114 protein-coding genes and 1 riboswitch (1 of these 115 only partly in view) are annotated in these 112412 nt (G+C 73.9%); of the genes, 80 read left to right on the top strand and 34 right to left on the bottom strand.

All coding sequences use genetic code 11. From position 1 onward, the window contains the following. Window positions 1–86: 86 nt before the first annotated feature. Window positions 87–569: a DUF4383 domain-containing protein gene (locus RMN56_RS18310; RefSeq protein ID WP_313718666.1), complete on the bottom strand. Its 483-nt coding sequence runs from the start codon at window positions 567–569 to the stop codon at window positions 87–89. 201 nt (window positions 570–770) lie between these two features. Here RMN56_RS18310 and RMN56_RS18315 point away from each other — a divergent pair, with 201 nt between their 5' ends. Genes RMN56_RS18315 through RMN56_RS18325 form a run of 3 tightly spaced genes read left to right on the top strand, consistent with a single transcriptional unit; the run spans window position 771 to window position 2696 of the window. Continuing rightward, the gene (locus tag RMN56_RS18315; protein WP_313718668.1) at window positions 771–1553 is read left to right on the top strand and encodes a hypothetical protein; all 783 of its coding nucleotides are present in this window, start codon (window positions 771–773) and stop codon (window positions 1551–1553) included. A 31-nt stretch (window positions 1554–1584) separates the two neighbouring features. Further along, on the top strand, window positions 1585–2049 hold the full coding sequence (locus tag RMN56_RS18320; RefSeq protein ID WP_151462565.1) for a phage holin family protein: 465 nt from the start codon (window positions 1585–1587) through the stop codon (window positions 2047–2049). Further along, the gene (locus RMN56_RS18325; RefSeq protein ID WP_313718669.1) at window positions 2046–2696 is read left to right on the top strand and encodes a DUF3618 domain-containing protein; all 651 of its coding nucleotides are present in this window, start codon (window positions 2046–2048) and stop codon (window positions 2694–2696) included. Before RMN56_RS18320 ends, RMN56_RS18325 begins: the two co-directional genes overlap by 4 nt. A gap of 88 nt (window positions 2697–2784) precedes the next feature. Here RMN56_RS18325 and RMN56_RS18330 read toward each other — a convergent pair whose 3' ends face one another. Beyond that, window positions 2785–3888 (bottom strand): glycosyltransferase family 2 protein, encoded by a 1104-nt coding sequence (locus RMN56_RS18330; protein WP_313718671.1) that lies wholly within the window; start codon window positions 3886–3888, stop codon window positions 2785–2787. A gap of 140 nt (window positions 3889–4028) precedes the next feature. On the opposite strand from RMN56_RS18330, the gene RMN56_RS18335 reads away from it, so the two are divergent. The 6 genes from RMN56_RS18335 to RMN56_RS18360 all read left to right on the top strand — a co-directional run bounded on the left by RMN56_RS18335 (window position 4029) and on the right by RMN56_RS18360 (window position 9723). Beyond that, window positions 4029–4667, top strand: coding sequence for an SRPBCC family protein (locus tag RMN56_RS18335; RefSeq protein WP_313718673.1), 639 nt, complete (start codon window positions 4029–4031; stop codon window positions 4665–4667). Then, the gene (locus RMN56_RS18340) at window positions 4664–5842 is read left to right on the top strand and encodes a zinc-dependent alcohol dehydrogenase (protein ID WP_313718674.1); all 1179 of its coding nucleotides are present in this window, start codon (window positions 4664–4666) and stop codon (window positions 5840–5842) included. Before RMN56_RS18335 ends, RMN56_RS18340 begins: the two co-directional genes overlap by 4 nt. Window positions 5843–5907: 65 nt before the next feature. Then, window positions 5908–6204, top strand: coding sequence for an HPP family protein (locus RMN56_RS18345; protein WP_313718675.1), 297 nt, complete (start codon window positions 5908–5910; stop codon window positions 6202–6204). Window positions 6205–6207: 3 nt separating this feature from the next. Further along, complete coding sequence (locus tag RMN56_RS18350; RefSeq protein WP_313718676.1) at window positions 6208–8655, top strand: molybdopterin oxidoreductase family protein; 2448 nt, start codon at window positions 6208–6210, stop codon at window positions 8653–8655. Window position 8656: 1 nt separating this feature from the next. Next, window positions 8657–9115 carry a hypothetical protein gene (locus RMN56_RS18355; protein WP_313718677.1) on the top strand — a complete coding sequence of 153 codons (459 nt, stop codon included), beginning with the start codon at window positions 8657–8659 and terminating at the stop codon, window positions 9113–9115. A 71-nt stretch (window positions 9116–9186) separates the two neighbouring features. After that, window positions 9187–9723, top strand: a complete 537-nt coding sequence (locus RMN56_RS18360) for a dihydrofolate reductase family protein (protein ID WP_313718678.1) — start codon at window positions 9187–9189, stop codon at window positions 9721–9723. Here RMN56_RS18360 and RMN56_RS18365 read toward each other — a convergent pair whose 3' ends face one another. Further along, window positions 9724–10971, bottom strand: a complete 1248-nt coding sequence (locus RMN56_RS18365) for a cytochrome P450 (RefSeq protein WP_313718679.1) — start codon at window positions 10969–10971, stop codon at window positions 9724–9726. 470 nt (window positions 10972–11441) lie between these two features. Here RMN56_RS18365 and RMN56_RS18370 point away from each other — a divergent pair, with 470 nt between their 5' ends. Beyond that, window positions 11442–11831, top strand: a complete 390-nt coding sequence (locus RMN56_RS18370; RefSeq protein ID WP_313718680.1) for a hypothetical protein — start codon at window positions 11442–11444, stop codon at window positions 11829–11831. A 10-nt stretch (window positions 11832–11841) separates the two neighbouring features. Here the strand turns inward: RMN56_RS18370 and RMN56_RS18375 are convergent, their stop codons facing one another. Then, window positions 11842–12060 carry a DUF397 domain-containing protein gene (locus RMN56_RS18375; protein WP_262282035.1) on the bottom strand — a complete coding sequence of 73 codons (219 nt, stop codon included), beginning with the start codon at window positions 12058–12060 and terminating at the stop codon, window positions 11842–11844. 66 nt (window positions 12061–12126) lie between these two features. On the opposite strand from RMN56_RS18375, the gene pepN reads away from it, so the two are divergent. The 10 genes from pepN (at window position 12127) to RMN56_RS18425 (ending at window position 23991) form a co-directional block, all read left to right on the top strand. After that, a complete protein-coding gene (gene pepN, locus RMN56_RS18380; RefSeq protein ID WP_313718681.1) occupies window positions 12127–14643 on the top strand; it encodes an aminopeptidase N in 2517 nt (838 codons plus the stop codon). A 108-nt stretch (window positions 14644–14751) separates the two neighbouring features. Continuing rightward, the gene (nadD, locus tag RMN56_RS18385; RefSeq protein ID WP_262282037.1) at window positions 14752–15348 is read left to right on the top strand and encodes a nicotinate-nucleotide adenylyltransferase; all 597 of its coding nucleotides are present in this window, start codon (window positions 14752–14754) and stop codon (window positions 15346–15348) included. A gap of 110 nt (window positions 15349–15458) precedes the next feature. Continuing rightward, window positions 15459–15863: a ribosome silencing factor gene (rsfS, locus tag RMN56_RS18390; RefSeq protein WP_262282038.1), complete on the top strand. Its 405-nt coding sequence runs from the start codon at window positions 15459–15461 to the stop codon at window positions 15861–15863. Continuing rightward, on the top strand, window positions 15860–16489 hold the full coding sequence (locus RMN56_RS18395) for a histidine phosphatase family protein (protein ID WP_313718682.1): 630 nt from the start codon (window positions 15860–15862) through the stop codon (window positions 16487–16489). Before rsfS ends, RMN56_RS18395 begins: the two co-directional genes overlap by 4 nt. Before the next feature lie 48 nt (window positions 16490–16537). Beyond that, the gene (locus RMN56_RS18400) at window positions 16538–17389 is read left to right on the top strand and encodes a DegV family protein (RefSeq protein WP_313718683.1); all 852 of its coding nucleotides are present in this window, start codon (window positions 16538–16540) and stop codon (window positions 17387–17389) included. A gap of 304 nt (window positions 17390–17693) precedes the next feature. Further along, entirely contained in the window at window positions 17694–18470 is a 777-nt protein-coding gene (locus tag RMN56_RS18405; protein WP_313718684.1) for an SDR family NAD(P)-dependent oxidoreductase, read from the top strand. A 621-nt stretch (window positions 18471–19091) separates the two neighbouring features. Beyond that, on the top strand, window positions 19092–19973 hold the full coding sequence (locus tag RMN56_RS18410) for a ComEA family DNA-binding protein (protein ID WP_313718685.1): 882 nt from the start codon (window positions 19092–19094) through the stop codon (window positions 19971–19973). Then, the gene (locus RMN56_RS18415) at window positions 19970–22375 is read left to right on the top strand and encodes a ComEC/Rec2 family competence protein (protein ID WP_376787198.1); all 2406 of its coding nucleotides are present in this window, start codon (window positions 19970–19972) and stop codon (window positions 22373–22375) included. The genes RMN56_RS18410 and RMN56_RS18415 overlap by 4 nt, the downstream gene beginning before the upstream one ends. Before the next feature lie 147 nt (window positions 22376–22522). Continuing rightward, window positions 22523–23503, top strand: a complete 981-nt coding sequence (gene holA, locus RMN56_RS18420) for a DNA polymerase III subunit delta (protein WP_313718686.1) — start codon at window positions 22523–22525, stop codon at window positions 23501–23503. Continuing rightward, window positions 23500–23991, top strand: coding sequence for a hypothetical protein (locus tag RMN56_RS18425; RefSeq protein ID WP_313718687.1), 492 nt, complete (start codon window positions 23500–23502; stop codon window positions 23989–23991). Before holA ends, RMN56_RS18425 begins: the two co-directional genes overlap by 4 nt. A 199-nt stretch (window positions 23992–24190) precedes the next feature. Here the strand turns inward: RMN56_RS18425 and rpsT are convergent, their stop codons facing one another. Further along, on the bottom strand, window positions 24191–24457 hold the full coding sequence (rpsT, locus tag RMN56_RS18430; protein WP_151464914.1) for a 30S ribosomal protein S20: 267 nt from the start codon (window positions 24455–24457) through the stop codon (window positions 24191–24193). A gap of 252 nt (window positions 24458–24709) precedes the next feature. Further along, a complete protein-coding gene (locus RMN56_RS18435) occupies window positions 24710–25690 on the bottom strand; it encodes a phosphotransferase family protein (RefSeq protein WP_313718688.1) in 981 nt (326 codons plus the stop codon). 74 nt (window positions 25691–25764) lie between these two features. Here RMN56_RS18435 and RMN56_RS18440 point away from each other — a divergent pair, with 74 nt between their 5' ends. The 8 genes from RMN56_RS18440 (at window position 25765) to RMN56_RS18475 (ending at window position 33456) form a co-directional block, all read left to right on the top strand. Then, entirely contained in the window at window positions 25765–26301 is a 537-nt protein-coding gene (locus tag RMN56_RS18440) for a DUF4240 domain-containing protein (RefSeq protein ID WP_313718689.1), read from the top strand. Window positions 26302–26410: 109 nt separating this feature from the next. After that, entirely contained in the window at window positions 26411–28288 is a 1878-nt protein-coding gene (gene lepA, locus RMN56_RS18445; protein ID WP_313718690.1) for a translation elongation factor 4, read from the top strand. A 255-nt stretch (window positions 28289–28543) separates the two neighbouring features. Then, window positions 28544–28831, top strand: coding sequence for a GlsB/YeaQ/YmgE family stress response membrane protein (locus tag RMN56_RS18450; RefSeq protein ID WP_151464918.1), 288 nt, complete (start codon window positions 28544–28546; stop codon window positions 28829–28831). Window positions 28832–29107: 276 nt separating this feature from the next. Next, a complete protein-coding gene (locus RMN56_RS18455) occupies window positions 29108–29392 on the top strand; it encodes a GlsB/YeaQ/YmgE family stress response membrane protein (RefSeq protein ID WP_189198069.1) in 285 nt (94 codons plus the stop codon). Between the two features lie 223 nt (window positions 29393–29615). Next, the gene (locus RMN56_RS18460) at window positions 29616–30908 is read left to right on the top strand and encodes a sugar ABC transporter substrate-binding protein (RefSeq protein ID WP_313718691.1); all 1293 of its coding nucleotides are present in this window, start codon (window positions 29616–29618) and stop codon (window positions 30906–30908) included. Further along, window positions 30905–31891, top strand: coding sequence for a carbohydrate ABC transporter permease (locus tag RMN56_RS18465; protein ID WP_262282049.1), 987 nt, complete (start codon window positions 30905–30907; stop codon window positions 31889–31891). The genes RMN56_RS18460 and RMN56_RS18465 overlap by 4 nt, the downstream gene beginning before the upstream one ends. Beyond that, window positions 31888–32718: a carbohydrate ABC transporter permease gene (locus RMN56_RS18470; protein WP_313718692.1), complete on the top strand. Its 831-nt coding sequence runs from the start codon at window positions 31888–31890 to the stop codon at window positions 32716–32718. Before RMN56_RS18465 ends, RMN56_RS18470 begins: the two co-directional genes overlap by 4 nt. Window positions 32719–32811: 93 nt before the next feature. Beyond that, window positions 32812–33456 (top strand): MOSC domain-containing protein, encoded by a 645-nt coding sequence (locus RMN56_RS18475; protein ID WP_313718693.1) that lies wholly within the window; start codon window positions 32812–32814, stop codon window positions 33454–33456. Window positions 33457–33498: 42 nt separating this feature from the next. Here the strand turns inward: RMN56_RS18475 and RMN56_RS18480 are convergent, their stop codons facing one another. Together RMN56_RS18480 and RMN56_RS18485 are read right to left on the bottom strand one after the other, a co-directional pair. Beyond that, complete coding sequence (locus tag RMN56_RS18480) at window positions 33499–34359, bottom strand: hypothetical protein (RefSeq protein WP_313718694.1); 861 nt, start codon at window positions 34357–34359, stop codon at window positions 33499–33501. A 120-nt stretch (window positions 34360–34479) separates the two neighbouring features. Beyond that, entirely contained in the window at window positions 34480–35265 is a 786-nt protein-coding gene (locus tag RMN56_RS18485) for an enoyl-CoA hydratase-related protein (protein WP_313718695.1), read from the bottom strand. A 19-nt stretch (window positions 35266–35284) separates the two neighbouring features. On the opposite strand from RMN56_RS18485, the gene hemW reads away from it, so the two are divergent. Then, entirely contained in the window at window positions 35285–36508 is a 1224-nt protein-coding gene (gene hemW, locus RMN56_RS18490) for a radical SAM family heme chaperone HemW (protein WP_313718697.1), read from the top strand. Window positions 36509–36553: 45 nt separating this feature from the next. On the opposite strand, the gene RMN56_RS18495 is transcribed toward hemW, so the two are convergent. Next, window positions 36554–37177, bottom strand: coding sequence for a DUF4870 domain-containing protein (locus RMN56_RS18495; protein WP_313718698.1), 624 nt, complete (start codon window positions 37175–37177; stop codon window positions 36554–36556). Window positions 37178–37408: 231 nt separating this feature from the next. Here RMN56_RS18495 and hrcA point away from each other — a divergent pair, with 231 nt between their 5' ends. From hrcA to RMN56_RS18510, 3 genes are all read left to right on the top strand, one after another. Further along, complete coding sequence (hrcA, locus tag RMN56_RS18500; protein ID WP_313718699.1) at window positions 37409–38431, top strand: heat-inducible transcriptional repressor HrcA; 1023 nt, start codon at window positions 37409–37411, stop codon at window positions 38429–38431. A gap of 72 nt (window positions 38432–38503) precedes the next feature. Further along, complete coding sequence (gene dnaJ / locus RMN56_RS18505; protein WP_313724783.1) at window positions 38504–39646, top strand: molecular chaperone DnaJ; 1143 nt, start codon at window positions 38504–38506, stop codon at window positions 39644–39646. Window position 39647: 1 nt separating this feature from the next. Next, complete coding sequence (locus RMN56_RS18510) at window positions 39648–40382, top strand: 16S rRNA (uracil(1498)-N(3))-methyltransferase (protein WP_313718700.1); 735 nt, start codon at window positions 39648–39650, stop codon at window positions 40380–40382. A gap of 172 nt (window positions 40383–40554) precedes the next feature. On the opposite strand, the gene RMN56_RS18515 is transcribed toward RMN56_RS18510, so the two are convergent. Then, window positions 40555–41316, bottom strand: a complete 762-nt coding sequence (locus RMN56_RS18515) for an SDR family NAD(P)-dependent oxidoreductase (RefSeq protein WP_313718701.1) — start codon at window positions 41314–41316, stop codon at window positions 40555–40557. Between the two features lie 93 nt (window positions 41317–41409). Between RMN56_RS18515 and RMN56_RS18520 the strand changes: the two genes are divergently transcribed. The 8 genes from RMN56_RS18520 (at window position 41410) to RMN56_RS18555 (ending at window position 48862) form a co-directional block, all read left to right on the top strand. Beyond that, complete coding sequence (locus tag RMN56_RS18520; RefSeq protein ID WP_313718702.1) at window positions 41410–41760, top strand: histidine triad nucleotide-binding protein; 351 nt, start codon at window positions 41410–41412, stop codon at window positions 41758–41760. A gap of 21 nt (window positions 41761–41781) precedes the next feature. Further along, window positions 41782–43158 (top strand): serine hydrolase domain-containing protein, encoded by a 1377-nt coding sequence (locus RMN56_RS18525; protein ID WP_313718703.1) that lies wholly within the window; start codon window positions 41782–41784, stop codon window positions 43156–43158. Between the two features lie 164 nt (window positions 43159–43322). Then, entirely contained in the window at window positions 43323–44381 is a 1059-nt protein-coding gene (locus RMN56_RS18530; RefSeq protein WP_313718705.1) for a PhoH family protein, read from the top strand. Window positions 44382–44399: 18 nt separating this feature from the next. Beyond that, entirely contained in the window at window positions 44400–44873 is a 474-nt protein-coding gene (gene ybeY / locus RMN56_RS18535; protein ID WP_262282060.1) for an rRNA maturation RNase YbeY, read from the top strand. Beyond that, window positions 44849–46258: a hemolysin family protein gene (locus RMN56_RS18540; RefSeq protein ID WP_313724784.1), complete on the top strand. Its 1410-nt coding sequence runs from the start codon at window positions 44849–44851 to the stop codon at window positions 46256–46258. The genes ybeY and RMN56_RS18540 overlap by 25 nt, the downstream gene beginning before the upstream one ends. Then, window positions 46251–46637 (top strand): cytidine deaminase-like protein, encoded by a 387-nt coding sequence (locus RMN56_RS18545; RefSeq protein WP_313718706.1) that lies wholly within the window; start codon window positions 46251–46253, stop codon window positions 46635–46637. Before RMN56_RS18540 ends, RMN56_RS18545 begins: the two co-directional genes overlap by 8 nt. Then, window positions 46634–47530: a GTPase Era gene (gene era, locus RMN56_RS18550; RefSeq protein ID WP_313718707.1), complete on the top strand. Its 897-nt coding sequence runs from the start codon at window positions 46634–46636 to the stop codon at window positions 47528–47530. The genes RMN56_RS18545 and era overlap by 4 nt, the downstream gene beginning before the upstream one ends. 192 nt (window positions 47531–47722) lie before the next feature. Continuing rightward, window positions 47723–48862, top strand: coding sequence for an acyltransferase family protein (locus RMN56_RS18555; protein ID WP_313718708.1), 1140 nt, complete (start codon window positions 47723–47725; stop codon window positions 48860–48862). Between the two features lie 13 nt (window positions 48863–48875). Here the strand turns inward: RMN56_RS18555 and RMN56_RS18560 are convergent, their stop codons facing one another. Beyond that, window positions 48876–49655 carry a DUF4097 family beta strand repeat-containing protein gene (locus RMN56_RS18560; RefSeq protein ID WP_313718709.1) on the bottom strand — a complete coding sequence of 260 codons (780 nt, stop codon included), beginning with the start codon at window positions 49653–49655 and terminating at the stop codon, window positions 48876–48878. 102 nt (window positions 49656–49757) lie between these two features. On the opposite strand from RMN56_RS18560, the gene recO reads away from it, so the two are divergent. The 5 genes from recO to RMN56_RS18585 all read left to right on the top strand — a co-directional run bounded on the left by recO (window position 49758) and on the right by RMN56_RS18585 (window position 52823). Continuing rightward, window positions 49758–50633 carry a DNA repair protein RecO gene (gene recO / locus RMN56_RS18565; protein ID WP_313718710.1) on the top strand — a complete coding sequence of 292 codons (876 nt, stop codon included), beginning with the start codon at window positions 49758–49760 and terminating at the stop codon, window positions 50631–50633. 32 nt (window positions 50634–50665) lie between these two features. Further along, window positions 50666–51442: an isoprenyl transferase gene (locus tag RMN56_RS18570; RefSeq protein ID WP_313724785.1), complete on the top strand. Its 777-nt coding sequence runs from the start codon at window positions 50666–50668 to the stop codon at window positions 51440–51442. Between the two features lie 70 nt (window positions 51443–51512). Next, window positions 51513–51698: a hypothetical protein gene (locus RMN56_RS18575; RefSeq protein ID WP_091269936.1), complete on the top strand. Its 186-nt coding sequence runs from the start codon at window positions 51513–51515 to the stop codon at window positions 51696–51698. Window positions 51699–51837: 139 nt separating this feature from the next. Next, window positions 51838–52059 carry a thioredoxin reductase gene (locus tag RMN56_RS18580; RefSeq protein WP_313718712.1) on the top strand — a complete coding sequence of 74 codons (222 nt, stop codon included), beginning with the start codon at window positions 51838–51840 and terminating at the stop codon, window positions 52057–52059. Beyond that, the gene (locus tag RMN56_RS18585; RefSeq protein ID WP_313718713.1) at window positions 52056–52823 is read left to right on the top strand and encodes a pirin family protein; all 768 of its coding nucleotides are present in this window, start codon (window positions 52056–52058) and stop codon (window positions 52821–52823) included. Before RMN56_RS18580 ends, RMN56_RS18585 begins: the two co-directional genes overlap by 4 nt. A gap of 6 nt (window positions 52824–52829) precedes the next feature. On the opposite strand, the gene gnd is transcribed toward RMN56_RS18585, so the two are convergent. Continuing rightward, a complete protein-coding gene (gnd, locus tag RMN56_RS18590) occupies window positions 52830–54272 on the bottom strand; it encodes an NADP-dependent phosphogluconate dehydrogenase (protein ID WP_313718714.1) in 1443 nt (480 codons plus the stop codon). Window positions 54273–54621: 349 nt separating this feature from the next. Between gnd and RMN56_RS18595 the strand changes: the two genes are divergently transcribed. Beyond that, window positions 54622–54858, top strand: coding sequence for a hypothetical protein (locus tag RMN56_RS18595; RefSeq protein WP_313718715.1), 237 nt, complete (start codon window positions 54622–54624; stop codon window positions 54856–54858). An 86-nt stretch (window positions 54859–54944) separates the two neighbouring features. On the opposite strand, the gene RMN56_RS18600 is transcribed toward RMN56_RS18595, so the two are convergent. Next, window positions 54945–55640: a hypothetical protein gene (locus RMN56_RS18600; RefSeq protein WP_313718716.1), complete on the bottom strand. Its 696-nt coding sequence runs from the start codon at window positions 55638–55640 to the stop codon at window positions 54945–54947. A gap of 154 nt (window positions 55641–55794) precedes the next feature. Here RMN56_RS18600 and RMN56_RS18605 point away from each other — a divergent pair, with 154 nt between their 5' ends. Then, entirely contained in the window at window positions 55795–56994 is a 1200-nt protein-coding gene (locus tag RMN56_RS18605) for a sensor histidine kinase (protein WP_313718717.1), read from the top strand. Further along, entirely contained in the window at window positions 56991–57641 is a 651-nt protein-coding gene (locus tag RMN56_RS18610; protein ID WP_313718719.1) for a response regulator, read from the top strand. Before RMN56_RS18605 ends, RMN56_RS18610 begins: the two co-directional genes overlap by 4 nt. 14 nt (window positions 57642–57655) lie before the next feature. Here RMN56_RS18610 and RMN56_RS18615 read toward each other — a convergent pair whose 3' ends face one another. The 3 genes from RMN56_RS18615 to RMN56_RS18625 all read right to left on the bottom strand — a co-directional run bounded on the left by RMN56_RS18615 (window position 57656) and on the right by RMN56_RS18625 (window position 60658). Next, a complete protein-coding gene (locus RMN56_RS18615) occupies window positions 57656–58456 on the bottom strand; it encodes an energy-coupling factor transporter transmembrane component T family protein (protein WP_313718721.1) in 801 nt (266 codons plus the stop codon). An 85-nt stretch (window positions 58457–58541) separates the two neighbouring features. Further along, the gene (locus RMN56_RS18620) at window positions 58542–59957 is read right to left on the bottom strand and encodes an ABC transporter ATP-binding protein (protein WP_313718722.1); all 1416 of its coding nucleotides are present in this window, start codon (window positions 59955–59957) and stop codon (window positions 58542–58544) included. A 110-nt stretch (window positions 59958–60067) separates the two neighbouring features. Next, entirely contained in the window at window positions 60068–60658 is a 591-nt protein-coding gene (locus RMN56_RS18625) for an ECF transporter S component (RefSeq protein WP_313718724.1), read from the bottom strand. A gap of 74 nt (window positions 60659–60732) precedes the next feature. Then, window positions 60733–60839, bottom strand: a riboswitch (TPP riboswitch). A gap of 77 nt (window positions 60840–60916) precedes the next feature. Here RMN56_RS18625 and RMN56_RS18630 point away from each other — a divergent pair. The 5 genes from RMN56_RS18630 to RMN56_RS18650 all read left to right on the top strand — a co-directional run bounded on the left by RMN56_RS18630 (window position 60917) and on the right by RMN56_RS18650 (window position 66120). Then, window positions 60917–61741 (top strand): alpha/beta fold hydrolase, encoded by an 825-nt coding sequence (locus RMN56_RS18630; RefSeq protein WP_313718726.1) that lies wholly within the window; start codon window positions 60917–60919, stop codon window positions 61739–61741. Then, window positions 61738–62544, top strand: coding sequence for an AAC(3) family N-acetyltransferase (locus RMN56_RS18635; RefSeq protein WP_313718728.1), 807 nt, complete (start codon window positions 61738–61740; stop codon window positions 62542–62544). Before RMN56_RS18630 ends, RMN56_RS18635 begins: the two co-directional genes overlap by 4 nt. Window positions 62545–62626: 82 nt before the next feature. Next, window positions 62627–63370, top strand: a complete 744-nt coding sequence (locus RMN56_RS18640) for a sugar isomerase domain-containing protein (protein ID WP_313718730.1) — start codon at window positions 62627–62629, stop codon at window positions 63368–63370. A gap of 89 nt (window positions 63371–63459) precedes the next feature. Next, window positions 63460–63963, top strand: coding sequence for a DUF6328 family protein (locus RMN56_RS18645; RefSeq protein WP_313718731.1), 504 nt, complete (start codon window positions 63460–63462; stop codon window positions 63961–63963). A gap of 117 nt (window positions 63964–64080) precedes the next feature. Then, window positions 64081–66120 (top strand): acyl-CoA dehydrogenase family protein, encoded by a 2040-nt coding sequence (locus RMN56_RS18650; protein ID WP_376787199.1) that lies wholly within the window; start codon window positions 64081–64083, stop codon window positions 66118–66120. A 58-nt stretch (window positions 66121–66178) separates the two neighbouring features. Here the strand turns inward: RMN56_RS18650 and RMN56_RS18655 are convergent, their stop codons facing one another. The 8 genes from RMN56_RS18655 to RMN56_RS18690 all read right to left on the bottom strand — a co-directional run bounded on the left by RMN56_RS18655 (window position 66179) and on the right by RMN56_RS18690 (window position 70641). Beyond that, on the bottom strand, window positions 66179–66346 hold the full coding sequence (locus RMN56_RS18655) for a hypothetical protein (RefSeq protein ID WP_167537054.1): 168 nt from the start codon (window positions 66344–66346) through the stop codon (window positions 66179–66181). A gap of 9 nt (window positions 66347–66355) precedes the next feature. Then, on the bottom strand, window positions 66356–66961 hold the full coding sequence (locus tag RMN56_RS18660; protein ID WP_313718732.1) for a hypothetical protein: 606 nt from the start codon (window positions 66959–66961) through the stop codon (window positions 66356–66358). Window positions 66962–67009: 48 nt separating this feature from the next. Further along, window positions 67010–67402, bottom strand: a complete 393-nt coding sequence (locus RMN56_RS18665) for a Fur family transcriptional regulator (RefSeq protein WP_151465202.1) — start codon at window positions 67400–67402, stop codon at window positions 67010–67012. Further along, window positions 67399–67701, bottom strand: coding sequence for an ArsR/SmtB family transcription factor (locus RMN56_RS18670; protein WP_262282078.1), 303 nt, complete (start codon window positions 67699–67701; stop codon window positions 67399–67401). Before RMN56_RS18670 ends, RMN56_RS18665 begins: the two co-directional genes overlap by 4 nt. 43 nt (window positions 67702–67744) lie before the next feature. Beyond that, complete coding sequence (locus RMN56_RS18675; RefSeq protein WP_313718734.1) at window positions 67745–68617, bottom strand: metal ABC transporter permease; 873 nt, start codon at window positions 68615–68617, stop codon at window positions 67745–67747. After that, complete coding sequence (locus tag RMN56_RS18680) at window positions 68617–69378, bottom strand: metal ABC transporter ATP-binding protein (RefSeq protein WP_313718736.1); 762 nt, start codon at window positions 69376–69378, stop codon at window positions 68617–68619. The genes RMN56_RS18675 and RMN56_RS18680 overlap by 1 nt, the downstream gene beginning before the upstream one ends. Continuing rightward, on the bottom strand, window positions 69375–70313 hold the full coding sequence (locus tag RMN56_RS18685) for a metal ABC transporter substrate-binding protein (protein ID WP_313718738.1): 939 nt from the start codon (window positions 70311–70313) through the stop codon (window positions 69375–69377). The genes RMN56_RS18680 and RMN56_RS18685 overlap by 4 nt, the downstream gene beginning before the upstream one ends. A gap of 70 nt (window positions 70314–70383) precedes the next feature. Then, window positions 70384–70641 (bottom strand): DUF6703 family protein, encoded by a 258-nt coding sequence (locus RMN56_RS18690; RefSeq protein ID WP_262282082.1) that lies wholly within the window; start codon window positions 70639–70641, stop codon window positions 70384–70386. A gap of 27 nt (window positions 70642–70668) precedes the next feature. Here RMN56_RS18690 and RMN56_RS18695 point away from each other — a divergent pair, with 27 nt between their 5' ends. From RMN56_RS18695 to RMN56_RS18705, 3 genes are all read left to right on the top strand, one after another. After that, entirely contained in the window at window positions 70669–71010 is a 342-nt protein-coding gene (locus RMN56_RS18695) for an antibiotic biosynthesis monooxygenase family protein (RefSeq protein ID WP_262282083.1), read from the top strand. A 142-nt stretch (window positions 71011–71152) separates the two neighbouring features. Beyond that, window positions 71153–71647 carry an Rv0361 family membrane protein gene (locus RMN56_RS18700; RefSeq protein ID WP_313724787.1) on the top strand — a complete coding sequence of 165 codons (495 nt, stop codon included), beginning with the start codon at window positions 71153–71155 and terminating at the stop codon, window positions 71645–71647. Window positions 71648–71760: 113 nt separating this feature from the next. Further along, window positions 71761–73140 carry a glycine--tRNA ligase gene (locus RMN56_RS18705; protein WP_313718740.1) on the top strand — a complete coding sequence of 460 codons (1380 nt, stop codon included), beginning with the start codon at window positions 71761–71763 and terminating at the stop codon, window positions 73138–73140. Window positions 73141–73194: 54 nt separating this feature from the next. On the opposite strand, the gene RMN56_RS18710 is transcribed toward RMN56_RS18705, so the two are convergent. Further along, window positions 73195–74169 carry a hypothetical protein gene (locus RMN56_RS18710; protein WP_313718741.1) on the bottom strand — a complete coding sequence of 325 codons (975 nt, stop codon included), beginning with the start codon at window positions 74167–74169 and terminating at the stop codon, window positions 73195–73197. Window positions 74170–74347: 178 nt separating this feature from the next. On the opposite strand from RMN56_RS18710, the gene dusB reads away from it, so the two are divergent. Further along, window positions 74348–75520, top strand: a complete 1173-nt coding sequence (dusB, locus tag RMN56_RS18715; protein ID WP_313718742.1) for a tRNA dihydrouridine synthase DusB — start codon at window positions 74348–74350, stop codon at window positions 75518–75520. 59 nt (window positions 75521–75579) lie between these two features. Here dusB and RMN56_RS18720 read toward each other — a convergent pair whose 3' ends face one another. Both RMN56_RS18720 and RMN56_RS18725 read right to left on the bottom strand, forming a co-directional pair. Then, window positions 75580–76233: a C39 family peptidase gene (locus tag RMN56_RS18720; RefSeq protein WP_313718744.1), complete on the bottom strand. Its 654-nt coding sequence runs from the start codon at window positions 76231–76233 to the stop codon at window positions 75580–75582. Between the two features lie 853 nt (window positions 76234–77086). Then, window positions 77087–78970 (bottom strand): beta-N-acetylhexosaminidase, encoded by a 1884-nt coding sequence (locus RMN56_RS18725; RefSeq protein ID WP_376787200.1) that lies wholly within the window; start codon window positions 78968–78970, stop codon window positions 77087–77089. A 309-nt stretch (window positions 78971–79279) separates the two neighbouring features. Here RMN56_RS18725 and ppdK point away from each other — a divergent pair, with 309 nt between their 5' ends. The 4 genes from ppdK (at window position 79280) to RMN56_RS18745 (ending at window position 84624) form a co-directional block, all read left to right on the top strand. Next, entirely contained in the window at window positions 79280–81988 is a 2709-nt protein-coding gene (gene ppdK, locus RMN56_RS18730; RefSeq protein ID WP_313718745.1) for a pyruvate, phosphate dikinase, read from the top strand. A 126-nt stretch (window positions 81989–82114) separates the two neighbouring features. Continuing rightward, the gene (locus RMN56_RS18735; protein WP_262282089.1) at window positions 82115–82465 is read left to right on the top strand and encodes a VOC family protein; all 351 of its coding nucleotides are present in this window, start codon (window positions 82115–82117) and stop codon (window positions 82463–82465) included. A 3-nt stretch (window positions 82466–82468) separates the two neighbouring features. After that, window positions 82469–83713 (top strand): deoxyguanosinetriphosphate triphosphohydrolase, encoded by a 1245-nt coding sequence (locus RMN56_RS18740; RefSeq protein WP_313718746.1) that lies wholly within the window; start codon window positions 82469–82471, stop codon window positions 83711–83713. A gap of 71 nt (window positions 83714–83784) precedes the next feature. Beyond that, window positions 83785–84624 carry a siderophore-interacting protein gene (locus RMN56_RS18745; protein WP_313718747.1) on the top strand — a complete coding sequence of 280 codons (840 nt, stop codon included), beginning with the start codon at window positions 83785–83787 and terminating at the stop codon, window positions 84622–84624. Window positions 84625–84627: 3 nt separating this feature from the next. On the opposite strand, the gene RMN56_RS18750 is transcribed toward RMN56_RS18745, so the two are convergent. Then, window positions 84628–86598: a DUF459 domain-containing protein gene (locus tag RMN56_RS18750; RefSeq protein WP_313718748.1), complete on the bottom strand. Its 1971-nt coding sequence runs from the start codon at window positions 86596–86598 to the stop codon at window positions 84628–84630. A gap of 85 nt (window positions 86599–86683) precedes the next feature. Between RMN56_RS18750 and RMN56_RS18755 the strand changes: the two genes are divergently transcribed. The 5 genes from RMN56_RS18755 (at window position 86684) to RMN56_RS18775 (ending at window position 91265) form a co-directional block, all read left to right on the top strand. Then, on the top strand, window positions 86684–87658 hold the full coding sequence (locus tag RMN56_RS18755; protein WP_376787201.1) for an ABC transporter ATP-binding protein: 975 nt from the start codon (window positions 86684–86686) through the stop codon (window positions 87656–87658). Beyond that, entirely contained in the window at window positions 87655–88506 is an 852-nt protein-coding gene (locus RMN56_RS18760) for an ABC transporter permease (protein ID WP_313718750.1), read from the top strand. Before RMN56_RS18755 ends, RMN56_RS18760 begins: the two co-directional genes overlap by 4 nt. Window positions 88507–88516: 10 nt before the next feature. After that, window positions 88517–88768 carry a helix-turn-helix transcriptional regulator gene (locus RMN56_RS18765; RefSeq protein WP_262282095.1) on the top strand — a complete coding sequence of 84 codons (252 nt, stop codon included), beginning with the start codon at window positions 88517–88519 and terminating at the stop codon, window positions 88766–88768. Between the two features lie 68 nt (window positions 88769–88836). After that, window positions 88837–90729 (top strand): DNA primase, encoded by a 1893-nt coding sequence (dnaG, locus tag RMN56_RS18770; protein ID WP_313718753.1) that lies wholly within the window; start codon window positions 88837–88839, stop codon window positions 90727–90729. Continuing rightward, window positions 90729–91265, top strand: a complete 537-nt coding sequence (locus RMN56_RS18775) for a hypothetical protein (RefSeq protein ID WP_313718754.1) — start codon at window positions 90729–90731, stop codon at window positions 91263–91265. Before dnaG ends, RMN56_RS18775 begins: the two co-directional genes overlap by 1 nt. A 4-nt stretch (window positions 91266–91269) precedes the next feature. Here RMN56_RS18775 and RMN56_RS18780 read toward each other — a convergent pair whose 3' ends face one another. The 5 genes from RMN56_RS18780 to RMN56_RS18800 all read right to left on the bottom strand — a co-directional run bounded on the left by RMN56_RS18780 (window position 91270) and on the right by RMN56_RS18800 (window position 98261). After that, entirely contained in the window at window positions 91270–92238 is a 969-nt protein-coding gene (locus RMN56_RS18780; protein WP_313718755.1) for a TAXI family TRAP transporter solute-binding subunit, read from the bottom strand. After that, window positions 92235–92627: a roadblock/LC7 domain-containing protein gene (locus tag RMN56_RS18785; RefSeq protein ID WP_091319365.1), complete on the bottom strand. Its 393-nt coding sequence runs from the start codon at window positions 92625–92627 to the stop codon at window positions 92235–92237. The genes RMN56_RS18780 and RMN56_RS18785 overlap by 4 nt, the downstream gene beginning before the upstream one ends. After that, a complete protein-coding gene (locus RMN56_RS18790) occupies window positions 92624–95038 on the bottom strand; it encodes a sensor histidine kinase (RefSeq protein WP_313718756.1) in 2415 nt (804 codons plus the stop codon). Before RMN56_RS18790 ends, RMN56_RS18785 begins: the two co-directional genes overlap by 4 nt. 68 nt (window positions 95039–95106) lie before the next feature. Then, window positions 95107–96126, bottom strand: a complete 1020-nt coding sequence (locus tag RMN56_RS18795) for a TAXI family TRAP transporter solute-binding subunit (protein WP_313718757.1) — start codon at window positions 96124–96126, stop codon at window positions 95107–95109. Then, the gene (locus RMN56_RS18800) at window positions 96123–98261 is read right to left on the bottom strand and encodes a TRAP transporter permease (protein WP_313718758.1); all 2139 of its coding nucleotides are present in this window, start codon (window positions 98259–98261) and stop codon (window positions 96123–96125) included. Before RMN56_RS18800 ends, RMN56_RS18795 begins: the two co-directional genes overlap by 4 nt. Before the next feature lie 396 nt (window positions 98262–98657). Here RMN56_RS18800 and RMN56_RS18805 point away from each other — a divergent pair, with 396 nt between their 5' ends. The 3 genes from RMN56_RS18805 to RMN56_RS18815 all read left to right on the top strand — a co-directional run bounded on the left by RMN56_RS18805 (window position 98658) and on the right by RMN56_RS18815 (window position 100724). Continuing rightward, on the top strand, window positions 98658–99590 hold the full coding sequence (locus RMN56_RS18805) for an ABC transporter ATP-binding protein (protein ID WP_313718760.1): 933 nt from the start codon (window positions 98658–98660) through the stop codon (window positions 99588–99590). Window positions 99591–99648: 58 nt separating this feature from the next. Beyond that, the gene (locus RMN56_RS18810; protein ID WP_313718761.1) at window positions 99649–100221 is read left to right on the top strand and encodes a hypothetical protein; all 573 of its coding nucleotides are present in this window, start codon (window positions 99649–99651) and stop codon (window positions 100219–100221) included. Between the two features lie 95 nt (window positions 100222–100316). Then, window positions 100317–100724 carry a carboxymuconolactone decarboxylase family protein gene (locus RMN56_RS18815; RefSeq protein WP_313718762.1) on the top strand — a complete coding sequence of 136 codons (408 nt, stop codon included), beginning with the start codon at window positions 100317–100319 and terminating at the stop codon, window positions 100722–100724. Between the two features lie 36 nt (window positions 100725–100760). On the opposite strand, the gene RMN56_RS18820 is transcribed toward RMN56_RS18815, so the two are convergent. Further along, window positions 100761–101006 carry a flavin reductase gene (locus RMN56_RS18820; RefSeq protein WP_313718764.1) on the bottom strand — a complete coding sequence of 82 codons (246 nt, stop codon included), beginning with the start codon at window positions 101004–101006 and terminating at the stop codon, window positions 100761–100763. Between the two features lie 269 nt (window positions 101007–101275). On the opposite strand from RMN56_RS18820, the gene RMN56_RS18825 reads away from it, so the two are divergent. From RMN56_RS18825 to RMN56_RS18875, 11 genes are all read left to right on the top strand, one after another. After that, window positions 101276–102079, top strand: coding sequence for a helix-turn-helix domain-containing protein (locus RMN56_RS18825; protein WP_313718765.1), 804 nt, complete (start codon window positions 101276–101278; stop codon window positions 102077–102079). Next, window positions 102070–102261 carry a DUF397 domain-containing protein gene (locus RMN56_RS18830; protein ID WP_313718766.1) on the top strand — a complete coding sequence of 64 codons (192 nt, stop codon included), beginning with the start codon at window positions 102070–102072 and terminating at the stop codon, window positions 102259–102261. The genes RMN56_RS18825 and RMN56_RS18830 overlap by 10 nt, the downstream gene beginning before the upstream one ends. A 143-nt stretch (window positions 102262–102404) precedes the next feature. Beyond that, complete coding sequence (locus RMN56_RS18835; RefSeq protein WP_313718767.1) at window positions 102405–103199, top strand: ABC transporter permease; 795 nt, start codon at window positions 102405–102407, stop codon at window positions 103197–103199. Between the two features lie 10 nt (window positions 103200–103209). After that, entirely contained in the window at window positions 103210–104016 is an 807-nt protein-coding gene (locus RMN56_RS18840) for an ABC transporter permease (RefSeq protein ID WP_313718768.1), read from the top strand. Between the two features lie 63 nt (window positions 104017–104079). Beyond that, a complete protein-coding gene (locus RMN56_RS18845) occupies window positions 104080–105096 on the top strand; it encodes a YihY/virulence factor BrkB family protein (RefSeq protein WP_313718769.1) in 1017 nt (338 codons plus the stop codon). Window positions 105097–105308: 212 nt separating this feature from the next. Further along, the gene (locus RMN56_RS18850; protein WP_313718770.1) at window positions 105309–106487 is read left to right on the top strand and encodes an ROK family transcriptional regulator; all 1179 of its coding nucleotides are present in this window, start codon (window positions 105309–105311) and stop codon (window positions 106485–106487) included. Window positions 106488–106507: 20 nt separating this feature from the next. Beyond that, window positions 106508–108070, top strand: a complete 1563-nt coding sequence (locus tag RMN56_RS18855; protein WP_313718771.1) for a sugar ABC transporter ATP-binding protein — start codon at window positions 106508–106510, stop codon at window positions 108068–108070. Next, a complete protein-coding gene (locus RMN56_RS18860) occupies window positions 108067–109176 on the top strand; it encodes an ABC transporter permease (RefSeq protein ID WP_313718772.1) in 1110 nt (369 codons plus the stop codon). Before RMN56_RS18855 ends, RMN56_RS18860 begins: the two co-directional genes overlap by 4 nt. Window positions 109177–109266: 90 nt before the next feature. Further along, window positions 109267–110319 carry a substrate-binding domain-containing protein gene (locus tag RMN56_RS18865; RefSeq protein WP_313718773.1) on the top strand — a complete coding sequence of 351 codons (1053 nt, stop codon included), beginning with the start codon at window positions 109267–109269 and terminating at the stop codon, window positions 110317–110319. Between the two features lie 20 nt (window positions 110320–110339). Then, window positions 110340–111545 carry a Gfo/Idh/MocA family protein gene (locus RMN56_RS18870; RefSeq protein WP_313718774.1) on the top strand — a complete coding sequence of 402 codons (1206 nt, stop codon included), beginning with the start codon at window positions 110340–110342 and terminating at the stop codon, window positions 111543–111545. A 254-nt stretch (window positions 111546–111799) separates the two neighbouring features. After that, a protein-coding gene (locus RMN56_RS18875; protein WP_313718775.1) for an EboA domain-containing protein crosses the window boundary here: on the top strand, window positions 111800–112412 show its 5' portion. Its footprint extends 8 nt past the window's final position; the window shows 613 of its 621 coding nt (coding positions 1–613); the start codon lies at window positions 111800–111802; the stop codon falls past the right edge of the window.

A 112412-nucleotide genomic window follows, 5' to 3' on the forward strand; every position in this document is an offset into this window, starting at 1 on the left:
GGTGGTCCTGTGCCCCTGGCGGTGAACGGGCAAACGCCGGTCCGGCGGGTCGCGGGCGACGCCGCCCGAACGGGTGGCGGCGCTGGTCAGGGCCGGTCGAGGGCCGTGTCCGGCCGCCCGCCGGTGCCCACGTCGTTGTTGAGCAGCAGACCCAGCGCGAGCATGCCGAAGCCGAGGAAGAGGTGCAGCCAGTTGTCGGCGTCGTTGAACGGCACGAAGTTGGCCGCGGTCTCCCGGTCGATGGCGAAGCCGTACAGCCAGAGGCCCAGGTAGGCGGCGCCGCCGCCGGCCAGGAACAGCCGCGCCCCGGCGACCCGGCGGGCCAGCACGAGGCCGAGCAGCCCGAAGAGCAGGTGCAGCAGGTTGTGCAGGATCGACACCTGGAACAGGCCGATGAGCTTGGCCTCCGAGTGGTGGCCGGCGAACTCCAGGTCGCCGTAGTGGGTGGTGAAGCCGGGAACGAAGCCGAGCACACCGATCAGCACGAAGACGGCGGCCACCGCGAGCGCGACCTTCTGGATCGGCGGCCGGGACCGGGCCGCGGCGCGTCCGCGCACGTCACGTGCCATCGCTGTCACCTCCGTGGGAGCACACCGCCGCCCGAGCGGGCAGACCCTCCATTGTGTGACCGGCGCGGGGCGACTCCGCAGAGAAATGACGAATCAGGCATGGACCCGACGACCGGGGGTAGGGATTTCGACACGCCGGCAGCAACGCCGGTGTGATCCCCCCAGCACACCCGCTACGAATTCCGAGCGGAAGGGAAATCCATGACTTACGATCTCTCATCCACGTCCGGCAGCACCTACGAGTCGACCAACGGCGGCGGCGTCCGTGACCAGGCCCGCCAGGTCGGCAACGAGGCCGCCAACGCGGGCGGCGCGGTCGCCCAGACCGCCAAGGAGCAGGGCCAGGAGGTCGTGGGCGAGGCCAGGCGCCAGGCCCGCAACCTCTACGGCGAGGCCCGGAACCAGGTCACCGCCCAGACCAGCGAGCAGCAGCAGCGCGCGGCCAGCGGGCTGCGTTCGCTGGCCGAGGAGATGCGCTCGATGGCGCAGAACGGCGGCGGCTCCGGCCCGGTCACCGAGCTGGCCCACCAGGCCGCCGACCGGGTGCACGGCGTGGCCGGCTGGCTGGAGCAGCGCGAGCCGGGCGACCTGCTCCACGAGGTGAAGAACTACGCCCGCCGCAACCCGGGCACCTTCCTGCTGGGCGCCGCCGTGCTCGGTGTGGTCGCCGGCCGGTTGACCCGGAACATCGCGGCGGTCGGCGACGGCGGCGTGCAGCCGTCGTACGACCCGGACCGCACGGCGGTCATCCCGACCTCCCGGGCGGTCCCGGAGCAGGTGCCGCCGGGCGGCTACCTCGACCCGACCCCCGGCACGTACGCCGAGCCGGACCCGGGCTACTCCGCGCCGGGCGCGACCTACCCGGGTGGCGGCGCCCCGAACACCTGGGCCGACCCGGAGGGTGGCACCGGCCAGCCGCTGCCCCCGCCGAGCCGGACCGACCCGCTGCCGGGCGTGCCGTCGAGCGGCGTCAACCGTCCGTGAACGGCCTGAGCGGCAGAAGGGAGGCGGCGGCATGAGCATGCCGACGCAGGGGTCCGGACTGGACTCGGGTTACACCGCGGCGGGCGCGCCGCACACCGCGGACGAGGTCCGGGGCAGCTCCATCGGTGAGCTGATGCGCCAGGTCACCACCGACCTCTCCACGCTGATGCGTCAGGAGGTCGAGCTGGCCAAGGCCGAGATCCGCCAGGAGGGGAAGAAGGCGGGCAAGGCCGCCGGCCTCTTCGGCGGCGCCGGCTTCGGCGGCTACATGGTGGCGCTCTTCGTCTCCATCGCGGTGTGGCAGTTCCTGGACAACGTGATGGATTCGGGCCTGGCCGCGCTGATCGTGGCCGTGATCTGGGCCGTGGTCGCCGCGGTCCTCTACTCGAAGGCCAAGAAGAACGCCGAGCGGATTCGCGGCCTCAAGCAGACCAACGACAGCGTGCAGCGCATCCCCGACGCGCTCAAGCCGCACCCGGAGGGAGTCACCCGATGAGCACCGATCCCGACCAGATCCGCCGGGAGATCGAAGCCACTCGCACCAGCCTCAGCTCGGACGTGGACGCCCTGGCGTACAAGGTGAGCCCGGGCCGGATCGTCGACGACCGCAAGCAGCGCGTCCGCAGCGCGCTCACCAACGTGAAGGACAAGGTGATGGGAACCGCATCCGACCTCGGCCACAGCACCGGCCACGCCGCCCACTCGGTCGGCGACCACGCCTCCTCGGCGGCCTCCAGTGTCGGCGACAAGGCGCACGCCGCCGCCTCGACCGTCGGCGACGCCGCCCAGCGGGCCCCGCAGGTGTTGCGGGAGAAGTCGGAGGGCAACCCGATCGCCGCCGGCGTGATCGCCTTCGGCGTCGGCATGCTGGTGTCCTCGCTGATCCCGGCCACCCGCCGCGAGCAGCAGGTCGCCGCGCAGGTCAAGGAGAAGGCCGCCGAGCACGGCGGCGTGGTGAAGGAGAAGCTCACCGAGGTCGCCGGGGAGCTGAAGGAGGAGCTGCGCGAGCCGGCGCAGCAGGCCACCGAGTCGGTGAAGTCCACCGCGCAGGACGCCGTGCACGCCGTCAAGGACGACACGAGGTCCGCCGCGCAGGACGTCAAGGACACCGCGCAGCAGTCCCGCGACCAGGTGCGGTACTGACCACCGCCGTCCGCACGCCGCAGCTCGCGGCCACACCCGGCGCCACGCCGGGAGGTGGCCGCGAGCTGTCGCGTGCGGGGCCGTCGGTTCAGCGCGGCAGCCGGTCCACCGGTGCCGGTGCCGGCGCGGCGCCGGTCTCCACCCAGAGCACCAGGTCGTCGGGGCGGCGCTCGGCGAGCCGCCGGCGCAGCGCCCGGGTGGTGTGCGCCGCTTGACCGGCGTCCGGGCCGGGCCGGCCGCCGCGCAGCCGCCGGCCCACGGCGAGCCAGGCGCCGACCCCGCGTTCCAGCAGCCAGATCGGCGCCGCGAGCGTGGTGTGCGCCGGGAAGACGCGGGCGCCGCCGGCCCGCCGCCGGCCCAGCTCCGCCACGGCCAGCGTCGCCACCCCGGCCCGCAGCAGCAGCCCCGGCCGGCGGGCGGCGAGCGCGGCCGCCGCGGCCGGCAGCACCGCCAGCGCGGCCAGCAGCCACCCGGGCCGGGCCAGGTCGTCGTACGCCGGCCGGCGCGCGGCGGTCGGCGGGAGCCGGCGCACGTACAGCCAGGCGGGGGTCGCCGTGGCGCCGCCGTACGCGCGGACCGTCCGGACCAGCTCCAGGTTCTCCGCGAGCACGTCCGGGTCGTAGCCGCCCATGGCCAGGAAGGTGCTCCGGCGCACCGCGAGGGTGCCCGGCCGGTCGCCGCCGAGCGCCCGGTGGAGCAGCGTCCGGCCGGTGTCCCGCCAGGCGGGCCAGGGCAGCGGGTCGACGTGGTCCTGCGGCCGGACCAGGTCGACCCGGTCGAGCAGCCCGTGCACGGCGCGCAGCCCCGCGAGGTCGTAGCGGACGTCGTCGTCGGCGATCACCACGTGCTCGTGGCGGGCCAGGGCGACGCCGGTCAGCACGCCGAGCGCCGTGGGGTTGCGTCCGCGCAGCGCGGGATCGGGCGGGACGTGCCGGACCAGGCCCCGCCACGCGGCGGCGTGCCGGGCGAACAGCTCCGGCGGGGACCCGTCGACCACGATCACGTCCACCCACCGGCTCAGCTCGCGCAGGTAACCGGTCAGCCCGGTGCCGTCGCGGTCGCCGTCGGGGCGCAGCGGCAGGACGTACGCCATCCGAAGCCGCTGCGGCGCGGACGCCGCGCCGGGGTCGGGCGCCTCCTGGATGCCGCCGGCCGGTCGGTGCCGGCCGGACCGGCGGAAGTCGTGGGTCACGGGCGCGCCCTTCTCGGTCGGCGGAGACGGCAGCGTGCCCGAAATCCCGGTGATCAAACCGTTTCGCCGTTTCGACGCCGCCGGGCCGGGTAGCGCTCCGGAATGTGGGCGGTCCGAGGCGCCCCGGTGGAGGAGACGTGATGAGCAGCAACGCGACGAGGTGGACGCTGGTCGGCGCCGCCGCGGTGACCGCGCTCGGGGTCGGCCGGGTGGTGGCCCGGCGACGGCGCCGGCACCAACCCGACCGGGCGGACGGCTGGTACGTCGTCCACCGGGGAATCACGGTGGACCGGCCGATGGAGGCGGTGATCGGCTTCTGGACCGACCGGGAACGGCTGGACCGCGGGCTCGCCGAGTGGGTGACTCTGGAGCAGCTCGACGACAGCCGGTGGCGCTGCGTGGCGACCGACCCGGGCGGGGACGGCACCGAGTGGCGCGCCGAGATCACCGTGGCCGGGCCGGGCCGGTTGAGCTGGCGGGTCACCGAGGGACCGGTGGCCCAGGAGGGACGGGTCGAGCTGGTGCCGGCGCCGCAGGACCGGGGCACCGAGATCCGGGCCCAGCTGCGCTGGCGGTCCGGCCCGGTACGCCGGGCGCTCGGCCTGGCCGGCGGGGACGACCCGGACGTCGCGCTGCGCAGCGCCCTGCGCCGGATCAAGTCGCTCATCGAGACCGGCCAGGTGCTGGACACCCGGCACGACCCGTCGGGGCGCAGCCCGAAGCAGGAGCAGGCCACCGACCGGATGCGGGAGAAGCTGATGGCGGGAGGACGGCCGTGAGGGCGCTGTGCTGGGAGGGCGTCGGCAAGCTGGCCGTGCGCGACGTGCCGGAGCCGGCCGTCCGGTCCGGCGGCGACATCATCGTCAAGGTGCGGGCCAGCAGCGTGTGCGGCTCCGACCTGCACCTGATCAACGGATACCTGCCGGCGATGCGTGAGGGCGACATCCTCGGCCACGAGTTCATGGGCGAGGTGGTCGAGACCGGCCCCGACGTGCGGCGGATCAAGGTCGGCGACCGGGTGGTCGTGGGCTCGGTGGTGGCCTGTGGGGGCTGCTGGTACTGCCGCACCGAGCAGTACTCGCTCTGCGACAACTCCAACCCGCAGCCGGTCTTCACCGAGAAGCTCTGGGGTCACTCGCCGGCCGGCATCCTCGGCTACTCGCACGCGGCCGGCGGCTACGCGGGCAGCCACGCGGAGTACATCCGGGTGCCCTTCGGCGACGTCGGCGCGTTCACCGTGCCCGACGGCGTGCCGGACGACTCGGTGGTGTTCGCCTCCGACGCCATGCCGACCGGCTGGATGGCGGCCGACTTCTGCGGCCTCAAGGGCGGCGAGGTGGTCGCCGTCTGGGGCGCCGGCGGGGTGGGACAGATGGCCGCCCGGTCCGCGCAGATCCTCGGCGCCGAGCGGGTCATCATGATCGACCGGCTGCCGGAGCGACTGGCGACCGCCACCCAGCGACTCGGCGTCGAGACGATCAACTACGCGGAGACCGACGTGCTGGAGGCGCTGCGCGAGCTGACCGCCGGGCGCGGGCCGGACGCCTGCATCGAGGCGGTCGGCATGGAGTCCCACGACGTCGGGCCGGCCTACGCGTACGACAAGGCGAAGCAGAGCGCCCGGCTGCAGACCGACCGGCCCACCTCGGTCCGGCAGGCGATCATGGCGTGCCGCAAGGGCGGCACGGTGAGCATCGTCGGGGTGTACGGCGGCCTCGTGGACAAGTTCCCGCTCGGCGCGGCCATGAACAAGGCGCTGGTGCTGCGGATGGGGCAGATGCACGCCCAGCGTTACATCCCGATGCTGCTGGACCGGATCGCGATCGGCGAGATCGACCCGGGCTACCTGGCCACCCACCCGATGTCGCTGGAGGAGGGAGCCCGGGGGTACGAGATCTTCCAGAAGAAGGAGGAGGGCTGCCTGCGCACGGTGCTGCACCCGCAGGCGGCCTGACCGGCCGCGTGATCGCCGGGACGTGCGTCGATTCGAATTCCCGCGGCAGGGGTACAGCACCCGACATGCCCGCCGAGATCGATGAGACGCCGTCCCGGCCCGCCGCGCGGGAGATGTCCGGGGCGCGGATCGTGGCCGCCGCCGGCACCCTCGCCGTCACCGCCGCGGTGCTGGTCCTGCTGAAGGCCGCGCATCCGCCGGCCGGCGCCACCACACTGATCGTGAGCCTCGGGCTGCTGCACACCCCGGGCCAGCTCGTCGTCGCGTTCGCCGCCGTGCTGCTGGTGACCGTGGTGGACCTGCTGTTCCACCGCGCGGCCGGCCGACCCATGCCGCTCTGGGCGGCGCCGAAGGAGGGATGAACGATGGTGGACCGGATCGCGGACCCGTGGGGGCCGCGCACGCCGTACGGGCCGGGGGAACGCTGGCCGGTGCGGGTGGACACCTTCCTGGCCGACGGGCACACCGAGGCCGACGTCCGGCGGTGGGTGCCCAGCGCCTCGATCCTGCACTCCAACGGCGACGCCATGGACATCGCCGTGGTCGACGACCGGATCGTCGGAGTGCGGGGCCGGGCCGGGGACCGGATCAACCACGGCCGGGTCGACCCGAAGGACCTCTACGGCTGGCAGGCCAACCACAGCCCGGACCGGCTGCGCCGGCCGCTGGTCCGGGAGGGGGACCGGCTGGTCGAGACCGACTGGGACACCGCCATGGGCCGGATCGTGGCCCGGTCGAAGGAGCTGCTGGACGGCCCGGGCGGCTGGGGGCACTTCGGCTTCTACACCAGCGGGCAGCTCTTCCTCGAGGAGTACTACACGCTCGGCGTGATCGGGAAGGCCGGGCTGGGCACCCCGCACATGGACGGCAACACCCGGCTCTGCACCGCCACGGCCGCCGCGGCGCTCAAGGCGTCCTTCGGCACCGACGGGCAGCCCGGCTCGTACACCGACGTGGACCACTGCGACGCCATCGCGCTGTGGGGGCACAACGTCGCGGAGACCCAGACCGTGCTCTGGATGCGGATGCTGGACCGGCGGCGGGGGCCGAACCCACCGGCGATGCTCGCCGTCGACCCGCGCGCCACCCCGGTGGCCCGGGAGGCCGACGTGCACCTGGCGCTGCGCAACGGCACCAACCTGGCGCTGCTCAACGGCCTGCTCCGCGAGGTGATCCACCGCGGCTGGTACGACGAGGCGTACGTCCGGGAGCACACGCTCGGCTTCGAGGAGCTGTGCCAGGTGGTGGAGGACTACCCGGTCGCCAAGGTGGCCGACATCTGCGACCTGCGGGCCGCGGACATCGAGCGCGCCGCCGAGCTGCTCGGGCGGTCGGAACGGCTGCTGTCCACCGTCCTCCAGGGCTTCTACCAGTCCAACCAGGCCACCGCGGCGTCCTGCCAGGTGAACAACCTGCATCTGATCCGGGGCATGCTCGGGCGGCCCGGCGCCGGGCTCTACCAGATGAACGGCCAGCCCACCGCGCAGAACAACCGCGAGTGCGGCGCCGACGGCGACCTGCCGGGCCTGCGCAACTGGGAGAACGAGGAGCACGTCGCCGAGCTGGCCCGGCTGTGGAACGTCGAGGTCGACCGCATCCCGCACTGGGCGCCGCCGACCCACGCCATGCAGATCTTCCGGTACGCCGAACAGGGCTCGATCAAGCTGCTGTGGATCTCGGCCACCAACCCGGCGGTCTCCCTGCCCGACCTGGCCCGGATCCGCCGGATCCTGGCGAAGCCGGAGCTGTTCGTGGTGGTGCAGGACCTCTTCCTGACCGAGACCGCCGAGCTGGCCGACGTGGTGCTGCCGGCCGCCACCTGGGGCGAGAAGACCGGCACGTTCACCAGCGTCGACCGGACCGTGCACATCTCCGACAAGGCCGTCGAGCCGCCTGGCGAGGCCCGCCCCGACCTGGACATCTTCCTCGACTACGCGCGCCGGATGGACTTCCGCGACTCCGACGGGAACCCGCTGATCACCTGGACCGGGCCGGAGGAGGTCTTCGAGGCCTGGAAGGAGTGCTCCCGCGGCCGGCCCTGCGACTACACCGCGATCACCTACGACAAGCTGCGCACCGGCGGCGTCCAGTGGCCCTGCACCGAGGAGCACCCGGACGGCACCGAGCGGCTCTACACCGACGGGGTGTTCAACACCGACCCGGACTACTGCGAGTCCTACGGCCACGACCTGGCCACCGGGGCCGAGCTGCTGCCCGAGGAGTACCGGGCCAAGCAGCCCGGCGGGCGGGCGTTCCTGCACGCCACGCCGTACCAGCCGTCGCCGGAGGTGCCGAGCGGGGACTTCCCGCTGCTGCTCACCACCGGGCGGACCGTCTACCAGTTCCACACCCGGACCAAGACCGGCCGGGCCACCCAGCTCGTGCACGCCGCCCCCGAGTCGTGGGTGGAGCTCAACCCGGCCGACGCCGAGGGGCTCGGCGTCGGCGAGGGGGACCTGGTCCGGATCGAGTCGCCGCGCGGCGTCGTCCGCGCCCGGGCCCGCATCTGCGGGGTACGCCCCGGCGTGGTCTTCCTCCCCTTCCACTACGGCTACTGGGACGCGACCGACGGCGCCGGCCCGGGGGAGGGGCGGCACGACCGGGCGGCCAACGAGCTGACGATCACGGCCTGGGACCCGGTCTCCAAGCAGCCGATCTTCAAGGTGGCCGCGGTGCGGGTGGTGAAGGAGGCCGACTCGGGCGGCCGCCCGTCGCCCGCGCCCACGGTGGGCGGCTCCGCCCCGCCGGAGGGCTCCGGAATCCCGGCCACGGTCGGCGGGCCGGCCGCTGAGGCGCCGTCGAGGGGAGAGTGACATGCACCTGGCCCACTATCTCGGCCTGCTGCACAAGGCCCAGGAGCGCCTCGGTGACGCCTTCACCGAGGTGGGGAAGGCGCACGGGGACGAGCCGGACATCTTCCACACCTGCGAGAGGCTGGCCAAACAGTGCCGCGCCCACGCGGAGAAGTTGGGCCCCTTCGCCCGCCGCTACGCCGAGGACGCCCCGGCCGAGCCGGACCGGCTGCACTCCGAGCTGTTCTCCGGCACCCGCAGCGGGCCGATCGGGCTGCTCCGCGACCTCCAGGACCTCTACCTGATGGCCGCCCAGTGCGACATCTGCTGGACGGTGGTCGGGCAGGCCGCGTACGGGGCCCGGGACGAGGACCTGCTCGGGGTGGTCAAGGCGTGCGAGCAGGAGACCGCCATCCAGCTCAAGTGGCTGCGCACCCGGATGAAGCAGGCCGCCCCGCAGGCGCTCGTCGTCGCCGAGTGACCGCCTGTCACACCTCCGGGTGAGACTGGCGCCGGCCCCGCCCGTCCGGGCGGGCGGTGCGAGGAGGCGCGATGGCGCGGATGATCTGGCACGTCACCATGTCGCTCGACGGTTTCATCGCCCCGCCCGACGACTCCGCGGAGTGGATGTTCGGCCACGGCGCCGCCGGCCCGCTCGGGGCCGAGACCATGCGCCGCACCGGCGCGATCCTCTCCGGTCGGCGCGGCGTGGAGCTCGGCAACCGGCCTGGCCCCGGGGCGCGTGCGATCTACGGCGGGGCCTGGTCCGGGCCGGTCTTCGTGCTGACCCACCGGCCCGCCGAGCCCCTCGACGGGATCACCTTCCTCTCCGGCGACATCGGACAGGCCGCCGACCTCGCCCGGGAGGCGGCCGGCGACCGGGACGTGGGCGTGTTCGGCGCGGACGTGGCACGGCAGTGCCTCCGGGCCGGGATCCTCGACGAGCTGGTCGTGCACCTCGTGCCGGTGCTGCTCGGCGGCGGCGTACGCCTCTTCGACAGCCCCGACCTCGGCCCGGTGACGCTCCGCAAGACCCGCTGTGACGACTCGGGGCAGATCACCGACCTGAGGTTCGCGGTGGTGCGCTGATCAGGCGGTGCGGCGTACGCCGTCGAGGACGAGGCCGCTGGGCGGCAGGGCGGGCAACCGGCCGAGGTCCAGGGCCAGGTCCTGCGGCGGCACCCGGTAGCTCATCGACCCGGTGAGGTTGCCGACCGCCCGTTTCATCAGCTCGATCGTGATCCACTCGCCGGCGCAGCGGTGGCCGGTGAGGTGGTCGCCGCCGCCCTGCGGGATCAGCCGGAACGGGTCACCCCGCCAGCCGTCGAACCGCTCCGGCCGGAACCGTTCCGGCTCCGGCCAGAGCTCCGGGTGGTGGTTGGTGCCGTAGAGGTCGAGCAGCACCCGCCGGCCCTGTGGGAAGGCGTAGCCCTGCCACTCGAACGAGCGCCGGACCCGGGCCGCGGCCGCCGGGAAGAACGGGTAGTAACGCCGTACCTCCTGCACGAAGCTCTCGGCCGCCGCGTCGTCGCCGCGGACCCGGTCACGCCAGTGCGGGTGGTCGTGCAGCGCCAGCGCGCAGAAGACCACGAAGCGGTCCACCGCGACGGTCGGGCGGAGCACGTTGAGCAGCTCCACGGCCGCGATCCGGCGGGGCAGCAGCATCCCCCGCTCGTCCCGGTACCCGGCGACCACCCGCAGTGCGCTGCCCTCCGGCGCCGGCAGCGCGCCGGCGCGCACCCGCTCGATCACCTCGCCGGCCCACCGTTCGGCGCGGCGGCGGCCGAGCCGGCCCCGCCAGTGCCCCGGACCGACCACGGCCGGCCCCTCGATCATCGCGTGCATCTCGGCGGTCCGGCGGGGCACGTCGGCGTCGGCCAGCGGCACCCCGGCCCAGGCCCAGACCGACCGGGTGAGCATCCGGCCCACCTCGTCGTAGAGCACCACCGGCCCGGATTCGGCCCACGCCGGGATCCGGGCCCGCCACTCGTCGTCGAAGAGCTGCCCGAGGTGGCGGATCGCCGCCGGCGTCATGATCGACATGAACATGGCCTTGCGCCGGCGGTGCGCCTCGCCGTCGAGGCCCTGGACGCCGCCCACCCCGGTCAGCGTGCGCTGGGCGCGCATCGGCATGGCGCCGCGCCGGACGAAGCGCTCGTTGTCGTAGAACAGCTCCGCCGCCGGGCGGCCCCGCAGGCAGATCGTCGGTTCCAGCAGCAGCCGGGTCTGGACGATGTCGGTGCCGAGGCGGTCGCACCGCGCGCCGATGAACCGGTAGCCCTCGCGGAGGAACGCGAGCGTGCTCTCCGGGCTGCGGTCGCTGGGGATGGTGCTCATCGGCTGCTCCTGACGCGGCTCGGCGACCGGTGCGGTCGCTGCGCTACCTACCCGTGCCGGCGCGGGCAAATCCTCACCCGCAGCCTGGTGACGTCGGGACCCGCGGCGCCCACTAACTGCGGCGCCCACGACTGCGACACCCACGACCTGGGGCGCCCACGAACCGTGGCCCCCACGAACCGTGGCCCCCACGAACCGTGGCCCCCACGAACCGTGGCGCCCGCGAACTGCGGCGGCCACGAACCGCGGCGGCCGCGACCTGAGGCGGCCGGGCCGCCTCGGGTCGGGGCCCCGCCGGTGTGGGCCGGCGCCGGTCGCCGCCGGGGAGGGGGCCGGCGGCGAGCGGGGAAGCTGGCCCCTCCCAGGACGCGGAAAAGCTGGTTCGCTTCGGTGCGGGGCCGGCGGCGGCCGGCCCCGCGCCCGCCGGCGGGACTCCCGGCGGGCGTGGTCACCGGCGACGGGGAGGACGGATGCGGGACAACAGGGCGGCACACTGGCGGCACCGGCGGGCGGTGACCGGGCTGCGGCGCGGCGACCGGGAGGAGCCGCTGGTCGGGCGGCCCCGGCGTGCCGCGACTCGGCCGCCCCGGCACTTCACCGTGCACCTCGGCTTCGAGGCGGCCGACCCGACCATCGCGCGGGAGCTGGCCGTCGCGTACGCCGAGGCGCTCGGCCTGCTCCGTCCGGAGCTGGCACTCGGCGCGGCGGCGCTCTCCCCGGCCGACGCCTGGCACCGCGCGGAGCGGCTGTTCTGCGGGGCGGTCGGCCCCGACGGCGAGCGCTGCGCGGACGTGGCCGGTCACCCGGGCTTCCACCACGCGCCCGGCCCGGGCGGGCTCGGCTGGGGCGACGGTGACTGAGCGCGCGGGCTCAGTCCAGATCGAACTCGCCGTCCTGGGCGCCCGCCACGAACGCGTCCCACTCGTCCTGGGTGAAGACCAGCACCGGCCCGTCCGGCTCGGCCGAGTTCCGCATCCCGATCAGGTCGCCGACGAAGGCCACCTCGACCGCACTGTCGGACGTGTCGCCCTCGGCCCGCTGCCAGACCGCCTGAGACAGGTCGAAATCGCCCTTGGGATGCTGACCCATCGTCGTTCCTCCATCGCCATGCGTATCGGGGGAGCCCGCTCGGGTCCCATCGGGCAGGATAAGCGGATGCCGAGCCTGACCCGTGTAGAGGCGACCGCGCGTGGCGCGATGATTACCGTCGAGTCCTACCAGGTGGACCTCGACCTGACCGGCGACGCCGAGCGGTTCCGCTCCGCCGTCACCATCCGGTTCCGGGCGACCCCCGGCGCCGACACCTTCGCCGAGGTCAAACCCCTCCGACTGCTGGGGGCGCGCCTCAACGACCGGGACCTCGACCCGGCCCTGCTCGACGACAACCGCCTGCCGCTGACCGGGCTGGCCGAGACCAACACGCTGACCGTCAGCGCCGAGATGGCCTACTCGAACACCGGCGAGGGGGTGCACCGCTTCGTCGACCCGGCCGACGGCGAGACCTACCTCTACGCCATGTCCTTTCTCGACGACGTGCAGCGCATCTTCGCCGCGTTCGACCAGCCCGACCTCAAGGCCCCGCTGACCCTCGCCGTGACCGCCCCGCCAGAGTGGACGGTGGCCGCCAACGGCCAGGTCGCCGACCGGCCCGCGCCGGGCCGCTGGGAGTTCGCGCCCACCGCGCCGCTGGCGACGTACTTCGTCAGCCTGATCGCCGGCCCCTGGCACGTCCGGGAGGACGAGCACGACGGCATCCCGCTCGCCGTCTACTGCCGGAAGTCCCTCGGGGCCCACCTGGACGCCGACGCCGACGAGATCTTCACCGTCACGAAGCAGTGCCTCGACCGGTTCCACCAGCTCTTCGCCGAGCGCTACCCGTTCGGCAAGTACGACCAGGCGTTCGTCCCCGAGTTCAACGCCGGCGCCATGGAGAACCCGGGCCTGGTGACCCTCCGCGACGACTACATCTTCCGCTCGGCGGTGACCGACAGCCAGCGGGAGCTGCGGGCCACCACCATCGCGCACGAGATGGCGCACATGTGGTTCGGCGATCTCGTCACCATGCGCTGGTGGGACGACCTCTGGCTGAACGAGTCCTTCGCGGAATACCTGGGCACCCGGGTCACCGCCGAGGCCACCCACTTCACCGGGGCGTGGACCACCTTCGCGATGCGCCGCAAGGCCTGGGGTTACGCGGCCGACCAGCGGCCCTCCACCCACCCGGTGGCCCCCGAGGAGGTGGCCGACTCCGCCCAGGCGCTGCTCAACTTCGACGGCATCTCCTACGCCAAGGGCGCCAGCGTGCTGCGCCAGCTGGTGGCCTGGGTCGGCGACGAGCCCTTCCTGGCCGGCCTCAACGCGCACTTCGCCAAGCACCGGTTCGGCAACGCCACCCTCGCCGACCTGCTGGAGAGCCTCAGCGCCGCGAGCGGGCGCGACCTGGCCGACTGGGCCGAGCGCTGGCTGCGCCGGCCCCAGGTCAACACGCTGCGGGTGGAGACCGCGGTCGACGCCGACGGCCGGTGGAGCGACGTGGCGGTGGTGCAGACCGCGCCGGAGACCCACCCGGTGCTGCGGCCGCACCGCATCGGCGTGGCCCGGCACGCCCCGGACGCCCCGGTGCAGCGCGTGGAGGTCGACCTCGACCCGGCCGCCGACCGGGGCCGCACCGTGCTGGCCGAGCTGCTCGGCCAGCCGGCCACCGGCCTGCTGCTGCCCAACGCCGGTGACCTCACCTTCGCCAAGATCCGGCTCGACCCCGCCTCGGCCGACGCGGTGCCGATGGTGCTCCCGGGGCTGGCCGACCCGCTGGCCCGGGCACTGCTCTGGGGCGAGGCGCTGGACGCGGCCACCGACGGCGAACGGCCGGTGACCTCGGTGGTCGCGCTCATCGAGGCGGCGCTGCCGGCCGAGACCGAGGTGATCATCGCGGAGGACGTGCTCACCCTCAGCCGCAACCTGGTCGACCGCTACCTGGACCCGCTGGCCCGCGACGCGGCCCTGCTCCGCGTCGCCGGCGCCTGCGCCACCCTGCTGGCGGGTGCCCCGGCCGGCGGCTCGCTCCAACTCGCCGCGGGCCGGGGTCTGATCGGCGCCACCGCCGACACCGGGCTGCTCGCCGGCTGGCTGGCCGGCGAAGGCGTGCCGGAGGGGCTGGCGGTCGACGCCGACCTGCGCTGGGCGCTGCTGCGCCGCCTCGTGGTGCTGGGCGCGGCCGGCGAGCCCGAGATCGCCGCCGAGTCGGCCGCCGACCGCAGCGCCACCGGGGCCGAGCGGGCCGCGAGCTGCCGGGCCGCGCTGCCCGACGCCGACGCCAAGCGGGCCGCGTGGGAGATCGTCACCCGCAACACCGACCTCTCCAACCGGCTCGTCGAGGCGACCGCGGAGGGCTTCTGGCAGCCCGAGCAGGCCGAGCTGACCGCCGACTACGTCGAGCGCTACTTCGCCGACATGCCGGCCGCCGCGCGGCTGCGTACCCCCTGGACGGCGGACCGGGTCGCCAGCCTGGCCTTCCCCCGCTACGCCGTGGCCCAGACCACCCGGGAGCTGGCCGCGGCGCTGCTGGCCCGCGACGACCTCACGCCGGGGCTGCGCCGGCGGGTCGTCGACCTGGACGACGACCTGCGCCGGGCCCTGGTCGCCAGGACCGCGGTGGCCGCCGCGGGCGCCTGACCTTCCGGTGACCGCGCCGGGCGGGTGTGAGGCCCCGCCCGGCGTGGTCCGTGGGACGCCCTGGCGGCCCCGCCGGACCGCAGGCGGGGCCCGGCCTACGATCGCGGGGTGGAGGAAGACATCCGGCGAGTCGGGATCATGGGCGGCACCTTCGACCCCATCCACCACGGGCACCTGGTGGCCGCCAGCGAGGTGGCGGACCGGTTCGGCCTGGACGAGGTGGTCTTCGTCCCCACCGGGCAGCCGTGGCAGAAGGCGGACGAACCGGTCAGCTCGCCCGAGGACCGCTACCTCATGACGGTGATCGCCACGGCGTCGAACCCCCGCTTCCAGGTCAGCCGGGTGGACATCGACCGGGGCGGTCCCACCTACACGGTCGACACCCTGCAGGACCTGCACGACGAGTACGGCCCGAAGGTGCAGCTCTTCTTCATCACCGGCGCGGACGCCCTGGAACGCATCCTGTCCTGGAAGGAAGTGGACCGGATGTTCGAGCTGGCCCACTTCATCGGGGTGACCCGGCCGGGCTTCGAGCTTTCCGACAAGCACCTGCCCGCCGACACGGTGAGCCTTGTGCAGGTCCCGGCCATGGCGATCTCCTCGACCGACTGCCGCGCCCGGGTGGCCCGGGGTGAGCCGGTCTGGTACCTGGTGCCCGACGGTGTGGTGCAGTACATCGCCAAACGGCGGCTCTACCAGCGGTAAATCCGCCCGGAACGTGCGCCTTTGTCCACGTAATCGACCAGAACTGACAAGTCGTCGCCCGCCCGGGTGTGAGAGGCTTGGAGAGTCGCACGGTTGATCGAAGGAGAACGGTGACAGTTTCGGAACGCGCTCACGAGCTGGCGATGGCTGCCGCCCAGGCCGCGGCCGACAAGAAGGCGCAGGACATCGTCATCATCGACGTGGGCGACCAGCTCGCGATCACCGACGCGTTCCTGCTGGCCGCCGCTCCGAACGAGCGGCAGGTGCTCGCCATCGTCGACGCCATCGAAGAGCGCCTGCTGGAGCTGCCGGAGAAGGCCAAGCCGGTCCGCCGCGAGGGCGAGCGGGGCGGCCGCTGGGTGCTGCTCGACTACGTCGACATCGTGGTCCACGTGCAGCACACCGAGGAGCGCGAGTTCTACGCCCTCGACCGGCTCTGGAAGGACTGCCCGCAGATCCCGTTCGTGGACCGGGACCTCGCCGACTCGGCCGCCAGCAGCGCCGCCGCGGAATGACCCGACTGATCATCTGGCGGCACGGCAACACCGACTGGAACGCCGCCAGCCGGGTCCAGGGACAGACCGACGTGCCGCTCAACGACCTCGGCCGGGAGCAGGCCCGGGTGGCCGCCCCCGTGCTGGCCGCGCTGCGCCCCGACGCCATCGTCGCCAGCGACCTGCGCCGGGCCGCCGACACCGCCGCCGCGCTCGCCGCGCTGACCGGGCTGCCGGTCCGCTCCGACGCCCGGCTGCGGGAGCGGCACTTCGGCCAGTGGCAGGGCCTCGCCCTCACCGAGGTCGCCGAGCGCTTCCCCGACGAGTACGCCCGCTGGCGGGCCGGCGACCCCGACCCCGGCTCGGGCATCGAGAGCCTCGACGACCTGGGCCGGCGGCTCGGCGCCGCGTTCCAGGACGCGGCCGACCTGGCCGCCGGCGGCACCGTGGTGGTCACCACCCACGGCGGCGGCGCCCGGCAGGGCGTCGGCCACCTGCTCGGCTGGGACCACACGGTGCTGCGCAGCCTCGGGTCGCTGGCCAACTGCCACTGGACCGAGCTGCGTCACGACGACGTCCGGGGCTGGCACCTGCGCGCACACAACGTCGGGTTCATCACCCAGCCCGCCCTCACCGACGCGGTCTGAGCCGTTCGGCCCCGGCGCGCCGCCGTGACATCGGCTAGCGTGCCGGGCATGCCCGTCGCGGTCGTCACCGACTCCACCGCCTACCTGCCGCCCGAGCTGGTCCGCGCGCACCGGCTCACCGTCGTCCCGCTGACCGTCGTGCTCAACGGCGCCGAGGGACTGGAGGGCATCGAGACGTTCCCGGAGGACGCCACCCGCGTCCTGAGCGGCCGGCGGGTCACGGTGAGCACCTCGCGGCCCGCCCCGGAACAGTTCGCGCAGGTCTACCGGGAGCAGCTCGCCGCCGGCGCCGACGGCGTCGTCTCGGTGCACCTCTCCGCCGAACTCTCCGGCACCGTCGAGGCGGCCCGCCTGGCCGCCGCGGAGGTCGGCGACGACCGGGTCACCGTGGTCGACAGCCGCTCCACCGGGATGGGCCTGGGCTTCCCGGTGCTCGCCGCCGCCGCGGCCGCCGCACAGGGCACGGACCTTTCCGGGGTACGCCAGGCGGCGCTCGACGCCGTCGACCGCACCACCATCTACTTCTACGTCGACACGCTGGAGTTCCTCCGCCGGGGCGGCCGGATCAACGCCGCCGAGGCGCTGCTCGGCACCGCCCTCTCGGTCAAGCCGATCATGCACATGCCGGACGGCGCGATCGTCGTGAAGGACAAGGTCCGCACCGCCAGCCGGGGCATCGCGCGCCTGGTCGACCTGGCCGTCGAGGCGGCCGGCGACGCCCAGGTCGACCTCGCCGTGCACCACCTCGCGGCGCCGCAGCGGGCCGACCAGCTGCTGGCCGCGCTCACCGAGCGGCTGGGCCACCGGCTGCACGACACGTACGTCTCCGAGGCCGGCGCGGTCATCGCCGCCCACGCCGGTCCGGGCCTCGCCTGCGTCGTCCTCCACCGACGCCCGTGACCGCGCTCGCCGGCGTGGCCGGTCCGGTGGTCCCCGCGTTCGGGGTTGGGCACGCAGGTCCGGTCGGGGTGGCCGGTTCGGTGGTCCCCGCGTTCGCCGCTGGGTGCGTCGGCTCGGTCGGCGTGGCCGGTGCCGTGGTCCCCGCGTTCGCCGTTGGGCGCGACGCCGGCTCGGTTGGCGTGGCCGGTGCCGTGCTCTGCGGGGCCGGCGCGGGCGTTGCCGTGCCTCGGGTGGTCCGATCTTGGAGAGTTTCCGGTCCTGCCGAACGGCAACTCGCCAAGATCTCCGGGCCTCGGGGGGTTCGATGAACGCGCGCTCCCATGTGGTCACCGGTGGGGGGCGGGGCGTCGGGCGGGCGATCGTCGAGCGGCTCGCCGCCGACGGTGACACCGTGGTCGTCGTCGAGCGGGACGAGGCCGCGCTGGCCTGGCTGGCCGGGCACCCGGCCGCCGACCGGCTGCGCGCCGTGGCCGGCGACGCCGCCGACGAGCAGGTCACCGGGCGGGCCGCCGACCTCGCCGAGGCGGCCGCCCCGCTCGCCGGCTGGGTCAACAACGCGGCCGTGTTCCGGGACGCCGCCCTGCACCGCGCGCCGGCGGGGGAGGTGTTCGACCTGATCGCCGCCAACCTGCGCCCCGCCGTGGTCGGCGCCGGCACCGCCGTACGCCGGTTCCTCGCCGCCGGCACCGGTGGCGCGATCGTCAACGTCTCCTCCCACCAGGCCAGCCGGGCGGTGCCGGGCGCCCTGCCGTACGCCACCGCCAAGGCCGCCGTCGAGGGGCTGACCCGGGCCCTCGCCGTGGACTACGGCCGCCGGGGGATCCGCACCAACGCGGTCGCGCTCGGGTCCATCCACACCGAGCGGCACGCCGCGTTCGTGGCCGGCCTCGACCCGGGGGAGGCCGACCGGGTCGAGGCGGAACTGGCTCGGCTGCACCCGGTGGGCCGGACCGGGCGTACCGGGGAGGTCGCCGACGTGGTCGCCTTCCTGCTCTCGGTGGGAGCGGCCTTCGTCAACGGCGTGACCCTGCCGGTCGACGGCGGCCGGGCGGCGCTCGGCCTGGACCCGGAGGCAGACTGAGCACCGGGAATCGTTCCGCGATCCTCCTGGATGCGGTGTCGGCTCGCCCGGCAGCCGGTGGTAGCCGTGGCCAACCGTCCCCGCCAGGTGGAGTGCGCGGCGGGGCAATCCGGCTCAGTGCCGGTCGGGCGGGGTGTCGGCCAGGCGGCGCGCTGTGAGCCCATCCCGGGCCTACTGCGGTTCGATGCCCCGGCTGCGCGCACCGACGCCGCATGCCGCCTCGCCCGGCGAGCTGTCACCAGCCGCGTAGCACAGCGCGGCCATGATCACGGGTCCGTCCACAGGGCACCTCCCCGTCCACAGGCCGGCCCTGACGTCGGGCCGGCCTGCCTCGCGTCGCCGTAGCGTCCAGCCGTGCCAGACGACGAGGAGACGACGGTACGGCGGCGGTTGTCCCGGCTGTTCGAGCCGGTCGACGAAGCCGCCCCGCGCGGCAGTGCCGCCCTGCCGGCGGGCCCCCGGCCCGCTCGGGGTGTCGACTCTGGCGGTGCCGCCCTGCCGGCGGGCCTCCGGCCTGCTCCGGATGTCGGCTCTGGCGGTGCCGCCCCTCCGGCACGCGCCGGGCTCGGGGCGGATGTCGGCTCCGGTCGTGCCGCCATCCCCTCGCGCGCCGGGCTCCGAGTGGACGTCGACCCTGGCCCGCCGTGGCCCGGGCGGTCCCCCGCCGCTGTTGATCCTCGGCCACTCGCAGCGGCCCGAGAGCTTGAGCCCGAGCGCGCAACCAGCTCCGCTCCAGAGCCGGACCAGGTGGACCCGGATCCGGAAACCCTCGGCGGATGGCCGCCGACGAGAGGGGTCGGCGAGGCCCTGGCGGCCGGGGCCGACGATGCCGGTGGCCGGCGACCTTCCCTCGCGTCCCGGCTGCCCGGCCCGGGCGCGTTCGATCCCGGCCGGCGAGGCGTGCGCGCCCTCGCTGCGGTGGCGGCCGTCGTGGTGCTGGTCGCCGGAGTCTGGGCCTGGCGCTCCCGGCCGCACGCCGAGCCGGTCCGCCCGGTCGCGACGGTCGACGCACCGGAGGCCCCCGCACCCGCGCCCAGCGGCTCCGCCGGTCAGGTGGTGGTCGCCCTCGCCGGCAAGGTCCGCCGGCCCGGCCTCGTCCGCCTCCCGGCCGGCGCCCGGGTGGCCGACGCGATCGAAGCGGCCGGTGGCGCGCTGCCCGGCGTGGACGTCGCCCTGCTCAACCCGGCCCGCAAGGTCGCCGACGGCGAGCTGATCCTCGTCGGCGTCGCCGCCCCGCCCGGGCAGGCCGCGGCGCCCGGAACGGCGGCCGGCGGGGGTGGGCCGGCGGCCGGTGGCGCGGCGCCGGGAAGCGGCCCGGTCAACCTGAACACCGCCACCCTGGCCCAGCTCGACGCCCTACCCGGCGTGGGTCCCGTGCTCGCGCAACGGATCCTCGACCACCGCGACCAGCACGGCGGGTTCCGCTCGGTCTCCGACCTGCGCCAGGTCGACGGCATCGGCGACGCCCGGTACGAGCAGCTCAAGGACCTGGTGACGGTGTGAGCACCACCGAGCCGCCCCGCGACGCCGACGGCAGCGGGACCGATGGGGGAGTGCCCGATCTGAGATTGGCCGGGCTGGCGGTGGCCGCCTGGCTCGCCGCTCTCGCCGGTCTGCACCTCACCGCGATGGCAAGCGTCTGGCTGGCCGCCGTCGCCGCCGGCCTGGCGCTCCTCACCGGCGCCCACCTGTCCGGCCTGCTCGGTCGCCCGGCCGCCCCGGTCCGCCGCTACGGCTGGATCGCGGTCGCCGTGCTGCTGGGTGTGGTCTGCGGTGCGACCGCCACCGCCGCCCGCCTCGCGGTCCGCGACGCCGGTCCGGTGCGGGCGCTCGTGGCCGAACGCACCCTGGTCACCGCCGAGCTGGTCGTCCGGGACGACCCGCGCCCCATCCGGGGAGCCGCCGGCCGCCCGGCCACCCTGCTGGTCCGGGCCGATTTGATCCGCCTCACCGACCCTGCCGGCCGCCAGGTCACCGGCAGGGTGCGCGGCCTGGTGCTGGCGAGCGACCCGGCCTGGCGCACGGTGCTGCCGGGGCAGCGGGCGACCGCACGGGGTCGGCTGTCGGCCCCGCGCGGCGGGGACCTGACGGCGGCGGTGCTGTCGGCCACCGGACCACCGGCCCGGCACGGTGCGGCGCCGTGGGCGCAGCGGGCAGCGGGCGCGCTGCGCACGGGGCTGCAGCGGGCCTGCGCGCCGCTTCCCGACGCGCCGGGCGGCCTGCTGCCCGGCCTCGCGGTGGGGGACACCAGCCGGCTGCCGCCGGAGGTGGAGGAGGACTTCCGGGCTACCGGCATGACCCATCTCAACGCGGTGTCCGGGTCCAATGTGGCCATCGTGGTCGGGGCGGTGCTGCTGCTCGCCCGCTGGGCGCGGGCCGGTCCCCGGATGGCCGCGGCGCTGTGCGTCCTCGCCCTGGTCGGGTTCGTGATCCTGGTCCGGCCCTCGCCGAGCGTGGTGCGGGCGGCGGCGATGGGGGCGATCGGGTTGGCCGCGCTCGCCACCGGGCGGTCCCGGGCCGCGCTGCCCGCCCTGGCCGCCGCGGTCACCGTGCTGGTGCTGGTCGACCCGGAGCTGGCCGGCGACCCCGGGTTCGCGCTCTCGGTCTGCGCCACCGGTGGACTGCTGCTGCTCGCCCCCGGCTGGCGGGACGCGCTGCGCCGGCGGGGCGTACCCCCGGGAGCGGCCGAGGCGCTGGCCGTGCCGGCGGCCGCGCAGCTCGCCTGCGGTCCGGTGATCGCGGGCCTCTCCGGGACGGTGAGCCTGGTCGCCGTGCCGGCGAACCTGCTGGCCGTGCCGGTCGTCGCGCCCGCCACCGTGCTGGGCGTGACGGCGGCGGTGCTGTCGCCGGTCTGGCCGGGCGGCGCCGAGTTCGCCGCCTGGCTGGCGAGCTGGCCGGCCCGCTGGCTGGTGACGGTGGCCGCGCAGGGGGCCCGGTTGCCCGCCGGGACGCTGCGCTGGCCGGGCGGGGTGGCCGGCGCCCTGCTGCTGGCCGCCGTCAGCGTGGCGCTGCTGGTGGCCGTCCGGCGCCCGGTGGCCCGGCGGCTGGTCGCGGTCGTCGTGGTCGCGGTGGTGCTCGGCACGCTGCCCGTCCGGCTGCTCGCGGCCGGCTGGCCGGCGCCGGGCTGGGTGGTCGTGGCGTGCGCCGTGGGGCAGGGGGATGCCGTGGTGCTGCCGGTGGCCGCCGGCCGGGCGGTCGTGGTCGACGCCGGCCCGGACCCGTCCGGGGTGGACGGCTGCCTGCGCCGGCTCGGCGTACGCGAGGTGTCGTTGCTGGTGGTCAGCCACTTCCACGCCGACCACGTGGGCGGGATCGCCGGGGTGTTCCGGGGCCGGCGGGTGGCGGCGGTGGCGATCCCGCAGTGGACCGAGCCGCCCTACGGGGCCGCCCAGGTGCGCGACGCGGCGCGCGAGGGCGGCAGCCCGCTGGCACCCGTGCAGGCGGGCTGGCGGTGGCGGGCCGGGGCGGTCGAGCTGGTCGCGGTCGGGCCGCCTTACCCGCTGCGCGGCAGCCGGTCGGACCCGAACAACAACTCGCTGGTGCTGGCCGCCACCGTGCGCGGGGTGCGGATCCTGCTGCCTGGCGACGCCGAGACCGAAGAGCAGCGGGCGCTGCTGGAGACGGTGCCGGCCGCGGCGATCCGGGCCGACGTGCTGAAGGTGGCTCACCACGGGTCGGCGTACCAGGATCCGGAGTTCCTCGCCGCCGTCCGACCGGCGGTCGCGCTGGTCTGTGTGGGCACCGACAACGACTACGGGCACCCCAACCCGGGCCTGCTGGACCGGCTGACCCGGGCCGGTGCGCGGGTGCTGCGCACCGACACCGACGGCGACGTCGCGGCCGTCCGCAGCGGTGCCGGGCTGGCGGTGGTGGCCCGGGGGAACGGTCCGGGGCGGCGGCCGTGAGACCGCCTCGGGATACCGCCCGACGATCGAGGGGGCTTGTCGGTATAGCTGGTAGATCGACTCGAATGTCGGGATTTGCGCTGACTGCGGGCTCTGCCGTCACAGTCCTCGATGAGCAGGCACGATCCGGTCGGGGGCCGTGCGAATATGGGCGACGTGACCCCCGCCAGCCTGCCCCCTATTCTGCTCGTTCTCGGCGACGAAGAGCTGCTCGCCACGCGAGCCGTCTCCGAAGCCGTCGCCCGGGCCCGCAGCGTCGACCCCGGTGTGGACGTCCGGGAATACCAGGCCGGCTCGTTGGCGGTGGGGGAGATCGCCGAGATGCTCAGCCCGTCGCTGTTCGGTGGCCGCCGGGTGCTCGTGCTCCGCTCCGGGCAGGACGCCCGCAAGGACCTGGTCACCGCCCTGCTGGGGTACGCGAAGAACCCCGACCCGGAGGTGCAGCTCGTGGTGCTGCACCTGGGCGGCGCCAAGGGCAAGGCGTTCGCCGACGGGCTGCGATCCGCGGGCGCGACCGTGGTGCCGGCTGCGAAGCTCAAGGGCCACCGGGAGCGGGTCGCCTTCGTCCGGGACGAGATCCGCCGCCTCGGCGGGAAGTGCACCGAGGACGCGGCCGAGGCGCTGATCGCGGCCGTCGGCACCGACCTGCGTGAGCTGGCCGCCGCCTGCTCCCAGCTCGTCGCCGACACCGACGGGCGGATCGGGGCGGACACGGTGTCCCGCTACTACCGGGGGCGGGTCGAGGTGACCGGCTTCACCGTGGCCGACGCGACGATGGTCGGCGACGTGCCCGGGGCCCTGGAGGCGTTGCGCTGGGCGCTGCACGTCGGTGTCGACCCGGTGCCGATCGCCGACGCGCTCGCCGACGGTGTGCGGACCGTGGCCCGGGTCGCCTCGGCCGGGCGGGGCAGCCCCTACCAGCTGGCGAGCAGCCTGGGCATGCCGGCGTGGAAGATCGAGCGGGCCCAGCGGCAGAGCCGCGGCTGGACGCCGGAGGGCCTGGTGGCGGCCATGCGGGCGGCCGCCGAGTGCAACGCGGCCGTCAAGGGCGGTGCCGACGACCGGGCGTACGCGCTGGAGCGGGCCGTGTTCTCCGTGGCCGCGGCGCGGCAGGGTGGCGGCCGGTGACCCGAACGTGGTCGACGGTCCCGGCGGACGAGGAGCGGTACCGGCCGCTCTACGCCCGGGTCCTCGGACTGCGTTTCGTCAACCCCGGCGGGGTGCTCTGCTTCCTCTTCTTCGAGGGTGCTGTGGCGCTGGCCGTGCTGCTCGCGCTCGCCGAGCTGGTCACCTGGTGGGCGGTGCTGGTGCTGCCGGCGGCGGTGGCGGTCATGGTGAAGCTCAACGACATGGTCGCCGAGGTGGTGATCCGCAGCGCGGCGCAGGTGCCGGAGCAGGAGCGGGACCGCTTCCGCCGGCAGATGGAGCCGGTCATCGGGCGGGCGAGCGTGCCCTCCATGGCCCGCGCGCTGCCGGGCCGGGTGGCCCTGGCTGGCGACCCGACCGTGCTGGCGGCGCGCCCCGCCGATCCGACGTTGCGGGCGGCCCGTCCCGCCGACTCGACCGGCGAGGCTGAGCGCTGGCCGGACCCGCCCCGCCACGACCCGTACCACTGAACGGGCCGCCGGCGGGTCGCTGAAGCGCCGCGCCTGCCCGGCGGGCACGGGTAGCGCGCCGGTCAGGTCACGAGGTCCGGAGAGCCGGGCGGGCGGGCTGGTTCGGCACGCGGTGCCGACCAAGGGCTGCGGGAACGCAGACGACCGGAAGCCCCGGGGCGGTGAGCCCCGGGGCTTCCGGTGAGGTCTACGGCGTTCGTCAGGCCGAGAACGAGGCGACGCGCTGGGCGATCGCCGACTTCCGGTTGGCCGCCTGGTTGGCGTGGATGACACCCTTGCTGGCAGCCTTGTCCAGCTTGCGGGTGGCCTCACGCATGAGCGTGGTGGCCTTCTCGGTGTCGCCCGCCTCGGCAGCCTCGTTGAACTTCCGGATGGCGGTCTTCAGCGACGACTTGACCGACTTGTTACGCAGCCGGCGCTTCTCGTTCTGCCGGTTGCGCTTGATCTGGGACTTGATGTTCGCCACGCGACAGCCTCGTCTTGATAGCTCGGGTTGGTCTGCTTTCATGCACGACGGACATGCGTCATCGCCGCGCGAAAAGCCAGGTTACCAGGTCGCCCGGCGGCGAGCCAAAACGCCTCCGATGCCCCAAGGTCGTCCGGCCTGCTCGACCCGGCCCGGCGCCCCCGGCTGAGCCGCGGACACGCCGGCCCCGATCCTCCGCCGTCACCGCGGGCGCGGCGTCCGGCGCGGAAATCTGCACCGCCGGGAGCACGCTCAGGCCCAGCCCTGGCGGGCGGCGAGCCAGCCGAGCGCCTGCTCGCCGCTCCAGCGCTGGTGGGTCCGGATATGCGGGGAGGCGGTGGACGGGCCGGCGGCGGCGCTGGTGAGGAAGTAGCCGGAGAGTGCGGCGAGAGTCACGTCCAGCGCGTCGGCCGGGGCGCCCGCCGCGGCCGGGTGGCCGGCGAAGGCGGCGTCCGCGTCGAGGCCGCTCGCGTGGGCGGTGATCAGCAGGCTGACCAGGTCGAACCAGGCCGGCCCGTGGCAGAGCCAGGTCCAGTCGCAGATCCAGGCGCGGCCGGTGGCGTCCAGCAGCACGTTGTCCACCCGCAGGTCGCCGTGTGCCAGGCCGGGGGCGGCGTCGGCGTACCCGGGGAGGCGGGCCTCCAGCGCGGCCAGCTCGGGCAGCGGGGCCCAGGGCGGCAGCGCCGGTGCCGGCTCACGGCCGGCGGCCACCTCGCCCCACCAGAGGATGTCGTCGCGGGCGAGGTCCGCGAGGCGCGGGAGCCTGAGCGCCACGAGGTCCGCGGGTGGCGCGGCGAGCGCGGTGGCCACCTCGGCGTACGCGGTGAGGGCGGCGTCCAGCTCGGCCGGGTCCCAGGGCAGCCGGGGGGTGTGCCCGTCGACCGCGTCCAGGGCGAGCGCGTACCAGCCGGCCTCGGTGAGCGCCCAGCGCGGGCGGGGGACCGGCAGGCCGGCGGGGAGGCGGGCCAGGACGGCCGCCTCGTGGGCGTACCAGTCGACCAGGTGCCGCTGCTCGGCCAGCGCCGCCGCCTTAACGAAGACGGGCTCGCCGGCCGGGCCGGTGAGCACGGCGGCGAAGCCGCGGGTGAAGCCCGCCCCAGCCGGGCGGACCGTCACCGGAGGGCCGCCGAGCCGGGCGGCCAGCGCGTCGCGCAGCCCGGCCGGCAGCGCGGCCCAGCCCGGCCGGTCGGCGGTCGCGTCGTACGGCACCGGGGGCAGGGAGATCGCGGGCACCCGCCCATGCTGCCGCACCGGGACGTCGGCGCGCTCCGCCAGGACGTCGGTGCGCTCTGCCAGACTGCGGGGCCATGAGGACCGACGAGTTCTGGCAGTTGATCGACAGCGCCCGGGCCGGGGGCGGGGGCGAGCCCGCGGCGGTCGCCGCCCGCGCGGTCGCCCTGCTGGCCGAGCGGGACCCGGAGGAGATCGTCGGGTACGCCCACCACCAGCAGCGGGTGCTCGCCGCGTCGTACAAGGTCGACCTCTGGGGCGCGGCGTACCTGATCAACGGCGGCGCCTCGGACGACGGCTTCGAATACTTCCGGGGCTGGCTCATGACCCAGGGCCGGGCGGTGTTCGCCCGGGCGGTCACCGAGCCGGATTCCCTCGCGGAGCTGCCGCAGGTCCGGGCCGCCGCGCTCAGCGGCGAGGAGTTCGAGTGCGAGGCCATGCTGGCGGTGCCGTGGGAGGCCTACCGGAAGGCCACGGCGGCCGACCTGCCGGCGGACCGGGACCCGGTCCGGGCGCCGGACCTGAACGACTTCTGGGACTTCGACGACGAGGACGAGGCGCGGCGGCACCTGCCGAAGCTCGCCGCCCTCTTCGTCGAGCCGCCCGAGGAGTGACGCCGGGGGGATGACGGGGGAGCACCGGCGCGCCCCGGGCGACGTGGGAGCATAGAGGGGGCCGGCGGCGCGCCGGCCCGCTCACGTCAGCCGATCAGAACGGACAGCTGTGCCACCGACGCTCGATCCCGGCGCGAACGCTCCTGGTGCCACCGACCCGGCGCGCATCAGGAACTTCTGCATCATCGCCCACATCGACCACGGGAAGTCGACCCTGGCCGACCGGATGCTGCAGCTCACCGGCGTGGTCGACCCTCGGCAGATGCGCGCCCAGTACCTCGACCGGATGGACATCGAGCGCGAGCGCGGCATCACCATCAAGAGCCAGGCCGTCCGCATGCCGTGGACCATCCGCGAGGGCGACCGGACCGGCGAGTCCGCCGTGCTCAACATGATCGACACCCCGGGCCACGTGGACTTCACCTACGAGGTGTCCCGGTCGCTGGCGGCCTGCGAGGGCGCCATCCTGCTGGTCGACGCCGCCCAGGGCATCGAGGCGCAGACGCTGGCCAACCTCTACCTGGCGCTCGAGAACGACCTGCACATCATCCCGGTGCTCAACAAGATCGATCTGCCGGCCGCCCAGCCGGAGAAGTACGCGGAGGAACTGGCCCACCTCATCGGCGGCGACCCGGCGGACTGCATCCGGGTCTCCGGCAAGACCGGTGAGGGCGTGCCGCACCTGCTCGACGAGATCGTCCGGCAGTTCGTGCCGCCGGTCGGCAAGGCCGACGCCCCGGCCCGCGCGATGATCTTCGACTCGGTCTACGACGTCTACCGGGGCGTGGTCACCTACGTCCGGGTGATCGACGGGCTGATCAGCGCCCGGGACCGGATCAAGATGATGTCCACGGGCGCCGTCCACGAGCTGCTGGAGATCGGCGTCATCTCGCCGGAGATGGTGAAGGCCGACGCGCTCGGGGTCGGCGAGGTGGGCTACCTGATCACCGGCGTGAAGGACGTCCGCCAGTCCCGGGTCGGCGACACGGTCACCATCAACGCCAACCCGGCGAAGGAGGCCCTCGGCGGCTACAAGGACCCGAAGCCGATGGTCTACTCCGGCCTCTACCCGATCGACGGGTCCGACTACCCGAACCTCCGCGAGGCGCTGGACAAGCTCAAGCTGAACGACGCCGCCCTGGTGTACGAGCCGGAGACGTCGGGCGCGCTCGGCTTCGGCTTCCGCTGCGGCTTCCTCGGCCTGCTGCACCTGGAGATCATCCGGGAGCGGCTGGAGCGGGAGTTCAACCTCGACCTCATCTCCACGGCGCCGAACGTGGTCTACCGGGCCATCCAGGAGGACGGCCTGGAGATCGTGGTGACCAACCCGAGCGAGTACCCGACCGGCAAGATCGCCGAGGTGTACGAGCCGACGGTGCGGGCCACCGTGCTCACCCCGAACGACTACGTCGGCGCGGTGATGGAGCTGTGCCAGGGCCGCCGGGGCAGCCTGCTCGGCATGGACTACCTGTCCGCCGACCGGGTGGAGCTGCGGTACACCCTGCCGCTGGCCGAGATCATCTTCGACTTCTTCGACCAGCTCAAGAGCCGCACCAAGGGCTACGCCTCGCTGGACTACGAGCCCTCCGGCGAGCAGGCGTCCGACCTGGTCAAGGTCGACATCCTGCTGCACGGTGAGCCGGTGGACGCGTTCAGCGCGATCGTGCACAAGGACAAGGCGTACAACTACGGCACGACGATCGCGGCGAAGCTGCGCACGCTGATCCCGCGCCAGCAGTTCGAGGTGCCCATCCAGGCGGCCATCGGCAGCCGGGTGATCGCCCGGGAGACCATCCGCGCCATCCGCAAGGACGTGCTCGCCAAGTGCTACGGCGGTGACATCAGCCGGAAGCGCAAGCTGCTGGAGAAGCAGAAGGAGGGCAAGAAGCGGATGAAGATGGTGGGCCGGGTCGAGGTCCCCCAGGAGGCCTTCATCGCCGCGCTCTCCTCGGACTCCGGCGATGGCAAGGCCGCCGGCAAGAAGTAACGCCTCCGCGCCACACGGCCGGTGTCCCGCACGAGCGGGGCGCCGGCCGTTCGCGTACCCGGAGATTTTTCCCGGCCGGCGGACCGGCGCGGAACCGCTCCCACCTGGGAGATCCCCGGCGGACCGGAACCGACGCACGACGGGCCGGCGGGCGGCGCGGGGGGTGAGTCGGTTTGGTTTTTCGGCGGCTCGGGAACTTACCGGTCACGACAGGAAGCACACAGATCGTGTGAAACTTCTTAGAAGGAGAAGACCGTGGACCTCACCGTCTGGGGCATCATCACCGCGCTCGTCGTTGGTCTGATCGTCGGCGCTCTGGGCCGCCTGGTCGTCCCGGGCCGTCAGAACATGCCGATGTGGCTGCACATGCTGATCGGCGTCGGCGCCGCGCTGCTGGGCACCGTCCTGGCCCGCGCGCTCGGCATCGCCACCGAGACCTCCGGCATCGACTGGATGGAGCTGCTGGTCCAGGTCGTGCTGGCCGCCATCGCCGTGGCCCTGGTGGCCGGCGTGGGTCGCCGTCGCAGCGTCTCGCGCTACTGACGCACACCTCCGAAGCGCCTCAGCGGGCGCCCGACCGGTCGGTCGGGCGCCCGCTGGCGTTCGTGCTCGGGAAAGGGAATTGAAGCCGGTCAGCCGCGAAGGGCCGGCCCGGCGGCGCTTCCCGCGCCCGGATCCGGCCAGGAAATCCCACGTCAGAGCCGTTCGGAGCAATTCGTCACCGGAGTCGGTTTGGATTTTCGGCGGGTCGGGAACTTAGCGGTCACGACAGGAACCACACGACATCGTGTGACTCATTGAAAGAGGAGGAGGGCGACCGTGGAGCTCACCGTTTGGGGCATCATCACCGCGCTCATCGTTGGTCTGATCGTCGGCGCTCTGGGCCGCCTGGTCGTCCCGGGCCGTCAGAACATGCCGATGTGGCTGCACATGCTGATCGGCGTCGGCGCCGCGCTGCTGGGCACGATCGTCGCCCGGGCGTCCGGCTTCGCCGACACGGCCGGCATCGACTGGCGGGAGCTGCTGCTGCAGGTTCTGTTCGCCGCCATCGCCGTGGCCCTGGTGGCCGGCGTGGGTCGCCGCCGCGGCGTCTCGCGCTACTGACCCCCATCCCCGAAGCGCGCCGGCGGGCGCCCGACCAATCGGTCGGGCGCCCGCCTGCTGTCTCCGCCCTGAGCTGCCCGGACGGCACCCCTGCCGCCCGGGCCTCCGGCTGCGATACGGTCGCCTCGGCCGCCCGCCGCGAGTACCCCCTGTTGTAAAGGAAATTTTCCTACTAAGGTGCGGCGGAGAAGGTTAATGCCAAACGGCCCGAGGGGGATATGGCGTGAACAGGTGGAAGCGGCTGGCCCCGGTCACCGCCATCGTGGCCTCGGCCGCGATGGTGCTCTCCGGGTGCGGTGGCTCCGGCGACGACGACAAGGCCGCCGACAACAGCAAGCTGACGGTCTGGATGATGGGTGAGGGCGGCGACGCCCAGACCAAGTTCCTCGACGGCGTCGAGGCGGAGTTCAAGAAGAAGCACCCGGAGACCGACGTCGTGGTGCAGTACATCCCCTGGCTCGAGGCGCCGAAGAAGTTCCAGGCCGCGCTCGCCGGCGGGGAGGGACCCGACGTCACCGAGCTGGGCAACACCGAGACCCAGGGCTGGGCGGCGCAGGAGGCCCTCGCCGACGTCACGGAGAAGTTCAACGGCTGGTCCGAGGGCAAGGACATCCTTCCCGACCTGGTGAAGAACGCCCAGCTCGACGGCAAGCAGTACGGCGTGCCGTGGTACGCGGGCGTGCGGGCCATCTACTACCGCACCGACTGGTTCGCCGAGGCGGGCGTGAAGCCGCCGACGACCTGGGACGAGCTGGTCAGCGTCGCGAAGACAGTCCAGGCCAAGAAGCCGGGGACCTACGGCATCGCCCTGCCCGGCAACTCCGAGCTGCCGTTCTACTCGTTCCTCTGGGCGGCCGGCGCGGAGATCGCCACCAAGGACGGCGACAGCTGGAAGTCCGGCTACAACACGCCCGAGGCGCAGAAGGCCGTCAAGTTCTGGACCGACCTGGTGACCGTGCACAAGGTGGCCCCGCCGGCCGCCGCCGCCTGGAACGAGGTCGACGCCCGCACCCAGTTCGCCACCGGCAAGGCCGCCATGGCGTTCGCCGGTAGCTGGCAGGGCGGCGCCATGAAGAAGGACAACCCGGATATCGAGAAGGTGTGGGGCACGTTCCCCATCCCGGGTCCGGACGGCAAGGCGGCCCCGGCCTTCGCCGGCGGTTCCGACATCGCCCTCTGGAAGGACAGCAAGCGGCAGGCGCTGGCCTGGGACTACCTGACCGTCCTGCTCAGCAAGCAGAAGGACCAGGAGTTCGCCAGCAGCCTCGGCTTCTTCCCCGTCTACAAGGACCTGGTCAGCGGCGGCAACTACGCCAACGACAAGGTGATGGCCGCGTTCGCCACCGCCATGCAGAACACCAAGCTGACCCCCCTCACCCCGAAGTGGGTCGAGGTGAGCCGGACCAAGACGGTGACCCAGGCCATGAACAGCTCGGTCATCAAGGGCCAGAAGACGGTCGAGAAGGCCACCGCCGACGCGGCCACCGAGATGGAAAGCATCCTCAACGCCAAGTGACCACGCTGACCGAGGCCACCGGCGAAGCCGCCGCGCGGGAGACCCCCGCGCGGCGGCGCCGTCGCGTGGACCGTCTCCCGTACCTGCTGCTCCTGCCGTGCCTGGCGATCATCGCGGTGCTGCTGCTCTGGCCGCTCGGCCAGGTCGTGATGATGTCCTTCTACAAGCTGAACAGCGTCCGGCAGCTGCGGGGGGACCGCGAGTGGCCGTGGGTGGGCCTGGCCAACTACACCCAGATCCTCGGTGACCCGTTCTTCCGTACGGTGCTGCGCAACACCGTGCTCTTCGCCGTGGCCAACGTGGTGCTCACCATGATCCTCGGCACCCTGGTCGGGCTGCTGCTCAACCGGCTCGGCCGGAAGATGGCCACGTTCGTGGCCAGCTGCGTGATGCTGGCCTGGGCCACGCCGGCGCTCACCGGCACCATCGTCTGGAAGTGGATCTTCGACGACACCAGCGGCCTGGCCACCTGGCTGTTCAACAAGCTCCCCGACGGGCTCTCCACGGCGCTGTTCGGGCGCAGTGACTGGACCGGCTACGGCTGGTTCAACGACCCGCTGCTGTTCTTCGCCATCCTGACCCTCGTGGTGGTCTGGCACTCGTTCCCGTTCATCGCGGTCAGCGTGCTGGCCGGCCTGAAGAGCGTGCCGAGCGAGCTCCAGGAGGCCGCCCGGGTGGACGGGGCCGGCCCGTGGCGCGTCTTCTGGTCGGTGACCTTCCCGATGCTGCGGCCGGTGTTCGGCATCCTCGTGGTGCTCTCCACGATCTGGGACTTCAAGGTCTTCACCCAGCAGTTCGTGCTGGCCGGCGGCACCCAGGACCGGTCGACGTTCATGCTGTCGATCTACTCCTACGCGGAGGCGTTCTCGCCACCGCCCAAGTACGGGCTGGGCTCGGCGATCGCCGTCATCCTCACCCTGATCCTGCTGGTGGTGACCGGCGTGTACGTCCGTATGGTGCTGCGGCAGGAGGACGAGTCGTGAAGAAGATCGCCCTCAACGGCGCCGGCCTGCTGGTCGCGCTCTTCGCGGCCTTCCCGGTCTACTGGATGGTCGCCACCTCGCTGAAGCCCAACAAGGAGATCTTCGCGGCCACGCCGCGCCCGGTGCCGGCGGAGCCGACCCTGGAGCACTACCGGGAGATCCTCACCGGCAACCTCATCCCGGGCGTCTCCTTCACGGACTTCTTCCTCAACAGTGCCCTGGTCGCGGTGGCCACCGTGGTGCTGAGCGGGCTCGTCGCACTGCTCGCCGCGACCGCGGTGGCCCGGTTCCGCTTCAAGCTGCGCACCACCTTCCTGATCCTGCTGCTGGTGGTGCAGATGATCCCGCTGGAGGCGCTGGTCATCCCGCTGTTCCTGATGATCCAGCGGCTCGGGCTCTACAACACCCTGCCCAGCCTGATCCTGACCTACCTCGGCTTCTCGCTGCCGTTCGCGGTCTGGATGCTGCGCGGCTTCGTGGCCGCGGTGCCCAAGGAGCTGGAGGAGGCCGCGGCGATCGACGGGGCCAGCCGGGCCCAGACGTTCCGCAAGGTGCTCTTCCCGCTGGTCGCTCCCGGCCTCGTGGCGACCAGCATCTTCTCCTTCATCACCGCCTGGAACGAGCTGATCTTCGCGTTGACGTTCATCAACGACCAGCACCGGTACACGCTGCCGGTGGCCATGACGTTCTTCTTCGGGCGGGACGACACCGCCTGGGGTTCGGTGATGGCCGCCTCGACGCTGTTCACCCTGCCGGTGATCGTCTTCTTCCTGCTGGTCCAGCGCCGGATGGTCTCCGGCCTCGTCGCCGGCGCGGTCAAGGGCTGACAAGGAGGGGTCCCCGGTTAACGCCTGCGGTGGAGCAGGGGCCCCTGCTTAACACGATTTCCGGGGTCCACCTCGGGCCGTAGGCTCGCCGGCATGACGGGCAGGCTGGCGGCGGTGAACATCGGCGGGGTGACCGAGGCGGAGTGGGCGGGCGACCCGAGCGGTCGCAGCGGCATCGACAAGCGGCCGGTCGACGGCCGCGTGGAGATCCGCCTCGCCGGCGTCACCGGTGACTTCATCGGCGAGCGGGCCCACCACGGCGGCCCCGACCAGGCGGTCTACTCCTACGCCGAGGAGGACGCCGGCTGGTGGGCCGGCGAGCTGGGCCGGGCGCTGCGGCCGGGCGCCTTCGGCGAGAACCTCACCACCTGGGCGGTGGACGTCACCGGGGCGGTGATCGGCGAGTGCTGGGCGGTCGGCTCGGCCGTCCTCCAGGTCACCAAGCCACGCACCCCGTGCGCCACCTTCGCCGGGTTCTGGGGTGTGCCCGACCTGATCAAGCGGTTCACCGTCCACGGCGCGCCCGGGGCGTACCTGCGGGTGCTGCGCGAGGGCGAGGTGGGCGCCGGCGATCCCGTCGAGGTGGTCGACCGGCCCGCGCACGGGGTGACGATCGGCGAGGTGTTCCGGGCGACCACCCTGGAGCCGGAGCTGCTGCCGCGCCTGCTCGACGTGCCGGAGCTGCCCGAGTCGGTGCGGGCCAAGGTCCGCCGCCGCCTCGGCGTCGCCGCCGGCTGACCGCCCGGGCCGCCCGGGCCGCCGAGACGGGCCAGGCCGGCGTCAGGCCGCGGCGAAGACCTCGGCCAGCACCTGGCTGGCCGGGTCGCCCTTCACCCTGGCCCAGGTGCCCTGCTCGGCCGTCCACTCCAGGCCGCCGAAGCGCACCCGCTTCACCCCGTGGTCGTCGGCGTGCGAGACGAGCCAGTGGGCGTACCGCCAGCCGTTGCGGCTGTCGGCGGCCGGCACGGTCAGCCCGGTCAGGTCGGTGCCCGAGGCCAGCTCCGGCAGGCCCCAGTCCAGGGCCAGGCTCTGCATGAGGGCGCTGGCGGCGGCCGGGCCGCGCATCGTCGGCGTCGGGCCGACCGTGCAGGCCACCGCCCCGGTCGCGTCGCCGAGCAGGGCGCGGGTGAGCACCTGCGACTCGTCCGCCCACTTCTCGTACGCCTCGGGGTAGGCCGACCGCTGCACCCGCTGGGCGGCCTCGGTCACCCGCAGCTTCTCCCAGCCCTTGACCTTCTTCAGCGCGGCGTAGAACTTCTTCGCCGCGTAGCGCGGGTCGCGGATCTCCTCGGGGGTGCCCCAGCCCTGGCTCGGGCGCTGCTGGAACAGGCCGACCGAGTCCCGGTCGCCGTGGGCGATGTTGCGCAGGTGCGACTCCTGGTACGCCGTCGCCAGCGCCACGATCACGGCGCGCTCGGGCATCCCGCGCTGCACGCCGATGGCCGCGATGGTGGCCGCGTTGGCCATCTGGTCGGCGCCGAGCACGACCTCGCCGTCGGCCTGGACGGTGCAGGTCCGGCTGGCCAGCGGCAGCCGCAGGTGATGCCCGAACTGCTTCGCGACGAACCACACGCCGAGCAGGGCCAGCACCGCCACCACCACACCCGATGCCACGATCGCCGCTCGCGTTCGCACCCGCACCCCCAGTCCCGACAGCCCGCCAAGCGTACGTCGCCCACTCCCGTCTCCGGGTCGGCCGACCGGACGCCTCCCGCTGCGTCACCGCCCCGGCACGCCCCGCGTCCGGGGGGCCTTTCGGTCTCAGTCTCCGGCGGGCACCCAGGCCGCGGGCCGCTTCTCCCGGAACGCGAGGACGCCCTCCCGGCCCTCCTCGGACAGGAAGTACCCCGTGGAGAGCGTGGCCAACTCGGCGATCTCGGCCCGCAGGTCGGTGGCGGCCGGCCGGCGCAGCAGCTCCTTGGTGCCGGCGAGCGCCTTCGGCGCGCCCTTCACGAGCGAGGCGCGGTAGCGCGCCACGGCGTCGTCCAGCGCGTCCGCCGGCACGGCGGCGGTGACCAGGCCGATCTCGGCGGCCCGCCGGCCGTCGAAGGTGTCGCCGGTCAGGTACAGCTCGGCGGCGGCCCGGGGGTGCAGCCGGGGCAGCACGGTCGCCGAGATCACCGCCGGGATCACCCCGATCCGGACCTCGGTGAAAGCGAACGTCGCCTCCTCGGCGCAGACCGCCAGGTCCGCGGCGGCGATCAGGCCCAGCCCGCCGGCCCGCGCCGGCCCGGCCACCCTCGCCAGCACCGGCTTCGGGCACTCCCGCACCGCGACCAGCACGTCGCCCAGCATTCCGGCCGGCACGCTCCCGCTGGCGTACGCGGCGGCGGTCTCCTTCAGGTCGGCCCCGGAGCAGAACACCGGGCCGGTGTGGTCCAGCACGATGGCCCGGACCGCGTCGTCGGCGACCGCCGCGGCCAGCCCGGCCAGCAGCTCGGTCATCAGCGGGGTGGAGAGCGCGTTGCGGTTGTGCGGGCTGTCCAGGGTGAGGGTGGTCACCCCACGGGCCGTGGCGACCCGCACGAGAGCGTCCGGAGAGGTCATGCCGGGCACACTAGTGGCCATGCCCGGCGTCCTTCCAGAAGGCGAACCCGTCCCGCGCGACGGGGCGCTGCCCGCTGCCGCCCGCCGCTCCGTCGGCGCGCGCGGCTTCGGCGTGTACGTGCACGTCCCGTTCTGCGCCAGCCGGTGCGGCTACTGCGACTTCAACACCTACACGGCCGCCGAGCTCGGCGGCGGTGGCAGCCGCGAGACGTACGCCGACACCGTGCTGGCCGAGCTGGCTCTCGCCGGCCGGGTGCTGGGCGACACCCCGCCGCCCCGGGTGGACACCGTCTTCGTCGGCGGCGGCACCCCCACCCTGCTGCCCGCCGACGACCTGGCCCGGATCCTCGACGGCATCGACCGCACCTGGGGGCTGGCGGCCGACGCCGAGGTGACCACCGAGGCCAACCCCGAGACGGTCACCCCGGAGTCGCTCAAGACGCTGCGGGCCGCCGGCTACACCCGGATCTCGCTGGGCATGCAGTCCGCGGCGCCCGGGGTGCTGGCGATCCTCGACCGGCAGCACAGCGCCGGCCGTGCCACCGCCGCGGCGCTGGAGGCGCGGGACGCCGGGTTCGAGCACGTGAACCTGGACCTGATCTACGGCACGCCGGGGGAGTCGGCCGAGGACTTCGCCGCCTCGCTGGACCAGGTGGTCGCGGCGGGGGTGGACCACGTCAGCGCGTACGCCCTCATCGTGGAGGACGGCACCCGGTTGGCCGCGCGGATGCGCCGCGGCGAGCTGCCGTACCCCAGTGACGACGTGGCGGCGGACCGCTACCTGGCCGCGGAGGCGGCCCTCGCGGCGGCCGGCTTCTCCTGGTACGAGGTCTCCAACTGGGCCCGCTCCGAGGCGGCCCGGTGCCGGCACAACCTGCTCTACTGGACCGGCGCCGACTGGTGGGGCCTCGGCCCGGGGGCGCACAGCCACGTCGGCGGGGTGCGCTGGTGGAACGTCAAGCACCCGACGGCGTACGCCCAGCGGCTGGCCGCCGGGGAGTCGCCCGGCCTGGCCCGGGAGGTGCTCACGCCGGACGAGGCGCACATGGAGGACGTGATGCTGCGGCTGCGGCTCGCCGACGGGCTGCCCCTGTCCGGGCTCGACGAGGCGGGCCGGGCGGGCGCCGAGCGGGCCCGGGCCGGCGGCCTGCTGGACGCCGGCGCGTACGCCGCCGGGCAGGCGGTGCTCACCCTGCGCGGCCGGCTGCTGGCCGACGCGGTCGTCCGCGACCTGCTGCCCTGACCGGACCGGCCGGCCCCCGGAAAGGGGAACCGGCCGGAGGGCGGGTCACTTGATCAGGCTGGCCGACATCGGGTAGCGGTAGAGCTGGCCCTCGTTGGCCTTCACCCCGGCCAGGATGCCGAAGATGATGCCGATGATCATCGCGCCGAGAGCGATCACGAAACCGATCAGGATGCAGGCGAGAATCCAGCCGACCACCGCGATGATCGACCAGATGAGCTGGAAGTTCAGCGCGGCGATCGCGTGCGCGCGGACGGTCGGCGACTGGTTGCCGCGGGCGAGCAGGGCGACCAGCGGGGCCACCCAGCCGAGCACGCCGCCACCGACGAACATCCCGGCCGCCCCGCCGAAGTGCGCGACCAGGGCCCACGTCTTGTCGTCGTTGTTGGCGTAGCCGGCGGGCGGCCCGTAGGAGCCGCCGCCCGGGTAGCCGCCACCCGGCGGGGGATAGCCGCCGGGGGGTGGGTAGCCGCCCGACGGCGGCTGTCCGCCGGGAGGCGGGGCATAGCCACCGGGCGGGGGATAGCCGCCCCCCGCCGGTGCCCCGGACAGTGGTGCGGTGGGTGGTTCGCCGGCCGGCGACGAGCCGTACGGTGCCGACGGGGGGGTCGGCTCCGGCGGCGGTGCGCCGGAGTCCCCCGCTCCGGGAGGGCGAGGAGGTTCAGTCATGGACGTCACGGTAGGTCCCGGAGGCAAGGGCGCACCAGAGCGACATCGCCCGGGATGTCCGGCTGTTCGGCCCTGGCGGGTCCGGTGTGCCGCGGGCCCCACCGGAGGTACGTCGCTGATCATCGCGTCGGCGGGCCGGCCGACGTAGACTGGCACTCGCTACAGTCGAGTGCCAGACGCCCGGCGGACGCCGCGCGCCGGGGCGGACGAGGTGCGTCAGGAGGTGGGGAGATGGGTCTCGACGACCGCAAGCTCGCCGTGCTGCGCGCGATCGTCGAGGACTACGTCGCCACGCAGGAGCCGGTCGGCAGCAAGGCCCTGGTCGAGCGCCACCAGCTGGGTGTCTCCCCGGCGACCGTCCGCAACGACATGGCGGTGCTGGAGGAGGAGGGCTACATCCGGCAGCCGCACACCAGTGCCGGCCGGGTGCCCACCGACCGCGGCTACCGGCTGTTCGTCGACCGGCTCTCCCGGGTCAAGCCGCTCAGCCCGGCCGAGCGCCGGGCGATCGAGCGCTTCCTGGTCGGCGCGGTCGACCTGGACGACGTGGTGCACCGCACCGTCCGGCTGCTGGCCCAGCTCACCCGGCAGGTCGCCGTCGTGCAGTACCCGAGCCTGGCCCGCTCCAAGGTGCGCCACCTGGAGCTGGTGCCGATCTCCACCACCCGGCTGATGGTCGTCATGATCGCTGACACCGGCCGGGTCGAGCAGCGGCTGGTCGAGATGCCCGGCCCGATCCCGGCCGAGGACGTCACCCACCTGCGCCGCCTGGTCAACGAAAAGCTCGTCGGCAGCCGGCTGTCCGACACCCCGCCGCTGGTGCAGGCCCTCGTCGACGAGTCCACCCCGCAGCTGCGCCCGGCCATGGCCACGCTCTCCACCGTGCTGCTGGAGACCCTCGTCGAACGGCACGAGGAGCGCATCGCGCTGGCCGGCACGGCCAACCTGACCCGGGGCGGCCTGCTCGACTTCCAGGGCTCGCTGCGCCCGATCCTCGAGGCGCTCGAGGAGGAGGTCGTGCTGCTCAAGCTGATCGGCGAGACCGAGCCGAGCACCACCCGGGTGCTCATCGGCGACGAGAACGAGATCGACAACCTGCGCGCCGCCTCGGTGGTCAGCACCGGGTACGGCCCGGGCAGCACGATCGTCGGTGGGCTCGGCGTGCTCGGGCCGACCCGGATGGACTACCCCGGCAATATCGCCATGGTGAGGGCCGTGGCACGCTACGTGGGCGAGTTGCTGGCCCAGAACTGACCAGTCAGACCGACGGCCGGCTCCGGCCGCCGACCGGCGCAACGCGAGACGAACATGAGGACACCGAACGCAGTGGCCAGGGACTACTACGGCATTCTCGGCGTGAGCCGGGACGCCTCCGACGACGAGATCAAGCGCGCCTACCGCAAGCTGGCGCGGCAGTTCCACCCGGACGTCAATCCGGACCCGGAGGCACAGGAGAAGTTCAAGGACATCAACGCCGCGTACGAGGTCCTCTCGGACGATCGGAAACGGCAGATCGTCGACCTGGGTGGCGACCCGCTCGCCCCGGGCGGCGGGGGCGCGGGTCCGGGTGGTCCGGGCGGCGCCGGCCCGTTCGTCGGCTTCCAGGACATCATGGACGCCTTCTTCGGCGGGGCGGCGGGCGGCAGCCGCGGCCCGCGGCCGCGTACCCGGCCGGGCGCCGACGCGATCCTGCGGCTGGAGCTGGACCTGAACGAGACGGCGTTCGGCGTCGAGGCGCCGATCACCGTCGACACCGCCGTGCTCTGCACCACCTGCTCCGGCGCGGGCACCGCGGCGGGCACCCACCTGGCCACCTGCGAGGCGTGCGGCGGCCGGGGCGAGGTGCAGTCGGTGCAGCGGACCTTCCTCGGCCAGGTGGTCTCGGCCCGGCCGTGCACGGTCTGCCAGGGCTACGGCACCACCATCCCGCACCCCTGCCCGACCTGCGCGGGCGACGGCCGGGTGCGCACCCGGCGCTCGCTCACCGTCAAGATCCCGGCGGGCGTCGAGGACGGCATGCGGATCCGGCTGGCCCAGCAGGGCGAGGTCGGTCCGGGCGGCGGCACCGCCGGCGACCTCTACGTGGAGATCCACGAGCGGCCGCACGACGTCTACTCCCGCAAGGGCGACGACCTGCACTGCCGGGTCACCGTGCCGATGACCGCGGCCGCGCTCGGCACCCGGCTGACCATCAAGACCCTGGACAGCGAGGAGACGGTCGACGTCAAGTCGGGCACCCAGCCGGGCAGCACCCTGCGGCTGCGCGCCCGGGGCGTACCGCACCTGCGCGGCACCGGCCGGGGCGACCTCTACGTCCACCTGGACGTGCGGACCCCGACCAAGCTCGACGCCGACCAGGAGCGGATGCTGCGCGACTTCGCCAAGACCCGCGGCGAGGAGGTCGCCGAGCTGACCAAGCAGGGCGGCTTCTTCTCCCGGATGCGCGACGCCTTCAACGGGCACGCCTGAGGTGTCGGCGCCGCTGTTCCTGGTCGAGGCGCTGCCCACCGGTGACACGCTGACGCTGGACGGCCCCGAGGGGCACCACGCGGCCACCGTGCAGCGGCTGCGCGTCGGCGAGGAGCTGCTGCTCGCCGACGGGCGGGGCGGCACGGCCGGCGCCGTGGTCACGGCCGTCGGCAAGGGCACCCTCGACCTCCGGGTCACCTCCCGCGGGTACGAGGACGCGTCCGTCCCCCGGCTGGTCGTGGTGCAGGGCATCGCCAAGGGTGACCGGGGCGAGCTGGCCGTGCAGGCGATGACCGAGGTCGGCGTGGACGAGATCGTCCCGTGGGCGGCGTCCCGCTCGGTGACCCAGTGGCGCGGCGAGCGGGGCGTACGCGCCCGGGAGAAGTGGGCGGCCACCGCCCGGGAGGCCGCCAAGCAGGCCCGCCGCCCGTGGCTGCCGGTGGTGGCCGGCACGCCCGACGAGTCCACCACCACGGTGGCCCGGCGGATCTCCGGCGCGGCCGCCGCGTTCGTCCTGCATGAGGAGGCCGACGAGCGGCTGACCACGGGCGCCCTGCCCGACACCGGCGAGATCGTCCTGGTGGTCGGCCCCGAGGGCGGCATCGCCCCCACCGAGCTGTCGGCGTTCCGCGAAGCCGGCGCCCGTGCCGTGCGGCTCGGCCCCTCGGTGCTGCGCACGTCGACGGCCGGCGTGGCCGCGCTCAGCGTGCTGTCCACCCGCCTCGGTCGCTGGTAGCCCGGCCGGTCCTCCGCGCTCGCGGGTGACCCCGGGCACCTCTCGCATCCGCCTTTGCTCTGCAGCCATCGACGCACCACCTCTCTGAGGGTGGCGCTGCGTAGGTGGCTGCAGAGCAAAGCGAGCGCGGCAGGGGGGCCCGCGCTCCCGTCGGACGCGCGCCCGGCCGGCGTCAGGTGCGCAGGTAGGAGGCGCCGTTGAGGTCGACGATGGTGCCGGAGGCCCACTCGGCCTCGGGGCTGGCCAGCCAGTGCACCGCCGCGGCGATCTCCTCGGGGCGGGCCACCCGGTTGAACGGGGACTGGGCGCGAATGGCCGCGCCCCGCTCGCCGCTCAGGTGGGTGGTGGTCATGTCGGTCGCCACGAAGCCCGGCGCGACCGTCGCCACCGCGATCCCGTACGGGGCCAGGGCCAGCGCCAACGACTGACCGAGCGCGTTCAGCCCCGCCTTGCTCGCCCCGTACGCGGGCTGCTCCGGCTCGCCCCGGAAGGCGCCCCGGGACGACACGTTCACGATCCGGCCGCCCCGCTCGCGCATGTGCTGGGCGGCGCACCAGGTGACGTTCGCGGCGCCGGTCAGGTTGGTCTCCAGGACCAGCCGCCACTGCTCCTGCCACTGGTCGTACGTGTTCCCGAAGACCGGGTGGGGCAGGTCGCGGGGGCCGTAGACGCCGGCGTTGTTGACCAGGACGTCGATGCCGCCCAGGCGACGCGCCGCCTCGTCCACCATGGCCCGCACGGCCTCCGGGTCGGCCAGGTCGGCGCGGACCACCACGTGCCCGTCGCCGGGCAGCTCGGCGCGCAGCGCCTCGGCCAACTCCGCGGAGTCCCGGTGGTGGACGGCCACCCGGTCCCCGCCCTTCGCGAACGCCCGCGCCACCGCACGGCCGATGCCGCGCGAGGCCCCCGTCACCAGTACCGCCCGTCCCGCCATGCCGGCCATCCTGCCGCACCCAATCCCGTGGTTAGGAAGGGGCCCTTCCTATGCACGAGGCGTTAACAGGGGGCCCTTCCTTACACTGCCCCGATGGGAACCGACTGCCTGTTCTGCCGGATCGTCACCGGGGAGATCCCGGCCACCATCGTCCGCGAGACCGCCACCACGCTGGCGTTCCGGGACATCGACCCGAAGGCGCCCACCCACGTGCTGGTGATCTCCAAGGAGCACTATGCGGACGTGGCCACCCTGGCCCAGGGCGACCCGGGCCTGGCCGGTGAGCTGCTGGGCACCGCCGCCGTGGTGGCCGAGGAGGAGGGGCTGACCGTGGACGGCTTCCGGCTCATGTTCAACACCGGCCCGTACGGCGGTCAGGAGGTCTTCCACGTGCACGCGCACCTGCTGGGCGGCGCGCCGCTCGGCCCGATGCTCTGCCGCTGACGCGCTGCCTAGACTGCCTTCATGATCACGGTGCATGACCGGCTCGGCCGGATGGTGCGGCAGGCGCAGGCCCACGGGCGGATCCCGGCGGTGTCAGCCGCCCTGCACCGGGCCGACCGGCCGCTCTGGACCTGCACGGTCGGCGGGACCGGCAACGACACCGCGCTCGGGCCGGAGTCGGTCTTCCGGATCGGCTCGGTCACCAAGACCTTCACGGCGGTGCTGGCCATGCAGTGCCGCGACGAGGGGCTCCTCGACCTGGACGACCCGATCGGGCGGCACCTCGACCTGCCGGCGCACGGCGAGCTGACCGTACGCCGGCTGTTGTCGCACACCGCGGGCCTGCAGCGCGAGCCGCACGGCGACGTCTGGGACAGCCTCCGCGCGCCCGACGTCGGCGAGCTGCTCGCCGACCTGGCCCGGGTGGAGCGGGTGCTGCCCAGCGGCCGGCGGTACCACTACTCCAACCTCGGCATGGCCCTGCTCGGCGAGGCGGTCGCCCGGCTGCGCGGCGGCACCTGGGCCGAGGTGCTGGCCGAGCGGGTGCTCGCCCCGCTCGGGCTGACCGCCACCGGCACCACGCCGGGCGACCGGGCGGCGACCGGGTTCCTGGTCGACGCGTACTCCGACGAGGCCCGTCCGGAGCCGCCGGCCGACTTCGGCGCGGTGGCCCCCGCCGCGCAGCTCTGGAGCACCGCGCCGGACATGGCCCGCTGGGCCGCGTTCCTGGCCGACCCGGCCGCGCTGGACCCGGCGGGCGCGGTGCTCGCGCCGGCCACCCTCGACGAGATGCGCTGGCCGCTCACCACCACCGACGAGACGCTCTGGGCGGGCGGCTTCGGCCTCGGGCTGATCCTGGTGCCGCAGCCGGAGCGGGTGATGCACGTGGGGCACGACGGGGCCATGCCCGGTTTCCTGGCCGCCGTCTACGGCCGGCGCGGCGGGGACGGCACGGCCGGCGCGATGGGCTGCGCGGTGCTCGGTTCCTCCGGCACCGGCGTGGAGGTCTTCGAGCTGCCGCACCGGCTGCTCGCTACCGCCGCCGAGCACGACCCGGCCGACGTCGAGCCGTGGCGGCCCGGCGCGCCCGCCCCGGAGCACCTGCGTGGCCTGCTCGGCCGGTGGTGGGGCGAGGGCTTCGAGTACGTCTTCGCCTGGCACGACGGGGCGCTGCGGGCCCGGGGCGCGGACGACCCGGCCGGCAAGCCGCCCGCGGTGTTCGCCCCGGTGCCGGACCGGCCGGACGTGTTCCGCACGGTCGCCGGCCGGGAGGTGGGCGAGCTGCTCCGGCTGACCCGGGACGAGCGCGGCGCGGTGGTCCGCATGCACTGGGCCACCTACCGCTTCACCCGGCATCAGGAGACCTTCGAGGGGTACGACTTCCGCGCCGGCAGCTGATCTCCGGGCGCCGGCGGAGGGTCTGTTCCGCCGGCTTGCGCCGGACGGAAATGGGCGCGGTGCCGCGGGTGTTGACCCGATACGATGGGAGTCACGACCGCCGCGCCAGCAGGGCCCGGCGCCGAGTTCGAGAGCAGGTGGCGTAGGGCCCGTCGGCCCGACCTATGACCGGCACTCCACCTCCCGGCCCGCCCCGGGTGCAGACCAGGATCACGGTCCCCGACCAGAAGATCATGGTGAACCTGCTCGGCGCGGGCGACGAGATCCTGCGGCTCGTCGAACGCTCGGTCAACAGTGACGTCCACGTGCGCGGCAACGAGATCACCATCACCGGCGCGCCCGCCGACAACGCCCTCGCCGAGCGTCTCTTCAGCGAGCTGCTCGAACTGATCGAGAAAGGCGAGACCCTGACCACTGACGCAGTCCGGCGTACCGTCGGGATGCTCGAGCAGGGCGGCGCCGAGCGGCCCGCCGAGGTCCTGACGCTCAACATCCTCTCCCGGCGCGGGCGCACCATCCGTCCCAAGACCCTGGGCCAGAAGCGCTACGTCGACGCCATCGACGCGCACACCATCGTCTTCGGCATCGGGCCGGCGGGCACGGGCAAGACCTACCTGGCCATGGCGAAGGCCGTCCAGGCGCTCCAGGCCAAGCAGGTCAACCGGATCATCCTGACCCGGCCGGCGGTCGAGGCGGGCGAGCGGCTGGGCTTCCTGCCCGGCACCCTGAACGAGAAGATCGACCCCTACCTGCGCCCGCTCTACGACGCGCTGCACGACATGCTCGACCCGGAGTCGATCCCGAAGCTGATGGCCGCCGGCACCATCGAGGTGGCGCCGCTGGCCTACATGCGGGGCCGCACCCTCAACGACGCGTTCATCATCCTCGACGAGGCGCAGAACACCACGCCCGAGCAGATGAAGATGTTCCTCACCCGGCTCGGGTTCAACTCCAAGATCGTGGTCACGGGTGACGTCACCCAGGTCGACCTGCCCGGCGGGACGACGAGCGGCCTGCGGGTCGTCCGGGAGATCCTGGGCAACGTCGAGGACGTGCACTTCGCCCAGCTCTCCAGCTCCGACGTGGTACGCCACAAGCTGGTGGGCGAGATCGTCGACGCGTACGCCCGCTGGGACGCCGAGCGGGAGAACCAGCAGGCGCAGAGCGTGCACGCCGTGCCCGGGCGGACCGCCCAGGGCGGCCGGGCCGGCCGACGCCGCTAATCCGACAGAGGAAGACAGTTGTCCATCGAGATCGCCAACGAGTCCGGCGCCGACGTCGACACCGACGCCGTGCTCGCCGTCGCCCGGCACGCCCTCGACGAGATGGGGGTCAACCCCCTCGCCGAGCTCTCCGTGCTGCTGGTCGACATCGAATACATGTCGGAGCTGAACCACCGCTGGATGGGTGGCGACGGCCCGACCGACGTGCTCGCCTTCCCCATGGACGAGGGCAGCGTCGACCACGGCCCGGGGGAGAGCTCCCCGGCCGGCGGTGAGCCGGCTCTGCTCGGCGACATCGTGCTCTGCCCGGAGGTGGCGGCCAAGCAGGCGGCCGCCGCCGGGCACACCACCGCCGACGAGCTGCACCTGCTCACCGTGCACGGCGTGCTGCACCTGCTCGGCTACGACCACGCCGAGCCGGAGGAGGAGCGGGAGATGTTCGGTCTCCAGGCCCGGCTGCTGGCCAGCTGGCGGTCGACCCGATCGCAGTGATCACCACCCTGGCGGCCGTCGGCGCACCCGCCGGCCTGCCCGATCTCACCCTCCTCGTCGTCGCGGCGGGGCTGGTGGTGCTCGCCGGCCTCATCGCGATGACCGAGGCCGCGCTGGCCGCCGTCTCGCCGGCTCGGGCCGCCGAGCTGGCCCGGGACGGCGCGCGCGGCGCGCGTACCCTCCAGGCGGTCGCCGGCGACGTGGTCCGCCACCTCAACCTGCTGCTCCTGCTCCGGCTGCTGGCCGAGCTGACCGCCACCACGCTGGTCGCGCTCGTGGCGGTGGACACCTTCGGCGCCGGCTGGCGGGCCGCCCTGGTCACCGCCGGGGCGATGACCGTGGTCAGCTTCGTGGTGGTCGGCGTGGCGCCGCGCACCCTGGGGCGGCAGCACGCCTACGCGGTGGGCCGCGCGGTCGCGCCGCTGGTGCGCTGGCTGGGCCGGGCGCTCAACCCGCTGGCCTCGCTGCTCATCCTCATCGGCAACGCGGTCACCCCGGGGCGCGGCTTCCGCGAGGGGCCGTTCGCCACCCAGGTCGAGCTGCGTGAGCTGGTCGACCTGGCCGAGCAGCGCGGCGTCGTCGAGCACGGCGAGCGACAGATGATCCACTCGGTCTTCGCGCTCGGCGACACCATCGCCCGTGAGGTGATGGTGCCCCGGACCGAGATGGTGTGGATAGAGGATCGCAAGACCCTCGCCCAGGCGCTGGCGCTCTTCCTGCGTTCCGGTTTCTCCCGCATCCCGGTGATCGGCGAGAACGTCGACGACGTGCTCGGCGTGCTCTACCTCAAGGACCTGATCCGGCGGATCCAGGGCGCCCCGGAGGCCCGGCAGACGCCGGTGGCCGAGCTGATGCGCCCGGCGACCTTCGTGCCCGAGTCCAAGCCGGTCGACGACCTGCTCTCCGAGATGCAGGCGGCCCGCAACCACCTGGTCATCGTCGTGGACGAGTACGGCGGCACCGGCGGCCTCGTCACCATCGAGGACATCCTGGAGGAGATCGTCGGCGAGATCACCGACGAGTACGATGTCGAACGCCCGCCGGTCGAACGCCTGGCGGACGGGGCCGTGCGGGTGACCGCGCGGCTGCCGGTGGAGAATCTGGGCGAGCTGTTCGACACGGACCTGCCCACCGACGAGGTGGAGACGGTCGGTGGCCTGCTCGCCCAGGCGCTCGGCCGGGTGCCGATCCCCGGTTCCGGGGCCCAGGTGGCCGGGCTGCGGCTGATCGCCGAGGGCACCACCGGGCGGCGCAACCGGATCGACACCGTGCTGGTCAGCCGGGTCGAGCCGGGCGACGCGCCGGACAGCGCGGGGCACGGCGAGCAGGCCGATCCCCGTGGCAACCAGAACCGTTCCGAGGAGAGGCAACCCGCCGATGCCTGAGTCACCCGCCGTGCCGGCCGCCCGGCCCACCCCGTCCGACCCGGGCGAGCTGAGCGCCGAGGACGGCAAGCTGGTCGTCCTGGCCCGGGGCGCGCGGGGCCGGGTCGGCGCCGTGGAGGGCGCGGCGGTCCGCGACCAGGACGGCCGGACGTACGCGGCGGCCAGCGTGGCGCTGCCGTCGCTGGCCCTGACCGCGCTCCAGCTCGCGGTCGCCTCGGCGGTGGCCGCCGGCGCGAGCCGGCTGGAGGCCGCCGTCGTGGTGACCGAGGCCTCGACGCTGGACGGCGCGGGGCACGCCGCGGTCCGGGACCTCTCCGCCGACGCGCCGATCCACGTGGCCGCGCCGGACGGCACCGTCCTCGGCACGGTGGTCGAGTGACCCAGGTTCAGCCGCGTCCCTACCGGGCCGGCTTCGGCTGCTTCGTCGGCCGGCCGAACGCGGGCAAGTCGACGCTGACCAATGCGATCGTCGGCACCAAGATCGCAATCACCTCGAGCAAGCCGCAGACCACCCGGCACATCATCCGGGCCGTGCTGCACCGGCCGGAGTCCCAGCTCGTGCTGGTCGACACCCCGGGCCTGCACCGCCCCCGCACGCTGCTCGGCGAGCGGCTGAACGACCTGGTCCGGGAGACCTGGAGCGAGGTCGACGTGATCGGCCTCTGCATCCCGGCGAACGAGCCGATCGGGCGGGGCGACCGGTTCATCACCGGCGAGCTGGCCAGCCTGCGGGCCACCGTGCTGGCCGTGGTCACCAAGACCGACCTGGTGGACAAGAAGCGGCTGGCCGAGCAGTTGCTCGCGGTGAGCGAGCTGGGGGAGTTCGCCGACGTGGTGCCGGTGAGCGCCGTCTCGGGCCACCAGGTGGACACGCTGGTCGACGTGATGACCGGCTACCTGCCGGAGTCGCCGCAGCTCTACCCGGACGACATGCTCACCGACGACCCGGAGCAGGTGCTCGTGGCCGAGCTGGTCCGGGAGGCCGCCCTGGAGGGCGTCCGGGACGAGCTGCCGCACTCCATCGCCGTCGTGGTCGAGGAGATGATCCCCGAGGGCGACGTCACGAAGATCTACGCCGACGTGTACGTGGAGCGATCGAGTCAGAAGGCGATCGTCATCGGTCACCGGGGCAGCCGGCTCAAGCAGGTGGGCATCACGGCCCGCCGGCAGATCGAGGAGCTGCTCGGCACCCGCGTCTACCTGGACCTGCACGTCCGGGTCGCGAAGGACTGGCAGCGCGACCCGAAGCAGCTGCGCAAGCTCGGCTTCTGACCCCGTACGCCCCGACCGCCGGTCCCGGATCCCCGGGGCCGGCGGTCCGCGTTCCGGCGGGTGCCGGCCTGGCCGCGATCGGTCGGCTTTGTGCGATGTTTCACTTTTGACCCCGGGTCCCGCACCGTTTCGTCCGGCCGAGTCGGAGGGTAGGGAGGCGTTGCTCCCTGTCCCCGACGCCCCCGCGAGCTGATGCGAAACCGCTATCTCGACCTGCTCCGCTCCCTGGCCATCGTGCGCGTCGTCGTCTACCACGTCACCGGATGGGCGACGCTGACCCTGATCTTCCCGGCCATGTCGGTGATGTTCGCGCTCGCGGGCTCGCTGATGGCCGCGTCGCTGGACCGGAGCGGCGTACCGGCCGTGGGGCGGCGACTGCGCCGGCTGCTGCCGTCGCTCTGGGTGCTCGCCGTGGTCTTCGTGCCGGCCATGCTGCTCACCGGGCTGGCGCTCACCCCGAAGGTGCTGCTCTGGCTTCTTCCGGTGAGCGACCCGCCGGCCAACTACTGGGGCGGCCTCGCGCTCAGCCCGATCTGGTACCTGCGGGACTACCTGTGGTTCGTGCTGGCCTCGCCGGTGGCCCTCCGGCTGTTCCGCCGGGCCCCGCTGCCCACCCTGCTGGCCCCGTACGCGCTGCTCGCGGCGATCGAGTTCGGCGTGCTGGCGAACCCGCCGACCCTGCTGCGCGAGTTCGGCCTGTACTTCGGGGCGTGGCTGCTCGGCTTCGCCCACCACGAGGGCCTGCTGCGCCGCACGGCCAACCGGGTGCTCGTCCCGCTCGCGCTCGCCCTCGGCGCGGCCGGGCTGGGTTGGATCTTCACGCATCCCGGCCCGCGCGGCCACGACCTGAACGACATCCACCTGGGCAACGCGCTCTGGTCGGCGGCGTTCATCCTGGTGGCGATCGGCCGGGCGCCGGCCGGGGCGGCCTGGGTCGACCGCACCCCGGTGCTGGGCCGGGTGGTCACCGTGCTGAACCGGCGCGCGCTGACCGTCTACCTCTGGCACATGCCGTTCGTGGTGGCGCTCACCCCGCTGGTCGACGTGGTCGGCTGGTCGCACCAGGACCTGCTCGGGCTGGCGATCCGGGTGGCGCTGGTGTTCGCGCTGGTGGGCGTGGTCACCCTGCTGGTCGGCTGGGTCGAGGACCGGGCCGCCCGGCGTACCCCGGAACTGGTGCCGGGGCGCCCCCGGCGGACCCTGGCCGAGCGGGCGGCGGCCGCACCGGCCAGCCCGGCGCCCGCCGGAGCGGGAACCGAACTGGCGACCGCGGGCGCCCGGGTGCCGGGCCCGCGCCGCGCGCCGGAGCGGTCCGGCCGCGTCCCGGGCTGACCCGCGGCCGGCCTCAGCGCTGGTTGACCGTCACGTTGCCGCTGGTGGCGGTGACGTCGAGCAGCAGGGGCGCGCCCGGGTCGTTCAGCACGGCGAGGTTGGTGTCGCCGGACTTGGCGTCCGCCCGCACCCGGTACCGGCCCTCGGGCACGGTCAGGTCGACGTCGCCGCTGGTCGCGTGCAGCCGGGCCGCGGCCGCCTTGTCCAGCTCGACGGCGAGGTTGCCGGAGGTGGCCTCCGCGTCGATCCCGGCGGCGAGCCGGCGGGCGGTGATGTCGCCGGAGGAGGCGCGCAGCCGGACCGGGCCGGTGGCGTCGACCACCTCGATGTTCCCCGAGGTGGTGGCGGCGCGGACCTCGCCGCGGGCCTCGGTCACGGTGATGTCGCCGGAGTTGAGGGTGAAGTCCACCGGGCCGACCCGGTGCAGCATGACGGTCCCGGAGCTGGTCTCGCCGCGCACCGTCACGCCCTCCGGGGCGGTCACCTCCCAGGAGACCGTGCACCGGGCGCCGCAGTCGCTCGGCAGCACCAGCTCGTCGCCCTTGATCTCGTAGCGGGTGTTCGGCTCCCCGCCCTGGTAGCGGACGACCCGCTTGATGCGCACCTGGTCCGCCGGACCGGTGGCCCGGATCGTCACGTCACCCGCGCCGCCGGACGGCACGGTGATCCGAGCGATCTTCGCTTGCTCGGTCTGGTCGTAGTCGAGGCGGCGGAACGACAGGGTGTCGCACCCGGCGAGGACGATCAGGGAGGCGGCCGCGGCGGCGGCCACGGCGGTCCGGTGCAGAGCCATGGTCAGGACGCTACGACCGACCCTCCGGGCGGCGCATCCGGGTCCGACCGCCGATCCACCCCGAGGAGACCCTGATTTCGCACCCCGAGGGAGAATGGGCCGATGGCCGGATACCGCCGACAGCTCTACCGCGACGACGCGGTGGTGCTGCGTGTGCAGAAGCTGGGGGAGTCCGACCGGATCATCACCCTGCTCACCCGGCGGCACGGCCGGCTGCGCGCGGTGGCCCGCGGCGTCCGGCGGACCACCAGCAAGTTCGGCGCCCGGCTGGAGCCGTTCGGGCACGTCGACCTCCAGCTCGCCGGCGACCCCAAGGGCAACCACGGCAGCTCGCTGCACACCATCAGCCAGGCCGAGGGGATCGACCTCTACGGCAAGCGGTTCCTCGGCGACTACCCCCGCTACACGGCGGCCAGCGCGATCGCCGAGACCGCCGAGCGGCTCACCCCGATCGAGCGGGAACCCTCACTGCGGCTGTTCCAGCTCACCCTCGGCGCGCTGCGCTCGCTGGCCACCGGCGACCACGCCACCACCCTGGTGCTCGACGCCTACCTGCTGCGCGGCATGGCCTTCGCCGGCTGGGCGCCGGCGCTGACCGCCTGCGCGGTGTGCGGCACCCCGGGGCGACACCGGGCGTTCTCCGTGCCGGCCGGGGGCGCGGTCTGCCCGGACTGCCGGCCCCCGGGCGCCGCCCACCCGGCCCCGGCGACCGTCGAGCTGATGTCCGCGCTGACCACCGGCGACTGGGCGTACGCGGACGCGACCGAGGCCGGTGTGCGCCGCGAGTGCAGCGGCCTCGTCGCGGCGCACCTCCAGTGGCACCTGGAACGCGCGCTACGCTCGCTGCCGCTGGTCGACCGGGGTGCCCCGGCGTCCGGCGCGGTCCCGCCGCCCGGCGGCGCGGGGCCGGGTGTGGTCCCGCCGCGCACCGGAGGCGGGCCCGCCGCCGCTGGTGTGAACAGGGAGATGACCGAGTGATCCGATCGTTGAGGGCCGGCCGGCGCGAGCCGGTGCCACCGACTCCGCACCCCTCCGGCGCCCGGCCCCCGGCGCTGCCGGCCGAGGCGCTGCCCCGGCACGTCGCCGTGGTGATGGACGGCAACGGCCGCTGGGCCAAGGAGCGCGGGCTGCCCCGGACGAAGGGTCACGAGCAGGGGGAGCACAGCCTCTTCGACACCATCGAGGGTGCGATCGAGCTGGGCATCCCCTACCTGTCGGCGTACGCCTTCTCCACCGAGAACTGGCGCCGCTCGCCGGACGAGGTGCGCTTCCTCATGGGCTTCAACCGGGACGTCATCCGGCGGCGCCGGGACCAGCTCGTCGACCTGGGTGTCCGGGTGGTCTGGTCCGGCCGGGCCGGGCGGCTCTGGAAGAGCGTCATCTCCGAGCTGCAGACCGCCGAGGAGATGTCCCGGGGCAACTCGACGCTGACCCTCCAGTTCTGCGTCAACTACGGCGGTCAGGCGGAGATCGCCGACGCCGCCGCCGCGATCGCCCGCGACGCGGCCGCCGGCCGGCTCGACCCGGGCAAGGTCACCGAGAAGACCATCGCGAAATACCTCTACCACCCGGAGGTCCCCGAGGTGGACCTCTTCCTCCGCCCCTCCGGGGAGCAGCGCACCTCCAACTTCCTGCTCTGGCAGACCGCCTACGCGGAGCTGGTCTTCCTCGACACCCTCTGGCCGGACTTCGACCGCCGGCACCTCTGGTACGCCTGCGAGCTCTACGCCCAGCGGGATCGCCGCTTCGGCGGCGCGCTGCCCAACCCGGTGGCCCCCGGGGCCTGAGGTCGCGCTTACCGACGCCGTTTGCTGGGTATCAATCTGGACAGCAGGCAGATAGCGGAGGTGAACCCACATGATTCAGAAGCGGATTGCCCAGTGGGCGGTCATGGCGGTCGCCGTGCCGCTGGCGGCGGCCGGCGCGCGCCGGCTCAGCCACACCCTGGAGGCCCGTCGCGGCCCGACCGGGGTGAGCCGACTGCTCACCAAGGGCGCCGACATGCTGCGCCCGCAGAAGGCCAAGCGCCGTCGGTTCTGGTGACGTCCACGGCCCGCCGCGACGCCGCGGCGGGCCGTGTCGTGGGCGCCCCGCATCCGGCTTTCCGGCCGGGAGCGGGGCGCCCGCGCGTACGATCGGCGCAGGGCGCGCCGCCGGGACGCGCCCGCCACGGGGGTGGGGGATGCACGATCTCCGGTTCAAAATGATCATGGCGTTGAACGCGGCGGACCTGGGCAGCCCGATCTGCGAGCAGGTCGCCCTCATCTGCGCGGAGATCGCCGAGCAGCACTGCGCCGAACTCGGCCACACGCCCGCCGTCCGCGCCGGGGAGATCGCCGAGCTGAGCACCGGCGAACCGGCGCTCACCTGGGCGCCGACCGACACCGGGCAGCGTGCCTGGTGACCGCCACGGCGCCCGCTCCGGCGGTGGACGTCCGCCGGGCGGGGGACCGCTTCTTCACCCGGTTGTCCTGGCTCGACTCCAAGCACTCCTTCTCGTTCTCCCGGCACTACGACCCGGCCAACACCCACCACGGGCTGCTGCTGGTCAACAACGACGACGTGGTGCGACCGGGCAGCGGCTTCGAGACCCACCCGCACCAGGACATGGAGATCGTCACCTGGGTGCTGCGCGGCTCGCTGGTCCACCAGGACTCCACCGGCCACTCCGGCGTCATCTACCCCGGCCTGGCCCAGCGGATGAGCGCCGGCACCGGCATCCTGCACTCGGAGAAGAACGACTCCTGGCGGCTGGAGAACACCGCCCCGCACCGGGACCCGGTGCACTTCGTGCAGATGTGGGTGCTCCCCGACGAGGAGGGCATCGACCCGGGCTACGAGCAGCTGGAGATCGGCGACGAACTGCTGCGGGGCGGCCTCGTGCCGGTCGCCTCCGGGATGGACCGGTACGACGGCGCCTCCGCCATCCGAATCCGCAACCGGTACGCCACCCTGCACGCCGCCCGCCTCGGTCCCGGCGACACGGTGAACCTGCCCGACGCGCCCTTCCTGCACCTCTACGTGCCCGCCGGCGCCGTGACCCTGGAGTCGGCCGGACGGCTCGACGAGGGCGACGCGGCCCGGATCACGATGGCCGGAGGTCAGCGGGTGACCGCCGACGAGCCGGCGGAGATCCTGGTCTGGGAGATGCACGCCACGCTCGCCTGAGCGCGCTCACGCCTCCACTTCGGAGCGGTCGCCCGCCCACAGGGTGTGGAACGTGCCCTCCCGGTCCACCCGGTGGTAGGTGTGCGCGCCGAAGTTGTCCCGCAGCCCCTGGATGAGCGCGGCCGGCAGCCGCTCGGCGCGCAGCGCGTCGAAGTACGCCAGCGACGACGAGAAGGCCGGGGTGGGCACGCCCGCCCGGGCCGCGTCGGCCACCACCCGCCGCCAGGCCGGAACACCGGCGCCCACCCGGTCGGCGAACCAGGGGGCGACCAGCAGCGTGGGCAGGTCCCGTTCGGTGTCGTACGCCTCCCGGATCCGGTCCAGGAAGCGGGCCCGGATGATGCAGCCGCCCCGCCAGATGGTGGCCATGCCGCCCAGGTCGATGTCCCAGTCGTACTCCTGGCTGCCGGCGCGGATGTGGTCGAAGCCCTGCGCGTACGCGACGATCTTGCTGGACAGCAGCGCCCGCCGGACGTCCTCGACGAAGGTGTCCCGGTCGTCCACCTGCCACTTCTCGCCCGCGTCGGGAAACGCGCGGCGGGCGGCGGCGCGCTGGTCGGCGTGCCCCGAGAGCGACCGGGCGAAGGTGGCCTCGGCGATGCCGGTGATCGGGATGCCGAGGTCCAGCGCGCTCTGCACGGTCCACCGGCCGGTGCCCTTCTGCTCGGCCTGGTCGAGCACCACGTCCACGAAGGGCCGGGCGGTCGCCGGGTCGCTGTGCCCGAGCACGTCGGCGGTGATCTCGATGAGGAAGGACTCCAGCTCGCCGCCGTTCCACTCCCGGAAGATCTCGGCGATCTCCGCGGGGCTCGCCGACAGGCCGGCCCGCAGCAGGTCGTACGCCTCGGCGATGAGCTGCATGTCCGCGTACTCGATGCCGTTGTGGACCATCTTCACGAAGTGGCCGGCGCCGTCCGGGCCGATGTGCCGGCAGCACGGGACGCCGTCCACCTGGGCCGCGATCTTCTCGAAGATGGGGCCGAGCTTCCGGTAGGACTCGGCCGAGCCGCCCGGCATGATGCTGGGCCCGCGCAGCGCGCCCTCCTCGCCCCCGGAGACGCCGGTGCCGACGAAGTGCAGCCCGTGCCCGCGCAGCGCCTCCTCCCGGCGGCGGGTGTCGGCGAAGTGCGCGTTGCCGCAGTCGACGACGATGTCCCCCTCCTCCAGCAGCGGGACCAGCTCGTCGATCACCGCGTCGGTGGGGGCGCCCGCCTTCACCATGACGATCACGGCGCGGGGGCGCTCCAGCGAGGCGACGAAGTCCGCCATGGATTCCGACGGCACGAAGGTGCCCTCGTCGCCGTGCTCGGCGACCAGGCTGCGGGTGCGTTCGGGCGAGCGGTTGTGCAGCGCCACGGTGAAGCCGTTGCGGGCCAGGTTCCGGGCCAGGTTGCGGCCCATCACCGCCAGACCGGTGACCCCGATCTGCGCCGTCGCCTGCTGTGCCATGCGTACCGCCACCCCTCGTCTCCGGTGCCCGTGCTGCGACCGTATCGCGGGTGGCGCGGGCCTGGGCCGGGATGTCGACGGCGGGTGAGGGTCGGGTAGCGGTGCGTTCCCGGCCGACCGGCGCGGTAATTCGGATGCGGGGCGGTGCGGCGGTGGGTTAGCGTGCGGTCATGCGTAACTGACGCCCACCTCTCGAAGGCCCGGTCCACCGTGCGTACCGCCGTGGACCGTGCGCCCCGGGCGTCCGCATCCTCCCGTCACCGTCGGTGGCGTGGCGTTCCTGGCCGGACCCGCCCGGGTGTTTCCCGCTCGATGTGCCCACGGGTGCCCGACAGTCAGGAGGCAGCGTATGCCCGCCAAGCGCAGTCCGAAGAAGTCCCGTAAGCAGACGCCGAAACCGTCCCTGGTGGAGGTGACCCCGCCGGACCTGGACACGCTGACGGTGGCGTCCCCGGTTGCCCTGCCCGCCCTGGCGGACACCCCGCCGCCGCCCAAGGCGGGCCCGCCGGCCGGGCGCGACGCCCGCCTCGCCGGACGCAGCCAGCGCGCCGGCCAGACGCGGTTCTACGCGTTCCGGCGGAGCTGAGGTCGTCGGGTGCAGTTGTCGCCGCTCCGGCGACGACAACTGCACCCGAAGCCGCGGGAAGCGTCCCACGCGCCCGCTTCCGCGGCTCAGGCCGTGGCGGCCGCCGGGGTCGCCGTCCCGGCCGGCGCCTCGACCGCCCGCCGCCGCGCGACGCCGAGGGCCAGGCCCACGAAGCCGGCCACCATGAGCACGCTCACCGCCAGCTTGACCGGGACGCCCGTGCCGACCAGATCCAGCACCTGCCCGGCGGTGAGGAGCAGCGGCACCCACAGGGCCACCAGCCGGGCCCGCCAGGCGCCGAAGGCCAGCACGAGGAGGCCGACCAGCCAGCCGAGCAGCCACACCGCGAACGAGGCCATCACGAACGGGTCCCCGTCGATCGCGGTGGTCACCGGCCGGGCGGCATCGGCCGTCACGCCGCCGCCGGCCAGGGCCCCGAAGAAGGCGTTGTACTGCCACAGGTGGACGGTGGAGAAGTAGAGCCCGAGCAGCGCCACGGCGCCGCCGATGGTGGCCGCCACCGGCCTGTGCCGGCGCAGCATGGCGGCCAGCCCGAGCGTCGCCGGCAGCAGCAGCAGATGGGCCAGGGCGAACAGGATGGTCTCCACCCGCCACGCGCCCAGGTTCCCGGCGGCCACTGCCACGTTCCCGGCGGTGTCGGCCACGTCGTCCGGGAACATCACCCAGTAGAAGGCGTTCGCGACGCCGTACACCACGCCGCCGCCGAGCAGGGCGCCCGCGGTGAGCCGCCGGCCCGTCCACCCTCCGGTGCTGTCGTCCATCAGTGTCTCCTTCCGAAGTCGTGGAAGGGACGCTAGGAGCCGCAGCCGGACCGGGTCGTCGGCGTGGAGGTTGATCCGTGGGTGGAGTGTCGGCGGGGTTCGCTACACCCGTGGGTGGACGCGGAGACACGTCCGCCGTGGCTACCCTTCCGGCATGTCTGCCGCCCTCGACATCCGGGCCCGGTGGCGCGGCGTGGCCAGCTCGCTCGCCGGAGCCGCGCTGTTCGCGTTCGGCCTGGCCGAGCTGTACGTCCCGCTGGCCGGCTACGTCGAAGGTCAGGGGCCGGACCTCGCCGCGCTCTCCGCCGGCTGGCTCGCCGTCCTCACCGTGCTGCTGGTCGGCTACGGCCTCGCGGTGGCCGGCTGCACGTCGTACCCCCGGGCGGCCGCCGTCGTCGCCGGCGTCTGTTTCACCGCGCAGAGCTTCACCCCCGTCCTGCCGGAGTGGCCGGTCGTGCCGCTGCTGGCGCTTGTCGCCGCCACCTTCGGCTGTGTCGCGGTGGGTGGCCGGGCCGCTCCCACGGTCGCCGTGGCCAGTTACCTCCTCCCGCTCGGGATCGAGAACGCCGTGGCCGGTGACTCCGACTGGATCTTCATCCTGTTCGTGGGGCTCGCCGTGCTGGGTCCCGGGTACGCCGTGCGGATGCGGCGGGCGCAGGCGGCCCGGCTGGTGGCGCTGGCCGCCGAGCGGGAGGCCGCCGCCCGGACGGACGAGCGGCTGCGGGTGGCCCGGGAGCTGCACGACATCGTGTCGCACGGGGTGTCGGTGATGGTGCTGCAGGCCGCGGCGGCGCAGGCCGTGCTCGACTCGGACGCGGGTGCGGCCCGCGCGTCCCTCGACGCGGTGCAGGAGGTCGGGCGGGACGTGGTCACCGAGCTGCGCCGGCTGCTGGTCATCCTTCGCGGCGCGGACACGGCCCCGGAGGGACTGCCGTCGTTGCGGCGGATCGACGCGCTGACCGCCGGGGTGGGCCTCGCCGGCGGGCGGGTGGACGTGACCGTCTCGGGGGACCTCGACACGATCCCCGCCGCCGCCGACGTCAGCGGTTACCGGATCCTCCAGGAGGCGCTGACCAACGCCGCCCGGCACGCGCCGGGCGCGACCGTCCGCGTCTCGATCGAGGTCGCCGGTGACGCCGTCCGGCTGCAGGTGGCCGACGACGGGACCGGCCCGGCCCGGCGGAGCGCCGGCACCGGGCACGGCCTGACCGGCATCCGGGAGCGGGTGGAGCTGTTCGGCGGTTCGGTCAGCGCCGGTCGCCGCCCGCAGGGCGGCTTCGAGGTACGCGTCACGCTGCCCTTCGACGCCGAGGCGTCGGCCGGCGCACTGGCCACTGCGGGGGTCACCGGATGACCCGGGTCCTCATCGCCGACGACGAGGCGCTGGTGCGCGGTGGCCTCCGCATGATCCTCACGGCGCAGCCGGACCTCGAGGTGGTCGCCGACGCCGCCGACGGCGAGGAAGCCGTGCAGTTGGCAACCCGCTTCGCGCCCGACGTCGTGCTGATGGACATCCACATGGCGCCGTTGGACGGGATCGCCGCGACCGAGCGGATCCTGGCGGCACGCGGCGAGACCCGGATCATCATGCTGACCACCTTCGACCTCGACGAGTACGTCTACCGGGCGCTGCGGGCCGGCGCCTCCGGGTTCATGCTCAAGACCACTCCGCCCCGGGAACTGGCCGAGGCGGTGCGGACCGCGGCCCGGGGCGACGCCCTGCTCTCCCCGTCGATCACCCGTCGCCTGATCGACCACTACACCGCGACCGCGTCGGTGGTGGCCCACCCGGGCCTCGCCGAGTTGACCGCGCGGGAGACCGAGGTGCTGCGGATGATGGCGCTCGGCCTGTCGAACCGGGAGATCGCCGACCAGCTCTTCGTCGGCGAGGCGACCGTGAAGACGCACGTGAACCGCATCTTCGCGAAGCTCGGGGTGCGGGACCGGGTGCAGGCGGTGGTGCTGGCGTACCGGAGTGGGCTGGCCCAGCTCCGGAGGTAGCGGCCCGCCGCCGGTCAGCCGATCAGCGGGCGGAACGTGCCGAGCACCACGCTGACCGTCAGCGCCGCACCGGCGGCCACCGCCGCGCCGGCGACCAGCAGGGCGTCCGCCCGGGTGAAGCGCTGCCGCCGGGCGACCGTGCGCGGGGTGCCGGCGTCGAAGCCCCGGGCGTCCATGGCGACGGCCAGCCGGGTGCCCCGCCGGATCGCCCCGACCAGCAGCGCGAACGCCGTCGACCCGAACAGCCGCAGCTTGGCCACCGGGTTGCGGCCGGCGTCCACGCCCCGGGCCCGGCGGGCCAGGCTGATCATCCGCCACTCCTCCTCCAGCAGCGGCACCAGCCGGAACGCGGCCAGCGCGCCGATGGCGAACCGGGCGGGCGCCTTCGCGTTCTGGATCAGCGCGTCGGCCAGGTCGGTGGGGTCGGTGGTCGCGAAGACGAGGATCCCGGGCAGCGCCACGGCGAGCATCCGCAGCACCAGGCCCAGCGCGGTGACCAGCACGCTCTCGGTGACCAGGACCGGGCCGGCCTCGACCAGCACCCGGCCGGAGCGGTCGGCGGCGAAGAGCACCAGCGTGACCAGGATGCCGCCGGCGCCGGCCAGCAGCGGCCAGGCCCGCCGGGCGAGCACCCGGTAGCGGACGCCGAACAGCGGCAGCACCGCCAGCTCGACGGCGATCGCGATGGCCGGGGCCACCGGGTCGAGGGTGGCCACCAGGATCAGGGTGAAGACCAGCGCGGCGGCCAGCTTCGCCACCGGGTTGCGCCGCGCCAGCGGCGCCCCGGCCGCGGCGACCGGCTCCACGCTGATCACCGGCGCTCCCGGACACCGGTGCGGTCGCGGTCGGCGGACGTTATCGGCGCTCCGGAGCGCCGGGGCGGTCGGGGGCCGGCGGGCGTCATCGGCGCTCCAGGGTGACGGTCCGGTCGGCCAGCGCGGCGACGAAGTCCGCGTCGTGGGTGACGGCGACGACGCCGTGGCCGGCGTCGCGCAGGTCGGCGAGCAGGTCGACCAGTTCCCGCCAGGTCCGCCGGTCCTGGCCGAAGGTGGGTTCGTCGCAGATCAGCAGGCGGGGCGCGGTGGCCAGGGCCGTCGCCACGCTCAGCCGCCGCGCCTCCCCGCCCGAGAGGGTGTACGGGTTGGCGCCGGCCAGCCGGTCCAGCCGCAGGCGCTCCAGCAGCGCGTCCACGGTGGCCGTCACGGCCGCCTCGGTCCGCCCGGTGCGGCGCGGGCCCAGCGCCAGCTCGTCGCGGACGGTGGCGGTCACGAACTGGTGTTCCGGGTCCTGGAAGACCGAGCCGATCCGGCCGGCCAGGGCGGGCGCCCGCCAGCGGTGCGGGGGAGTGCGCGCGTCCCGGCCGGCGAGGGCGGCGGTGGCGGTGACCGTACCGGTGCCGGGGCGGAGCAGGCCGCCGAGGAGCAGGGCCAGGGTGGACTTGCCGGCGCCGTTGGGACCGAGAACGGCCAGCGCCTCGCCGGCGCGTACCCGAAGGTCGGTGGGGGCCAGCCGGGGCGGCAGGCCGAGCTGGTCGGCGGTGAGCAGCACCTCCCCGGGTGGGGTGGTGGCGTGCCGGGGCGGCACGGTGCGGCCCGGCACCCAGACCCCGGCGGCGGCGAGGGCGTCGCCGTGCGCGGCGAAGACCGCCTCGGGCGGCCCGTCGGCGCGTACCCCGCCGCCGGGCTCCAGCACGACCACCCGGTCGACCAGCGGCAGCGCCTCGGCGACCCGGTGCTCGACGAGGATCAGCGTGGTGTCCGGGTCGAGGGCGTCCGCGACGGCCCGCCGGATCAGGTCGGCGCCGGCCGGGTCGAGGTTGGCGGTCGGCTCGTCGAGCAGCAGGAGCCCCGGCCGCAGGGCGAGCGTCCCGGCCAGCGCCAGCCGCTGCTGCTCGCCCCCGCTCAGCGCCGCGGTGGGCCGGTCCCGGTCGTACGGGAAGCCGACCCGGCGCAGCGCCTCGTCCACGCGGGGCCAGATCTCGTCGGCCGGCACCCCCCGGTTCTCCAGCCCGAACGCGACGTCGTCGCCGCAGCGGGCCATCACGAGCTGGGTCTCCGGGTCCTGGAAGACGATGCCGACCCGCTCCCGGGCCTTGCGCGGGTCGAGCCCGTCGATCTCGACGGTGCCCTCCTGCTCGCCGGAGTCCTCGGGCAGCAGCCCGGCCAGCGCGGCAAGCAGCGTGCTCTTGCCCGCCCCCGACGCCCCGAGCAGCAACACCCGTTCCCCGGCCTCGACGCGCAGGTCCACCCCCCGCACCGCCCAGCCCTTCCGCCCGGCGTGCCGCCACCCGAACCCCCGCAGTTCCACGGCACCCACGCGCCCACCTCCCCTCTCGGCCCCAGCTTGGTTGATCAAGAGGTTTGCGTCAGGAGAACCGGTCCGGCCGACGCAAACCTCTTGATCAACGCGGTCTCGGTGGGTGGTGGTTAGACCAGGGCTCGGTCGCGGCCGGCGGGGAAGCGGTCCAGGGCGCCCGTGTTGGCCAGGGCGCGGGTGAGGAACCACGCGCCGGCGCCGGCGATCACCGTGGCGCTGACGATGGTCAGCAGGGCGTACGGCAGGCGGTAGTCGACCAGGTCGTAGGCCTTGTTCCAGTAGACGAAGTCGAAGATCGCCGCGGTCAGGCCGGTCAGCGCGCCGGCCAGCAGGGCGACCGGCAGCCGGTACGCGCGGTAGCGGAACGCCGCGAAGGCCAGCTCGGCGCCCACGCCCTGCATCAGGCCCTGCACGATGACGATGCCGCCCCACTGGCTGCCCAGCAGCGCGGAGACGACCGCCGCCAGCAGCTCGCAGTAGAGCGAGGCACCGGGCTTGCGGATGACCAGGCCGCCGAGCACGGCCGGCACCAGCCAGACGCCGTAGATCAGCGTCTGCGCGGGCGGGAAGAAGGCGAAGGCGGCGTCCGTGGCGCTCCAGACCAGGCCCCAGGCCCAGAAGATGACGCCGAAGGCGACGGCGATCACCGAGGCGACGACGATGTCGACGGTGCGCCAGCGGTTGCTGTCGGTGTGGTTCATGGCGGACTCCCAGTTCAGGTGAGGAACCAGGAGAAGACGCACGCCGCGCCCGGTGGTCACCGGACGGCGACGCGGCTGGAGGTCGACCGAACTCCCTGCGCTGGCATTACCCAGATCAGGTTCGAGGGTCTGCGGGCACCGGCCCGCACTCTCAGCGCTGTGCGCTCCCCTGTCGGATGTGAAGTTGTCTCGTCGCAGACGCTAGCACCGACCCCGGCCCCGGGCCCAGCAGGGCGATCGCCCGTTAGGGTGGCGATCATGCGGGTCGAGGCGCGAGGGCTGACGTTCGAGGTACGCACCGGCGGCCCCGAGGGCGGTGACCCCGTCCTGCTGCTGCACGGCTTTCCGCAGCACGCCGGCGAGTGGGACGAGGTGACCCCCGCGCTGCACGCCGCCGGGCTGCGCACGTACGCGCTCGACCAGCGCGGGTACTCGCCCGGCGCCCGGCCGGCGGACGTCGGGGCGTACCGGATCCCGGAGCTGGTGGCCGACGCGGCCGCCGTGCTCGACGCGCTCGGGGTGACCGCCGCGCACCTGGTCGGCCACGACTGGGGCGCGATCGTGGCGTGGGGCCTGGCGGCGGCGCACCCGGAGCGGGTCCGCACGCTGACGGCGGTGTCGGTGCCGCACCCGGCGGCCATGGGGCACGCGCTCGCCACCGACCCGCGGCAGAAGGCCCGCTCGTCCTACATCGCGCTGTTCCGCATGCCGGGCAAGGCGGAGAAGGTGCTGCTGGCGTTCCGCGCGGCGGCCCTGCGCCGGATGCTCGGCGGGGTGGGCGACGCCGACCGGGTGGCCCGCTACGCCGACCCGATGCGCGAGCCCGGCGCGCTGACCGCGGCGCTGAACTGGTACCGGGCCATGACCGGAGCGGACATGAAGGCCGTCGGGCCGGTGGGTGTGCCCACGACGTTCGTGTGGAGCGAAGGGGACGTGGCGATCGGCCGCACCGCCGCCGAGGCGTGCGCCGCCCACGTCACCGGCGACTACCGCTTCGTGGTGCTGCCCGGCGTCACCCACTGGATCCCGGACGAGGCGCCCGGCCCGCTGGCCGCGGCCGTGCTCGCCCGCGTCGGCCGATGACACCGAGCCCCGCCCGGCCGCACACCCGGGCGTCGCTCGCCGCCCAGCTCCGCGACCTCGGCGTACGCCCCGGCGGGACCGTGCTCGTGCACGCCTCCCTGCGCCCGCTGGGCTTCCTCTGCGGCGGCCCCGAGGCGGTGCTGCTGGCCCTGCGCGACGTGCTCGGCCCGGCCGGCACGGTGGTGGTGCCCGCCCACACGCCGGACAACAGCGACCCGGCCGAGTGGAGCAACCCGCCGGTGCCGGCGGACTGGTGGCCGGTGATCCGGGACGGGATGCCCGGCTTCGACCCGGCGGTGACGCCGAGCCGCTTCATGGGCGCGCTGGCCGAGCTGGTCCGCACCTGGCCGGGGGCGCTGCGCAGCGACCACCCGTACGTCTCGTTCGCCGCGCTCGGGCCGGCCGCCGCAGGGATCGTCGCCGACCACGGGCGGGCCGACATGCTGGGTGAGGCCTCCCCGCTGGCCCGCCTCTACGACCTCGACGCCGACGTGCTGCTGCTCGGCGTGGACCACGGCAGCAACACGTCCCTGCACCTGGCGGAGTACCGGCAACCGGCGCCGCCCCGGCAGCGCTGCGGCGCGGCCGTGCTGACCGCCGACGGCGGCCGGGAGTGGGTGTGGTGGGACGACGTGCGCCTGGACGAGGAGTGTTTCGCCCGGCTCGGCGCCGACCTGGAGGCCACCGGCGCGGTGCGGCTCGGGCCGGTCGGCGACGGGACGGGCCGGTTGATGAGGCAGCGGGCGGCGGTCGACTTCGCGGTGGAGTGGCTGGCCCGACCCCGAGGGACGGAGGAAGCATGAGCGTGAGCGAGCGAAGCGAGCGAACCATTCGGCTCAGCAGCGGGGCGCCTCGCGCCGCCGCGGAGCGAAGCGAGGCGGCGGCGTGAGCGCCGAGGCGTACCTGGCGATCGTGACCGAGACGATCGGCCGGGTCGCCGCCGACCAGCGGGAGAACGTGGCCCGGGCGGCGGATCTGATCACCGCGTCGCTGCGCGCCGACGGGGTGGTGCACGCGTTCGGCACCGGCCACTCGGAGGCCCTCGCCATGGAGGTCGCCGGCCGGGCCGGCGGGCTGGTCCCCACCAACCGGATCGCGCTGCGCGACCTGGTGCTGCACGGCGGCGAGCCGGCCGACGTGCTCGGCCCGAAGCTGGAACGCGAGCCGGCCGTGGCGCACCGCCTCTACGAGCTGGCTCCGGTCCGGCCGCAGGACGTGTTCGTGCTCGCCTCCAACTCGGGGGTGAACGGGGCGATGGTCGAGTTCGCCGCCATCGTGAAGGAGCGCGGGCACGGGCTGGTGGCGATCACGTCGGTGCAGCACTCGGCCCGGATGACGTCCCGCCACCCGTCCGGGCGCAAGCTCGCCGACTTCGCCGACGTCGTGCTGGACAACGGCGCCCCGTACGGCGACGCCACCCTGCCGCTGCCCGGCGGTGGCGCGGTCGGCGCGGTCTCGTCGATCACCGCCGCGCTGCTGGCGCAGCAGATCGTCGCCGAGGTGGTCGCCCGGCTGCTCGCGGCGGGGGAGCAGCCCCCGGTCTACCTGTCCGCCAACATCACCGGCGGCGACGAGCACAACGCCGAGCTGGAGGCGCGGTACGCGGGCCGCATCCGCCGCGGATCCTGAACCGGTTTCGCGCTCGGTCGGACGGGGCACAGGCTGTGCTGCCGGTGGGAGGCCCCCACCGGCAGTACCGTCTTCCCTGGAGGTAGCGGGTGTCGAAGGAAACCGAGAAGCAGCGCTGGCAGCGCAACTTCGCCGATCTGCTCCAGGAGCTGCGGGTGGCGCAGACCGGGGTGCAGATCCTGTTCGCCTTCCTGCTGACCCTGCCGTTCAGCAACGGTTTCACCCGGACCACCGAGTTCCAGCGGGACGTCTACATCGTCGCGCTGCTGGCCGCCGCCGCGGCCACCGCGATGATCATTTCGCCGGTCGCCTTCCACCGGGCGCTGTTCCGCCAGGGCCGCAAGCCGGAACTGGTCCGGTTCGCGCACCGGATGGCCAGCGGCGGCCTCGGCTTCATGCTGATCTCGATGGTCAGCGCGGTCCTGCTGATCACCGACTTCGTGCTGGACCGCCCGATCGCGTTCCTGCTCAGCACGATCACCGGGCTCTGGTTCCTGACCTTCTGGGTGATCCTGCCGTTCGCCCGGCGCAACTGGGGTGACGACGACATCGACGACGAGGACGACGATCCGCGGTCGCTGGCCGGCGACTGACCGCCCGGACCTGCCAAATCGGACGTGCGCACGAGGCTACCCCTGGGTAACACCCGGGGGTAGCGTCGTTCTCGTCGCACGTCGACGCAGCCGGACCGAGGTCTCCAGGAGGCAGCCGTGACCACGACACAGAACAGCCGACCCGACCCCGCCGGACACAGCGGCCCGACCGGGCGGGTGGCGCCCATCGACGACCCTCCGCAGCCGCCGGCCGGCGCGTCGGGCGGGGCCGGGCCGCTGCCGACCGAGGCCGGCCAGGTCTCCGAGAAGGAGGCCCGGCAGGTCGCCGAGGCGGCCCGCGAGTCGGCCTGGGACCGGCCCAGCTTCGGCAAGGAACTGTTCCTCGGCCGTTTCCAGCTCGACCTGATCAACCCCTGGCCCCGCACCGACCCGGCGGAGGCGGCGCGGGCCGAGGAGTTCCTGGCGGCGTTCGGGGCGTACCTGGACTCCGAGGTGGACGGCGCGGCCATCGAGCGGGACGCGCGCATCCCGGACGAGGTGTTCCACGGGCTGGCCCGGCTCGGCGCGTTCGGCATGAAGATCGACCGGAAGCACGGCGGCCTCGGGCTGAGCAACCTGCACTACTGCCGGGCGCTGATGCGGGCCGGCTCGGTGAACCCGTCGATCGGCGCGCTGCTCTCCGCGCACCAGTCGATCGGCGTGCCGCAGCCGCTGAAGATGTTCGGCACGCCCGAGCAGAAGGAGCGCTTCCTGCCCCGGCTGGCCGCCGGGGAGGTCTCCGCCTTCCTGCTCACCGAGCCGGACGTCGGCTCCGACCCGGCCCGCCTCGCCACCACGGCCGAGCCGACCGAGGACGGCACCGGCTACCGCCTCAACGGGGTGAAGCTCTGGGCCACCAACGGCACGGTCGCCACCCTGCTGGTGGTGATGGCCCGGGTGCCGGCGGCGGAGGGGCGGCGCGGCGGCATCACCGCCTTCGTGGTGGAGGGCGACAGCGAGGGCATCACCGTCGAACGGCGCAACGAATTCATCGGGCTCCGTGGCCTGGAGAACAGCCTCACCCGGTTCCACGACGTCTTCGTGCCGAAGGAGAACGTGATCGGCGGCGAGGGCAAGGGCCTGAAGATCGCGCTGACCACGTTGAACACCGGCCGGCTCTCGCTGCCGGCCATGTGCGTGGGCGCCGGCAAGTGGGCGTTGAACGTGGCCCGGGAGTGGGCCGCCGACCGGGTCCAGTGGGGCCGGCCGGTCGGCGAGCACGAGGCGGTCGCCAAGAAGCTGGCCTTCATCGCCGCCACCACGTACGGCATGGAGTCCATGCTCGACCTCTGCTGCCTGCTCGCCGACGACGACCGCAACGACATCCGCATCGAGGCCGCGCTGGTGAAGCTCTACGCCAGCGAGATGGCCTGGAAGATCGCCGACGAGCTGATCCAGATCCGGGGCGGGCGCGGCTACGAGACGGCCGACTCCCTGGCCGCGCGGGGCGAGCGGCCGGCGGCGGTCGAGCAGCTCCTGCGCGACCTGCGGATCAACCGGATCTTCGAGGGCTCCACCGAGATCATGCATCTGCTGATCGCCCGCGAGGCGGTCGACGCGCACCTCTCGGTGGCCGGCGACATCATCGACCCGGACGCCGGGCTGGGCCGCAAGGCGCGGGCCGGCGCGCGGGCCGGTGCCTTCTACGCGAAGTGGCTGCCCACCCTGGCCGTCGGCAAGGGCCAGGCGCCCGGGGCCTACCACGAGTTCGGCCCGCTCGCCGGGCACCTGCGGCACGTCGAGCGGACCTCCCGCAAGCTGGCCCGGTCCACCTTCTACGCAATGTCCCGCTGGCAGGGGAAGATGGAGCGCAAGCAGGCGTTCCTCGGCCGGGTCGTGGACATCGGCGCGGAGCTGTTCGCGATGTCGGCGGTCTGCGTCCGGGCGGTCGCCGAGCGCGCCGAGCACCCGGAGAACGTCGAGCTGGCCGACCTGTTCTGCCGGCAGGCCCGGCTGCGCGTGGACGAGCTGTTCACCGGGCTGTGGTCGAACACCGACTCGGTGGACGTGGCCGCCGCGAAGCGGATCATCGCGGGCCGCTACGCCTCGATCGAGGAGGGCGTGGTCACCCCGCCGGCCGATCAGCCCTGGGTATCGCGCTGGCAGCCGGGCCCGTCCACCGCGCAGGACGTTCGCCGCCGCATCCCGCCCGCATGAAAGGAGGGGCCCCTTGTTAACGCCTGCGGTATAGCAGGGGGCCCCTCCTAACCACGGGTCAGCGGGCGACCGCCCAGGCGATCACGCCGGCCAGGATCAGGCCGTTCAGGCCGGCCAGGACCAGGTACGCGGCCGGCGGGATCCGGCGGCCCTTGCGGACGAAGCTCACCAGGACGCCCGCGTAGATCAGCAGCAGGACCGCGACGACGATCAGGAAGTACAGCACCGGCACACCTTACCGGCCGGTGCGCAGCCCGAGTCCGCGCAGCTCCAGCGCGGCGAGCGCGTCGACCGTGCCGTCGTCGCCCCGGCGCCACGCCTCGGCCACGTCCGGCCCGATCCGGTGCAACTTCGCGAGGGGCTGCCCGGCGAGCGCGCGCAGCGCGAGCAGGTCCCGCCCGGCCGGGGCGGCGGCCAGGGCCTTCGCCGCGCCGGCCCGCCGCATCCAGCGCACCCGCAGCGGCAGCCAGCCGAACAGCACCAGCCCGAGCGGGAAGACCAGCACCGCGATGGTCAGCGCCAGGGCCAGCTGGCCGACCAGTTCCTGCTGGTCCCGGCCGGCCTCGGCGACCGCGCGGGCGGCCTCGGCGGCCTTGGTGAAGGGGCCGGTCAGCTCGTCGCCGACCAGCGGCACCCGGCCGACCTTGCCGCCGGCGTCGGCCAGGTTGTCGGCGAGTCCGCCGCCGGCCCCCTCCAGCTTCTGTCCGGGTACGGCGAGCTTCTCGACGAGGTCGTGCAGCCAGAGCGCGAAGCGGATCGCCGCGTACACCCAGACGACCACGAGCAGATCGGTGAGGAGCTGACGGAGGGCGGTCGGAAAACGGTCGGCGTAGATCTTCACGCCGGACAGCGTGCCACGGCCCGGCCGTCCGGGCACGGGTCGGTTTTCTCAGCCGGCGCAGGCCGGGCAGGTGCCGAAGATCTCCAGGGTGTGGCTGACCTGCGCGTACCCGTGCTCGGCGGCGACCCGCTCGGCCCAGCTCTCCACGGCGGGGCCGGCCACCTCCACGGTCCGGCCGCAGGCCCGGCAGACCAGGTGGTGGTGATGGCCCTCGCTGCACCGCCGGTAGAGGTGCTCGCCGCCGGGCGGGCGCATCACGTCGATCTCACCGGCGTCGGCCAGCCCCTGCAGGGTCCGGTAGACGGTGGTCAGGCCGACCCGCTCGCCGCGCTGGCGCAGCATGGCGTGCAGGTCCTGGGCGCTGTGGAAGCCGTCGACCTCGGCTAGGAGCGCGCTCACCGCGCTCCGCTGGCGGGTGTTGCGCAGTGCCCCCTCGGTCACGACGGCCCCTCCCCGGCGTGGCTCACGGCGTCCGCCACGATGTGCGCGACGTGCTCGTCCACCAGCGCGTACGCGATCTCCCGGCCGCGCCGCGAGCCGCGCACCACGCCGGCGCCGCGCAGTACCCGCAGGTGCTGGGAGACCAGCGGCTGCGGGGCGCCGAGCTTCTCCACCAGCTCGTGCACGCAGCGCTCGCCCTCGGCCAGTTCGCTGACGATCGCCAGCCGGATCGGCGCCGACAGCGCGCGCAGCAGGTCACCCGCGCCCTCGAAGGCGTCGTACCCGTTCGTGACCGTCATCCCGTAACGGTAACCAATGCCAGCAGCGCCGGCCCGGACGGCCTCACCGCAGTACCACCTCGTGCTCCGGCGGCTCCACCACCGGCACGGCAACCGGGCGGGCCCGCCGGCGCAGCGCCCGCCAGCCGGCCGCGAGCAGCGCCACCACGAGGAACGAGCCGATCGCCAGCAGCACCACCGACGCGCCGGGCGCGGTGTCCGCGGTGGCGGCCACCCAGACGCCGGCCCCGGCCGCGAACAGCCCCAGCGCCATGGCCGCCGTCATGGTGGCCCGGAAGCCGCGGGTCACCTGCTGCGCGGTGGCCACCGGCACCACCATGAGCGCGCTGATCAGCAGCACCCCGACCGCCCGCATGGCGATGGTGACGGTCACCGCGGTGCCGACCGCGAGGAGCAGGTTCAAGGCCCGCACGGGCAGGCCGGAGACCCGCGCGTACTCCTCGTCGTGGCAGACCGCGAAGAGCGCCGGGCGCAGCGCCAGCATGGTCACCAGGATCGCCACGCCGAGCACCAGGATGGTCACCAGGTCCCCCGGCGACGTCGTGGTCAGCGACCCGAAGAGGTACGCGTTGAGCTTGCCGCTGCCGGCGTCGGAGAGCCCGACCAGCATCACGCCACCGGCGATGCCCCCGTAGAACAGCAGCGCCAGGGCCAGGTCCCCGGAGGTGCGCCCGCGCGAGCGGACCAGCTCGATCACGATCGCGCCGAGCGTGGCCGCGATGACCGCGACCAGCACGGGGGAGCGGTTGAGCAGCAGCCCGGCGCCGACGCCGGTGAGCGCCACATGGCCGATGCCGTCGCCGATCAGCGCCAGCCGGCGCTGCACCAGGTAGATGCCGAGCGCCGGGGCGGCCAGCCCGATGACCAGCGCGCCGACCAGGGCGCGCAGCATGAAGTCGTACTGGAAGAGGTCCATCACATGCTCCACAGCCCGGCGGGCTCTTCGTCGCAGTGCGGGTGCACGTGGTCGTGGCCCGGCTCGGCGTGGTGCCCGGCGGGCTCCGGCACCGCGCCGTCGTGGCAGATCGTGCCCTGGTGGACGACGACGGCCCGGCCGATCAGCGGGCGCAGCGGCCCCAGCTCGTGGGCGACCAGCAGCACGGTGCCGCCGCCGTCGCGGAAGTCCCGCAGCGCGGTGGCGAACGCCTCCTGGCTGGCCGCGTCCACCCCGGCGGTTGGCTCGTCGAGCACCAGCAGTTCCGGCCGGCCGGCCAGGGCCCGGGCGATCAGGGTGCGCTGCTGCTGGCCGCCGGAGAGCGTGGCGACCGGGTCGCCGGCCCGGTCGGCGAGCCCGACCGCGCGCAGCGCCGCGGCGACCGCCTCCCGGTCGGCCCGCCGCGACGGCCGCAGCACACCCCGGCGGGCCAGCCGCCCGGACGCCACCACCTCGCCGACCGTGGCGGGTACGCCGCTGCCCGCGCCGAGCCGCTGCGGGACGTACCCGATGCGGTGCCACTGCCGGAAGCGGCGCTGGGGCGTGCCGAAGAGGGTGACCGACCCGGCGCCCAGCGGCACCAGGCCGAGCACGGCGCGGATCAGGGTCGACTTGCCGGAGCCGTTGGCGCCGAGCACGGCGACCACCTCGCCGGCGGTGACGGTCAGGGAGACGTCGCGCAGCACGGCCCGGCCGTCGTAGCCGACGGCGGCGTGTGCGACCTGGATCACGGGTTCGGTCATGAGCAGTCCAAGGCGGTCCGCAGGGTCTGGAGGTTGGCGCGCATCGCCGAGAGGTAGTCACCGTCGGCCGGCGGGCCCTCGATCGGGTCGAGCACGGCGGTCGTCGCCCCGACCTCCCGGGCCACGGTCTCGGCGACCTTGGGGCTGACCAGCGTCTCGAAGAAGATGGTGGTGGCACCGTGCTCCCGGGCCTCCTCCGCCACCTCGACGAGGCGCTGGGGGGAGGGTTCGGCGTCCGGGGTGAGGCCGGTGATGCCGACCTGTTCGAGCCGGTAGTGCTCGGCCAGGTAGCCGAAGGCGGTGTGGCTGGTCACGATTTCCCGGCGCTGGCAGGTGGCCAGGCCCCGGGTGTAGTCGGCGTCGAGCCCGGTCAGCTCGGTGCGCAGCGCCGCGGCCCGGGCGGTGAAGTCGGCGGCCCGGTCCGGGTCGACCCTGCCGAGCCGCTCGGCGAGCCGGTCGCCGACGGTGGCCAGCCGGGTCGGGTCCAGCCAGAGGTGCGGGTCCTTCCCGCCGCTCTCCTCCTCGTGGCCGGCCTCACCGTCGTGCTGGTGCCCGCCCGCGGCGGCGTCGAGCAGCGGCTGCACGCCCGCCACGTCGAACGCCCGCTTGCCGCCGTTCTGCTCGACCGCCTCGTCCACGGCCGGCTGGAAGCCGGCGAGGTAGACGATCAGCTCGGCGTCGGCCACCTGGCCCACCTGCCGGGGGTTGAGTTCCAGGTCGTGCGGCTCGGCGCCGGGCTTGGCCAGGCTGGTGACCGCGACCGCGTCGCCGCCGATCTTCTCGGCGAGGAACTGGAGGGGGTAGAAGGCGGCCACCACGTCCACCCGGTCCGGGTCGCTCCCGCCGCCGTCGCCGGAGGAGCAGGCGGCGAGGCCGCCCAGGGTGAGGAGGGCGGCGGTGGCGGCGGCGAGCGCGCGGGCTGAGCGGACGGTCATGTCACTACTGTCCGCGATAACGAAATTGATTGTCAAAAACGCATGATTGCATGTCTGCGCAGGTCAACCCTCAGAGCAGCTTCGCCAGCGCGATCGCGATCAGCAGGGTCAGCATCAGCAGCCGCAGCACCCGGGTGGCCGGCGCCTGCACCGGCCAGGTCACGGTCATCAGCCACACCAGCCCCGCGGCCAGCGCCAGCAGCAGCAGCCCACCCGCCGCCCCCGGCGCGAACAGCCCCACCAGCACCAGGACCAGCGCGGCCAGGAACACCGTCGTCGGGTTGAGCCGGGCCAACCGGGACAGCACGGGAGTCTGCGTACGCTGCATGCCACAGACTCTACGAGGAGGAACCCGGTGCTGGTCACCAACCGGTTCGTGGTGGACGCCGACGAGGCGGACGAGTTCACCCGGCAGGCGCACGCGGCGCTCACCGCGCTCGCCGCCCGCCCGGGCTACCTGCGCGGCGACCTGCTCCGGGCGCTGGACGACCCGGCCCACTGGTGCCTACTCACCGAGTGGGAGTCGGTCGGGGCGTACCGCCGGGCGCTCGGCGGGTTCGACGTCAAGGTCACCGCGGTGCCGCTGCTCGCCCGCTCGGTGGACGAGCCCTCGGCGTACGAGACGCTGGCCAGTGCCGCGCCGGACGGCGAGATCGTCGTGGCGGCCAGTGATCGGGCCGCAGGTCCTTACCGCTGAGGTCGGGGGCACTACCCTGGCGCGTATGACCGCTCCCGGACCGGCCGGCCCACCACCCCCGCCCGTGCCCTCCGGCGCACCGCCGGTGCCGGGACCCCCGGCCGACCCCGGCGCTCCCGCGCCGCCGCCCGGGCTGCCGCCGGTGTCACCGGGCGAGCCCGGCGTCCCCGCGCCGCCGCCCGGTCCCGGCGTCGCCCCGCCGTTCGCCGCGCCACCCACCGAGGGCGGCCGGGCCCGGCTCTGGCTCGGCCTCGGCGTCGGCGCGCTCGCCGTGCTGCTCTGCTGCGGCGGGGGCGGCGCGGCCGTGGTCGGGCTCGCCGTGAGCAACGTGCAGGCCGTCGAGGAGCAGGGCCGGGCGGTCACCGACGACTACTACCAGGCGCTCGTCGTCAAGGACTGGTCCAAGGCGTACGACCAGCTCTGCGACGACGCCCGGCGGCGCGAGTCCCGGGCGGAGTTCGAGCAGCGGGTGGCCACCGAGCCCCAGGTCTCCGGCTACCGGGTGGGCGAGGTCGACACCGCCACGCTGACCGTGCCGGTGGACGTGACCCTGGCCGGCGGCCGGCGGGAGGCGCAGACCGTCACGCTGGCGCCCGACCAGCAGACGGGCGGCATGGAGGTGTGCGGGGTGAGCTGACCCGCCCCCGGTATTCTGCTGGGCTCGGGACCGCGGTGGTCGTACCGTTGTCCCGAACCGTCCGGTTCCACTCACATCGCCCCCGCCGACCGCCAGCCGGCGTAGGAGGAAACATGCCAGCCGACCGTATCGACGCCGTCGTCAGCCTCGCCAAGCGCCGAGGCTTCGTCTTCCCCTCCAGCGAGATCTACGGGGGCACCCGGTCGGCCTGGGACTACGGTCCGCTCGGCGTCGAGCTCAAGGAGAACGTCCGCCGGCAGTGGTGGAAGACCATGGTCCAGCAGCGCGACGACGTCGTCGGCCTGGACTCCGCGGTCATCCTGGCCCGCAAGGTCTGGGAGGCCAGCGGCCACATCGCCGAGTTCGTCGACCCGCTCACCGAGTGCCAGTTCTGCCACAAGCGGTTCCGCGCCGACCACCTCGAAGAGGCGTACGAGGCCAAGCACGGCAAGCCGCTGACCTCGCTGACCGAGCTGAACTGCCCGAACTGCGGCAACAAGGGCACCTTCACCGAGCCGAAGATGTTCAACGGCCTCATGAAGACCTACCTGGGCCCGGTGGAGAGCGACGAGGGCCTGCACTACCTGCGCCCGGAGACCGCCCAGGGCATCTTCGTCAACTACAAGAACGTGGAGACGGTCGCCCGCAAGAAGCCGCCGTTCGGCATCGCGCAGACCGGCAAGTCGTTCCGCAACGAGATCACCCCGGGCAACTTCATCTTCCGGACCCGCGAGTTCGAGCAGATGGAGATGGAGTTCTTCGTCGAGCCGGGCACCGATGAGCAGTGGCACGAGTACTGGCTCTCCGAGCGCTGGAACTGGTACCTCGACCTGGGCCTCTCCGCGGACAACCTGCGCTTCTACGAGCACCCCAAGGAGAAGCTCTCCCACTACTCGAAGCGCACCGTCGACATCGAGTACCGGTTCCAGTTCGGCGGCACCGAGTTCGCCGAACTGGAGGGCATCGCCAACCGCACCGACTTCGACCTGTCGACGCACAGCAAGCACTCCGGCGTCGACCTGTCGTACTTCGACCAGACCAAGGGCGAGCGCTGGATGCCCTACGTGATCGAGCCGGCCGCCGGCCTCACCCGCGCGGTGCTGGCGTTCCTGCTCGAGGCGTACGACGAGGACGAGGCCCCGAACACCAAGGGCGGCGTGGACAAGCGCACCGTCATGCGCTTCGACCCGCGGCTCGCCCCGGTCAAGGTGGCGGTGCTGCCGCTGTCCCGCAACGAGGCGCTCTCGCCGAAGGCGAAGCAGCTCGCCACCGACCTGCGCAAGCGCTGGGTGGTCGAGTTCGACGACTCGCAGGCCATCGGCCGCCGCTACCGCCGGCAGGACGAGATCGGCACCCCGTTCTGCGTGACCGTCGACTTCGACACCCTCAACGACAACGCGGTGACGGTGCGGAACCGGGACACCATGACCCAGGAGCGCATCTCCCTGGACCAGGTCGAGCGCTACCTGATCGAGCGCCTGCCCGGCTGCTGACGCTTGAAAGGAGGGGCCCCTTCTTAACGCTTCCGGTAGAGAAGGGGCCCCTTCTTAACGCCCCGATCCCGATTGAGGGCGTGGCTCGGCGCGCACTCCCACGGTGGCGGCCAGTCCGCGGCGCGACGCGTACGCATCCTCGACCGTCCGCCGAACCCGCGCCGGTTCGCGGCGGATCTGGGCCGGCGTGAAGTGCAGGATCAGGATGCCGAGACGGCTCAGCTCGTTGTGCCGGTCGAGGGTGCGTGCCCAGTCCTCCGGGCGGAAGTGGTACTCCTGCGAGTCCACCTCCAGCGCCACCGCCGCCTCACCTACGTAGGCGTCGGGGGTGGGAAGCGATCGGCCCTCGGCCGTGACCAGCCGCGGATTCCAGAGCACCTCCGGCAGCAGCGGGCTGTCGGACAGGCAGTCGCGCAGCTCGGCCTCCGGTGCCGAGCGCGTACCGGCGGTGACCTCTGCGAAGGCCTTCCTGATCAACGCCGTGCGGCTCCGCCTTGCTCGCCGAATCTCCTCGTCGAGGGCGGCGAGGTCGGTGAAACCGCGTTGGACGGCCTCGGCGACCAGGGCGCGTACCGGTCGGAGCTGGCGGAGATCCCGGGCGGCGTCGACCACGGCCCGAGCCGGCGAGCAGACCGGGTAGAGGTTCGTCTTCCGGGCCTTCGCGTCCAAGGTCAGCGCCCGGGCGATCACCGCGTGACCGGATGACTTCCGGCGTGCGTGATGGGGCACGATCAGGTGTACGGCATCGGTCCGCGGGCTGTCGCGGAAGCCGTACCACGCCAGCGCGGCCAGGCCCGTCAGCTGGGCCTCCGCCCCCGCGTAGAGAGCGGCCGAGATTCGTCGCTGCTCATCGGTCAGCACCCCGCTGAACAGGCCGTACGTCGCGGGCAGGACCCGTTGCCACACCCCGCGGCGGGTTTGGCGATAGAGGAACATGTCGTCGAACCCGGCGCCCAGCAACTGGGCCCGGGTGAGGATCTGCTGCTGGCGGTGAGCCGTCTCTTCCCACTCGGGCGAAAAGGTGACCATGCCGCACCCTCCCCCCGACGGAACCCCCTCAGGCCCTCCCCCCACCCCAACCTGTGGATGGCCCGAATCCCTGTGCACAACCCATCCCGCCGCCGCGCCCTGTGATATGCGCCCTGTTAATAGGGGGCCCCTGCTATGCAGAAGGCGTTAATAGGGGGCCCCTCCTTACACTTGGGCGGTGACCGCCCCGACCCTGCCCGCGCTGCGCCCGCTCACCCTCGGCCCGCACGAGGTGTGGCCGCCCGTGGTGCTCGCGCCCATGGCCGGGATCACCAACGTCGGCTTCCGCCGGCTCTGCCGGGAGCAGGGCGGCGGCATCTACGTCTGCGAGATGATCACCACGCGGGCGCTCGTCGAGCGCAACCCGAAGACGCTCCGCATGATCGCCTTCGGCGCGGACGAGCACCCGCGCAGCCTCCAGCTCTACGGCACCGACCCGGAGATCACCGCCGCCGCCGTGCGGATCGTGGTCGAGCGGAACCTCGCCGACCACATCGACCTGAACTTCGGCTGCCCGGTCCCCAAGGTCACCCGGCGCGGCGGCGGGTCGGCCCTGCCGTGGCGGCGCCGGCTCTTCGCCCGGCTGGTCCGGGCCGCGGTGGCCGCCGCGTCGCCCGCCGGGGTGCCGGTCACCGTCAAGATGCGCAAGGGCATCGACGACGACCACCTGACGTACGTCGAGGCCGGCCTCGCCGCCCAGGACGCCGGCGTCGCCGCGGTCGCCCTGCACGGGCGTACGGCCGCACAGCGCTACTCGGGCACCGCCGACTGGGACGCCATCGCCACCCTCAAGCAGGCGCTCGACGTGCCGGTGCTCGGCAACGGCGACATCTGGGAGGCCGACGACGCCCTGCGGATGGTCGCCCACACCGGCGTCGACGGCGTCGTGATCGGGCGGGGGTGCCTGGGCCGGCCCTGGCTCTTCGCCGACCTGGAGGCCGCCTTCAACGGCCGCGCCGAGCGGCGGCTGCCGAACCTCGGCGAGGTGGCGGCCACCATGCGCCGGCACGCCGAGCTGCTCGTCGACCAGTTCGTGGCCGGCGCCCGCAACCCGGCCCGGGGCGAGCGCGACGGCTGCACCGACTTCCGCAAGCACGTCGCCTGGTACCTCAAGGGCTTCCCGGTCGGCAGCGAGCTGCGGCGCTCGCTCGCGATGATCGAGAGCCTGGCCCAGCTCGACGACCTGCTCGGCAAGCTCGACCCGGCCGTGCCGTTCCCCGTGGAGACGCTGGGCCAGCCGCGCGGCCGGACCAACTCCCCGGGCAAGGTCGCCCTCCCCGACGGGTGGCTGGCCAGCCGGGACGACGACACCCCGCCGGACGGCGCCGAGCTGGACGACTCCGGCGGCTGACGCGCGAAAAAGGGCCCGACCCCTCGGTGGGGTCGGGCCCTTTCGCGTGTTGCTGGTTGTCAGGAGGCCGAGTAGCCGCGGGTGGCGATCCAGTCGGCCAGGTTGTCCACGCTCATCCGGTAGGAGGCCATGTTCGGGTCGGCCGAGTCCGCGATGGTCACGATCTTCCCGTTGTCGCGGTAGCCCACGACGCTGATGTAGTGGCCACCCTCGAAGGAGTGGGTGTTGCCGTCGGTGTCGGTGGCGGTGCCGGCGATGTTGGCGACCACGGCCCGGCCGTCGTCGACGGTGCGCACGATGTCGGCGCGCAGGGTGTCGGTCTGCTTGTCGTCGGCCTTACCGTCGCGGATCTCCACCGACCGGTAGTGCTTGCCGGTCTCCTTGTTCAGCACCGGGGTGATGTCGTTGATGCTGTTGGTGCCGTTCTCGGTGGTGCCCATCTCCTTGGCCATGGCGTCGACGTCGATGTTCTTGCCGAGCACCGAGATGGCGTTACGGGCAGCGGCGGGGCCGCAGTAGTAGAAGTTCGGCTGGGCCTCGTAGCGGACGTCCAGCTCCCGCTCGCCGTGACCCTTACGGTCGGTGCTGACCTGGGTGGCGGCCTTCTCGGCCGGCGTGGCCTGCGCGGCGATCGCGGGGCCGGCGATCCCACCGGCGGTGGCGGCGAAGCCGGCAGCGGTCAGAACGGTCTTACGCAGCAGATCGGTACGCATGATGAGTGCCTCTCTGTCGGGGGTGAGCAGCACACGCAGGGGGTGCGGGTGCCGCTGGAAAGTCTTCGGGGTGCCCGGCGATCGGGGGTGACCTGCTCGGGCGGACCGGGGATGTAACCGTCGGCGGCGCGGGGTGATTCCCTCGACCCTGATCCGACGTCCCGGGGGATGTAACGACCGGGGCCCGGGGGTGATTCCCCGGCTGACCGGCTGGGACCGGTGGTGCGCGGTCCGGGGGATGTAACGACCGGGGGCCGGGCGTCATTCCCTGGCTCACCGGCTCGGACCGGTGGTGCGCGGTCCGGGGGGTGTAACGACCGGGGCCGGGAGGTCATTCCCTCCGGCTCGACCGGCTCGGACCTGCATGGTCCGGGGGATGTAACGACCGGTGGGGGCCGGTCATTCCGACCGGCGGTCGCCTCGCCCGGGGGCGGGGTGCTGCGCGGTCTGCCATGTTCAACGACCCCGGCCCCGCCATGATTCCGGCCTGACGGTGGCGCCGACCACCCCGACGGCACCGGCCGAAACCGGACACCGGGGCTTCAAGCGGCCCACCAGGAACCAGACATTCACCCCAGGCCGCCACTGACCAACAGGCGGGCACCACTGGACACCACCGCCCGGCCCCAGTGCGATTCCCTGACCCACCCCTCTGGGTGCGTGTGTTGTCGCCAGAGGCGCAACAAGCGCACCCAGACCCGACGCCCCCGTCGGTGATCATGAAGTTGGCTGCCCTGAAACGGGACAAATCAACCAGTCAACCTCATGATCACCGAAGCGCCCGCCAGGTGCTGGCCCAGGGCGCCTCTCGGCGTTGCGCGGGACGAGCCCTGTCGGCCGCGGGAGGGCAGGTTCAGTGGGTGTCGGCCGTGGTGTCGCGGGTCGGTTGGGTGGGGACGGCGGCCGGCGTGGGCCACGGGACGTCGGGGGAGGGGTGGAAGGTGATGCCGGCGGCGGCCCAGCGTGGGCCGTGCGCGGCGAGCCGCTCGCGGAACCCGGCCCAGTCGTGCGTCGAGCGGGGCGACCAGCCGAGTTCGGCGACGGCGGGCAGGCGCGGGAAGAGCATGAACTCCACCTCGGCGAGGGTGGTGACCGACTCCGTCCAGAGCGGCGCCTCGACGCCCAGCACCGCCTCGGCCGGTACGCCGGTGAGGTGCGTCCCCGGATCCCAGTCGTACGCGCGGCGCACGTCGATGAGGCCCGCCCAGTCGTGCCCGATCGGGGTGTCGGCGGCGTACTTCATGTCCAGGTAGACGCGGTTGCCGGGGGAGAGGATGAGGCGGGCGCCCCGGCGTACCGCCTCGGCGGTCTCGGGGTCGTCGCCGTTGGTGCCCCACCACTGGAGCACCCGCCCGTCGACGTGCCCGGCCGGGGCGAGCTGGTGCCAGCCGACCACGGTCTTCCCGGTCGCCGCGACCAGGGTCTGCGCCCGCTCGACGAAGGCGCGGTAGGTGTCGGCCGGCACCTTGAACGCCTCGTCGCCGCCCAGGTGCAGCCAGGGGCCGGGGGTCAGGGCGGCCACCTCGCCGACCACGTCGGCGACGAAGGCGTACGTCCGCTCGTCGGCGGGATCGACGTAGCTGAAGCCGACCTCGGTGCCGGTGTACGGCGGGGGTGCGACCTTGCCGGGCGTCAGCTCCGGGTAGGCGACGAGGGCCGCGTTGGTGTGCCCCGGCAGGTCGATCTCCGGCACGACGGTGACGTGGCGGCGGGCCGCGTACGCGACGATGCGCCGGTAGTCGGCCTGCGTGTAGTAGCCGCCGGGGCCGCCGCCCACCTCGGTGGCGCCGCCGACCTCGGCGAGCCGGGGCCAGGAGTCGACGGCGATCCGCCAGCCCTGGTCGTCGGTGAGGTGCAGGTGCAGGTGGTTGAGCTTGTACCGGGCCAGGTGGTCGACGACCCGCAGCACGTCCTCGACGGGGAAGAAGTGGCGGGCCACGTCGAGCATCGCCCCGCGGTAGGGGAAGCGCGGTCGGTCGACGATGCTGCCGCCGGGCACCGCCCAGCGCTCGGTGACCGGGGCGGTGCCGTCGATGGCGGCGGGCAGGAGCTGCCGCAGCGTCTGCGCGCCGTGGAACAGCCCGGCGGCGGTGGCGGCGATGATCCGCACGCCGGACGCGGTCACGTCGAGCCGATAGCCCTCGTCACCCAGCTCGCTGGCCGCGCCGGCCGCACCGTCGCCACCGGCCGCGCCGGCAGCGCCCGCAGCGCCGGCTGCGCCGGCTGCACCGGCTGCACCGGCCGCGCCTCCGGCGCCGGCCACGCCCGCCACCTCGACGGGAGCGGCCGCGTCGACGGACGCCGTCGCGTCGACCGACGGCGGGTCGGCAGGCGCCGTCTCCGACAGCGTCAGCACGAGCAGCCCGTCGGCCGCCGACGAACCGTCGGCCGCGGGGCTGTCGGCGACCGGCAGGGGGAAGCCGGTGGCGGGTCGGAGCCACTCGGCCAGCTGCACGGCGACGTCCCGGCCGCCCGCGCTGACCCGGATCGCCGTCCCGGGGGACAGCGTGAAGTCGGCGGCCGGGTCGGGAAGCACCTGCTCCGGGGCGGGCACCACGTCGCCGAGGCGGACCGGTGCGGGCGGGGCGAGCAGGTCGCCGGCTCGCCGGGCGGCGGTGCGGGCCAGTTCGGCGGCGGCCGGCTGCCGGCCGGGGAGGCGGTCGAGCGGCTCGCGGCCGGGGAGGCGGTCGAGCGGCTCGGGACCGCTCTCGGCGGGGGTGGTGGGGATGGTCGGCACGGCGACGACTCCGGGGTGTATTTGGCCGGGATATGGCAAAGGTGAGGTTCAGCAAAACCAGTGCCGTCAAGAGTACGAGGGAAATCGGAATTGCGTGATAGTGCGCGTGGAAGCGTTCCCAAAAACCGGTACGGACGCGGATAGTGGTGACCGTTGTGCCGAAAGTCACCGAACGGTCCCAGGCCACCCGAAGTTCGCTTAACCTTCGCGCACCGATCGCTGACGACGCCGGGATTACCGGTGGTCGCTCCCGGGGTATGTCCGAACTGAACCTTCGTTAAGTGTCAATGGCGCGCGTGGGAGGCTCTGGTGGCAGCGCAAGAGACGGTCGAGCACAAGTACGTCTACGACTTCGCCGAGGGCAACAAGGACCTCAAGGACCTGCTCGGCGGCAAGGGGGCCAACCTGGCCGAGATGACCAATCTCGGCCTGCCGGTCCCGCCCGGCTTCACCATCACCACCGAGGCCTGCAAGGCGTACCTGACGACCGGCCGGGAGCCGGACGGGCTGGCCGCCCAGATCGAGGCGCACCTGGAGTCGCTGGAGCGGGAGATGGGCCGCAAGCTCGGTGACCCGCAGGACCCGCTGCTGGTCTCGGTACGCTCCGGCGCCAAGTTCTCCATGCCCGGCATGATGGAGACCGTCCTCAACGTCGGCCTCAACGACCGCAGCGTGGTCGGGCTCAGCGCGCAGGCCGGCGGCAACGACCGCTTCGCCTGGGACTCCTACCGCCGCCTCATCCAGATGTTCGGCAAGACCGTCTGCGAGGTGCCGGGCGAGGAGTTCGAGCACGCGCTCGACGACGCCAAACGGGCCAAGGGCACCACGAACGACCTCGACCTGGACGCCGACGACCTGCGCGGGCTGGTCGACGCGTACAAGAAGATCTTCGTCAAGCACACCGGGCGGGAGTTCCCGCAGGAACCGCGCGAGCAGCTGGACCTGGCCATCCGCGCGGTCTTCGAGTCGTGGAACGCCGAGCGCGCGGTGGTCTACCGCCGGCAGGAGCGGATCCCGGCCGACCTGGGCACCGCGGTCAACGTGGTGGCCATGGTCTTCGGCAACCTCGGCGCCGACTCCGGCACCGGCGTCGCCTTCACCCGGGACCCGGCCAGCGGCGCGCAGGGCATCTACGGCGACTACCTGGCCAACGCCCAGGGCGAGGACGTGGTGGCCGGCATCCGCAACACCGTGCCGTTGCAGGAGCTGGAGCGGATCGACAAGAAGTCCTACGACGAGCTGTTGGACTACATGGCCCGGCTCGAGGAGCACTACAAGGATCTCTGCGACATCGAGTTCACCATCGAGCGCGGCAAGCTCTGGATGCTCCAGACCCGGGTTGGCAAGCGCACCGCCGCCGCCGCGTTCGTCATCGCCGGGCAGCTCGTCGACGAGGGCCTGATCGACCTGGACGAGGCGCTGCACCGGGTCAACGGGGCGCAGCTCGCCCAGCTCATGTTCCCGCGCTTCCAGCTCGACCACGAGTTCCAGCCGGTGGCCAAGGGCATCGGCGCCTCGCCCGGCGCCGCCTCCGGCAAGGTGGTCTTCACCTCCGCGCGGGCCGTCGAGCTGGCCGCCGAGGGTGAGTCGGTGATCCTGGTACGCCGGGAGACCAACCCGGACGACCTCAACGGCATGATCGCCGCCAAGGGCATCCTCACCTCGCGGGGCGGCAAGACCAGCCACGCCGCCGTGGTGGCCCGGGGCATGGGCAAGACCTGCGTCTCCGGCGCCGACGAGCTGGACGTCAACGTGCCGGCGAAGCGGTTCACCGTCGCCGGGCAGACCGTCAACGAGGGCGACGTGGTCTCCATCGACGGCACCACCGGCAAGGTCTACCTCGGCGAGGTGCCGGTCATGCCGTCCGAGGTGGTGCAGTACTTCGAGGGCAGCCTTGAACCGGAGCACGTCGACAACGCGCTGGTCCGGGCCGTACACCGGATCATGACGCACGCCGACGCCACGCGGCGGCTGGCGGTCCGGACGAACGCCGACACCGGCGAGGACGCGGCGCGGGCGCGGCGGTTCGGCGCCGAGGGCATCGGCCTGTGCCGCACCGAGCACATGTTCCTCGGCGACCGGCGGGAGCTGGTCGAGCGGCTGATCCTGGCCCGCACCGACGACGAGCGGGAGTCCGCGCTGGCCGCCCTGCTGCCGTTGCAGCGGGCCGACTTCGTGGACATCTTCCGCGCGATGGACGGCCTGCCGGTCACCGTGCGGCTCATCGACCCGCCGCTGCACGAGTTCCTGCCCCCGCTGGAGCAGCTCGCGGTCAACGTGGCGGTCGCTCAGGAGCGCGGCGAGGACGTGGCCAAGGAGGAGGCGCTGCTCGCCGCCGTCCGGCGGATGCACGAGGAGAACCCGATGCTGGGCCTGCGCGGCGTACGCCTGGGCCTGGTCATCCCCGGCCTGTTCGCCATGCAGGTCCGCGCGATCGCTGAGGCCGCCGTCGCGGTCACCCGCGACGGCGCGGTCGCCAAGCCGGAGATCATGGTCCCGCTGGTCGGCGCCGTGCAGGAGTTGGAGACGGTACGCGCGGAGGCCGAGAAGATCATCGCCGAGGTGGTCGGGGACAGCGGCGTCGAGGTGCTGATCGGCACCATGATCGAGGTGCCGCGGGCCGCGCTGACCGCCGGGCAGATCGCCGAGGCGGCGCAGTTCTTCTCCTTCGGCACCAACGACCTCACCCAGATGGGCTGGGGCTTCTCCCGCGACGACGTCGAGGGCGCGTTCTTCTGGCGCTACCTGGAGCTGGGCATCTTCGGCATCTCCCCGTTCGAGTCGATCGACCGGGAGGGCGTCGGCCGGCTGGTGCGGATCGCCGCCGAGGAGGGCCGGGCGGCCCGCCCGGGGCTGAAGCTCGGCGTGTGCGGCGAGCACGGTGGCGACCCGGACTCGGTGCACTTCTTCCACGAGGTCGGTCTCGACTACGTCTCCTGCTCGCCGTTCCGGGTGCCGGTCGCCCGGCTGGAGGCCGGCCGCGCGGTGCTCACCACCACCGGTTCGGACTCCCGCTGACGGTGTGACGCTCTCCGGGGCCGCCGACGCTGACGTCGGTGGCCCCGCGTGCGTCCGGGCGCGCCTTTCCGGCCCGCCGGGCGTAACCTGGGCTCCCGCGCACGTGTCGATCAGGAAGGTGACCGCATGACCAGCGTCTGGGAGAACCTGACGGTCGACGCCCAGGATCCGTCCCGGCTCGCCCACTGGTGGGCGGAGGCGCTCGGCTACCAGGTGATCAGCGACAAGCCGGACGAGGTGGAGATCCGCCGGACCGCCGACACGCTGCCCGGCATCGTCTTCGTCCCGGTCAGCGGTCCCAAGGAGGGCAAGAACCGGCTGCACATCGACCTGCGCCCGGCCGACCTGGAGGCCGAGGTGGAGCGCCTGGTCGACATGGGCGCCCGGCACGTCGACATTGGGCAGGGCGAGGTCGAGTGGACCGTGCTGGCCGATCCCGAGGGCAACGAGTTCTGCGTGTTGCGGCAGCGGGGATGACGGTTGACCGCGGGTCCCGGGCCTGACGACGCGGCGCGCCTGGTCACCGAGGCGCCCAAGGACACCGGGTACGGGCGGTCGCCGTACGAGCGGGACCGGGCCCGGGTGCTGCACTCGGCGGCGTTCCGCCGGCTCGCCGCGAAGACCCAGGTGCACACCGCGGGCACCGACGACTTCCTGCGTACCCGGCTGACCCACTCGCTGGAGGTGGCGCAGATCGCCCGGGAGATGGGTGCCCGGCTCGGCTGTGACCCGGACGTGGTGGACACCGCCGGGCTGGCGCACGACCTCGGTCACCCGCCCTTCGGGCACAACGGCGAGGACGCCCTGGACGCGCTCGCCGCCGACTGCGGCGGCTTCGAGGGCAACGCGCAGACCCTGCGGGTGCTCACCCGGCTGGAGGCCAAGGTGCTGGCACCCGACGGCGGCTCCGCCGGGCTGAACCTGACCCGCGCCTCGCTCGACGCGGTCGCCAAGTACCCCTGGGAGCGCCGGCCCGGCCGGCGCAAGTTCGGGGTGTACGCCGACGACCGACCGGTCTTCGCCTGGCTGCGCGAGGGCGCCCCGCCCGGCGACCGGCGCTGCCTGGAGGCGCAGGTGATGGACTGGGCCGACGACGTCGCGTACTCGGTGCACGACGTCGAGGACGGCATCCACGGCGGCTACGTCACCCTGCGCCCGCTTCTGGTGGACGCCGACGAGCGGCGGGCGCTCTGCGCCGACGTGGCGGCCGAGTACTCCGGGGAGGCGCCCGAGGACCTGGGCGAGGTGCTGGCCGAACTGCTCGCCGACCCGGTGCTCGCGCCGCTCGCCGCGTACGACGGCAGCCACCGGGCCCTCGCGGCTCTGAAGACCACCACCAGCGTGCTCACCGGCCGTTTCGTGTCGACCGTGGTGGCCGCCACCCAGGAGCGGCACGGCCCCGGCCCGCACCGCCGGTACGCCGCCGACCTCGTGGTGCCGCGCCGCATCCGGGCCCAGTGCGCGCTGCTCAAGGGCATCGCCCTGCGCTACGTGATGCGCCGCCCCGGGATCGGCCCCCGGTACGCGCAGCAGCGGGAGATCCTCGCCGACCTGGTCGCCGCCCTGCTCGACCGGGCCCCGGACGTGCTCGACCCGGTTTTCGCGCCGCTGTGGCGGGCCGCCCCGGACGATGCCGCCCGGCTGCGCGTGGTGGTCGACCAGGTGGCCTCGCTCACCGACCCGGCCGCCCTGGCCTGGCACGGCCGTCTCGTGGCGGGGCGCTGACCGCCCCTGCCGGGGTCGGCAGCCGGACAGCCCGGTGGGAGGGATCGGCGACTTAGGTTAGCCTAAGCAGCATGACGGAGCAGCGCCCGAAGACCCTCACCGCCGCCACGGTCGTCCGGACCGAGCGGCCCACCCCGCACCTGATCCGGCTCGTGCTCGGCGGTGCGGAGCTGGCCGGCCTGCCGGTGGGCGCCTACACCGACCACTACGTGAAGTTCGTCTTCCCGCCCGCCGGGGTGCGCTACCCGCACCCGACCGACCTGGCCACCATCAAGCGTGAGTTCCCGGCCGAGCAGTGGCCGCGGCTGCGGGCGTACACGGTGCGGGCCTGGGACGCGGCGGCCGGCGAGCTGACCGTGGACGTGGTGCACCACGGCGACGAGGGGCTGGCCGGGCCGTGGGCGGCCGGGCTGCGCCCCGGCGACCGGGTGCTGTTCGCCGGCCCCGGCGGCGCGTACGCGCCGGACCCGGCGGCCGACTGGCACCTGCTGGCCGGGGACGAGAGCGCGCTGCCGGCGATCGCCGCCGCCCTGGAGCGGCTGCCCGCCGGCGCGCCCGCCAAGGTCTACGTCGAGGTGGGTGGCCCGGCCGACGAGCTGCCCCTGGCCAGCGCGGGCGCGGTCGAGCTGCGCTGGCTGCACCGCGCCGGCCGTCCGGTGGGCGAGCCGCTGGTCGAGGCGCTCCGCGCGCTGGACTTCCCGCCCGGCCGGGTGCACGCCTTCGTGCACGGCGAGGCGGCCGCGGTGAAGGAGCTGCGCCGGTTGCTGCGGGTCGAGCGCGGGGTGCCGCGCGGCGACCTGTCGATCTCCGGCTACTGGCGGCGCGGCATGGACGACGAGGGCTGGCGCTCCACGAAGGCGGCCTGGAACGCCCAGGTCGAGGCCGAGGAGTCTGCCGTCCTCCCGGTCTGACCGTCACGCCCCCCGCACGGCCAGCCGGTAGAGCTCGGGGAGCAGCCACGGGGCGATCCACCGCTGCACGCCCTCCGGGGTGAAGTGCAGCCCGTCGCTGCGCACCCGGACCCCGCCGGCCTCCCAGGTGAACCGGCCGTCCGGGCAGGCCCGCCGGTTGAGGTCGAGCACGGTGGCGTGGTGCCGGTCCGCCGCCGCGCGCACGAGCCGGTTCCAGGCGTCCACCCGGGCCGGGTCGTCCTCCGGCCAGAGGCCGCCGTCCGGCCGTTCCGCCCGCCGCGTGTACGGCGCGGTCAACAGGGTCACGTGCGCGCCCCGGCTGGACGCGATGCCGACGGCCCGGTCCAGTTCGCCGGCGAGGTACCGGTCGAACGCCGGCTCGCCGACGTGCTGCCAGCGCCCGTCGAGCCGGCGGTCCATCAGCTCCCAGCGGTCGAGCAGGATGACCGCCACGTCCGGGTCGTCGGCGCGGACGCCCCGCTGCCAGCGGTCGTCCCAGTGCTCGCAGCCGGGGTAGTTCGGGTGCGGTTCGCCGATGTAGCGCAGCTCGGGGAGCCGGGCGATGCCGCAGCCCTGCACGGCCCGCACGCTGACGGTGAACTTCTGCTGCTCGGGCAGGTAGGTGCCGAGCGACCACGACACGGAGTCGCCGAGGAAGGCGATCCGGGGCGGTCCGGGCCGCCGCCCCGGGCGGCGTGCCGGGGGCACCGCGGTGGGGGAGCCGGCGGCGCCGGCCGTCGGGGGCGCGGCGTCGAGGGCGATGGCCGGCTTCGGCGGCGGTGCGGGTGGCACGGTGCCGAGCACCGCGACGGCGGCCACGCCGGCCACCGCCGTACCGGCCAGCGCGGGCGCCGGCCGGGGCAGCCGCCGGGCCCGCCGGATCGGGCGCTCCACCAGCAGGTACGACCCGCCGGCGGCGGCCAGCGTCACCGCGCACCGGGCGGCGAGCAGGGCGAGCCCGGTCAGCCCGGTCCGCTCGGCGGTGAGCCACTGGAACAGGGGCCAGTGCCAGAGGTAGACGCCGTAGGAGATCCGCCCGAGCCAGACCAGCGGCGCCAGGGCGAGCAGCCGCGCGGTGGGGGAGGCGGGGCTCACCACCGCGTGGGCGATGACCGCCGCCACCGCGAGGGCGGCCGCGGTGAGGCCGCCCCGGTAGAGCCAGGCATCGCCGCCGTCGGCGGTGGCCCAGCACCAGCCGGTCAGGGCGGCCCCGGCCAGCGCCAGCGCCCCGAGGACCGGGTGGCGTGCCGGCCGGCCGGTCACCGCCTCGCTCCGGCGGGCCAGCGGCACGGCGAGCGCGGCGCCGACCAGGAGGGCGACCGCCCGGGTGTCGGTGCCGTAGTAGACGCGGTCCGGGGCGCCGGGGGTGAACAGCGCCGCGGCGGCGACCGCCGAGCCGGCCGCGCCCAGCAGCACGATCGGCAGCACGGCGGCGGGCCGACGGCCGGGCACGGTCGCGCCCCGCTTGGCCGCCCAGCCCAGCAGCACGATCAGCAGCAGCGGCCAGAGCAGGTAGAACTGCTCCTCGATGCCGAGCGACCAGGTGTGTTGCAGCGGGGACGCGCTGCCGGTGGCGGCGAAGTAGTCACCGTCCCGGTTCGCCATCCGCCAGTTGGCGACGTACCCGAGCGCGGCCAGCTCGTCCCAGCGCAGCGCGCCGAGTTCGGTGCCCGGCATCAGCTTCCGGGAGACCAGCAGCACGACGAGGAGCACCAGCAGCAACGCGGGCAGCAGCCGGCGCACCCGCCGCCCCCAGAACGCGACCAGGTCGACGCGGCCGGTGTCGCGGTGCTCGGCCAGCAGCAGCGACGTGATCAAGAACCCGGACAGCACGAAGAAGGCGTCCACCCCGAGGAAGCCGCCCGAGAGGGCGGCGACCCCGCCGTGGAACGCGAGGACGGCCGCGACCGCGAGCGCCCGGACCCCGTCCAGGGCCGGTTGGTACGGAATCCTGGCCCTGCTCGTACCCGACATGGCCCGGTTGTCCCCGTCGGCGGCCGCCTTACACCCGGGACGCGGGTGTACCCCGAGTTGTAGTAGAGGTGCTACATTTCGCGGTATGACTGCGGTCGAACTGTCGGGGGCCGCCACGGCCTCCCACGCGCCCGTCGCGGACCTGGTCCTCGACGTCCGCGACCTGCGCATGCGGTACGGCACCGTCGACGTGCTGCACGGGGTCGACCTCACCGCCCGGCGGGGTGAGGTGCTCGCCCTGCTCGGGCCCAACGGGGCCGGCAAGACCACCACCATCGAGATCCTGGAGGGCTTCCGGCTGCGGTCGGCCGGGTCGGTCCGGGTGCTCGGCGTCGACCCCGCCCGGGGTGACGAGCGCTGGCGCGCCCGGCTGGGCGTGGTGCTCCAGTCCTGGCGCGACCACGGCAAGTGGCGGGTGCGGGACCTGCTGGCCCACCTCGGCGACTTCTACGCGCCGTACGCCACCGACCGGATCGTCCGGCCGTGGCCGGTCGACGACCTGCTGGAGACCGTCGGCCTCACGACCCACGCGGGCAAGCGGGTGGCCCGGCTCTCCGGCGGCCAGCGTCGCCGGCTCGACGTGGCGGTCGGCATCGTGGGCCGCCCGGAGCTGCTGTTCCTGGACGAGCCGACGGTCGGCTTCGACCCGGCCGCCCGGCGGGAGTTCCACGAGCTGGTGCACCGCCTCGCCGACCTGGAGGAGACCACCATCCTGCTCACCACGCACGACCTGGACGAGGCGGAGAAGCTGGCCGACCGGATCCTCATCCTGGCCGGCGGCCGGATCATCGCCGACGGGTCGCCCGACGAGCTGTCCCGCCGGGTCGCCGGTGACGCGGAGATCCGCTGGACGCGGGACGGCGAGCGCTTCGTGCACGCCACCGCCGACGCCACCGCCTTCGTGCGCGACCTGCTCCGCGAGCACGGCGACCGGGTGCAGGAGCTGGAGGTCCGCCGGGCCAGCCTGGAGGACGCCTACATCACGTTGGTCCAGGAGGAGGAGTCCGGGTTGCGGGCCGGCCGGACCGCCCGGATCTGGCAGCAGGGGAGCGAGCGATGAACCCGACCGCGACGGCCGTCCGGGCCGGTGTGCGGCGCGGCACGATCGAGCTGCGCAACACCCTCACCAACGGGCAGGACCTCTGGAACTACTTCTTCCCGACCGCGGTCCTGCTGGTCGCCATGTTCTTCATGCGCGGCTCCACGGTGCCCGGCACCGACTTCTCCCTCGGCGCCCGGACGCTGCCCAGCACGATCGGCATGGGCCTGATCTTCGGCGGGCTGCTCGGCCTCTCCCAGCAGCTCATCGTCGACCGGGAGGACGGCACGCTGCTGCGCGCCAAGGCGACGCCGAACGGCATGCTCGGCTACCTGATCGGCAAGATCGTGCTGATCTCGGCAGTGTCGCTGATCGGCGTGGTGGTCCAGCTCACGCCCGGGCTGTTCTTCCTGGACGGGATCCGGCTCGGCGATCCCGGCGCGTGGCTCACCCTGGCCTGGGTGGTGCCGATCGGGCTGGTGGCGACGCTCCCGCTGGGCGCCGTGATCGGCTCGCTGATCGAGAATCCCCGGAACATGGGCCTGGTGGTGCTGCCGATCTTCGGCCTCATCGCGCTGTCCGGCATCTTCTATCCGATCAACGGCCTGCCCGGCTGGCTCCAGGGCGTCGCCCAGGTCTTCCCGGTCTACTGGCTAGGGTTGGGCATGCGTTCGGCGCTGCTCCCCGCCGACCTGGCCGCGGTCGAGCTCGGCGGCTCCTGGCGCCACCTGGAGACCCTCGGCGTGCTCGGTGCCTGGGCGGTGCTCGGGTTGGTGCTGGCCCCCGTGGTGCTGCGGCGGATGGCCCGGCGGGAGTCCGGCTCGCGGGTGGCGGCCCGGCGGGAACGGGCCATGCAGCGGGTCGGATGAGAGGGCGCCGATGAGCGAGGTCGTGCACAACCGGATCGCCGTGCTGCGTGCCGAGCGGGGGATCTCCCGGCGGCAGCTCGCCGACGCGCTGGGCGTGCACTACCAGACGGTCGGCTACCTGGAGCGGGGCGAGTTCCGGCCCAGCCTCCACCTGGCGCTGCGGATCGCCGCCTACTTCGAGGTGCCGGTCGAGGTGGTCTTCTCCATCGAACCGTTCCCGCGGATCGGCGACGCCGCCGCCGGGGCCGGCCGATCGGCCTGACCGGGGGCGGGCGGTGTCCGCCACACGTCCGTCCCCCCGGGCGCGGATCGTCGGTCCGGCAGGGCAGGATGTACGCCGAGGAGGTGGCGGAGATGGCGGGGCGGATCCGGGACGAGGACATCGCGCTGGTCCGCGAGCGCACCTCCATCGCCGAGGTCATCTCCGACACGGTGACGCTCAAGTCGGCCGGCGGCGGCAACCTCAAGGGCCTCTGCCCGTTCCACGACGAGAAGAGCCCGTCGTTCAACGTCTCGCCGGCCCGCAACGTCTGGTACTGCTTCGGCTGCGGCGCCGGCGGCGACGCGATCAAGTTCCTGATGGACGCCGAGCACCTGAGCTTCGTCGAGTCCGTCGAGCGGCTCGCCGACCGCGCCGGCATCCAGCTGCGCTACGTCGAGGACGACCGCTCGGCCCCGCGCGCCCGCCCTCAGCAGGGGCAGCGTCAGCGCCTGGTGGCCGCGCACGCGGCCGCCGCCGAGTTCTACCGCGGCCAGCTCACCACGGCCGGCGCCCGGGCGGCGCGGGAGTTCCTCGCCCAGCGGGGCTTCGACCGGGCCGCCGCCGAGCGCTACGGCTGCGGCTTCGCCCCCGACGCGTGGGACCTGCTCACCAAGCACCTGCGCCAGCAGGGCTTCACCCACGACGAGCTGGTCACGGCGGGGCTGTCCCGCCCGTCCCGCTCGGGCAGCCTGATCGACCGGTTCCGGCGCCGGCTGCTCTGGCCGATCCGCGACCTCACCGGCGACGTCATCGGCTTCGGCGCCCGCAAGCTCTTCGACGACGACGACGGCCCGAAATACCTGAACACCCCCGAGACGCCGATCTACAAGAAGTCCCACGTCCTCTACGGCATCGACCAGGCCAAGCGGGAGATCGCCAAGCAGGGCAAGGTGGTGGTGGTCGAGGGCTACACCGACGTGATGGCCTGCCACCTGGCCGGCGTGCCCACGGCCGTGGCGACCTGCGGCACAGCGTTCGGCGCCGACCACATCGGGGTGCTGCGCCGGCTCCTCATGGACACCGACGCGGTCGCCGGCGAGATCATCTTCACCTTCGACGGTGACGCCGCCGGCCAGAAGGCCGCCCTGCGCGCCTTCGAGGACGACCAGCGCTTCGTCGGGCGCACCTTCATCGCGGTCAGCCCCGACAACATGGACCCGTGCGAGCTGCGCCTGGCCAAGGGCGACCTCGCGGTCCGCGACCTGGTCGCCCGCCGCGAGCCGCTTGTCGACTTCGCGCTCCGCCACATGATCAACCGCTACGACCTGGACACCGTCGACGGCCGGGTGGAGGCCATGCGCCGGGCCGCCCCGCTGGTCGCCAAGATCAAGGACCGGGAGAAGCGCCCCGAGTACGTCCGCAAGCTCGCCGGGGATCTCGGCATGGAGATCGAGCCGGTGCAGCGCGCGGTGCTGGCCGCCGCCAACGGGCAGCCCGCCGGCACGGTGGCGGCACCCACCCGCCCCGCCCCGGCCGCGCCCAGCGTGGACAGTCCGCAGTCGATGGTCGAGCGGGAGGCGCTGAAGCTGGCCCTCCAGGAGCCGGTGCTGGCCGGGCCGATGTTCGACGCGGTCGAGGCGGCCGCATACCGGCACCCGGTGCACGCCGCACTCCGCGCCGCCATCGCCGCGGCCGGCGGGGCGGCGACGGCCACCGGCGGCGCGGTCTGGATCGAGCAGGTCCGCGACGCCTGCGACGACCTGGCCGGCCAGGCGCTCGTCGGGGAGTTGGCCGTGGAGCCGCTGCGCATCGACGGCGAGCCCGACCCCCGGTACGTCTCGATCACCATGGCCCGCCTCCAGTTCGGCTCGGTGACCGGGCGGATCAAGGACCTGAAGTCGAAGATCCAGCGGATCAACCCGGTGAGCAACAAGGACGAGTACTTCGCCCTCTTCGGGGAGCTGCTCTCGCTGGAACAGCACGCGCGGGCGCTGCGCGAGCAGGCCGCCGGAGGGCTGTGATGGGACTCTTCAATCGCAAGCCCAAGGTGCCGCCCGCCGACCGCCCGCCGCTGCGCGGCGACGAGCGGGTGCTCGCCTGGGCCGCCGTGGGCAACGGCGAGGGCGACGGCGTCGTGGTGGCCAGCAACCTCGGGCTGTGGCTGCCCGGCCGCGCTGAGCGGATCGGCTGGCACGACATCCTCAAGGCGGTCTGGTCCGGCCGGGAGCTCACCGTCACCCCGGCCGACCGGGTCACCGAGCGGGACGGTTACGTGGTGGTGGCCGACTGCCCGGCCGAGACCTACCTGCTGCTCGACCCGGGCGACCTGCCCCACCAGGTGCGGGCCCGGGTCACCCGCTCGGTCGCGTACACGGCGCACCACCCGGTGCCCGGCGGCGCCGGCCGCGTCGCCGCCCGGCGGGTGCCCGGCGTGGACGGGCTGACCTGGACGGTGCGCTACGACCCGGGCACGCCCACCGACGACGAGGCGGTGACCGCCGAGACCGACCGGCTCGTCGCCGCCGCCCGGGCGGCAACCGCCCCCGCGGACCTGTGAGCCGTCACCCGCTGCGGTAGAAGCGCTCCGCTCCCGGGTGCAGCGGGATCGGATCGGTGGCGGCCGCGCTGTCCCGGGTGAAGTTCGCCGCCTCCGGGTGCACCCTGATCAGCTCGCCCTGCCAGGTGAAGAGCACCCGGGTCAGGTCGTACGCGAGCTGGTCGGGCATGTCGGCCGCCACCAGGATCACGTTCGCCACCGTGATGGTCGGGGTGGCCGCCGGGGTGCCGTAGATGTCCTTGGGCAGGATGGCCGTCGTGTAGACCGAGCCGTAGCGGGCGGACAGCGGTTCGATCAGCTCGGTGAGCGGGAGCAGCCGAAACGCCCCCGGCGCGCCGGAGAGCAGGTCCTTGATGCCCGGGGTGGGCAGGCCGCCGGAGAAGAACATCGCATCCAGGCTGCCGGCCCGCATCCGCTGCACCGTCTCGGGCAGCGACAGGTTGAGCCGCTGGATGTCGCGGGCCGGGTCGATCCCGCCGGCGGTGAGCAGCCGGCCGGCGATGATGTCGGTGCCGGACTTCGGCGAGCCGGTGGAGATCCGCTTGCCGCGCAGGTCGGCGAAGCTGTCGATCTTCCCGTCGGCGCGGACGATCACGTGGGTGTAGTTGCTGTAGATCCGAGCCAGCGCGCGTACCGGCTGCGGCTGGCCCTCGAAGCCGCCCCGGCCGCTGACCGCGTCGGCGGCCGTGTCGGCCAGGCTGAACGCGATCTCCATGTCGCCGCCGGCCAGCCGCGTGATGTTCTCCACCGAGGCGCCGGTCGGCTCGGCCCGCGCCTCGTACCCGGGCAGGTGCCGGCTGATCAGGTCGGCGTAGCCGCCGCCGAGCTGGTAGTAGACGCCGGTGGTGTTGCCGGTGGCCAGGAAGATCCGGCCGTCGTGCCAGGCCCTCGGCTCGGCGTCCGCCCCGCCGCAGCCCGCCACCAGGGCGGCCAGCAGGAGGGCGGCGACCAGCCGCAGCGGGCGGCCGGTCACCGGCGGGCCGCCGGTTCCAGCGCCTCCGCCACCCGCTGGACCAGCGTCGCCGTCTCGTAGCCGATCTGGCCCAGGTCGCAGCCGGGCGCGGCGAGCACCCCGAGCAGCGCGCGCTCGCCGACCGCCATCACGAGCATCACCCCGCCGTCCATGTCGACGATCTGCTGGCGTACCCGGCCGGCGGACATCAGCCGGGCCGCGCCCACGGTCAGGCTGGCCAACCCGCTGATCACCGCGGCGAGCTGGTCCACCTGGTCGGGTGCGAGGTCGGGGGACGCGGCCAGCCGCAGGCCGTCCTCGGACACCGCGAGGGCGTGGGACACGTCCGGCACCTGCTCGGCGAAGTTCGCCAGCAGCCAGTCGAGCCCGGCGGTCACGGGTGGGGTCATGGATTTCTCCCGGTGGGTGTGGTGTTCGGGGCACGGCGCATCGCGCTGGCCACCCCCTCGGCGAGGGCGGACAGGCGGGCGCGTACCACCTCGGGGTCGAGCAGGTCGTCCGCGGGCCGGGGCGGCGGGGCGGTGGTGGGCAGCGCCGCGGGGAGCTGCCCACCCCGGGTCCGGCGCGGCAGGCCGGCGCCGGTGGTCCCCGCGGGCGCGGGGGAACTGGCCGGCCGGATCCGGGCGGCGCTCGGCGCCAGCAGGGCGGCGCCCGGTGGGCGTACGGCGGCGACGCCCCGGACGGGGCCGGCGGGCAGCGGCGGTCCGCCGGCGACCGGCCCGGCGACGGCCGGCGCGGGAGCGGTGACGACCAGGTGGCGGGCGCCGGTGGCCGGCCGCAGCGGGGTCGGGCCGGCGGCGCGGGGCCGGAACCAGGGCGCCGGGCGGCCGGTCGGATGGCCGCGCTCGGCGGCCGGCCGCCGGGTCACCGACTCGACCCGGGTGAGCACCGACTCGGGCACGTCCACCTGGGCGACCGTGCCGCTGGCGGTGTGGTGCAGCTGCACCCGGATCCCGTGCCGGGCGGCCAGATGGGCCACCACGTGCAGGCCCATGCTGCCGGCCGCGGCGCTGGACAGGGTGGCCGGCGCGGCGAGCCGCTCGTTGATGGTGGCCAGCCGGGTCTCGCTGATGCCGATGCCCTGGTCGTGCACCCGCAGGGTGAGCCCGTCCACGGTGCGCCGCCCGTCGACGAGCACCCGGGCGTCCGGCGGCGAGTAGACGGTGGCGTTCTCCAGCAGCTCGGCCAGCAGGTGCACCAGGTTGCCGGCCGCCGCGCCGTGCACGGCGGCGGTCGGCACGTCGATCTCGACCCGCGGGTAGTCCTCGATCTCGGAGGCGGCCGCCCGGACCACGTCGTCCAGGAGCAGCGCGCCCTCGTGCCCCCGGCCGGGTTCGCCACCGGCGAGGACCAGCAGGTTCTCCCCGTTGCGGCGCAGCCGGGCGGCCAGGTGGTCCAGGGCGAAGAGCCGGGCCAGCGCGTCCGGGTCGGTCTCCTCGCGTTCGAACTCGTCGAGCAGGCGCAGCTGGCGGGTGATCAGCGTGCGGATCCGGCGGGCCAGCGCCTCGGCCATCCGGGTCACGTCCAGCCGCAGCTCGGCCTGCTCACCGGCGAGCCGCAGGGCGGCCTTGTTGACCGTGTCGAACGCCTCGGCCACCTGGGCCACCTCGTCGCGGCCCCGGCGGATCCCGTCGGTCAGCCGCGTTGCCGTGCCCGCGCCCGGGCCGCCCTCGCCCGCCGCGATCGCGGTGATCCGGTCCGGGAGCTCCCGGTTGGCCATGGTGAGCGCCGCGACCCGCAGCCGGCGCAGCCGCCGGCTGGTCCGGACCGCCAGCAGCACGGCGGTGAGCAGCGAGCCGAGCGCCACGGTGCTGGTCGCCCCGGCGGTGAGCAGGGCCCGCTGCCGGGCGGTCCGGGCCAGCGCCGCGGCGTCCCGGTCCAGCCCGTCGGACAGTTCCCGGCCGAGGAGGTTGTAGCGGCGGATGGTGCCGCTCTGCGCCACGTACCAGGCGTCGCCGTCGGTCTTCAGCGACTCCGGCCCGCCGTCGCTGTCCAGCACGCCGTCGCGCATCCGCCGGGCCGTCTCCACGTCAGTACCGCCGACCAGCCGGTACCAGGCGGAGTTGGCGGGGCCGGCGGCGATCCGGAGGAACTCGGCCTGGCGCTGCTCCCGGGCGCCCCGGAGCCGGCCGAGCCCGGCCAGCTCGCCCCGGACCAGCGCGCCCCGCACGAACACCCCGCGCAGCAGGTCGCGTTCCAGCGCCGAGAGGTGCTCCTGGGCGGCCACCGCGGCCACCTCGCGCGCCTCGTTGGCCAGTTCGGCGTCGCGGAGCTGGGCGGGCAGCGCGTCGGCGACGGCGAGCAGGGACTCGACAAGCGAGGCGTACGCCGGGTCGGCCCGGTCCCCGCTCAGCGCCAGGTCCCGCGTCGGCGCGAGCTGGCGGAGCCGCCCGTCCGCGTCGTCGAGCACCGGGGTGAGGTCGGGTGCGGCCCGGCGGGCGTCGCCGCTCGCAGCGCGGTAGCGGGTGACCGCCGCGTCCACCCGGCGCCGCTGCGCGTCGACCAGCGGCCGGCCGGCGGCGCCGCCGCGCTGGCGCAGCGCCGCCGTCTCGCCCAGTTCGCGTTCCAGCTCGTGCACCAGCCGCACGGTGGCGGTGGCGGTGCCGGCGAGCACGCGGGCCCGGTCGGCGTCGGCGGAGGCGTCCAGCGCGGCGCCGGTCTGGGCGGCGCCCAGCACCACCAGGCCGACCGTGGCCACCAGGATCGGCGCGAGCAGTTGGACCCGGACCGAGCGGAGGTGCCCGGTGCGGTCCGCGGGCCGGTGATGCCGGCGTACGCGGGCGGGGTGGGGCAGCGGCACGGGGGTCTCCCGGGTCGTTCGTCGATGGCCGGGCCCGGACGGGTGGTCCGGGCCCGGCCCGTCGGGGGTCAGCTCGCGCCGAGGTCCTTGAGCGCCCGGTCCGCCCCACGGTGCAGCCCCACCGGGTCGGTCTTGCGGGCATTGGCCAGGTCGATGCCCTTGGCGGCCGGGTTGGCCTGGGCCAGGGTGTCCTTCTTCTCGAAGACCGTCTTCGTGATCACGCAGGCCACGTCGGCGTCGAGGTTGTCGCGGACCAGCAGCACGTTGGGCACCACGATGGTGGGCACGTCGACGCCGGTCCGGTAGATGTCCTTGCCGATGGTGCCGGCCTGGTACGCCGGGTTCAGCTCGGCCATCTTCGGCAGCAGCGGGCTGATGTCGAGGAACTTCACCTTGTCGCCGGCGGTGGTGAACAGGTCGGTCACCCCGCCCGTGGGCACGCCGCCGGACCAGAAGAAGCCGTCGATGCTGCCGTCCTTCATTCCGTCGACGGTCTTGGTGAGGTCGAGCCGTTGCGCCTGGACGTCCTTGGCCGGGTCCAGCCCGGCGGCGGTGAGCAGCCGGTTGGCGATGACCTCGGTGCCGGACTTGGGCGACCCGGTGGAGATCTTCTTGCCCTTCATCCCGGCCACCGAGGTGATCCCGGAGTCGGCCCGGACGACCACCTGCGTGTAGTTGTCGTAGATCCGGGCCAGCGCCTTGACCGGCTGCGGTGAGCTGAAGCTGTCCTTGCCCTGCACCGCGTTGACCGCGGTGTCGAAGAGGGAGAACGCCACGTCGTACTGGCCGGCCACGAGCTGTTCCACGTTCTGCACCGAGGCGCCGGTCTCGGCGGCGGTGCCGGTGAGCTTGCCACCGGTGGCCGCCGAGAGCTGGCCGGCCAGCGCGTTGCCGACCACGTAGTAGACGCCCGTGGCGTTGCCGGTGGCGATGCCGACCCGGGTGTCCTTGGTGACCTTGCAGGTGATCTCCCGGGCGGCGTCGTCCTTCGCCGCGCCGTCCTGACGGCCCCCGCATCCGGCGGCGCCGGCCGCGACCAGGGCCAGCGCCCCGACGCCCGCGGCGATCCGCACGTCGATCCGTCTCACTCTTTCTCCTCCCGGTGGTCCACCAATTCAGCGACCGACGGGCCGCCGGCGCGACCGGCGGAGCCACGTCGGACGAGCACGCCCGCGACGGCCAGCGCGGCGAGCACCGCGCCGACCGCGACGGGCAGGGGTTCCAGCCAGAGCAGCACCAGCCCGGCGACCGCGCCGAGGATCCGCTCCGGCGTGCCGGCCGGGCCGACGCCGGGCAGCCAGCCGCCCGCCGCCACGGCCAGCACGGTGACGCCGAACGCCGAGACCACCGCGGCCACCGCGATCCGCCCGACGCCGCCGATGCCGAGCAGGCCGAGGCCGGTCGGCGTGATGACGAAGGCGATCGGGATGAGGTACGCGGGCAGCGCGTACCGCAGGGTCTGCCACATGGTCGGCACCAGCCGGCCGCCGGTGACCGCGGCGGCGGCGACCGCGGCGAGCGCGGTGGGTGGGGAGACCTCGGACAGCACCGCGAAGTAGAAGACGAACATGGCCGCGGCGGGCGCGGCGACGCCGAGGTGCAGCAGCGCCGGGCCGATGATCACCCAGCCGATCACGAAGGAGGCGGTGACCGGCACGGCCAGCCCGAGCAGGCTGAGCGCGACGGCGGCGAGCAGCGCCGTGAGGGCGAGCACCACGGCGGGCTCGGAGCTGACCGTCTGCGCCCCGCTGACCAGCAGCGCGGCGGCCTGCGGGCCGAGGCCGGTCTTCGTGGTGGTGGCGGTGATGATGCCGGCCGCGGCGCAGACCGCGCTCACCGCGAGCACCCCGCGTACGCCGCCGCTGAGCGCCTCGACGAGGCGGGCGGGGGTGAGCCGGTGCCGGCGGTCCAGGAAGGAGAGCGCGGCGGCCAGCACGGTGGCGATCACCACGGCCCGGGTCGCCGAGGCGCCCATCGCGAGCACCACGATGATCACGATGAGCGAGAGGAAGTGGTAGCCGAAGCGGAGCAGCAGCCGCCCGGCCGAGCCGGTGTCGATGACCACCGGGCGGACCCCGGAGCGCCGGGCGTCGATCTCGACGGAGAGCAGGATGCCCAGGTAGTAGAGGATCGTCGGCACGGTGGCCCAGCCGAGCACCTGCAGGTACGACACGCCCAGGTACTCGGCGATGATGAACGCCGCGGCGCCCAGCGTGGGCGGGGAGAGGATCGCGCCGACGCCCGCGGCTGCCAGCATGCCGCCGGCCCGCTCGGGCGGGTAGCCGGCGCGGCGCAGGATCGGCCAGGTCACCGCCCCGATGCTGACCGTGGTGGCGGCGCCCGAGCCGGAGACCGTGCCGAGCAGGAAGCCGGAGGCGACGGCCGTGCGCCCGGCGGCGGTGCGGGAGCGGCGGAACGCGGCGGCGGAGAGCTCGACGAAGAACCGCCCGGCCCCGGAGAGGTCCAGCACCGCGCCGTAGATGGTGAACAGCACGATGTACGAGGCGGCCACGTCCAGCGGGGTGCCGTAGAAGCCGCTGTCGGAGTTGTAGAACGCGTCGACGAGCTGCGCGAAGTCGAGCCCGGCGTGGGCCACCGGCCAGGACTGCGGCAGCAGCCCGCCGTAGTAGCCGTAGGCGAGGAACAGCAGGCAGACGGCCGGCAGGATCCAGCCCGTGGTGCGCCGGCACGCCTCCAGCAGCAGGAGCAGCAGCACGGTGCCCAGCACCACGTCCAGCGGCACGAGCAGGCCCTGCCGGTCGAGGAACGCGTCGTAGCCGCCGCCGCCCGCGCCGAGGGTCACCGGCAGCACGGGGTAGAGGCAGGCCAGCAGCGCCACGGCGGCGAGCAGCCAGTCGGCCGGGCTGGGGCCGCGCCGCTCGGCCGGCCCGTCGCCGGCCGGCCGGCGACGCAGCCGCACCCCGGAGGGGTACGCCAGGAACACCATCGGCAGCACGCCGGCGAGGAAAATGATGAGGTAGTACTTGCTGCCCTGCGGAAGCGGGAAGAACACCTGCCAGAGCGCGAGCAGCGCGACGGCGAGGGTGCCGCCGGTGAACAGCAGCGCGACCGGTCCGGTCAGCACCCGCCCCGGTTTCTCGTCCTCGAACCGGGCCGCCAGTTCCCGGGTGTCGTGGTGCGTTTCCGCCGGCCCGTCGTCGGCACACACCGGATCGGCGACCGCGCCGTCATCGGGTGCGAGCGGCACGGGAGCGGTGTCCACGTCGGACGCCGTGGAATCCGCCGCAGGGGGCCGGGGCGGCGGAAGATTCGCGTCGGAGGAGCGAACGGGCGGCACGATCGGGCACGATACGCGAATCGTCTACATCATGGGAACATTGCCCGGCGTGATTGCGTGGAGTGATCGGAATGAAGGGTTGCTCACTCACCGCACACCGATTCCGAGCGGCCTTCACAATTGTCGCCGGAAAGCCGCAACAATTTTCCGGCATTCAGCGGGACGGGCCAGCGATCCGTCCACTATGGCGAATTTGATCCGCTTCTGTGGCCGCCAGCCGGATGATCACCTTCCGTAGCGGGCGTCACCGCCCGTGTCGGTCCGCCCGCGCCCCCGCGTTAACCGGTCGAGCCTGTCGGACCCGGCGGTTAGGGTCGGTCGGTGACCAGCGCGCAACCACTCATCCAGGCGCGGGGGCTGGTGAAGCGGTTCGGTGACTTCACCGCCGTCGACGGCATCGACGTCGAGGTGCGCCCCGGGGAGGCCTTCGGCTTCCTCGGGCCCAACGGCGCCGGCAAGTCCTCCACCATGCGCATGATCGGCTGCATCTCGCCGCCCTCCGGCGGGGAGCTGCGCATCCTCGGCATGGACCCGGTCCGCGACGGCCCGGCGATCCGGGCCCGGCTGGGGGTCTGCCCGCAGCTCGACAGCCTCGATCCCGAGCTCACCGTCCGGGAGAACCTGACCACCTACGCGCGCTACTTCGGCATCCCGCGCCGCACGGCCCGCGAGCGGGCCGCCGAGCTGCTCGACTTCGTCCAGCTCACCGAGCGGGCCGAGAGCAAGGTGGAGCCGCTCTCGGGCGGCATGAAGCGGCGGTTGACCATCGCCCGCGCGCTGGTCAACAACCCCGAGATCGTCCTGCTCGACGAGCCCACCACCGGTCTCGACCCGCAGGCCCGACACCTGGTCTGGGAGCGGCTGTTCCGGCTCAAGCAGCAGGGCGTCACGCTGGTCCTCACCACCCACTACATGGACGAGGCCGAGCAGCTCTGCGACCGGCTGGTGGTGATGGACGGCGGCCGCATCGTCGCCGAGGGCTCGCCCCGGGCGCTGATCGCGCGGCACTCCACCCGCGAGGTGGTCGAGCTGCGCTTCGCGGCCGATTCGCAGGAGGCGTTCGCCGGCAAGCTCGGCGGGCTGGGGGAGCGCGTCGAGGTGCTGCCCGACCGCATCCTGCTCTACGTGCCCGACGGCGACGCGGCGCTGGCCGAGGTGACCGCGCGCGGCCTCGTCCCGGCCAGCGTCCTGGTCCGGCGCAGCAGCCTGGAGGACGTCTTCCTCCACCTCACCGGCCGCACCTTGATCGACTAGGGTGACGGGTCCCGGTCCGCCACCTCGGGCGGCCCGGTGGTTGACGGGGGTGTCCGACATGGTGGGTCTGCCGCGGCGTCAGGCCGGGCTCACGGCGCTCTACCTCGGCGTGTTCGCCGCGGTCTGGTTCAGCGTCCCGAAGGCCGATCCGCCCCTGCGGTCGTTGCTCGTGGTGGGCAGCGTCGTCGCGCTGGTCGCCGCGGCCGTCGGCGCCGCCCTCGTGGTGCGGGCCGGGCGGCGGCCGGCCGGCGAGCGCGACCGGTCCGCCGACCGCCGCTACGGGCTCATCGTCGTCGCCGAGTTCGCCGTCGCCCTGATCGGTGGCCTGCTCCTGGCCGCCGCGGGGCTCGGCGGCTACGTCCCGGTGCTGATCGGCGCCGTGGTCGGCGTCCACTTCGTGCCGCTGGCCCCGGTGCTGCGCGACCGGCTGCTCGTGCCGCTCGGGGTGGCCGTCACGCTGGTCGCGCTCGCGGGCCTGGTCGTCGGCCTCGTCTCGGCGGTCGCGGCCGGCCTGGTCGTCGGCACCGGCACGGGCGCCCTGCTCCTGGCCTACGCGGTGCTCGCCCTGGTCCGCGCGCGCGGCCTCCACCACCAGGCCACCGGAGCGGAAGCCGAGCGCCGGGTCGCCTGACCGGCCCGGCCGGAAGGCGGGTCGTTTGTCCGGCAGGGCCGCGGGTAACCGCGGGTCCAGCCGACCGGACGACTGGGCAGAGGCGGGGCGTGACCATGGCCGGAGACGAACAGTACGAGCGAGGTCTAGAAGCGCTGCGGCAGGCCGACGGCGGAGCCGGGCAGAAACTTCTGGAGGCCCTCGCCGACGTCTCACCCGAGCTCAGCCACCGCTCCGTGGCCTGGTCCTACGGCGACCTCTACGTCCGGCCCGAACTGGCGCGCCGCGACCGGGAGCTGATGTGCCTCGGCGTCCTCACCGCCCTCGGTGACGCCGGGTCCCAGCTCGAGGTGCACGTCAACGGCGCGCTCAACGCCGGCCTGACGCCCTCCGAGATAGTCGAGGCGCTGCTGCAGGCGGTGGTCTACTGCGGGGTGCCGCGCGCGGTCAACGCCACCCTCGTCGCCAAGAAGGTCTTCGCGGAGCGCAACCTGCTCCCCGTCCGCCCCACCCCGGCCGGCTGACCCGGCCGGGTTCGCGCCACCGGACACGCCGGGCCGTCACCGCGCCCGCGCCCAGTTGACGAAGCGGTCGGCCAGCCGCTGCGGCGTGTCCCGCCCGTGCGGATCGGTGAGGTCCGCCGTGGCCTCGCACAGGAGCGTGCCGAGGTGGACGAGCAGGGCGATCCGGTCCTCGCGATACTCCCCGAGCAGCGCCAGCCGGGCCGGCGAGCACGGCCACGGCGCCCCGCAGGCCCGGCAGCGCCAGGACGGCCGCGCCGCGACATGGGGGCGGTAGCGGGGCATCAGCGCACGCCCCCCGCGCCGCCGCGCGGCTTCGGACGCCGGAACCTGGGTCGCATGCGATGGGCCTCCGTCGTGGGATGGGGGTGCCCGCGCACCTCGCCGTGCGCGGGCACCCCCGGCCTGGTTCCGCCCGCCGTCCGGTGCCCGTGAGCGGTCCCGCTGCGTGACAGTCTGGTGAGCGGGCGACTACGGTGGGAGATCCCGCGCGCTGACGACCATTGCGTACGCCGGCCGGCCCGCAGCGGTACGAGGATGTACGGAGGCTGTCCGTGGACCGTTCGTCCATGCTGGACCACTTCGCCGAGGAGTTGCGTCTCGCCCGGGCCGGCAGCGGCATGTCGCAGAGCGCGCTGGCCGAGGCCCTGAGCTACTCGGGGGCGCTGGTGGCCAAGGTGGAGACCTGTGAGCGCCGGCCGGGCCTCGACTTCGCCCGCCGGTGCGACACGGTGTTCGGCACGGACGGGCGGTTCGAGCGGATCCAGCGGCGGATCAGCCGGGAAACCGTGGTGCCGTGGTTCCGCGACTGGGCCGGCATCGAGCTGGAGGCCACCGCGCTGCGCTGGTTCGAGCCGCTCTACGTGCCGGGCCTGCTGCAGACGGAGGGCTACGCCCGCGCCGTGCTGTCCGGGGCCGGGCTGTTCGCGTCCAACGAGATCGACCAGCAGGTGGCCGCGCGGCTGGACCGGCAGAGCGTGCTGACCCGCGACCGGCCGCCGCTGTTCACCGCCGTCGTCGACGAGTACGTGCTGCGCCGCCGGGTCGGCGGCCCGGAGGTGATGCGCGAGCAACTGGCGCACCTGGTCAAGCTCGGCCGCACGTTGACCCGGGTCCGAATCCAGGTCGTGCCGCTCTCCGCCGGGGCCTACGCTGGGCTCGACGGCCCCTTCGTGATCGCCACCTCGACCGGCCGGGAAGATGTTGTCTACCTGGAGGGCCAGCGTCACGGCCAGGTGGTGGACCGCTCCGAGTTCGTGCAGCAGATGGTCGAGGTGTGGGAGTCGGTCCGCGGTGAGGCACTGTCGCACCAGCAGTCCCTGGAGTTGATCTCGGAAGTGGCGGAGACATGGACCTGACCGGCGCCGAGTGGCGCAAGAGCACTCGCAGCAACGGCAGTGGCGGCGCCTGCGTGGAGGTGGCCGGGAACCTCCCCGGCGTGGTCGCCGTCCGCGATTCCAAGGACCCGGCCGGTCCTGTGCTGACGTTCGGCCCGGACGCGTGGCGCGCGTTCGTCACCCGGGTCGCCGGCCGGCCGTAGCGGCCCGATCCCCGGTCGCGCCCGCGGCGGCCCCGGCGGAAACCGTGGCGACACCGTCCGCCGCCCGTCGTAGGGTGACCGGCGGCCTTGTCGTACCCGAGCGGTAGGAAGGGTGACGTGGGCGGAGGACGGGGGTGGTCCAGGTGACCGTGGCGGAACGGTCCGGGCGGGCGCTGCCCCGGGTGCCGGCGCTGGCGGTGCTCTCCCACCACCTGGTCGGCTACCGGCGCACCTGGCGGGCCGGCGTCTTCTCGTCCTTCCTGCTGCCGGTGCTCACCGTGCTCGGCTTCGGCGTCGGGGTCGGCGCCTATGTCGACCAGGGCGTGGGCGGGGTGCCCTACCTCGACTGGCTGGTGCCCGGCCTGATCGCCTCCACCGCCTTCCAGGTCGCGGTCGGCGAGTCGACCTGGCCGGTGCTCAGCAACTTCCGCTGGATCCGCACCTACCACGCGCAGGTCGCGGCGCCGCTGCGCACCGGCGACATCCTGACCGGGCACCTCGCCTTCGTGCTGTTCCGGGTGCTCACCAGCACGGTGGCGTTCCTGCTGGTGACGGCGCTGTTCGGGGCGCTGCGCTCGCCCTGGGCGGTGACCGTCCCGCTGGTGAGCGTGCTGCTGGGCCTGGCGGTGGCCGCGCCGACCTTCGCGTACGCCGCCGTGGTGCCCGGCGACAGCTACCTGGCGTTGCTGTTCCGCTTCGCGATCATCCCGATGGCCCTCTTCGCCGGGGTGTTCTTCCCGGTCGAGTCGCTGCCGGTCGGGCTGCGCCAGTTCGCCTACGCGACCCCGCTCTGGCACGGGGTGGACCTGTGCCGGGCCGCCACGCTCGGCGTCGCTCCGCAGTGGTCGGTGACCGGCCACCTGCTCTACCTCGCGGTCTGGGCCGGCGCCGGCTGGTGGCTGGCGCGGCGCGTGTTCCAGCGTCAGCTCGTCGTCTAGGAAGGGTGTCGTGGTCGCTCTCGTCCTGCCCCGGCTGGTCAATCCGGCGGCGGCCCGCCGCTCGGCCTCGGTCGCCGAGCGCAACTTCACGGCCCTGCGCAGCGCCTACTGGCTGGTGCTGCTCTCCGGCTTCCTGGAGCCGGTGCTCTACCTCTTCTCGATCGGCGTCGGGGTGGGCGCGCTGGTCGGTGACCTGACCCTGACCGGCGGTCAGGTGGTCTCCTACGCGGCGTTCGTGGCCCCGGCCATGCTGGCCTCGTCGGCGATGAGCGGGGCGCTGTCGGAGACCACCTTCAACTTCTTCGGCAAGATGAAATACATGAAGCTGTACGACGGGGTCATCGCGACCCCGGTGCAGCCGTTCGAAATCGCCCTCGGTGAGCTGGGCTGGGCCATGGTCCGGGGCGGCCTCTACTCGGCCGCGTTCCTGGTCCTCATGGTGGGGATGGACCTGACCACGGCGGGCCGGGCGCTGGCCGCGTTCCCGGCCGCGGCGCTGGTCGGCTTCGCCTTCGGCGCGCTCGGCATGACCGTCTCCACGCTGATGCGCAGCTGGCAGGATTTCGACCTGATGGGATCGGCCCAGTTCACCCTGTTCCTCTTCTCCGGCACGTTCGTCCCGGCGGAGGCCTATCCGTCGGTGCTGCGCTGGGTCGTGGAGCTGACCCCGCTCTACCGGTCGGTGCACCTGATCCGGGGCATCTGCGTGGGCGGGTCCGGCTGGTCCTGGCTGGTCGACGTGGCCTACCTGGTGGCGCTGACCGTCGGGATGCTCGCGCTGGCCTCCCGGCGGATGAGCAGGTTGCTGTACAAGTGAGTGGTTAACCGGCCCTCCCGCCGGGGCATGTCGTGGTGACGCACCGACGACGAGGGAGGGGCCATGGCCGCCGAGGAGTCTTCCGCCCGGCACGGGCGCGACCGCACCGGGCCGGTCGGCCCGGACGAGGGGCCGGACAGCCCCACCGACCTGCCCGCGACGGGGTGGGTGGCGACGCTCAAGCGCACCGTGCGGGAGTTCCAGGACGACAGCCTGACCGACTGGGCGGCCGCGCTCACCTACTACGGGGTGCTGTCGATCTTCCCGGGCCTGCTCGTGCTGATCTCCCTGCTCGGCCTGCTCGGTGAGAAGGCCACCGAAGGGGTCAAGGACACCGTCAACCAGGCCGTGCCGGAGGAGAACATCCGGCAGATCGTGGAGAAGGCGATCGAACAGGCCGGCGCCTCCGGCGGGCTGGCCAGCATCGCGGCGATCATCGGTCTGCTGGCCGCGTTCTGGTCGGCGTCCGGATACATCGCCGCCTTCATGCGCGCCTCCAACAGCATCTACGACGTGCCGGAGGGGCGGCCGATCTGGAAGACCCTGCCGATCCGGCTCGGCGTGACCGCGGTGATCGGCGTGATGCTGCTGGCCAGCGCGGTGATCGTGGTCTTCACGGGCGGTCTCGCCGAGCAGGTGGGCGACGCCATCGGGTTGGGCTCGACGGCCGTCACGGTGTGGAACATCGTCAAGTGGCCGGTGCTGCTCGTGCTGGTCAGCCTGATGTTCGCGATCCTCTACTGGGCCTCGCCCAACGCCCGGCACGGCGGCTTCCGCTGGGTCAGCCCGGGCGGCATCCTGGCCGTGGTGATCTGGCTGGTCATCTCCGGCCTGTTCGCCCTCTACGTCAGCAACTTCGCCTCGTACAACAAGACCTACGGCGCGCTGGCCGGCGTGATCGTCTTCCTGGTCTGGCTCTGGCTCAGCAACATCGCCATCCTGCTCGGCGCGGAGTTCGACGCCGAGTTGGAGCGCAGCCGCGCCATCGAGGCCGGGCACCCGGCCGACGAGGAGCCGTACGTCGAGCTGCGCGACGACCGCAAGCTGAAGAAGAAGCGCAACGCCGCCACCCGGCGCTGAGCAGCGGGCGAGACCGGCCGCCCCCACCGCGCTCGACGCGGCGGGGGCGGCCGCTTTTCATGATCCACTCCCTGCTTTTGCTCAGATGGACAAAACTTTCGACCGGATGTGCCGAAGCTATGGACACGTGACCTGGAAGGCTCCTACTGTGTCGGACACGACACATCGCCGTTGCGTCGATGTGAACGACTCCGATGCGGAGGTGAGTCCCGGTGCGGACGGTCGACCCCCTGCACGTGCAGCTCCTGCGAACGCTCCGGGACGATGGCGCGGTCTCCCGCGCCGAGCTGGGTGACCGGCTCCAGATGCCCCGCCCGCGCCTGCTCGCCGAGCTGGAGCGGCTGGTCAACCTCGGCTACGTGGCCGAGGCCGGGCTGGCCGCGTCCCGGGGCGGCCGCCGGTCCACCCTGGTCGAGCTGAGCCCGCACCTGCGCTTCGCCGCGGTCGACCTGGGCGCCAGCTCGATCGACGTCGAGGTGGTGAACGGCCGGCTGGAGCCGGTGGCCGCCTACGCCGAGCCCGCCGACATCCGCTCCGGCCCGAAGGTGACCCTCCAGCGGGTCAACGAGCTGCTGCACAAGGCCAGAGTGGACGGCGCGTACGAGCGGCTCGACGCGGTCGGCATCGGCGTGCCGGGTCCGGTGAGCTTCCGGGACGGCGTGCCCGTCTCGCCGCCGATCATGCCGGGCTGGGACCGCTTCCCCGTGCGTGAGCTGCTCACCCGCGAGCACGGCTGCCCGGCGGTGGTCGACAACGACGTCAACATCATGGCCATCGGCGAGCGGCACGGCGGCGTCGCCCACTCGGTGGACGACTTCCTGTTCATCAAGATCGGCACCGGCGTCGGCTGCGGCATCTATCTCAACGGCGAGGTCTACCGGGGCACCGACGGGTGCGCCGGCGACATCGGCCACATCCAGGTCGACCCGAACGGTCCGATGTGCTCCTGCGGCAACCTCGGCTGCCTGGAGGCGGTGTTCAGCGGGGCCGCGCTGGCCCGGGCGGCCACCACCGCGGCCCGCACCGAGGTGTCGCCCGCGCTCGTCGAGCGGCTCGCCGCCCGGGGCGCCGTGACCGCGCTGGACGTCGCGCAGGGGGCGGTCGAGGGGGACGTCACCTGCATCCAGCTCATCCGCGACGGGGGCCGGCGGGTCGGCAGCGTGCTGGCCGGCCTGGTCAGCTTCACCAACCCGTCGATGATCGTGATCGGTGGCGGGCTCGCCCAGCTCGGCCACATCCTGCTCGCCGAGATCCGCAGCGTGGTCTACCGCCGCTCGCTGCCGCTGGCCACCGGCAACCTGCCGGTCGTCCTCTCCGAGCTGGGTCCCCGCGCCGGCGTCGCCGGCGCCGCGGTGCTCGCCAGCGACCTCGCCTTCGGCGAAGCCGCATGAACGACAGCGAGGAGCCCGAGGTGACGAACGAACCGCTGGTCGAGGCGCCCGCCGACACCGTCGCGGGTGAGGTGGTCCTGCGCCTCACCGACGTGGTCAAGACCTTCCCGGGCGTACGCGCGCTGGACGGCGTGCAGCTGGAGGTGCGGGCCGGCGAGGTGCACTGCCTGCTCGGGCAGAACGGCGCCGGCAAGTCCACCCTCATCAAGGTGCTTGCCGGGGTGCACCGGCCGGACTCCGGCGAGGTGGTGTGGCGCGGCGAGCCGGCGGCCTTCGCCAACCCGCAGGCCGCCATGCGGGCCGGGATCGCCACCATTTACCAGGAACTCGACCTGGTCGAGGAGCTGTCGGTGGCGGAGAACGCCTTCCTCGGCCACGAGCCGCGCCGGCTCGGCTTCGTCCGGCGCGGGCACATGGCCCGGCGGACCCGGCAGATCCTGGCCCGGCTCGGCCACCCGGAGATCCCGCCCGGCCGGCTGGTCCGCCACCTGCCGGCCGCCGGCAAGCAGGTCGTCAGCATGGCCCGGGCGCTCTCCCACGAGGCCCGACTGATCATCATGGACGAACCGAGCGCGGTGCTCGCCCACGACGAGGTGGGCAACCTGTTCCGCATCATCCGGGAGCTCACCGCGCAGGGCATCGCCGTCATCTACATCTCCCACCGGCTGGAGGAGATCCGCGAGATCGGCGACCGGGTCACCGTACTCAAGGACGGCCGGACCACCGCGGCGAACCTGCCGGCCCGCGAGACGCCGACCCGCGACCTGGTCGCCCGGATGACCGGCCGGACCATCGAGTACGTCTTCCCGGACCGTCCCGCCGACGACCCCGCCGGCGCGGAGCTGCTGCGGGTGGAGGGGCTGACCCGGCAGGGCGAGTTCGCCGACGTCTCGCTCGACGTGCGGGCCGGGGAGATCGTCGGCATCGCCGGGCTGGTCGGCTCGGGCCGCTCGGAGCTGCTGGAGACGATCTACGGGGCCCGCCGCGCGGAGGCCGGCACGGTCCGGATGGGCGGCCGGACGCTGCGCCCGGGCAGCGTCGGCGCGGCGGTGAAGGCCGGCATGGGCATGGCCCCCGAGGAGCGCAAGAGCCAGGCGCTGCTGCTCGGCGAACCGATCTACCGCAACGTCACGCTGGCCACCTTCGGCCGGTACGCGCGCCTCGGCTTCACCGACGCCGGGCGGGAACGGGCCGCCGCGGACCGGATCGCCGCCTCGCTGGAGCTGCGGCCCCGGGACGTGCGCCGGCCGGTGCGCACCCTGTCCGGCGGCAACCAGCAGAAGGTGGTGGTCGGCCGGTGGCTGCTCGGGGACACCCGGCTGCTGCTGCTCGACGAGCCGACCCGGGGCGTGGACGTCGGCGCCCGGGCCGAGCTCTACCAGGTGATCCGGGAACTCGCCGCGCGGGGCGTCGGGGTGCTGCTGGTCTCCAGCGAGGTGCCCGAGGTGCTCGGCCTGGCCGACCGGGTGCTGGTGATGCGGGAGGGCCGGGTGGTCCGCGAGGCCCCGGCCGGCGAACTCGACGAGAACACCGTGCTCGACCTCGTCATGGCGGGGTCCCTCATGGAAGGCGCGCCAGCATGAGCGACACGACACCCACGGCGGCGCCGGAGCGGGCAGCCGGGCTGCCGGCCCAGTCGCCGCCGGTCGACCCGGCCGAGACCGCGAAGGCCGAAGCCCGGCCGGGGCTCTCCTGGTGGAGCGGCGACCGCGGGGAGGGCGCCAAGCGCAACCTCGGCCTGCTGGCGACCCTGGTGGTGCTGGTGGTCATCGGCATCCTGACCCGGCCCGACCTCTACGGCGACGCGAACTGGGTGTGGGGCAACACGCTCACCATCCTCAAGCTCGCCTCGGTGGTGGGCGTGGTCACCGTCGGGATGACCTTCGTGATCATCGGGGGCGGCATCGACCTCTCGGTCGGCGCGATCGTCGCGCTCGCCGGGGTCTGGTGCACCACGCTCGCCACCCAGAGCTACGGCGCCGGCGGCATGATCTTCACCGCGCTCACCGTCGGGCTGGCCGTCGGCGTGGTGAACGGGCTGCTCGTCTCGTACGGGCGGCTGGTGCCGTTCATCGCCACGCTGGCCATGATGGTCGCCGCGCGCGGCCTGGCCGCCGAGATCTCCGACAAGCAGACCCAGGTCTCCAACGACAGCTTCATCAACGGCATCGCCACCGCGAAGCTGCTCGGCATCCCGCTGCTGGTCTACATCCTCGCCGCGGTGGTCGCGGCCGGCTGGGTGCTGCTCAACCGGACCACCTTCGGCCGCCGCACGGTGGCCGTGGGCGGTAACCCGGAGGCGGCCCGGCTCGCCGGCATCGACGTCCGCCGGCACACCGTGCTGCTCTACGCGCTCTCCGGCCTCTGCTGCGGCATCGCCGCGATCATGCTGACCGCGCAGGCCACCTCCGCGCAGGCGGCGATGGCCAACCTCTACGAGCTGGACGCGATCGCCGCCGCGATCATCGGCGGCACGCTGCTCAGCGGCGGGCGGGGCACCATCATCGGCTCCCTGCTCGGGGTGATCATCTTCTCGACGATCACCAACCTCTTCGCCATCAACGGCCTCTCCACCGAGGCCCAGAACATGGTCAAGGGCGGCATCATCGTCGCCGCCGTCCTGGTCCAGCAGGTGCAGTTCCGCAGCCTCACCCAGTTCCTCGCCCGCAACCGGGTCACCACCACCTGATCCCATCGCGACCGCCCGGCCGCCGTCATCCGACGGTGGTCCGGCCCACCGCACCCGAAAACTCCCACCACCTCATTTCAGGAGGCCGTCATGACAAGCCAGGGCAGCGACCTGTCGCGCCGCCGGATGCTCTTCGGCGGAGCCGCGCTCTCCGCCGGAGTGCTTCTCGCCGGCTGCACCAGCAACGAGCAGGCCCCGACCGCCGCGCAGACCAAGGCCGCGGCGGCCGGCGCCAACAGCGAGCCCGGCAAGAAGGTGACCATCGGCTTCTCCGCCCCGGCCGCCGACCACGGCTGGATCGCCGCCATCACCAACAACGCCAAGGCACAGGCCGGCGCGTACTCGGACGTGGAGCTGAAGAGCGTGGAGGCCGGCGCGGACGCGGCGGCCCAGCGCGCGGCGCTGTCCACCCTGATCTCCCAGAAGCCCGACGTGATCGTGCTGCTGCCGCACGACGGCAAGGAGCTCAACGCGTTCGGCCTGGAGGCCATGAAGGCCGGCATCCCGGTGGTCAACCTCGACCGGGCCTTCCCGGACGCCAAGGCGTACCGGCTGCAGATCAAGGGCGACAACTACGGCATGGGGGTGGCCGCCGCCACCTACATCGCCGAGCAGCTCAAGGCCAAGGGCGTCAGCAACCCGGTCATCGGTGAGATCCCCGGCATCGACTCGCTGGAGCTGACCCAGGAACGCTCCAAGGGCTTCGTCGACACCCTGAACTCGTTCGGCCTCAAGGTGGCCAACCGCCGCCCGGCCGAGTTCACCGCCGACTCCGGCCAGCAGGCCGCAACCGGCCTCTTCCAGGCGCTGCCGAAGATCGACGCGATCTGGAACCACGACGACGACCAGGGCATCGGCGTCCTCGCCGCGGTCAACCAGGCCAACCGCAAGGAGTTCTTCATGGTCGGCGGCGCCGGCTCGAAGAAGGCCATGGAGGACATCGCGGCCGACAACACGGTGCTGAAGGCCACCGTCACCTACAGCCCGTCGATGGCCTCCTCGGCCATCACCCTGGCCCGCCTGATCGGCCAGGGCAAGGGCATGTCCGACCTGGTCGAACTCCAGGTACCGAAGGAGATCGTGCTCGCCTCCGAGACGATCACCAAGGAGAACGCGAGCAGCTACCTGAAGCTCGGGTTCTGACACACGGGGGGAGACCCACCTTGTCCATTCACGACAACGTCCTGCGCGTCGGCATGGTCGGCTACGCGTTCATGGGCGCCGCGCACTCCCAGGCGTGGCGCACGGTGAACCGCGTGTACGACCTACCGGCGCGGGTGCGGATGGCGCTGGTCTGCGGCCGGGACGAGCCGAAGGTGGCCGAGGCCGCCGGCCGGCTCGGCTGGGACGGGCACACCACGGACTGGCGGCGGCTCGTCGAATCCGACGAGATCGACGTCGTCGACATCTGCACACCGGGGGACAGCCACTGCGAGATCGCCCTCGCCGCGCTGGCCGCGGGCAAGCACGTGCTGTGCGAGAAGCCGCTGGCCAACACCGTCGAGGAGGCCCGGGAGATGGCGGCCGCCGCCGCCCGGGCCCAAGCCGCCGGGGTACGCGCCATGTGCGGCTTCAACTACCGCCGCGTGCCCGCGGTCGCCCTGATGCGGCAGCTCGTCGCCGACGGGCGGCTCGGCGAGATCCGGCACGTCCGGGCGGTCTACCTCCAGGACTGGATCGTGGACCCGCAGTTCCCGCTGGTCTGGCGGTTGCAGAAGGACAGGGCGGGCTCCGGCGCGCTCGGCGACATCGGCGCGCACATCATCGACCTGACCCAGTACGTGACCGGGCAGCTCATCACCGGGGTCAGCGCGATCACCGAGACGTTCGTCAAGGAGCGGCCGCTGCCGGCCGGGTCGAGCGGCCTAGCCGCGCAGGCCGACGGCAACGGCCGGGCGACCGGCCCGGTCACCGTGGACGATGCCGCCGTCTTCGTGGCCCGGCTCCACGGCGGCGCGCTCGCCACCTACGAGGCGACCCGGTTCGCCACCGGCCGCAAGAACGCCCTGCGTGTCGAGATCAACGGCTCGCTGGGCAGCGTGGTGTTCGACCTGGAACGCCTCAACGAGCTGGAGTTCCTCGACGCCACCCGGCCGGCCGCCGAGCAGGGCTTCAGCCGGATCCTGGTGACCGAGCCGGAGCACCCGTACCTGTCGGCGTGGTGGCCGCCCGGCCACATCATCGGCTACGAGCACTCCTTCACCCACCAGATGCGCGACTTCGTCGAGGCGGTCGCCACCGGCGTGGACCCCACGCCGTCGTTCGCCGACGCGTTGCAGGTCCAGCTCGTGCTCGACGCGGTGGCCCGCTCCGCCGAGCGGGCCGCGTGGACGGAGGTGGAGCCCGCGCTGGCCGACGTGGCCGCCTGACCGATCCACGGCGGCGCTCCACGCGCCGACCCGAAGGGCTTTCCGGTGCCGACCGGCGAGGGCCCGCCGCGGTTGCGCCCCGCGGCGGGGACGAGGCCGGCCCCGGAGAGCGTGCCGCCGCGCCGAACCCGCGGCCGGCACGAATCAGCACGGCCGTCCGGTGCGGCCGGACCGGGATTCCCCGGCCGCACCGGCCGACCGGCCCGAGAACGGGGAGGCGGACACCCGGCCACGCGGCTCGGAGGGGAGACGGCATGACACCCGACCGACTGCGCACCGCACTGCGGGGCGTACCCGATCCGCGGTGGCTGGACGCGGCCCTGCGCCGCGTCGCGACCGATCCCGCGGCGATCCCGCGGCTGTTCGCCACCGCGGCCCGCGCGTGCGGCCGGGGGCCGCTGCCCGGCCGGCCCGGCTGGACCGTCGACGAGGCGGCCCGGGCGCTGCTGCTCACCGCGCTTCCCACCGGCCACGCCGCGGCGGCCGAGGCGCTCTACCGGCACGGCGACGCCGCCGAGAAGCGGGCCGTGTTGCGGGCCCTGCCCCTGCTGCCCATCGGGGCGGAGTGCGTGCCGCTGCTGCACGACGCGATCCGCACCGACGACACCCGGCTGGTGGCCGCCGCGTTGGGCCCGTACGCCCGGCACCTGGAGCAGCCGGCGTGGCGCCAGGCGGTGCTCAAGTGCGTCTTCACCGGCGTTCCGCTGGCCGTCGTCGACGACCTGGCCGGCCGCGCCGACGGCGAGTTGGCCGTGATGCTGGCCGGGCTCGCCGAGGAGCGGCACGCGGCCGGCCGGAGCATGCCCGCCGACGCGGCCGACCTGCTCGACCGGCTCGGCGCCCGCTCCCCGTCGACCACCGCGCCGG

It is taken from the genome of Micromonospora halotolerans (assembly GCF_032108445.1).
GTDB lineage: Bacteria > Actinomycetota > Actinomycetes > Mycobacteriales > Micromonosporaceae > Micromonospora > Micromonospora halotolerans.

Coding starts and splice junctions, on each gene's coding strand:
- RMN56_RS18735 (WP_262282089.1), top strand. CDS start 82,115: ATGACCAGCGTCTGGGAGAACCTGACGGTCGACGCCCAGGATCCGTCC.
- RMN56_RS18350 (WP_313718676.1), top strand. CDS start 6,208: ATGGTGGACCGGATCGCGGACCCGTGGGGGCCGCGCACGCCGTACGGG.
- RMN56_RS18635 (WP_313718728.1), top strand. CDS start 61,738: ATGACACCGAGCCCCGCCCGGCCGCACACCCGGGCGTCGCTCGCCGCC.
- RMN56_RS18720 (WP_313718744.1), bottom strand. CDS start 76,233: ATGCGTACCGATCTGCTGCGTAAGACCGTTCTGACCGCTGCCGGCTTC.
- RMN56_RS18370 (WP_313718680.1), top strand. CDS start 11,442: ATGCGGGACAACAGGGCGGCACACTGGCGGCACCGGCGGGCGGTGACC.
- RMN56_RS18765 (WP_262282095.1), top strand. CDS start 88,517: ATGAGCGAGGTCGTGCACAACCGGATCGCCGTGCTGCGTGCCGAGCGG.
- RMN56_RS18580 (WP_313718712.1), top strand. CDS start 51,838: ATGCACGATCTCCGGTTCAAAATGATCATGGCGTTGAACGCGGCGGAC.
- RMN56_RS18555 (WP_313718708.1), top strand. CDS start 47,723: ATGCGAAACCGCTATCTCGACCTGCTCCGCTCCCTGGCCATCGTGCGC.
- RMN56_RS18315 (WP_313718668.1), top strand. CDS start 771: ATGACTTACGATCTCTCATCCACGTCCGGCAGCACCTACGAGTCGACC.
- RMN56_RS18675 (WP_313718734.1), bottom strand. CDS start 68,617: ATGGACCTCTTCCAGTACGACTTCATGCTGCGCGCCCTGGTCGGCGCG.
- pepN (WP_313718681.1), top strand. CDS start 12,127: ATGCCGAGCCTGACCCGTGTAGAGGCGACCGCGCGTGGCGCGATGATT.
- RMN56_RS18600 (WP_313718716.1), bottom strand. CDS start 55,640: ATGGACGACAGCACCGGAGGGTGGACGGGCCGGCGGCTCACCGCGGGC.
- RMN56_RS18595 (WP_313718715.1), top strand. CDS start 54,622: ATGCCCGCCAAGCGCAGTCCGAAGAAGTCCCGTAAGCAGACGCCGAAA.
- RMN56_RS18625 (WP_313718724.1), bottom strand. CDS start 60,658: ATGAACCACACCGACAGCAACCGCTGGCGCACCGTCGACATCGTCGTC.
- RMN56_RS18860 (WP_313718772.1), top strand. CDS start 108,067: ATGAGCGACACGACACCCACGGCGGCGCCGGAGCGGGCAGCCGGGCTG.
- RMN56_RS18530 (WP_313718705.1), top strand. CDS start 43,323: ATGACCGGCACTCCACCTCCCGGCCCGCCCCGGGTGCAGACCAGGATC.
- RMN56_RS18775 (WP_313718754.1), top strand. CDS start 90,729: ATGGGACTCTTCAATCGCAAGCCCAAGGTGCCGCCCGCCGACCGCCCG.
- RMN56_RS18405 (WP_313718684.1), top strand. CDS start 17,694: ATGAACGCGCGCTCCCATGTGGTCACCGGTGGGGGGCGGGGCGTCGGG.
- RMN56_RS18785 (WP_091319365.1), bottom strand. CDS start 92,627: ATGACCCCACCCGTGACCGCCGGGCTCGACTGGCTGCTGGCGAACTTC.
- RMN56_RS18815 (WP_313718762.1), top strand. CDS start 100,317: ATGGCCGGAGACGAACAGTACGAGCGAGGTCTAGAAGCGCTGCGGCAG.
- RMN56_RS18705 (WP_313718740.1), top strand. CDS start 71,761: ATGCCAGCCGACCGTATCGACGCCGTCGTCAGCCTCGCCAAGCGCCGA.
- RMN56_RS18400 (WP_313718683.1), top strand. CDS start 16,538: ATGCCCGTCGCGGTCGTCACCGACTCCACCGCCTACCTGCCGCCCGAG.
- hemW (WP_313718697.1), top strand. CDS start 35,285: ATGCCCGGCGTCCTTCCAGAAGGCGAACCCGTCCCGCGCGACGGGGCG.
- RMN56_RS18515 (WP_313718701.1), bottom strand. CDS start 41,316: ATGGCGGGACGGGCGGTACTGGTGACGGGGGCCTCGCGCGGCATCGGC.
- RMN56_RS18560 (WP_313718709.1), bottom strand. CDS start 49,655: ATGGCTCTGCACCGGACCGCCGTGGCCGCCGCCGCGGCCGCCTCCCTG.
- gnd (WP_313718714.1), bottom strand. CDS start 54,272: ATGGCACAGCAGGCGACGGCGCAGATCGGGGTCACCGGTCTGGCGGTG.
- RMN56_RS18690 (WP_262282082.1), bottom strand. CDS start 70,641: ATGCAGCGTACGCAGACTCCCGTGCTGTCCCGGTTGGCCCGGCTCAAC.
- RMN56_RS18750 (WP_313718748.1), bottom strand. CDS start 86,598: ATGTCGGGTACGAGCAGGGCCAGGATTCCGTACCAACCGGCCCTGGAC.
- RMN56_RS18810 (WP_313718761.1), top strand. CDS start 99,649: ATGGTGGGTCTGCCGCGGCGTCAGGCCGGGCTCACGGCGCTCTACCTC.
- RMN56_RS18475 (WP_313718693.1), top strand. CDS start 32,812: ATGACGGGCAGGCTGGCGGCGGTGAACATCGGCGGGGTGACCGAGGCG.
- RMN56_RS18845 (WP_313718769.1), top strand. CDS start 104,080: ATGGCCGCCGAGGAGTCTTCCGCCCGGCACGGGCGCGACCGCACCGGG.
- RMN56_RS18345 (WP_313718675.1), top strand. CDS start 5,908: ATGCCCGCCGAGATCGATGAGACGCCGTCCCGGCCCGCCGCGCGGGAG.
- RMN56_RS18495 (WP_313718698.1), bottom strand. CDS start 37,177: ATGACTGAACCTCCTCGCCCTCCCGGAGCGGGGGACTCCGGCGCACCG.
- holA (WP_313718686.1), top strand. CDS start 22,523: ATGGGCGACGTGACCCCCGCCAGCCTGCCCCCTATTCTGCTCGTTCTC.
- RMN56_RS18755 (WP_376787201.1), top strand. CDS start 86,684: ATGACTGCGGTCGAACTGTCGGGGGCCGCCACGGCCTCCCACGCGCCC.
- RMN56_RS18670 (WP_262282078.1), bottom strand. CDS start 67,701: ATGACGGTCACGAACGGGTACGACGCCTTCGAGGGCGCGGGTGACCTG.
- RMN56_RS18335 (WP_313718673.1), top strand. CDS start 4,029: ATGAGCAGCAACGCGACGAGGTGGACGCTGGTCGGCGCCGCCGCGGTG.
- RMN56_RS18710 (WP_313718741.1), bottom strand. CDS start 74,169: ATGGTCACCTTTTCGCCCGAGTGGGAAGAGACGGCTCACCGCCAGCAG.
- recO (WP_313718710.1), top strand. CDS start 49,758: ATGGCCGGATACCGCCGACAGCTCTACCGCGACGACGCGGTGGTGCTG.
- RMN56_RS18440 (WP_313718689.1), top strand. CDS start 25,765: ATGAGGACCGACGAGTTCTGGCAGTTGATCGACAGCGCCCGGGCCGGG.
- RMN56_RS18320 (WP_151462565.1), top strand. CDS start 1,585: ATGAGCATGCCGACGCAGGGGTCCGGACTGGACTCGGGTTACACCGCG.
- RMN56_RS18365 (WP_313718679.1), bottom strand. CDS start 10,971: ATGAGCACCATCCCCAGCGACCGCAGCCCGGAGAGCACGCTCGCGTTC.
- RMN56_RS18545 (WP_313718706.1), top strand. CDS start 46,251: ATGCCTGAGTCACCCGCCGTGCCGGCCGCCCGGCCCACCCCGTCCGAC.
- RMN56_RS18355 (WP_313718677.1), top strand. CDS start 8,657: ATGCACCTGGCCCACTATCTCGGCCTGCTGCACAAGGCCCAGGAGCGC.
- RMN56_RS18605 (WP_313718717.1), top strand. CDS start 55,795: ATGTCTGCCGCCCTCGACATCCGGGCCCGGTGGCGCGGCGTGGCCAGC.
- RMN56_RS18395 (WP_313718682.1), top strand. CDS start 15,860: ATGACCCGACTGATCATCTGGCGGCACGGCAACACCGACTGGAACGCC.
- RMN56_RS18375 (WP_262282035.1), bottom strand. CDS start 12,060: ATGGGTCAGCATCCCAAGGGCGATTTCGACCTGTCTCAGGCGGTCTGG.
- RMN56_RS18745 (WP_313718747.1), top strand. CDS start 83,785: ATGACGGAGCAGCGCCCGAAGACCCTCACCGCCGCCACGGTCGTCCGG.
- RMN56_RS18865 (WP_313718773.1), top strand. CDS start 109,267: ATGACAAGCCAGGGCAGCGACCTGTCGCGCCGCCGGATGCTCTTCGGC.
- RMN56_RS18520 (WP_313718702.1), top strand. CDS start 41,410: ATGGGAACCGACTGCCTGTTCTGCCGGATCGTCACCGGGGAGATCCCG.
- RMN56_RS18685 (WP_313718738.1), bottom strand. CDS start 70,313: ATGACCGTCCGCTCAGCCCGCGCGCTCGCCGCCGCCACCGCCGCCCTC.
- RMN56_RS18760 (WP_313718750.1), top strand. CDS start 87,655: ATGAACCCGACCGCGACGGCCGTCCGGGCCGGTGTGCGGCGCGGCACG.
- RMN56_RS18360 (WP_313718678.1), top strand. CDS start 9,187: ATGGCGCGGATGATCTGGCACGTCACCATGTCGCTCGACGGTTTCATC.
- RMN56_RS18310 (WP_313718666.1), bottom strand. CDS start 569: ATGGCACGTGACGTGCGCGGACGCGCCGCGGCCCGGTCCCGGCCGCCG.
- RMN56_RS18575 (WP_091269936.1), top strand. CDS start 51,513: ATGATTCAGAAGCGGATTGCCCAGTGGGCGGTCATGGCGGTCGCCGTG.
- dnaG (WP_313718753.1), top strand. CDS start 88,837: ATGTACGCCGAGGAGGTGGCGGAGATGGCGGGGCGGATCCGGGACGAG.
- RMN56_RS18830 (WP_313718766.1), top strand. CDS start 102,070: ATGGACCTGACCGGCGCCGAGTGGCGCAAGAGCACTCGCAGCAACGGC.
- RMN56_RS18680 (WP_313718736.1), bottom strand. CDS start 69,378: ATGACCGAACCCGTGATCCAGGTCGCACACGCCGCCGTCGGCTACGAC.
- RMN56_RS18485 (WP_313718695.1), bottom strand. CDS start 35,265: ATGACCTCTCCGGACGCTCTCGTGCGGGTCGCCACGGCCCGTGGGGTG.
- RMN56_RS18525 (WP_313718703.1), top strand. CDS start 41,782: ATGATCACGGTGCATGACCGGCTCGGCCGGATGGTGCGGCAGGCGCAG.
- RMN56_RS18325 (WP_313718669.1), top strand. CDS start 2,046: ATGAGCACCGATCCCGACCAGATCCGCCGGGAGATCGAAGCCACTCGC.
- hrcA (WP_313718699.1), top strand. CDS start 37,409: ATGGGTCTCGACGACCGCAAGCTCGCCGTGCTGCGCGCGATCGTCGAG.
- RMN56_RS18610 (WP_313718719.1), top strand. CDS start 56,991: ATGACCCGGGTCCTCATCGCCGACGACGAGGCGCTGGTGCGCGGTGGC.
- RMN56_RS18630 (WP_313718726.1), top strand. CDS start 60,917: ATGCGGGTCGAGGCGCGAGGGCTGACGTTCGAGGTACGCACCGGCGGC.
- RMN56_RS18820 (WP_313718764.1), bottom strand. CDS start 101,006: ATGCCCCGCTACCGCCCCCATGTCGCGGCGCGGCCGTCCTGGCGCTGC.